Raw genomic sequence first — 115343 nt, 5'->3', positions numbered from 1 at the left:
GCCGCCATGAAGACGCCCGCTGTGCTGCAGACCGTGGAGAAGCTGACGATTCTGAACGAGAACTACGAACCGGAGACGATTGATTACTACGGCTCCAATTACAGCTTCGGCCTGCTCAAGCCGGGCAGCAAAGCCGTATCCCAGACGCTGCAGGTAAAAAATACGTCGGACAAGTCCGTCAAATACCGGGCGGAAGTAATCATGCACGATTCGGTGACAGGCGACCCTTACCGTCCGGGAGATACGCCTGATCCCGACAATCTCAAAGTGAGGCTTAGCGCCAAGACATTGACGGTATGGGGCGGAAAAACCAGAACCTTCAAGCTGACCGTGGAGCCGAAAAAGGATGCGGAGGAAGGCGTGTACGAAGGCGAGGTTGTCCTGCGCAGCACGAATTCCAAATATCCGGATCTCCACCTGCCATTCGTCGTCCATGTGGGAGACGAGCCTGAGGAAACGCACTTCGGCTTTGACAACATGACGCTCTCCAGCACGATCCTCTCTCCGGATGGGGATGGCGAAGACGACACGATCGAGGTAGAAGCGCTGCTGCAAGCGGAGGGCGTCAATGTGATTGAGCTGGAAGCGTGGGATTTGGATGACAAATACATCGGCACACTGGGGGTCCTGTTTAACAACTACCAGCCATTCGCGCCAGGTCCGATCACCTTTTCCAACATCGACGGCACTTATGTCAGCGGCTCTCTCGTACCGAAAAAACTGGAGCCGGGCGTCTACAAACTGCGTCTGGCCGGTCATGTGGTAGACCCCGAACTGCCCTTGGGCGAGCAGCTGATCGAAAGCTATGAGATCTGGAAATCGTTCAAAGTGGAAATGAATGACGAGGCTTACAAGCGGAGCGTGAAAAAACAGGCGAAACAACTCGAGGAGATCGCCGATGACTTCGCCGCCGAAGTGGTCAATACCGAGAAGATCGGCGAGGCCGTGCTGGAACTGCCGCAGGACACAGATGAAGTCTCCTACGCGGTCGCCAAAAGCTCGCACCCCGACCTGATCGGACATGACGGCGTACTGGTTTCCCTCCCGGAAAAGGGCGAAAAAACGGTCACCTTGTGGGTTGCCCTCACGTCCAAGAATAATGAGGATGAATCCAAACAAGTGAAAGTCAAAGTAAAGCTGAAGGCCTCCGAAGCCGAAGTCTGATCAGCCAAAACAAGGGCTGTCCCTGCCAAGCGAAACATTCGCCTGGCGGGACAGCCCTTTTTACGTGCCGCTGATTGCGACAGGTATTCATGCTTTCATGCTGACTATACGCGAAACCGCTCCAGCAATTTTTCCAGTTCCTCCGCCTGCCTGGCGAGAGAAGCTGCCGAAGCATGGACCTCTTCCATCGAGGCCAGCTGTTCTTCCGTGACGGAGGAAGCGTCCATGGTTCTGTCTCCACTTTGGTAGGCCTCCATCGCCTTCTGGCTCTCGGCTCTGTAGGCGAGAAAGCGTTCGTCCATTTTGGCCAGCTCGCTCTGCACATTGGCTGCGATATCTTTGCTTTCTTTTAATTGGGCGAGCAACTGCTCAAGGTTTTTGGCCTTTTCCTCCAAATATGGCATTGTTAATAACCTAATTGTAATCATGCTGTCAATGGGATTGATAACCAAAAACCACAGCCTCCTTCGGCTGTGGTTCTCCCCGCATCTTCTACAGCTTTTCGATCACTTTGTCCACGATCCCGTAGGCCCGCGCTTCCTCCGCGCCCATGAAGAAATCCCGGTCGGAGTCGCGCTCTATCTTCTCCACGGACTGGCCCGTATGTTTCGCCATGATCTCATACAGCTGGCGGCGCTGGCGCAAGATGCGCTCCGCCTGGATTTTGATGTCGCTGGCCTGCCCCTGGCTGCCGCCCCAGGGCTGATGGATCATGATTTCCGCATTGGGCAGTGCATAGCGCTTGCCGGCAGCGCCCGCGATGAGCAGAAAGGCCCCCATCGAAGCGGCCATGCCGATGCAGATGGTAGAGACATCGGGCTTGATGAACTGCATCGTGTCATAGATGGCCATCCCCGCTGTGATGGAGCCGCCCGGCGAATTGATGTAGAGGTGAATATCCTTTTCCGGGTCTTCTGCCGTCAAAAACAGCATCTGGGCGACCACCGCATTGGCCACCTGATCATCGATGGCACTGCCGAGGAAGATGATCCGATCCTTTAACAGCCTGGAATAAATATCGTAGGAGCGCTCTCCATAACTGGTCTGCTCTACGACTACCGGTATCAGATTCATGTGCTTGCCTCCCGTCCTCACTATATGGAATCCCATCCGAATTTTTGCATCCCTTCCGAATTAAGCGGCGTGCTTCACGCCCAGCATGGCCCGAGGTGCCGAAGCGGCCTTTGCCGTTTGCTCTCCCGCATCGAAGCCGGATGATACGATACTGATGACAGCAGGATTCTCCCGGGGCCCGACTGTCCATGTGGTCGCCGTCGCTTCCCGCTGAACGGCCGCATCTGCCTGCTTGCCGGGAAACGGGATGAGATTCCGCTCCCGATCCGCACTGTTCTCCTGCGCGCTTCTCTCCTGCGGTCCGTTCGGCTGTGTGCGATTCTCCCAGATCACGACCGCACGCTTTTGTAAATTCGGCGTCATTCTTCCTCTCCTCCTTGGGCAGGTTTGGGATAAACGGCTAAAACCACTTGATACGGCTCCTCTCCCGCGTCATCGGCCTGATATTTTTCCGCCAGCTGACGAACGAGCTCGACGTACTCCTGGACAAAAGCGCTGCGCTGTTCTCTGCTCCCCAATCGGATTTGGGTGTCCACTGTCGCACTGGGGATTTCCTCCTGCTGATCCGATTTTTCCAGCAGCACCAGCGCGTCCCGCTTGATCCGCTCGGCCGCCGTCACCAAATGGGACAGGGAGCCTTGGTCCTTGATGCGGTCGACCGCCTCCTTGGGCCAGTTGAGCGTCTCCGACAGGATGTACGTCCGTGCGATTGCCTGATACAACACCTCCACCAGATTGCGGACCTGGCGCGTTCCCACGCGGCGAACCAAACCGACCTTTTCCAGCGCCTTCAAATGGTAGTTGACCCGCTGCGGGATGTCGTTGATCGCCCGCGCCAGCTCGGCGGCGGACGCAGGTTCCGTCAATCGGCTGAGAATTTCCGCGCGGAGCGGATTGAGCAGTGCCATCGCCTGCTCGGGCGACTCGACCGTGTATGTTTCCAAGACCTGCTGCTCCACATAGAACACCTCATGAAATTTATTCTTCACGTAAAAACAGTTTATTACGTTACTCTCTCTTTGTCAAATGGTGGAAAGGTCCTTTCTGTAAATTTCGGCCATCAAAAAAGAAAAATCCGCTTCCCTGGCAATATCCGTGGCGGTACTGGCGGCGTAGCCTTTTTGCGAAAAGACCTGCAGAACCGCTGCGATCAGCTACGATTCTTGTAATTTCCAGTCGATAAATCGCGAAAAAGCGTTTACAATTGTGACATTTCTGTTTATAATCAAATCATAACTGCACACGCAAGATTTTAGGAGGAGCCTGTCACCAGTGGCTTTCTTTTGCCTTTTTTCGGTAAAGGAGCCAGCGGTAACAGGCTTTTTCGTTTGTCACTGTTTCCAAAACATATTGAAAAAGGTGGGGATACCGAATGCTAATCTTACAACTAGCCATTATCCTGCTCGCTTCCAAAATCGCCGGCGACATCAGCGCGAGACTGGGGCAGCCCTCCGTCCTCGGCAAACTGCTGGTCGGGATTATCCTGGGACCGTCTGTGCTGGGTGTCGTGACGGATAGTGACATCTTAAAAGAAATCAGCCAAATCGGTGTCATCCTGTTGATGTTCATCGCGGGTCTGGAGACGGATCTCGACGAATTCAAACGATCCGGGAAGGCTTCCTTTAATGTCGGACTCGCCGGGATCGCTGCTCCGCTCGCGCTGGGCTATATCGCCGGTATGGTCATCGGCTTGCCGGCGTTTGAATCTATCTTTTTGGGCCTGCTGCTCTCGGCTACCAGTGTCAGCATCTCTGTCCAGGCACTTAAAGAACTGGGCAAATTGAAGTCCCGCGAAGGCGCGACCATTCTCGGCGCAGCCGTCATCGACGACGTCGTGGTAATCTTGATTCTCGCCTTCGTGATGAGCTTCGCTGGCGGCGATGTCAATTTGGGCATGGTCGTCCTCAAAAAAGTGGTCTTTTTTGCCGTCATCCTGCTGCTCTCCTGGAAGGTCGTTCCTTGGGTCTTGCGGCGATTTGCTCCGCTGCAAGTAACGGAAACGGTTGTGACCGCAGCCTTGATCATCTGTTTCCTGTTCGCCTACCTGGCCGAATACACCGGTGTGGCGGCCATTATCGGCGCCTACATCGCCGGGATTGCCATCAGCCTGACCAAATTCAAGCAAGAAATTACGCATAAAGTCGAAACCCTTAGCTACAGTCTGTTTGTGCCTGTCTTCTTTACATCGATTGGGGTGTCGGCGCAATTCTCCGGCATTTTCGACCACTTCTGGCTGATTATCGGCCTGAGCGTTCTGGCGATTCTGACCAAATTCATCGGGGGCGGTCTCGGCGCCAAAGTCTCCGGTTTTGGCTGGAGAAGCTCCTGGGGGATCGGCTCAGCGATGATTTCCCGCGGCGAGGTAGCCTTGATCATCGCCTCCATTGGACTGGAAGCGAAGCTCCTGGCTCCCGACATGTTCGCCGTGCTGATCGTCGTCGTGCTGGTCACTACGATTGTGACACCGCCGATGATGAAGATCTTCTTCACCGAGAAAAAGGGCGGCGGCGATCAGGTCCCGCTGAGAAAAGAAGCGTAATGAAGAAACACCAAACCTCTCCTCCCGGCAGTACCGGGGGGAGAGGTTTTTGTTTGACAGCCCACCTCTTCGTCCACATCGGAAAACGTACGGGCAATCGGAACGGGCTTGCCAGTCCCGCCAGGATTTGGACGGCAAAAAATAATGCCCCCGGCCGCAAAGCTAACGGGGACACCCCATTTCCTATTTTTCTCTGCTAGTTTTGAGCCGGGATGGCCGCCTGTACCGCGGTTCCCACTCCTTGTGCATCTACGCTGACGCGGTATTGCCCTATATTATTCAGCTCCGCCTGATCGATCAAGGCGACTGGACGATTGTCCTTCCAGCTGATGGCACTGTACACGCGGCCGCTATCGGTCGGAATGGTGACGAGGATGTCTTTTACCCCGTCCTGATTGATATGTCGGATGCTCAGCTTCGGCAAAAAGCCTTCGTCCATCACCCCGACAGGGAAATGAGTCTGCTGCTTCCATTTTCCCTCGCGGACGACGATGCGCAAATTCTCCGCCGGGATGCCCAGTTGCTCCCCGGGCTTGTGCCCGATGAGCAGGATATTATCTTTCACGCCATCCCCCGTCACATCGGCATATTTCGTGTCGAGCACGAAGGATATGTCCTTGTCCATGCTGAAACCTTCGTTGATCCAGACGTCGGGAGAAGGCATGTCGTCAGGATCGCCCTGGGTGACGGCCAAATGCTGGAACTGGGCCTTTTGTTCATTTACCGTCCAAATGCTCGTCGCTTGGGCAATCAGGTCGTCGCCATCGATCCCCCACAGCCTCTGTCTCCCCACGTACCTGATCGATCCGTCGGGTGCTGCATAGGGAATGAGCTCCACCAGTGTCTCCGCATATCCGTTGATCTGCCTCTTCAGCTTCCCCTCTGCATCATAGATTCCCCTGCGCAGGTACTCCTCTTTGTTTGGTTCGAGATGGATCCAGGTTGTCTTTCTGGTCTTGTTGTCCGTCACCTTCGCCCGGAATCCATCCATGAATTGTATGCTGAACAATATCGTCTGCTCCGGCAAAATACGCTCTACGGTAGCCGGCTTTTGCATCGGCTGCTGTGCCGACACGGGGGTGATGCCTGCCCACGTACAGGCCGCCGTAATGACTGCTCCCCAAACTGCTGTCCGCATCGATCGACGCCATGCGTTCATGCACTTCTTCCTCCCTTGTCTCTACGCTTCCAGACTGTGGCTTTCGCTTGCAATCCCCACTCATTTCTCTTTTACATAAACGGTGATTCTCCGCGAATAGTTGCAAGATGCAGCCTGTACACTTTCAGAAATGGGCATTTGTTTTTTACCGGTTTGCAACAACTTCCCCGCACAGACAGGCTACAATAGAGGAGGAAGTTAGGATCCTCTCCCGATTTTGAGCACCAATAGAAAGGAACGAATCGACAGATGAAAAAAATCTGGCTGTCTCTCGCCGGCCTGTCTCTTTTGTGGACCGGCGGGTGCGGTTTAACGGATACGCCCACTGAATTGATGCGCGCTCCTGCAGCCGATGTCAATCAGCAGTCGATCAATCAAGCCGTCATGCAATTTCTCCCTCCCGGTTCACAGCTGACAGTGCCGCTGCAGCCGGAGGAGTCCAGCGCAGTCTCTCTGCATGACTTGACGGGCGACGGCTCCCCTGAGGTGATCGCTTTTTACAAGACGGAAAAAACAGACTACGAGATCGGCGTACTGGTCTTGTCGCAGAACGGAGGCAGCTGGAAAAAAACCGCCTCATTTACCGGCATCGGACGCGAGCTGGACTACGTGCAATATGTGGACATGACGGGAGACGGCATCGCCGAGATGTTGGTCGGCTGGGGCGGAGGAGACGGCCTGAACAAAGAGCTGTCCGTCTATTCGTTTCACGAAAACAACCCGCAGGAATTGCTGAAGCAGTCGTACTCCGTCATGGCTGTCGGCGATCTTGACGGCGATGAGCAGGAGGAGCTGGTACTCATCATCCACGACCACAGCAATTTGACCTCCAAAGCCGAGGTCTACGGGATCACGGAGGGGATGCTTGCCAAGCGGACAGAGATCGCCCTCGAAGGAAATGTAAACGGTTATGAAGCGGCCGTCATCGGCAAAGCCTCCGCCGAGAAAAAAGGGATTTTTATCGAAGCCGGTATGGGAGCCCATTCCGCGATGACAGAGCTGCTCATCTACGAAGACGGGCAGCTGCACCGCCCGCTGGTTGCGGCAGGCAAGGAAATCGATCTGACCTTCAAGCCGTATTCTCTTGGCAGCGAGGACATCAATGATGACGGGATCATCGAGATCGGCATCCACACCCAGCCGCCGGGAACCGATGAGCTGCCCATGGCGGAAGTCCCCTGGATCTCCTCTTATTACCAGTGGAGGGGCGGAACGGAGCTGTCTCACATCGAAGACCACTTCCAGAGCCAAACGCTCGGCTTCAATTTTCGCATTCCGGAAAAATGGAAGGACAAATATACCATCGAGCAAAATCCGGATCCGGGTTCCGCCGTGGTCCATATGATGTACTATGGACAAAACGGGGAAAACAAGGCGACCCTGCTCACCTTTCAAGCGATGCCGCAGGCGGAATGGGCCAAGATCGAAAAGTCTTTCGAAGGAAAACAGACTCCTTATTTGGTGCTGTCGGAACAAAACAAGCAGGTGCTGGTCGCCATCCAGCCGCAGAAGCCCGGTCATTTAGGCGGACAGGCCTTGCGCGAGTACAATGCCATGCTGCTCACCTCAGACGAGATCCGGCACTTGTTCCGCAAGTTAAAAAGGCCGATCTAGCTGCGACTGATCCCGAATAGGTAAGGAGACATACCACAATGAAGGTTCTGTTGTTGGAAGATGAAAAATCGATTCGCGATTTCGTCAGGATCAATCTCAAGCGGCAAGGCTGCGAGGTGGTCGAAGCCTCGACCGGGGAAGAAGCCCTGGAGATCGCAGAAGCGAGAAGCGGCATTGAAATTGCGATTCTGGACGTGATGCTTCCGGGGATCGACGGCTTTCAGGTCTGCCGCGAGCTTCGCAGCAAGTTCCCCCGCATGGGGATTATCATGCTGACGGCCAAAACCCAGGAGGCCGACAAGGTGATGGGCCTGGAATACGGCGCCGATGACTACGTGGTCAAGCCCTTTAGTCCGACTGAGCTGCTGGCCCGCGTAAAAGCCTTGCACCGCAGGCTGACGGCGCTCGACGCGGTCGCGGAGGAGCCGCAGGTCATCGACATTCCGCCGTTCCAACTGCTCCTCGATGAGCGCAAGCTGTTGAAGCAGAAGCAGGAAATCGATTTGACCCCCAAAGAATTTGCCATCCTGAAGCTGCTCGCCGAAAACGCCAACAAGGCGATCAGCCGGGATCATATCTTGACAGAGGTATGGGGCCAGTTTTATGTCGGCGATCTAAAGGTAGTCGACGTCAATATCCGCCGGATCCGTCAAAAAATCGAGGACGATCCGGCACATCCCGCCTACGTGGAAACCGTCTGGGGCTACGGCTACCTCTGGAGAAAGGAAACAGCCGATGAAGGGAATTAGAGCGCGGCTTGTGATCCATTTTGGGCTGATCCTGCTCTTGATCGTCCTGCTCCTGGAGGGGCTGTTTTACTGGGCGGTGCACACCTATTACTTCGGCACGGCCGCGGAAACCCTCGTGACCCGCTCCGTCACATTTACCAATTTCATCAACAAATACACAAGCGGGTACCGTCTCAAGGACAAGGCTCGCTACATTTTGGAGAACATATCCAAAGAGGAAAACGCCAAGATCGAAGTGCTTGATCTGAGCGGAAAAGTCATACTGAACTCATACGGATTTCAGACCGCGGAGGTAATCGACACGCCCGATGTGTCGGAAGCCCTGCAGAGCGGCTCGGGCCTGTATGTGGGCAAGTCTCCGCAGACGAAAGAGCGGGTCATGGCGGTCTCCCACCCTCTGACGTATCTGGGCGATCATGTGGGGGTCCTGCGCTACTCCGTGTCCGCGGAGCCTCTCGATGCGGCGGTTTATCGGATCGCCCTGTACGGAGCCGGAGTCGGAACCGTGGTCGTCGTCTTCGCGTTTTCGCTCAGTCTGATCATCGCCAATCGCATCGTCGGCCCGATTCAGGAATTGACCCGCGCCGCGACACAGATGGCCACGGGCAATTTCTCCGCGCGGGCCCGGAAGCGGTTCGATGATGAGGTCGGCACACTGGCCGAAACCTTTAACTACATGGCGGAAGAGATCAGCAAAAACGAGCAGATGAAAAACGACTTCATCTCCTCCGTTTCCCACGAATTGCGGACTCCGCTTACTTCGATCAAAGGCTGGGGAGAGACGCTGATCTCGGGCGGCCTGGAGGACAAAGAAGAGACGCTGCTGGGTCTGGAGGTCATCTCCAAGGAGACCGACCGGCTGATCGGACTGGTCGAAGAGCTGCTCGATTTCTCCAAGTTTCAGTCCGGCGAGGTAAAGCTGCTTACGGAAAGGCTGGATCTGCGCGATATTCTGGAGGACGTGCGGATTCAGTTTGCTGTGCGATCGCAGGAAAAGAACGTGACGCTGGATGTTCACCTCCCGGGCTCGCCCCTCCCCGTTTCGGTTGATCCCAACCGTATGAAGCAGATTTTTGTCAATTTGCTGGACAATGCCTTTAAATTCACACCCGGCGGCGGTACGATTGAGGTAGCCTTACAGACCGATCAGACGCATGTGCGCGTCTCTGTCCGCGACACCGGAGAGGGCATCTCGCCCGCAGACTTGCCCCATGTGACCGAGAAGTTTTACAAAGGCCAATCCAGACAGCCGGGAAGCGGTCTCGGATTATCCATTTGCAGGGAGCTGGTTCGCCTGCACGGCGGTCAGTTTGAAGTGGCGAGCACACGCGGCGAGGGAACCACGGTCACCGTCGTATTGCCTCTGGCAAAGAGTCTCGGCGGCATATAACGTCACCGGAAAAACGGCCGAAAAACAAGAAAAACGCCCAACCGGCGGGCGTTGGGCGTTCCTTTGACGGCAATTTAGAAGCTGTTTTCAATCACCAGCTCATCCAGACCGAATCGAGACGTCGGATAAGCCGGGACGCTCGCCTTCCCCATCGTGATGATCATCACGGGCAGGTAGCGGCTGGGAATCCGGAAGGCTTCGATCAGGGCCTCCCTGTCAAAGCCTCCCATCGGGCAAGTGTCGTAGCCTTTGGCTTTGGCGGCGAGCATCAGCTGCATCGCGGCCAGCGAAGCATTGCGGATCGCCTCGTCCCGGGCAAGCTGCGGATTGTTCTGGTAGGCCTGCTCGATCTGGGCGACCAGCGTGTCCCGCACTTGCTCGTTGATATAGCCTTTCTCGAGAGAGTCATTGTAGACGCGGAGCGCCGACTTATCCGCCTCCAGATCGCCCAGAATCACAATGGTCGCATAGGCGTCGACGACTTGCTGCTGTCCGTAGGCAATCGGCAGCAAACGCTCCTTTTGGGCGGGATCGGTCACGATGAGAAAGCGCCAGTGCTGCAGGTTCCAAGAGGATGGCGCCGTGGCCGCCAATCGCAGGATCTCATTTAATTTTCCACGAGGAATCTCCTCGCTGGAATCGTATTTGCGGACGCTGTGGCGCGCTTCCATCACTTGTTCCGTGCTCTGTTTGACGTCTGTTTGCAAGATTTCATCCTCCTTACTGTGATCAGAATCAAACATTCTTGCTTTACTATAGGTAAAAACGAGTTTAGCCGTCCAAAAGTTGCTCGATTTTTACGGGAGTCGAAAAAAATCATCGCTTACAGTGTTCGGTAATCAGAGGAATTTCATGCAAGGTCATCTATTCTTTTGGGGAGGTACGATATGCCGTTTTCCGAAAAAGTTGTGGTTGTCACCGGAGCGGGGCAAGGCATAGGATACGCCGTCGCTGCCATGTACGCATCTCGCGGGGCAAGAGTATGCATCGCAGAAAAGAATCCGGAGCTGGGCGAACGCGCTGCCGCCAAGATCACCCGAGCGGGCGGACGGGCGTTTTTTCAGCCAGTGGATGTGAGCATCCCCCAGCAGATTATCAAGCTGATGGAGGAATTAGCCGAGCGCTGGAGCCATCTGGACATTCTGATCAACAATGCGGGGGTCTCCAGGTGGAAATCGCCGTATGAACTCTCTGTCGAGGAGTGGGATGACGTGATGAATACCAATCTCCGCAGCGTCTTCCTCTGCTCCCGGGAAGCGGCTCTCTTGATGCGGCGAACCGGCGGCGGGGCCATCGTGAATCTCTCGTCCACGCGTGCCCACATGTCGGAGCCCCATTCCGAGGCGTATGCTGCGTCCAAGGGCGGCATCCTGGCGCTGACCCACGCCCTGGCCCTCTCCCTCGGCCCCGACCGGATCAGGGTAAATGCCATCTCCCCCGGATGGATCGAGACCGGCGATGAAGAAGCGCTCCGCCCGGAGGATCATGAGCAGCATCCGGCCGGACGCGTGGGCAGACCCGAAGATGTGGCCCGCGCCTGCCTCTTTTTGACCGAAGACGACAACGACTTTCTGACGGGGGCAGAGCTGGTATTGGATGGCGGCATGACGCGAAAAATGATTTATCATTTGTAAGAAAAAAGTATGGGAGCGAAAAAGGGGGAATCGAGATGATCATCGCCCGGTTTTTGTTGGAGCTCATCCGTGTGGTGCTAGTCATGTTTCTCGGTCTGATGATCCTGGGACAGATCGAAAATGTGGTCTACGCGTGGATCGGCGCAGTCCCCAATTGGTGGGCAGCGTTCGTTGCGAATTTCTTGCTGCTGCTGATCCTGTACAGAAACAAGCTGCAATTTTCGGGGTGGTTTCCCAGCAATACGGGGAGACCGCTCTCCAAAACCGCCACCCGTATTTTTCTGTCAACGGCCTTGGCGTTGCTGATATTCCCGCCTATGCTGGCAACTTTTTCACCCTAATGGAGACCGATTGCTTTGCAGAAAAAAGCCGCCCGGATCGCATTCCGAGTGGCTTTTTGTCTAGAGATAATGAGCATTTTCGGTCCGGGCTGCAGCGTGAGGACTTTCCTTACCAGGTCCGGAACGGCGGGGAGCCTGGCGGGTTGTGGGTCAGCTGTTCGGCAATCGGATAGCCGTAAGCCAGCACGATCAACAGAACCAGAACGCCGATCCACACCGGCCAGCGTTCGAGAATCGCAGGCGTATGCTGCTTCGTCTCCGTCTCCGCGATCGGGTATTCGGTGTTGCCTTTCGGAGCGAAGAACGTCAGATAGCCCAGAATCAGGATCAGCAGAATCGCGGCTACGAACAAAAGGCCGCCGCCAAATGCCATCACGCGCTGATAATCCAGCCATTCCACTGCGAGCGGGTGATCCGCATAGGTCGTATAGCTGGTGCGGCGCGGAGAACCTTGCAGGCCCAGGTAGTGCATCGCAAAGGACATCAGGAACATCCCCACCGACCAGAATACCGTCTGCACCATCCCCATCCGGTTGGCAGTGGCGGTCAGTGTACGGCCGGTCAATACCGGGATCAGCCAGAAGCTGACGCCGAAGAACGTCAAGGCTACTGCAGCGCCTACGGTAATGTGGAAATGGCCTGTGACCCAGATCGTATTGTGCACGACCGCATTCATCTGGTTGCTGGCGTTGATAATCCCGCCCGCACCTGCCGGGATAAAGAAGAGCATCCCGACAAACGGAGCGAAAAAGCGAACGTCGGACCACGGCAGCTTTTTGAACCAGCCGAACAGCCCCGTACCGCCTTTTTTCCGACCGGTCGTCTCGAAGGTAGCGAACATCGAGAAAGCGGTCATCAGCGACGGGATGACGACGATCAGCGTCAGGATGACGTGGATCATCTTCCAGCCGGGAGAAATGCCTGGCTCCATCAGCTGGTGGTGGAATCCGACCGGTATCGAGAACAGGAGCAGAGAGATAAAAGCGAGACGAGACAGCGAATCACTGAAGACGTGGCCGCCGATCACGCGCGGCAGGCAGACATACCAGGCGATATAAGCCGGCATCAGCCAGAAGTAGACGAGCGGATGGCCAAAGAACCAAAACAGCGTGCGGCTCAGCATGATGTTGATGCTGGACGTCCAGCCGAGCGACCAGGGAATGAGCTGGAACAGAACTTCGACCGCTACCGGCAGGGTCGCAATCATCCACAAGACAAAGGTGGTGACGGACATGAAGACAAACAGCGGAGACATTTTCCCGCGATTTTCCTGTCTCCACTTGCGGTAGCTGCTGAAGATCGCAAAACCGCCGAACCAGCTGCCCACGACGAGCAAAGCGGCACCGATGTAGAAGAGGGGTGAGGCTTTCAGCGGCGCATAAAAGGTGTACAGAACGGAGGCGTCATTCATCACAATGGTCACGACGGCCATCGCCGTGCCGATCGTCATCAGGACCCAGCCCGTCCAGCCGAAGCCGCGCGCCGCTAAGTGCAAGGAACCTCCCGTGGTTTTGGCGACGCCCGACAAGAGAAAGCCGATGATGAAATAGGTGGTAAAAATAAGTGCCATCAATACGCCGTGCGCGGTCAAAATCTGATAGTAGTTGGTCCAGCTGGGCAATTCAACGATCCCGCCCCGCACCATGCCTTGCAGCATCCCGGCCAGTGCAGCCAGCCCGAATGCGGCGTAGGCCACCCAGATATAGGCCAGACTCAGACGAGCCGTGGAACGGTCCACTTGAACCTGCTCTGTTGCTTTTTGATTGAACATATCGGATCACCTGCCTTTTTCCTTCACGATAATGGTGGTCGCCATGACCTGGTGGCCGGCGCCGCAGTATTCATTGCACAAGATCAGGTACTCGCCCGGCTCTTCAAACGTGTACGAAGCAGAGTTGATATGTCCGGGCATCACCATGAAGTTGACGTTGGTTCCCGGTATTTGAAACCCGTGGACGACATCCGGGCTGGTGACGTGGAAATTGACCGTCGCTCCTGCCGGCACTTCCATTTTGTTGGGTGCAAAACCAAAGGCAAACGCCGTCATGTAGGCATCGTACTCATTGTCACCGATCTTTTTCAGGCCAGGATTGTCAAACGGAGGAGTCGCGGTCACTTTGGTCGGATCGATCATTTCCATATTGCTCGGGGGAGCCATCCCCATCGCGAAGGCATTGACGCAAAGCAGCGCGATAAACAGCGCAAGGCCGCCAGCGCCCAGAATCAGCCAGATTTTTTCGTAACGGTGCAAATGCATCTTTTCCTCAACCTCCCTTTTCTCACCCGACTATGCACGTTCCAGGAATAGTCCAAACACGCCAAACCAGCTCAGGAGTATGACAGCGCCCACCAATAAGACAGCGATAAATGTCCCTTTCAGGTCTTGTGACTGCGGTTGCGGCTGCTTTGCCTCATCGATTTGACGCGTTGCCTCTGTTCTCGTCTCCACGATTCATTCCTCCTTCCCGTACCGTGACGAGCATGGTCCTTTTCACGACTTCATTCTACCTGTTGAAAACAGGCGGTGTAATTCAGGGAAAACCCCTAAAGTCCTCCGGCAATCTCCTGATCTTCGTCATTTTTTGACACATTTCGGACATAACCGCCGGTTCATGCTGGTACAAGGCCAGTATAGGGTCTGCCACCCCGACTCCGATGTGATGGCGATCACACTTCTGCCCGCTGCGCGCATACGTTCACAATTCCTCCCAAATTGCCCAGCGGCCAGAAAAAGGTACAGCCTCCTCATTTCTTTGAGGGACTGTACCTTTTTTGAGTTCAAAGGGACATTATCGTTTTCAGTGGTCTTGACACAGCTCCGTCATGCAAGCCGCCTATTCGAAATCAAGCCACCCTTTTTTGATGGCATACCGAACCAGTTCCGGCCGCGTGCGCAGATGGAGCTTTTCCATGATATGCGCTTTGTGAGACTCGACCGTTTTGACGGAGACGGTCAATTGCTCGGCGATTTCCTTATTGCTGAAGCCCTTTGCGATCAGGATCAGCACTTCCTTTTCCCGGTCGGTCAAAATCTCGTACTTCGCCTGTTCTTCGCCGTTTTTGACCATCTGCAAGAACTCCTCGATCAGCGACTTGGTGGCGGACGGATACAAATACGCCATCCCCTTGTGGACGGTGCGGATCGCCGCGATCAGATCCAGATCGGGTGCGCTCTTCAGGATATAGCCGGCCGCTCCCGCCTGGAGCACGCGAAACAGATACTCCTCGTCGTCGTGCATCGTCAGCACGAGTACCTGTATGTCCGGGGCCGCTTCTTTCAGACGGCCTGTGGCGGACAAACCGTTTTCCCCCGGGGGCATGCTCAGGTCCATCAGTACGACATCCGGCCGGATATCCAGCGCTTTGTCAAAGGCCTCCTTGCCGTCCGCGGCATAACCGACGACTTTCATATCCGGTTGAGCGTCGATCAGCATGCCCAGTCCCGTCCGGACCACAGCGTGATCGTCAGCGATCAAGACGCGTATGTCCATCTTTTGCTTCCTCCTTTGGCCGTGGTATGCGAACGATCACGGTAGTCCCTTCCCCGATTACGGAGCGAATATCGAAACTTCCCCCGAGCAGCTGGGCCCTCTCCTTCATCCCGAACAGCCCCAAGCCGGAGCCATTCCTCTCGGCTTGCTCGACGTCAAAACCAGTGCCATCGTCGACGACGGTCACCACCAATTCCTTTTCCCTTTCTTCAAACACGATGCCCAGCGCGCGGGCCTGTGCGTATTTGGCTGTATTGGTCATCGCCTCCTGGACGATGCGGTAAAGCGCTGTCTCCACCGCAGCCGAATGACGGCTCCATCCCCCGTGCACGTGGAGATCCACTGTCAGGCCAAAGCTTTTTTCCACCCGCTTGATCAGGGAACGCAGCGCAGGCAAAAGCCCCAGATCATCCAGTGCTGAGGGGCGCAGCTCCAATGCCATGCGCTTGGCTTCCTCCATGGCTTTGGCTGTCATCTGCTGGATGTCCGCCACGTGCTGCTTCATCGGTCCGCTCAGCTTGCCATGGCTTAGGACATTCAGACCGACCAGAATGCTGTAGAGGGCCTGCCCGATTCCGTCGTGAAGCTCCCGGGAGATGCGCTTTCGCTCCTCCTCCTGGGCCTGGATCACAAAATGGGTCAGCTTGTGCTGATACCTCTCTTTTTCCATCCGCTGCTGCATGGACATGTCACGGAGAATCATCACCTTTTTTCCGTCAGGCGCGTCCGGCAGGGTGGTCGAACTGGCCGCGACGGGATACTCGCGCCCGTCCTTTGTCTTCAGCCTCATCTCAAACGAGGGCAACTGCGCACGTTTGAAGAAACAGTCCACACACGACTTCTCTTCCTGGCATGTGGCCATGCCCACACAGACTTCACATAAATGCTTATTCCCGACCAACTCGTCTTCAGACCATCCGGACATCCGCTCCATCGCGGCGTTTACGGCCACGATGATGCCATTTCGATCGACGACCATTACGGCATCGCTGATATGGGCAAAAATCGATTGCAGCAGCGTATCGGTTCCTTCCGGCGTACCCTTTTCTTCCATCCAGGTGTTCATGGTGATCCTCCTTGCAGACAAACATCCTATCGTTATTGTAGGGGGTGAGCGGGGGAAAAGGAATCGGGGAATTCCCTTACATCCGGGGGAGGACTTCCCGTCACAGCGGGAATAAGCAGGGAACTGATCGTGTTGATTGCGGCTTTCGCCCTTTTTTTATACGATAAATACCAGGATTTGCATCAGTCCTACAGAACATGAATGATGCTCGCGGCCGTGGACATCGGCGATATCCTGCGGGAACAGGAGGAACGCCCGTGAAAGACCCCCAAAACATGACTATTCGCATCTTGCAGCCAGAGGACGCGGAACAGTACGTCGCTCTGCGGTTGGAAGCCTTGCAGCTGAATCCGGAGGCGTTTTTGACCACCTACGAAGAGATGATGCAGGATCAGAACATGCGGGAGACGTGGAAAGCACGCCTCTCCCCAAGCCCGGATGCCTTTACCATGGGCGCATTCTGGGACGGCTCCTTGGCCGGCGTCTGCACGCTGATCCGGGAGAGCCACCGCAAGCTGCGCCACAAGGCTTCAGTGGTAGCCGTCTATTTTACTCCTGCCCACAGAGGCAAGGGGGGAGCCAAACAACTGCTGTCACGCTTGATCGAGAAAGCCCGGGAGCTGGAGGGGCTGGAGCAGCTCTCGCTGACGGTCGCGAGCAACAATGAACCGGCGCGCCAGCTCTATCTGAGCCTCGGCTTTACTCGGTACGGCACGGAAAAAAATGCGCTGAAACACGAGGGTGTCTATCAGGACGAAGATTACATGGCGATGCGTTTATTTCCGTAGACGAAAAAGCACCCCCTCTCCCGGGAAACGTCTCGCACGCTTTCGCCGGACGTATCCGGTGTCGTCGTCCTCGATGTGGAGCCACCCCTTCACAGGCAGATCGGCTTGGCTGTAAAATCCCACTCAGAAGGCCCCACCGGACTGCAAGCCTGGATACAGGAGGCGCAGCGCTTACTCAGCCAATTTTAACAGCGAAAAGGGACGTCCCTCCTGCAAGGAACGTCCCGATCCATAGTGATTCCCACTCTTATTTGGCGGGTGCATCCTCCGCCAATGTTTCCGCACCTTCCACCACGATTTTTTCCGCGACCCCCTGCGGGACCGCACTGCGGGTCAGTCTGGGGCTGTAGTAGACAAAGACTTTCATCTCCGGCTTCAGTTCAGCCGCAGTGAGCTCCCGGTTTCCCTCGGTGCTGACAATTCTGGTCTTATCGGTCACCAACAGCTGAATCCGTTCAAAGGAATTCTCCGTCAAGCGCTCACCTTGTACCGTGATGCGGACTGCGCCTTCGTCCTCCGGCTCGACCTTCTCCAGATTTCCATACGTGCCCAGCACGTCCGCTGTTTCCAGTTTGCTTTTGATCACGATCTCTCTGGCCGAAGTCTGCGGCGGCTGGCTCAACGCCATGATGCTGTCATGCACCACATCGATGTCCATCCCCAGTTCCAGATCGACTGTGGTCCCCGGCTTGCCGTCGGCCGTCACGATTTTTGTTTCCTCCGTCACATGCAGCAGGATTCCGCGTTGATAACCGTTGAGCAGAATCCTCATTTTGCCGTTGTCTTTCTGTATGCGGGTGATCGACCCCGACTTTTGCACTGTCTCCCGCTCAGCTTCCGCTTGGCTTGCAATCCGGAGCGTATCGCCTGAGATCTGTACCGGTGCCCGCAGAATTTGTTCGACAAAAGCGACCGGCACCCAGGTCCTGTCGTCAAACAGCTGCGGAGCAGCTCCCAGGGATTTGTACATCCGCTGGTAGGGATAGCGGTCTTCTCCCGGCTTGGCGTAGCTCCACAGCGCCCCCTTCTTTACCTCCGCCGCTTTGATTTGGGGGTTCCAGCTCACTTCAAAGCCCAGCGATTCAGCCACCTGGCGAAGCGGCACCAGGTACGTCTGTTGCTGTTGATCGCGAATGGCTGGTTGCTCCAGCTTTTTATCGTTCACCAAAAGAGACAGCTCTCCTGTGGGCTCTGCCGCTGTGAGACTGGCTCCGTTTACGGTGAGGAGGGTTGCTGCCAATATAGTCATGGATACGCTTTTGATCGTTTTCATGCTGTCGTCTCATCCTTTCTTTCCCTGTTTAGGTTGCCCTGGAAAAAGAGACGACAACCGATGCGCAAACGTTTCGCCAAAATGGTAGGCAGCAGATTCTCCTAAGGATTTGCTGGCGGCTCCGGCTGCGGATAAGGGACATCCGGCTTGCCGGCAGGGTTGTCGTAGAGATAGTCCGGCACCTTGCCGACGATAATCGCCTCGGTAATGGGAATCATGGTCGTCACGGTCTTTTGTTCGGTCGCAAAAGGGATGATGATGCGCAGATTCACCTCCACGTAGATATAAACCGTCACCAGCACCATGTTGATGCCAGCCTGCTCCAGCCTTGTCTCCAGACGGGTTTTCACCGAACCGACCGGTACCAGGGAGACGGGAATTTTGGGACCGTAATGCTCCAGGAAGACGCTTTTGGTGGCCAATCCGAGCGGGACGCTGATTTCCACATGGTCTTCCTCAAACTCCTTCATCCGGTTTTGGATCCGGCTCGTGGTCTCCCCTACAATCCGCGAGTACTGCTCGAAATGAAAATTGACCGCCATGATATTCCCCTGATTGTCCTTCTCCATGACGATGATCTCGTGAAAATCCACTCCCTGCTGGGTCAAGCGCTTGGTAACCGCGTCGGTAATCGCCAGCTTCGCCACCTGATCAGCTTTCTGGGCTGCGATCAGCATGAGTGTCGGTTCGATTTGTTTTTCGACGAAAATAAACAGAGCGACAGAGGTGAGCACGATGACAGCCAGCGTCAGCACCAAGCGTCTGACAAGCCGTCGCCAGCCTCCTTTTCGGTAACGCAGCACGATTTCGCTCTCCCCCGTTATTGTGACGTGGACTTCCCTGCGGGTTCAGGAGCGAACCGTACGGGCAGTCGACCTGGCCGCTGCCCCGAAATGGCGTCGGCGCAGCACGCCTCCCATGCCTGCCACAAAGGTAGGAATGCCGGCAGCCACGAGAATCAATGCCCAGTCTCTCATGTACAGATCGGTTGTCTTAAAGATCGGCTGCAGGGCCTCCAGGTAGACGACGCCCAGTACCAGTACGATCGAAGAGATGACCGCCCACACCAGGTACTTGTTTTCAAAGATATTGCGATGAAAGACGCTGTGCTGGCTGCGGCAGTCAAAGACGTGAATCAGCTGCGCCATGACCAAAGTGACAAAGGCCACGGTCTGTGCATGCACCAGATCGGACGGATTCTCCCGCCAGGTCAGCCAGAAGGCCAGCAAGGTCATCGTGCCGATCAAAAACCCACGGCTGATAATCTTCCACCCCAGTCCGCGGGCGAAGATGTTCTCGTTCTTGTCGCGCGGCTTCTGGTACATCGTATCCGCTTCGGGCGGATCGATGCCCAGTGCCATGGCCGGCAGACCGTCTGTCACCAGATTGACCCAGAGAATCTGGATCGGCACGAGCGGCAGAGGCATCCCCAGAATCATCGCAAAGAACATCACCAGGATTTCTCCGACATTGGATGCGAGCAGGTAGCGGATGAACTTGCGGATGTTATCGTAGATGTTGCGCCCTTCCTCGACGGCGGCGACGATCGTGGCGAAATTGTCGTCGCGCAGGACGAGGTCGGCGGCTTCCTTCGTCACATCGGTGCCGGTAATCCCCATGGCAATCCCGATATCGGCTGTCTTGATGGCCGGGGCATCATTGACCCCGTCTCCGGTCATCGCGACGACGTGTCCATTGCTTCTTAAAGCCTTCACGATGCGCAGCTTGTGCTCCGGCGAGACCCGGGCGTAGACGGCGACCCGCTCGGCACGCTCGGCCAGCTCCTCATCGGTGAGGCGGTCCAGCTCCCGCCCCTCCATGATCTCGGCGTACCCGCGCAACAGCCCGATCTGACGGGCGATCGCCTCGGCGGTGATCCGGTGGTCGCCGGTGATCATGACCGTCTTGATTCCCGCCTGATGGCAAAGATTGATCGCCTCCCGCACTTCTTCGCGCGGCGGATCGATCATCCCGGCCAGACCGACGAAAATCAGGTCGCTCTCCTTCAGTTCCGCCGACTGGCCGCTGCGATAGCCTTGCAGCGGCTTATAGGCGAAGCCGAGCACGCGGAGCGCCTGCGACGCCATTTTTTCCGTCTGGTCCAATATCCGGTGACGCATCGTGGCAGACAGCGGCTGCACCTGTCCGTTCCACATGATGTGGCTGCAGCGGGAGAGAAGCGACTCGGCCGCTCCTTTGGTCAGGAGCTGATAGCTGCCGTCCCCCATTTGTTCCACGACGGACATCATCTTGCGCTCGGAATCAAAGGGCAGCTCTTCTACCCGCACGCCCTGCTTGCTGCCTTTTCCGCGTTCGGCCTCAAAACCCAGCCCCTTGGCGGCCAGGACCTTCAAGGCCCCTTCTGTCGGATCGCCAATGACCTGCCATCTTTTCACCGTTTTGCCCATGCCGAGCAAGCGGCGGGCCTTTTCCTCCTCATAGGTCAGTTGGGCGTTATTGCAGCTTTGGGCGATGTGGAGCAGCTTTGCCATCACCTGATCGCGGTCGGGGGCAATTTGCTTGCCCTGCAGGGTAAAGGCGCCAAGCGGCTCATAACCACTGCCCCCTACCTCGTACATGCTGTCCCCATGCCAAATATGCGTCACCGTCATCTTGTTCTGGGTCAGGGTCCCCGTCTTGTCGGAACAAATCACGGACGCGCAGCCCAGCGTTTCCACAGAAGGCAGCTTGCGGACGATGGCATTTCGCTTGATCATCCGCTGTACGCCGAGTGCCAGCGCCACAGTCACGATCGCGGGCAAGCCTTCGGGAATGGCTGCGACAGCCAAGCTGACGCCGGCGAGGAACATGGTAAACAGGTCGTGGCCGTGCCACACCCCGGCACCGATGACCACGGCCGTCAGGAGGACGGCCACCACGACGAGGATTTTGCCCATCTGCTCCAGGCGAATCTGCAGCGGCGTCTGAGCGATTTCCGCCTCATTCATCAGGTGGGCGATCTTGCCGATCTCGGTGGCCATCCCGGTGGAGACGACCAGTCCTTGGCCCGTCCCTCCGGTGACCATCGTCCCCATAAAGGCCAGGTTCTTCTGATCGCCCAGCGGAACGGCGTCCGCAGAGGAAACATCGAGCGGCTTGGCCGTTTTCGCGACAGGCACAGACTCCCCGGTCAAGGCCGACTCCTCAATCTCCAGCCGGTTGGCGGCAAACAGCCGCAGGTCTGCCGGGACGCGATCGCCGGCTTCCAGCACGACCAGGTCCCCCGGCACCAGACGAGAGGCCGGAATCATGAACAGCTGGCCGCCCCGGATCACCCGCGCCATCGGAGATGCCAGATCCTTCAAGGCTTGCAAAGAGCGCTCAGCCCTCGCCTCCTGGATAAAGCCCAGCACGCCGTTAATGAAAATAATGGCAATAATGGTGATGGCATCGAGATACTCACCGAGAAAGTACGAAATCAGGGTAGCGACGAACAGAATCAGGACCATAAAATCTTTGAACTGGTCCAGCAGGACTGCATACAGCGGCTTTCGCTTGCTCGCCGCCAATTGGTTGGCGCCGCTCTTGGACAGCCTGCGCTCAGCCTCATCCTGCGACAATCCTTGGTTCATGTCGCTTTTCAGCGCTCTCGTCACCTCAGATGCCGCAAGCGAATACCATTTTTGACTGGGCCTCGTCTCCATCTGTATCCCTCCATCACGTTCACACTTCATCTCATATCTATGCAGACGAGCCTCAAAATAACCCACCTGTCCCGCCGATGTTAAAAAAGTAGCCGCGGGGAGAAGAAGCATATTTCCCTGCTCTGCTCCGGTCTTCGCCCTGCACGGATGATAGACTGTCCGCTCCGCAGCGGCTGGCGGGGGTGCGCAAAAGCAGTGTCGCTCTGAGGTCATCCCAGAGGTTGCGCCCCTGTTTCCCGCCATCCACTGCTCCGCTGGGCAGGGCTGCGCGAGTCGCGCAGCAGGGAAACACGCTTCTTCTCACCCAAGCCCTGAATCCAACATCCATGAAAAAGGGAAAGCCTTCGGTCTACCCAAAAAACCCGTCCTTCGCATGGAAGGGACGGGCTTCGCAATTCCTCTACGTGATAAATTTCACCAATCCGATACAGATGAGCAATAGCGGCGGAAACCAGGTCACGCGTGACAGCCATTTGTATCTTCCTGCCTGTCGTCCCAGGGAAATGCCCAATAACAGCAGGCCTCCGCTCATCAAAGCGATACAGGCCGCTACCGATAAGGGTGGGTAGCCTAAAAACGTCAAGCTGATCCCGGCGCCAAAGGCATCCAGCGAGAGGGCCAGCCCCAGCATGACCGCTTCCCAGCCCATGATGTGGCCGGATTTGTCTGTATCCGCATGCGAAGGGTCCTTGAGAATCTGAATGATTAGTCCAAATATGCGAAATTGGGAGACAACCGCCGGACCATCCTGATCCGCCGTTTCCGTCTCTTCCCGCTGATTCTCGTCCGACCGGTCGGAGATCAGACGCCACAGCGTAATCAAGCCCATCCCGATCAGCACGGCTGCCCCGATTTGTTTGCCCCACTCCGGCGTCAGCCAATCGACCAACGTCGAACCGGCCCACATGACCCCATATACCACGGCAAAGGAACATCCAGCGACGACAGCGAGAGATGCCAGAGGAATCCGCATGTTCCTGAGACCGTATGTCAATCCGACTGTGACGCTATCCATGCTGATCGCCAGGGACACTAGAAGAAGCGAGAGCCATCCGCTCATCGATGCGATCACCTCTTTTTCCCGTTGCCCTTTAGAATACGCTCCGGGCTTGGCCGTTGTGCCCGTTTGGGAATGGGGCTGCGGTAGATACGGGGACATCGTATCAAGACCGAAGTGCTATGACATGGTCTTCCATTTTTGTTATTCTAGAAAATACCAGCCATCCATCAGGGAATGCAGTAGCGGGGGTACGACACAGGCTGGGGAAAAGGAGGCTGTATGAAACAAATACGGAGAAGTGTTGTTTATATGGCTCTCGTCGCCTCTGCCCTGTTTGTGCATTTCCTGGCACTGGCAGATACCAAGCAAAACGGGGACAAAAACCAGCCTGTTGACTACCGTATCGTGGAGAACGCCCTACAAGGCATGAGCCTGGAGGAAAAAGTCGGGCAGATGATGATGCCTGATTTCCGCAAATGGAAGGACAAAGACGTCACGGAAATGCTGCCGGAGATCGAGCAGTTGGTCAAGCGGCACCACATCGGCGGCGTGATTTTATTCCGTGAAAACACCGTAACGACCGAGCAGACTGTCAAGCTGACCCACGCGTATCAGGATGCTGCTGAAAAATATGGGCTGTTCATCGCCATCGATCAGGAGGGGGGGAGCGTCACCCGCCTGCAGAGCGGTACCGCGATGCCCGGCAATATGGCCCTGGGGGCTGCCCGCTCCGCCGAACTGGCGGAACAGGTGGGCCGGGTGATCGGCAGCGAGCTCGCCGCACTTGGCTTCAATATGAATTTCGCCCCGGTCCTGGATGTGAACAACAACCCGGACAACCCGGTCATCGGGGTGCGTTCCTTCGGCGAAAACCCACAGCTGGTGGCGGACCTGGGTATCGCCTATCTGAACGGATTGCAAAGAAGCAATATCGTTGCCACAGCCAAGCATTTTCCGGGTCACGGCGACACGGACGTCGATTCCCACTTGGGACTGCCGGAGGTAGCGCATGACAAGACCCGCTTGCACCAGGTAGAGCTGCACCCGTTTAAACAAGCGATTAACTCCGGCGTGGATGCCTTGATGACGGCCCACGTCACTTTTCCAGAGGTAGACGACACGAGGGTCATCTCCCGAAAAGACGGCAAACCGATCGCGCTTCCGGCCACACTCTCTCCCAAAGTCATAACCGGGCTCATCCGCGGCGAATTGGGCTTCGAGGGTGTTGTGACCACGGATGCCATGAACATGCTGGCGATTGCGGACCATTTTGGCCCTGTTGACGCCGCTGTTCGGGCGATTCAGGCGGGAGTGGACGTGATCCTGATGCCGATGGATCTGGCGGACGTGACAGACGGCGTGCTGAAAGCGGTCCAGACCGGTCATATCACAGAAGAACGGATCAATCAATCTGTGCGGCGAATCATCGCTCTAAAAGTAAAACGAGGGATTGTGAAAGCAGAAGAGCCGGCAGAGGTACAAACCTTGATCCATCACGCCGGGCAGATTGTAGGCTCCCTAGCTCATCGGCAGGTGGAGGCCAAGGCTGCTGCCCGTTCTGTTACCTTGGTGAAAAACAAGAACGGCATCCTGCCTCTCTCCCTCGCGGATCGGAAAAAGATCATCGTCATCGCCACATCTTACACAGAGGAACTGGCCCAGGCCATTTTAGCCCATCACGCCGATACCGTCACACTGAAGCTGACAGAACCTGGCCTCTCGTCTGAGCAGTGGTCGCAGCTGGACGAAGCCGACATCATCATCATGGGCTCGTATTCGTCCAACAGACAGACCCGTTTATCGACGACCCGGACGATGCGGATGTACAACGAGATCATCCGCAAATACGACAAGCCCGTGATCGCCGTCGCCATCCGCAATCCCTATGACATCATGGGTTATCCGGAGGCGGATGCCTACCTGGCGCAGTACGGCTTCGGGGCGGCCAGCTTTGCGGCGACCGCGGCTATCCTGTTTGGCAAGGCCGCTCCGGTCGGCAAATTGCCAGTGACGATCCCCGCTGAAAAAGGAGGCACCTTGTATCCGTACGGGACGGGGCTTTACTACTCCCCGTGACAGAAAAAGAGCCGCTGTCTGTCAATACAGTGGCTCTTGCTTCCGAAAGGATGATTCGATGCTGTTTTTATCGGTTTTCTCGGAGCCATGTTTATCTTGATGTTTTTATCGACCATCCACACCATCGTCCACAAACCTACCCGCTACCTCCCTCCCACAATTGTCACGGCTTTGCTCGGGGCTTGCTGGGTCTGTTTGATCATCATCGGACTAAAGAATTAAGTAATGAGGTATTGGATATGACAAAGATGCAGAATCATCGAAAAATAGTTGTGATCACGGGAGTGAGCAAAGGGCTGGGACTGCCATGGTCGATGAAGTCGCTAACCTGTCCCAAGCCTGAGCGGGTGTAAACAGCCTCCTTCTGACAGCGATGGTCCGTATGCGGACCCGCCCAGAAGAAGATAACGGATGAAATGAAAAGCCGTGTGCCGGGTGGTTTTTTCCTCACCCGATACACGGCTTTTGTCTTAGTTAGACGCTGTTACACCACGTCATAGCCTTGTTCTTCAATCGCTTCCTTGATCGCGGCTTCCGTCACGCTGCTCTCGTCAAAGGAGACCTCTACCGTTTTTGCCGCCAGATCCACTTTTCCTGCAGCCCCGATCTCTTTCAGGGCTTTCTCGATCGAGTTCACGCAGTGATTGCAAGACATGCCTTCTACTTTCAGTGTTACGTTTTTCATTCTACTCTCTCCTTTTTTCTTCTCATATTTTTTGAGTAAAACGGCTGCTTACAGCTTGACGCGCTGGAGGCGCAAGGCGTTCAGGACTACCGATACAGAGCTGAAGGCCATGGCCGCTCCGGCCAGCCACGGTGCGAGGAAACCAAGCGCCGCAAAGGGGATGCCCAGCGTGTTGTAGGCAAAGGCCCAAAACAGGTTTTGCTTGATGTTGCGGATAGTTTTGTGGCTCATCAGGATGGCATCGGCAACACTGTTCAGATCGCCGCGCATCAGCGTGATGTCAGCCGCTTCCATCGCCACATCTGTCCCGGTGCCGATGGCCATGCCGATATCGGCTGTCGCCAGGGCGGGAGCGTCGTTGATGCCATCGCCCACCATCGCTACCCGGCGGCCTTGCTGCTGCAGTTTTTTCACCTCGTCGGCTTTTCCTTCGGGCAGTACTTCGGCAATCACCTGATCGATTCCCGCCAGGCGGGCAATCGCTTCGGCCGTCTGCCGGTTGTCCCCGGTCATCATGATGACAGTCAGGCCCATCTCCTTCATCCGTTTGACGGCTTCGCGGGAGGTCGGCTTGATCGTGTCAGCCACGGCCACCATCCCTGCCAGACGGCCATCAATTGCAGCCAGCATCGCTGTTTTGCCGTCTTTCTCCAAAGCGGACATGACCTCTTCGGCTTCGGCATACGAGATCTGCTTCTCCGCCAGCAGGCGGCGTGTGCCGACCAGCACCTCTCTGCCTTTCACGACTGCACGGATACCGAATCCGGGGATCGCTTCAAAGGAGTCCGTGGTTCCGGGTGCTACTCCTTTTTCGGCAATGCCTTTGACGATGGCTTGCGCCAGCGGATGCTCCGAATTCTTCTCAGCGGCACCGACCAGCGCCAAGAGTTCGCTCTCTTCCATGCCGTAGCTGAAGACATCGGTCAGCTCAGGCTCCCCTTTGGTCACGGTGCCTGTTTTGTCCAGAACCACGGTGTCCAATCGATGAGCTGTCTCCAGATGCTCTCCGCCTTTAAACAGGATACCCAGCTCAGCCGCTCGGCCAGAGCCCGCCATGATCGAGGTAGGCGTCGCAAGTCCGAGGGCGCACGGGCAGGCGATGACCAGGACGGCGATTGCCTTTTCCAGCGCCGATGCGAAGTCGCCCGGAGATACGAACCAGTACCAGATGACAAAGGTAAGAACCGCGATGCCGACGACAATCGGTACGAATACGCCGGAGATGCTGTCAGCCAGACGCTGAATCGGGGCTTTGGAGCCTTGGGCCTCCTCGACGACGCGGATGATTTGGGCCAGCGCTGTCTCTTTGCCGACCTTCGTCGCTTTGATCTGGAGGAAGCCGTTTTTGTTGAGCGTCGCTCCGATTACGGTATCGCCTGCTGCCTTGTCTACCGGGATGCTTTCCCCTGTCAGCATCGATTCATCGACAGCCGACTGCCCCTCCACCACGATGCCATCGACCGGCACCTTTTCACCCGGCTTGACGTAGACGATATCTCCCAACCGCACCTCTTCCACAGGGATGGTCAGCTCCTGACCGTCCCGCACGACGACAGCTGTCTTGGCCTGCAGGCCCATCAGCTTGCGGATCGCTTCCGAGGAGCGGCCCTTGGCCTTCGCTTCGAACAATTTGCCCAAGAGGATCAAAGTGATCAATACCGCACTGGTCTCGAAGTACAGCTCCACCATATGGGCTTGCGAACCAATGGATTGTATGGAAATGTAGAGACTGTAGAAGTAGGCGGCCGATGTCCCCAGCGCCACCAGCACATCCATATTGGCGCTTCCGTTTCGCAGCGCCTTGTAAGCCCCGACGTAGAACTGCCTGCCGACCACGAATTGGACCGGAGTAGCCAGAGCCAGCTGCACCCACGGATTCATCAGCATATCCGGCAGCCAGATAAACGAGGTAAAGGAGAAGTGGCTGACCATCGCCCAGAGAAGCGGCAGGGACAGAATCAGGGAAAAGAGAAACTTAACCGTCTGCCGTTCAATTTCCTGTGCCCGCCGATCCGCTGTCTCCGACTCGCTGCTCTCATCCTTGCGTGTCGCCTGATACCCCAGCTTTTCCACTTGGCGGATCAGGTCGGCCACACTCGTCTGGCTGGCATCGTATTCGACGGAGGCGGTTTCCAGAGCGAGGTTCACGTGAGCCTGAGATACCCCCTCCACCTTTCGCAGCCCTTTTTCGATCCGGGTCGCACAGGCTGCACAGGTCATCCCGGAGATGTCCAGCTCTACCTTTTCGGTGATGACACCGTAGCCCAGGTTTTCAATTTTCTGATGGATATCCTGCAGAGTGGTTTTCTCCGCGTCGTAGACGATCGTGGATTTCTCCAGCGCCAGATTCACGGTGGCCGACTCTACGCCTTCGAGCTTGTTTAACCCTTTTTCAATCCGCAGGGCACATGCTGCGCAGGTCATTCCGGATATGGCGACTGTGGCTTCTTTTTTGTTGCCGCTCATCTCTAATTCCTCCGAATCGCATACCTATATGGGGTATATTTCTGTGTTAGCTTTCCCTCATATGGATTTTTTACTCTAAGAGGATTATACGATACCCCCATACGGTATTTCAAGCCCCTTTTGCAAAAAAAATTCCCCTTTTTCCTTTTGTCAGGAAGGGGAGAAGGACAAGGCACCTGTCCGCACACGATTGCCCCCGGCTGTTTGACGGCCTCTTTTGCGTCTTTGGCCGCTTCCTGCAAGCAGAAGTCTCCCCTTTGATGCCCGTAGGTGTCGTTGAACGCTTTAAATTCGTCGAGATCAAACATAATCAACGAGATCCTGGCGAATGGTCTCGTCAAAACAGCGTCTGTTGGCTACGCCCGTCAGTCCGTCCATATTGGACAAATCCTGCAGCAGACGATTGGCCGATTTCATTTGTTCCTCCGCTTCTTTGCGCATGGTGATATCGCGGTAGTGGACCAACAGGGCCGTCGTTTCCCGGTAAGTTCAACGAGCAAGCGGTTGGTCCGGCGAATGTACATCATGCCGTAATACGCGAAGAGGCCTCCGATCATCGACACTGTCCATTGGGTGAGATACAGCTTGGGCAGCACGGTTTTATCCGGGATATTTACGTATAGGGAAAGGGTGACGATCAGCATCCCTACTATATGTAACGCAAAAAGCTGCTTTCAGGAACGGAGGGGCAAATACGACAAAAGGCCGCAGCCTACCCCGATGAAAGCTGAGAAGGCTCATTTGATTTGAATAGTCGTTCCGTTTTTTCCGTACAATCCTGCCATACTCCTATCCAGATTAATTTTTCTTTCTTGCAGTACAACATAGAATTCATCCGCCGGTTATGTTATATTTTCAGAAGATTCCAAATTCATTATTGGTTGCGCCACACTTTATCCGACTATCTTGAAAGGGAGGCTTCACACGATGGGTGAAACTTCGAAAACCAGTATTTGGCAGTCCTACCGCTACCCTATTATGCTCTTGATCTGCATCGCACTGGGGGCCATCCTCGGTATGGCGATGGGGAAGGATGCGGCAGCCCTCAAACCTTTTGGAGACATCTTTATCAACATGATGTTCACCATTGTCGTGCCGCTCGTCTTCGTCAACATCAGCAGCGCCGTGGCCAACATCGTCGACCTGAAGCGCTTGGGAAAAATCCTCGGCGTCATGCTCGCCGTCTTCATCGTCACCGGCATCATCTCCGCCAGCCTCATGCTTGCAGCCGTCTCGATCTTCCCACCGGCCGAAGGCATGCAGGTCGAGTTGAAGGCGCCTGAGGAAATCAACCAGCTGAATACAGCCGACCAGTTTGTCCAAGCCTTTACGGTCTCCAATTTCAGCGATTTGCTTTCTCGAAAAAATATGCTGGCTCTAATCGTCTTCTCCATTTTATTCGGCTTATCCGTCAGCTTGGCCGGTGAAAAAGGCAGAAAAGTTGCGGACGGACTTGCCGTCCTGTCCGAAGTGATGATTAAAATGATCAAAATTTTGATGTACTACGCGCCGATCGGGCTGGGCGCTTATTTTGCCAATCTGGTCGGGGTGTTCGGCCCGGATCTGCTGGGCTCCTACGCGAGAGCGATGGCGGTATACTATCCGGTATCCTTTCTCTACTTCTTTATCGCCTTTACGGTCTACGCCTATCTGGCGGCTGGCAGGACGGGGCCGCGCATCTTCTGGAAAAACGCCGTCTCTCCTGCCGTGACCTCGTTTGCCACCGGAAGCAGCGTCGCCACGATCCCGGTAAACCTGGCGGCCACGGAAAAAATCGGCGTGCCGAAGGACATCCGTGAAATTGTGGTGCCGTTTGGTGCGACGGCCCATATGGATGGCTCCTGTTTGAGCGCCATCTTGAAAATCTCCTTTATCTTCGGTCTTTTTAACATGCCGTTTCACGGGCTGGACACGTACCTGACTGCCATTATGATCGCCGTGCTGAGCGGCGTGGTCATGTCTGGCGTTCCCGGCGGCGGCTTTATCGGCGAGATGCTGATCGTCACGATGTACGGCTTCCCGCCCGAGGCCCTGCCGATTATCGCGATGCTGGGCACGCTCGTCGATCCGCCCGCCACCATGGTAAACGCCTCCGGAGACACCGTCGCCAGCATGATGGTCGCGCGGATTGTCGACGGAAAAGAATGGATGAAGAAGAAGATCATGCACAGCCGCGAGGAGGCTGTCTAATCGGGCAGGAGAATCATCATGACGAGAAAGAGGATACCTTTTGCCAAAATGAACGGCTGCGGAAACGACTTCATCGTAGTCGACAACCGCGATCATCTCATGGACGGCTTTGACCTGTCCGCGTTCGTGAAAAACGTATGCGCGCGCGGAACCTCTGTCGGCGCGGATGGATTTATGATGCTGGAGCCTTCCGAGATCGCGGACTTTACGATGAGATATTTCAATGCGGACGGCAGCGAGGGCGAGATGTGCGGGAACGGGGCCAGATGCCTGTCCCGCTTCGCCCACCTGGTCGGGGCGGCCGGGGAGACGATGTCGTTCGAGACCTTGGCGGGGATCTACCATGCCGAGATTCTGAGCGGCTCGCAGACGGTACGGGTAAAATTCCCCGACGTCTCCCTGAGCGAGCTGCAATTCCATCAGCCCTATGCCGCAGATGGCCCGGCGGCGCAGTACCACTACGGCTTCGTCGGGGTCCCGCATACCGTCTGGTTCGTCGACCGCGTCGCCCAGCTGGCCGATGAACAGCTCATTCGGTGGGGAAAACAGATCCGCTACGACAAATCGCTCTTTCCCCAGGGGACCAATGTCAACTTCGTAGAGGTTCTCGATCCACACACGCTGCAAATCCGCACCTATGAGCGCGGAGTAGAGGCGGAGACGTACGCATGCGGCTCGGGATCGACAGCGGCGGCCATCATCGCGGGGATACTGGGAATAGTCGAAGCGTCAGCTCCCGTAACCCTGCTGACACGCCGGGGCACACTGCGCATCTCCTATCAGATCGCAGCGGATGCGGCCCGAGACGTCTATCTGGAAGGAGACGCGAAGCTGGTAGCCAGGGGAGAACTGCTGCCCGATGCTTGGCTGCCAGACCATAACCCACCCGCTCCATAGCTGAGAGCCCCCGCTTGAAAAAAAAGAACACCTCCGCTGCATGGTTGATCGCCATGCAGGGAGGTGTTCTTCGATTTCGTATGGACTAGAGTCAGCGCACGTTACCGCTGTGTGGCTTGGTACGCACGGGCAATCTGGGCCGCGACGGCGGCATTGTGCTTCACCAGGGCGATATTGGTCTGCAGGCTCTTGCCTCCTGTCAGCTGTTTCACTTTGGCGAGCAAAAACGGGGTCACCTGTTTGCCGGTGATGCCATTCTCCTTGGCTTCCTGCAAGGCTTGCAGGATGTAGGACTCGATCTCACGATGCTCCAGGGCGTCCGCCTCCGGCACTGGGTTGGCAATCACCAGACCGCCGTTCAAGCCCAGTTTCCACTTGGTATCCATCACGGCTGCTACTTCTTCGGGAGTGTCCAGTCGGAAATCGACGCCGAAGCCGCTCTCCCGGGCGAAGAAGGACGGAAACTCGCTGGTGCGATAACCGACGACCGGCACGCCTTGGGTCTCCAGGTACTCCAGCGTCCGGCCCAGATCCAGAATCGACTTGGCTCCGGCGCATACGACGGCTACCCCCGTCTGCGCCAGCTCGGTCAAGTCAGCCGAGACGTCCCAGGTAACCTCCCCTTCGCGATGCACGCCGCCGATGCCACCTGTGGCGAAGACGCGGATACCCGCCAGCTGGGCCGCGATCATCGTACCCGCTACGGTGGTCGCCCCGATCTTGCCGCTGGCCAAAATGTAAGGGAAGTCGCGGCGGCTTACTTTTTCGACAGACTGATTGGTGGCGAACTCCTCCAGCTCGCTCTCCGACAAGCCGATCTTGATCTTGCCGCCCATGATGCCGATCGTGGCAGGCACGGCGCCATTGTCGCGAATGATTTGCTCCACTTCTTTGGCCATTTCGATATTTTGCGGATAAGGCATGCCGTGCGAGATGATTGTCGTCTCCAGCGCGACGACGGGAAGGCCATTCTCCAAAGCGTTCCGCACTTCTTCTGTATAGGTCAGGTATTCTTTCATTTATGATCGCTCCTTTTCATATTCGTTTACGGTTTGTTCCAATCGCTCCGGCACCAGATGCGGGGATACCGAGTGCCCCGTGCTCAAGGTTAGCGCGGAGGCGGCCATGCCCAGCCGGCAAGCGCGGGCCAGCGTTTCGCCATTGACCACTCCGTACAAGAGCCCGGAGGCAAAGGCATCTCCGGCGCCTGTCACATCTACGACATCCGTCGGATAAGGGGGGAGGTGCTCCGATTCCTCTTCGCTCTGGTAGTAGATCCCTTCTCCCCCCAGCGTGATGACGACTTGTTTTACGCCTCTCGCGCGGATGCGGCGGCTGGCCTCCCTGCAGTCCTCTACAGACGAGATGGAGAAGCCCGCCAATATTTCCGCTTCCTCGCGGTTGGGGAGAATGGTATCGATCCCGTCCAAACGCTCCGGCAGCTTTTCCGCCTTGGCAGAAGAGACCGGATCGACAAACAGCGGAATGCCCTCCTCCCGGCAGCGCTCGATGACGTACGCGAGACAGTCGGCAGGCAGGTTGGTATCCAGGTAGACGGCCCGGGCGGCGGCAATATGGGACCAGCGCTCAGCCAGCATCTGGGGAGTAAGCGCATCGTAGATGTCCATATGGGCGAGCGAGACGACCATTTCTCCGTCATGATCCAGCAGGGCCGTGTAGGTTCCCGTCCTCTGCGTGGGCAGTCTCCATACCTGACTGATGTCCACCCCGTGCTTTTTGGTTTCCTGCAAGATCCAGTCGCCTTCTTTATCCTCTCCGACGCAGCTGATCAGTGCCACATTGCAGCCCAGTCGGCCCAGATTTTCGGCAATATTCCGGCTCACGCCGCCGCAGGACTCGGAAATGGTGACGGGATTGGACGAATGCAGCCGCACCTCTTGCTTGGCTCGCGCTTTTCGATCCAGATTGGCGCCGCCGATGCAGACGATGCGCTCTTCCTCGCGCAAAATGTATGCCCGGCCTTTGATTTCGCCGCGCTTGGTCAATTGGGCGATATAGCCGGCGACCGCTGACCGGGAGATGCCCATCTTGCCCGCCAGCTCCTGCTGGCTGATAAAGGGGTTTTCCCGGATGTAGCGGAGAATCAGCTTTTCTTTTTCCATCGCTCTCCTCCTCTCGACTGAGGGTTATCTTCACGCTACTTGTTTTCAAACAAAAGTTTATCACACAAACACTTGTTTTGAAAGAGAAAGTTATGGCACTCGGCAGGAAAAATCGGCCACCACTTAGGTATTCCCGGGATCGCCTAAGAAAACCCGGGGCGAATCTTTCGTCCATACTCAGGCGGGAGGACGCAGGAAGAACCGAAATAAAAAAAGCCGCCGAGATCACCTCGACAGCTTCGTATGCCATGATTCTTTTCCTCAGTCTTCCGCCATGCTGAGCGAGACTCCTTTTGGTTTTTCCTGGTGGCGGGAAAGGGCAAAAACGGTGCCGATGATGCACAAGGTCCCGATCCACTCGAAAAGCCCAAAGGGAACATGCAGCCAGACCACCGCTGTGATGACCGCTGCCAGCGGCTCCCCACTGGCCAGCAGACTGGTCTCGGTCGGACGGATGTAGTTCAGACTATCCACGTATAGATAGAAAGGAATCAACGTTCCGAACAGAATGATGAACAGCACAGCCATGACAGAAGTAGGCGACCAATTCATCCCGGTTATCTCCCACGTCTGCGTGGCCAGACCGAGCGCGATCCCTCCGATGAGCATCGCCCAGCCCAATACGACGGTAGAGCCCCATCGCCCCAAAAGCAGCGTCGGGTAGACCGTGTAAAAAGCGAGCGCCAGCGCCGAAGCCAGGCCCCATGCGAGCGCCGAAACGGAGATGGTCAGCTTGCCGGGATTCCCGCCGGTGATGAGAAAATAGGTGCCTCCCAGTGCCAGCACCAAGGCTGTCACCTGCGCGACAGAGGGCATTTTTCGCAGCCTGATAATAAAATAACAGACCAGGAAAACCGGCCCCAGGTACTGAAGCAGTGTGGCCGTCGCTGCATTGCCCGCTTCGATCGCGGCAAAGAAGGTATACTGCACCGCCAGCATGCCCAGGATCGAAAAGAGAAGCAGACGAAGAAAGTCCTCTCCGGAGCGCAAAATCCCCCAAACATTCTGACGCCCTGCCCCCATCAGAGAGAGCAAGAGCAACAAGATGCCGGAGGCGAGCAAACGCACGGCTACCAGCCAGTCCGTCTGAAACTGATGATGCTGCATAAGCGATTGGGCGACAGTGCCCGATACTCCCCACAAAATGGATGCGACGATCACCATGATAAATCCCCGTATCCGTGCCGAAGAAGACATGATTTTTTCCTCTCCACTTCTTTTTACCATGCAATATATCGCATTCTGCAGTAAAAAACAAGGAGCAGATCCCTTCCTGACCCGCAAACGGCCAGCTTTTCCTGTGATTGCTTTGACAAGAACGGGTGTGAGCGCGTATAATTATCTCTAATTTGAGATATATAACAGACATGAGGGATCTTAAGGGGGGCATAGTATGGCAGAACATCAGCAAGAACGGGAAGACACTCTTCAACTGCTGGTCGTGTTGGCCCGGGCGTACAATTGGGTGACGGCCCAGACGAATCGTCACATCCGCAGTCACGGATTGAATCCGACGGAATTTGGCGTGCTGGAGCTGCTCTTTCACAAAGGTCCTCAGCCCCTGCAGCAAATTGGAGAAAAGATCCTGATCTCCAGCGGAAATATTACGTACGTAGTGGACAAACTTGAAAAGAAGCAACTGTTGGTCCGCAAACCCTGCGCCGAAGACCGGCGTGTGATCTACGCGGAGCTGACGGAAAAAGGCGAGCAGTTTCTCGCGGCCATCTTTCCCTCCCACAAAGAGGCGATCGCAAAAGCCGTCAGCGGTTTGAATGCAGAGGAAAGACACCAGGCCATCCAGTTGCTGAAAAAACTAGGCCGCTCCGCGCAGGAAGGGTTTCGGCCATAGACTGCACTTATGGGTGAGCAACCACTTGACAAAAGGGTTCAATCATAATAATCTTTAAATTAAGATTTACAACTTCAATGTTAGTTGCTAACGTTTTGAAAGGGGAAAATCATCAACATGAGCAAAGTACTATTTATCAAAGCCAACAATCGTCCTGTGGAGCAAGCTGTCAGCGTCAAGCTGTACGAGGCTTTCGCCCAAACCTACAAGGAAACACACCCGCAGGATGAAATCGTAGAACTGGACTTGTTCGCAGAGAACCTTCCCTATTACGATTCGGACAAAATCACAGCCATGTTCAAGGCAGGCAAAGGCATGGATTTGACACCAGAGGAGCAGAAAACAGCAGATCAGGTTAACAAATACCTGAATCAGTTTATGGAGGCCGATAAAATCATGATCGCCTTCCCGCTCTGGAACTTCTCGGTGCCGGCTGTGCTCCACACCTATTTTGACTACCTCTGCCAGGCAGGCAAAACATTCCGCTACACGGCAGAAGGTCCTGTCGGTCTCTTGGGTGACAAGAAAGTGGCGCTGTTGAATGCTCGCGGCGGCGTATACTCCGAAGGCCCGGCTGCCTCCGTGGAAATGTCCGTGAAATACGTTCAAACCATCCTGGGCTTCCTCGGCGTAAAAGATATGTCTTCCGTGATCGTCGAAGGCCATAATCAATTCCCGGACAAAGCAGAAGCATTGATCCAGGAAGGCATCGAAAAGGCGGCAAAACTGGCGGAATCCTTCTAAGGGGCCGCCCCCTTTTCTGGCATATATCTCAAATTTAAAATACTTTAATTTAAACAATTTTAGGGAGAGTGAATGTAAAATGGTAGATGCAGGTTTGTTGATTATTCGTTTGGTTGTCGGTCTTCTTTTCGTAGGTCATGGTGCACAGAAGCTGTTTGGCTGGTTTGGCGGGTATGGCCTCAAAGGAACGGGCGGCTGGTTTGAATCCATCGGAATCAAACCGGGCGTGGCTATGGCCCTCGTCGCGGGCTTGAGTGAGCTGGTCGGGGGACTGCTGTTCGCGGTGGGCGTAGGCACCTGGCTTGGAGCTTTGCTGATCATTGTCACCATGCTGGTCGCGATCGTAAAGGTTCACCTGGCCAACGGTCTGTGGGTCACCCAGAACGGCTATGAGTTCAATCTCGTCCTGATTGCTGTTGCATTGGGCGTTGCTTTGATCGGACCAGGGGCTTATACTCTGCTGTAATCGCCCGCATTCGGATCGTTTCCGCACAAGAAGGAGGAACTGCGATGCACATCTCGATCTATCCAAAAGACCAGCAAGGCAAAGGACATTTTGGCAACGGGGAAATCGTGGAAAGCAAACCGATTGCCTTTTCCCATGAAGAGACGGCTGTCAAACGGGTTGGCCCGCTCTTTTACTGGGCCTGGGCCAAGTCGATGACCACCTTCGAAATTCCGCTGCATCCCCACTCCGGTTTTGAAATCGTTTCTTATGTCCTACACGGTACAGTCGGCCATCGCGACACCATGGGGAATTTGCAGCAGGTATCGACAGGCGGAGCCCAAGTGATGCAGACCGGCTCCGGGGTCCAACATGCGGAGGAGCTTTACACGGGTACGGAGATGTTTCAGATCTGGTTCGAGCCGCATCTTTCGCAGGCAGTCAAAAGGCCGCCCATTTACAGCCAGTACGATCACGAGCAGTTCCCGCTGGATGTAGTGGACGGCATACAGGTAAAACGGATCATCGGCACGGATGCACCAATTTCGCTGGTGACCGACTCGGAGATGAAGGATCTGACTATTCCACCCGGAGCTTCCTTTACCTGGAGACTTCCCACCGGATATTCCCTGGCTGTGGTCGCCGTCTCCGGGAAAGGACGAGTGGACGCCCCCTCTGCCGCGAAAAGCGAATCACTGGAAGCCGGCGATTTTGCTGTCATAAGTGCCGAGGAGGACGGCAGCGTGGTTCTGTCAGCCGACCCTGCGGGAGCCGAGGCGCTGCGCGTCGTTGCCATCCAGGTGCCAACTGCGGTAGATTATCCGCTGTACCGCAAATAAGCAGGCTGCCTTCTACATCTCCTCCTACATGAGCCGCAGCCGCAGCAAATAACAAGCAAAGACAATCAGGCCGCTTTCCGGAAACGGGAGGCGGTTTGTTGTTTTTGCTCTGCATACTTCCCTCCCTTTCTAGAGACATTAACAGGGAAAGATTTACACTGGAATTGTGTGGAAGGGGCGTTCGATCGATCTCATGGAGGAACTCGTACTGGCACGGGCCACCTTTGGCACAACCATGGCTTTTCACATCATCTTTGCCACGCTGGGCGTTGGACTTCCCCTGATGATTCTGCTGGCGGAGCTTCTCTTTCAATATACGCGCGACGCGGACTACGCACTTATGGCGAAGCGCTGGACAAAAGGGCAAGCCATCCTGCTGGGGGTCGCCATTCCATCGGGCACGATTGCCAGGGTACAGCTCACCCTTCTATGGCCCGGCTTTATGGAAGTGGTGGGGAAAGTGATTTCCCTGCCGTTTCAGATCGAAATTTTCGCCTTTTTTCTGGAAGCGTTGTTTATGTCCATCTACGTGTATGCCGCCGATCGGCTCACCCCGCGGATGCGGTTATTTGCCGTATTGATGGTGCTTTTGGGAGCGACTGCCTCGGCTGTGCTGATCACCAATGTACACGCTTTCGAAGGGACGCCGGCCGGGTTTCGCATCGAAAACGGAGAGGTGGTCGACGTCGACCCGTGGGCAGCCTTTTTTAATCCCAGCTTCTTCGTCACAGCGGGCCATGTCGTGGTTTCTGCCTATATGACCGGCGCCTTTGCTATCGCCTCGGTCGCCGCTTGGAAAATGAGAAAGACGGAGCCGCGCAGCCGGGAATACAGCTTTCACCAAAAAGCGCTCCTGCTCGGGCTGATTGTCGGCGGCTCCTTTTCGCTTCTGACGGCACTGAACGGCCACCATTCGGCCCAGATGCTGCATCGCTACCAGCCGGAAAAGCTGGCTGCGGCCGAGGGGCTGTTTGAGACTCAGGCCTATGCGCCGCTGGCTGTCGGCGGATTTACCGACCCGGTCACGCAAGAAGTGAAGTACGGCATCGAAATTCCCTGGCTCCTCAGTTTTTTGGCCGGCAACCGTTTTGATGAGGTCGTCGTCGGGCTGAACGAATTCCCCCAGGACGAATGGCCCCCTCTGTACATTCATACTTTGTTTAACGGGATGGTAGGGATCGGCTCTCTGCTCATCGTCGTCGGCCTCTTCGGGTTTGCTTGGAAAAAGCTGCTTCGGCGTAAGCTGTTTCCCCGCTGGGTATTGGGCATCTTCGTCCTGAGCGGTCCACTCGCTCTGCTCGGCATCGAATTCGGGTGGATTTTCGCCTGTACCGGCCGCCAGCCGTGGGTGATCTACCGCGTGATGCGGACGGCGGACTCCGTTACTCAATCGACGGGCATCGGGCCGCTCTTCATTACCTTTCTCGCCGTCTACCTGTTCCTGGGGCTGGTGACGATCCTCGTCTTCCGCAGCTATTTTGACCGGCATCCCCTGGAGCTGGCGCCAGCCGACCGGCCATCAGAAAAACCTTCTCCCTAGAGCAGCCACAAGGAGGCATCTGGCATGACCGATACGATACTGGCAATTACGCTGCTGTGGATTTTTGTCGTGATCTACGCCGTGGCGGCTTCTTTTGACTTTGGAGCAGGCTTCTGGTCGCTGCTCTATCTCAACCGGGAGCAAACCAAGGCGACCAGCATCGCCAACCGCTATCTCTCCCCGTCTTGGGAGGTGGTGAATGTCTTCGTCGTTCTGATCGTGGTCGGACTGGTTACCTTCTTTCCTGGCGCCGTCTCTACGCTCGGGACGGTGCTGCTGATCCCGGGAAGCCTGATTCTGCTTTTGATCCTGATTCGCAGCGCCTTTATGGTCTTTTCCCATCTGGTCCGAAAATACGACAAGACCCTCGCCTTTTTCTCCGGCGTCAGCGGCCTTTTGATACCTGCCCTGCTGATTCTGGTTCTCCCGCTGACGCAGGGGGGATATATCACCCGGATCGACGGCGTCGAGCGGCTGGATTGGGGGACGCTGCTTGCCAGCCCCCATGTGTATGCCTACATCGGGCTGGCGGTCAGCAGCACCCTGTTTCTTTCCTCCCTGCTGCTTGCTGACTATTCCTATGTCGCCCAAGCCCCGCAGGCATTTCGCGTGTACCGGCGGGATGCCCGCCTGCTCGGTCCCATCACGCTGCTCACGGCTGTCCTGACAGTCGTGACCATGCGGGAGGAGGCCGCCTGGCTGCATGAGCGGCTGCTGACTCACACCCCTTGGTTAGTGGCCTCGGCAGCCTGCTTTTTGATCGGATACCTGGCGCTTTTGCTCCCGCAACGGCGCAACTGGCCCATCCACCCCGCCCGTCTCGCGGTGATCGGGGTGATCGTCCAGTATCTGCTGGCCAGTTACGCCTACGGGGCGGCCCACCTGCCTTATATCGTGTATCCCGACATCACTATCGAGTCCAGCTTTACCCACCCGAATACGTTTCGGGCCTTGCTCGTCAGCTACCTGGTCGGCTTCGCCATCCTGATTCCCGGCTTTCTCTTCTTCTGGCGGCTGTTTATGAAAGACGATCTATATGTGCGGCAAAAATAATGGATGTGATAAAAAAGCGCAGCCCCGCCGAGGATTTCTGGGCGTAAGGCTGCGGTTAGCGGCCGCTTAACGGGCAGAAGCCATTTCTCTCGCTCGCATGCTGCCTTCCCGGGCATATTGCGTATGCCAGGAAAACGCTTTTTCCAGTACATGCGGCGTATGGCCGCCGCGCGTGAGGGCTTCTTCGAAATAGGCCAAAAGCTGATCCCGATACAGCGGATGGGCGCATTTTTCGATGATCAGCCGGGCTTTTTCACGCGGAGCCAGTCCCCGCAGATCGGCCAATCCCTGCTCGGTGACGATCACATCGACGTCATGCTCCGTGTGGTCCACGTGAGAGACGAACGGAACGATGCTGGAGATATCGCCGCCTTTGGCAATCGACTTGGTGACGAAGACTGCCAGGCGGGCATTGCGGGCGAAGTCGCCGGAGCCGCCGATGCCGTTCATCATGCGCGTCCCCAGTACATGGGTGGAGTTGACATTCCCATAGATGTCTACCTCCAGAGCGGTATTGATGGAGATCAGCCCGAGGCGGCGGATCAGCTCCGGATGATTCGTGATCTCCTGCGGCCGCAGCACCAGCCTGTCGCGGTATGCCGCCAGATTTTCCATCACATGCTTCATCTTGTCTGCGGTCAGGGTGATGGAGCAGCCCGAGGCAAAGGCGATTTTCCCCGCATCCATCAGATCGAATACGGCGTCTTGCAGAACCTCCGAAAATACCGTGAGATTGGAAAACTCCGATTCCAAAAATCCGTTGAATACCGCATTCGCCACGGTGCCAATACCCGACTGCAGCGGCGCCAGATTCTGCGGCAGCCGCCCTTTCGCTACTTCTTGGCGGAGGAACTCGATCAGGTGACTGGCCATCATCGATGTTTCCTCATCCGGCTCGACAATCGTCGAGGGAGAGTCCGGCTGCTCTGTAATGACGATCCCCTTGACTTTGGCAGGATCGACGAGAATCCCTGCTTGTCCCATTCTTTGCTCGACAGCGGTCAGCGGAATCGGATCGCGTTCCCCTTGTTTTTTCATCGTATAGACATCATGCAGGCCTTGCAGGGCCAGCGGTTGTGCTATGTTCAATTCAATGATGACCTGCTTCGCATGTTCCACAAAGACATCGGAATTGCCCACTGAAGTGGTCGGGATAATCAGCCCGCCTTCCGTCACAGCAACCGCTTCCACGATGGCAAAATCGATCTCTCCCAGGACGCCTTGTCGAACCAGCTCAGCCGTATGCGACAAATGCTGGTCGACGAACAGAATCTCCCCACTGTTGATCTTATTGCGCATCGCGGCATCCGCCTGAAACGGCAGACGCTTGTGAACGATCCCGGCCTCAGCCATGATTGCGTCAATATCGCAGCCGAGCGATGCTCCCGTATATACATTGACCGAAAACGGCTTGCCTTCCTGCTTGGCTCTCTCCGCCAGCGCTGTCGGTACAGCCTTGGCATCTCCCGCTCGGGTAAAGCCGCTCAGACCCAGTGTCATGCCGTCTTCGATCCAACTGGCCGCTTCCTCGGCCCTGACCACTTTATCATGTAGGCGTTTATCACGTAAGCGCTCCCATATCATCTGTGACCCACCTGCCGCTTTCTTTCTTGGTTGTACTCACAGTAACACAGCCCAAACTGAGCGGTCACTCAATTTGAGTCAAAGCAGAATTTTTCAAGATAAAACAGAAAAAAGGATTCCCGTTTACCTTTTGACAAAAAACGTCCACCTATTCGCTCGCACGTCGTCAGCCCCCTTCACCTGCAGCTAACAAAAAAAGACAGGCCCGCCTGTGAGACAGATCACTTTTCGGCAAACAAAAAAACAAGCCGTGATTCCGGCTTGTCCCGAAGCAGAGCGATATGGCTTAAAAGCCCAGTCGTTGGCGAAATGAACTGGCGTAGGATTGGCTAACCGGCACCCGAGTGCGGTTCTTGTCCTTGATTTCGACGAGAAACGTCGAGTGAAAATGCGGGTGGATAAAGCCAATCGCTTCCAAATTGACCATGTAGGATCGATGGCAGCGGATAAAGCTGGCCGGGGATAAAAGCTGCTCCAGCTCTGTCAGCGAATAGCGGTTCACATACGATTCGGTGGCCGTATGCAGCCAGGTCTTGCCTTCGTGGGAACGAATATAGACGATATCAGCCAAGGGAATCGGCATCCAGCCGTTTTCTCCTTTGCCGATCAGCACCTTGGGCTCCGGCATCAAGCCGGGGATCGGCATGATCTGCTTGGCGTAGATGGCGGTAATACAGCCGATCACGTCGCCTTCGCGGACCACCGGCATTGAGACGCCATAATAAGGGACGCCAAACACGTCTCCTTTCACATACTCGGATACTTTTTTCCGCACGGTGAGCGCCCTGTCGGTGGCAGATCCTTCCCTCACCACGTCGCCCGGTTTGATTTTCAGATCGATGCTGGGACTTGGCTGGTAGTAGATATAGCGACGCTCGTAGGAGATCGCGACGGAGACGCCTTCCGGTATGACTTCTCCCACCAGTTGCAATACTTCCGGCATATCTGTTCTTTCCATACTTCATCCCTCTGTTTGATTTCATGGTTTCTTATTTTATTAAACCATATTTCCGCCCGATCCGAGTCAGAAAACTGGGCTTCGCCAATTATTGGCGACCGCTATCCCTGCGGGAAGAAGAAGGAAAAAAACCGGCATTGCCCGAGGCAATACCGGTTAACCAGCGTGACGAAAACGTTTTGGATGGGTTAGGAGGTTTTGCGGGTTGGTTCCGCATCCTCTGGCTTGTATTCCTTCTCCCAGAAGTCGGCATTCTCGATTCCCAGCTTCACTGGATCGAATACCGGGTCTTTTCCGGCTTTTCTCTGCTCTTCGTAGTCTTTGAGCACCTTCAGCGCCGGTTTGGTCAGGAGGATAATGGCGATGATGTTCAGCCAAGCCATGCTGCCTACCCCAATATCGCCGAGCGTCCACGCGAGTCCAGCAGACTTCACGCTGCCGTAGATAACGACGGCCATGATCACGATTTTCAGAGCATGCTCGCTCCAAATTCTTCTCACTTTGCCGTTCAGATAGGTCAGGTTGGTTTCGGCCATATAGTAGTAAGCCATAATCGTCGTAAAGGCAAAGAACAACAGAGCAATCGCCACAAACGGAGCACCGAAGCCAGGCATGACCGCCTCAACCGCTTGCTGTGTATAGCCGGGACCCGGCTCCATGTCGCCCAGATTGTTTACAATCGGAGCTCCATTTTCCGGAGTAACATTGTACATGCCGGTAATCAGGATCATAAATGCTGTGGCGGAACATACGAACAGGGTATCGACATAAACGGAGAAAGCCTGCACAATTCCCTGTTTCGCAGGGTGAGATACTTCAGCGGCGGCAGCAGCGTGCGGCGCAGTACCTTGACCCGCTTCGTTGGAGTAGATGCCGCGCTTAACTCCCCACATGATCGCGGCGCCGAGGATTCCCCCGAATGCTGCTTCCGCGCCGAATGCGCTTTTGAAGATGAGAGCAATCATGCTAGGCAATTGAGAAATATTAAGAAGAACGATAATTAATGCAACCACAATATAACCAAGTGCCATGAAAGGAACGACGACTTGCGCAACATTGGCAATACGCTTAACGCCCCCGAAAATGATCAAGCCGAGAACGGCGGCCAGGAAAATACCGGTAACCATCGGGCTGATGCCGAAAGCATTTTCCATCCCGGATGCAATGCTGTTGGCTTGCACGCCAGGGAGCAGAACCCCTGTCGCAATCACCGTGACAATCGCGAACAGCAAAGCGTACCATTTCATTTTCAAGCCTTTTTCGATGTAGAAAGAAGGACCCCCGCGGAACAGACCTTGGTGCTTGGTCTTATAGACCTGACCAAGCGTCGCCTCCACAAACCCGGAAGACGCTCCCAGGAAAGCCATGACCCACATCCAGAAAACGGCACCCGGTCCACCATAGGCGATCGCTGTGGCGACCCCGGCGATGTTCCCTGTACCCACGCGTCCCGACAATGCCATGGACAGAGCCTGGAAGGAGGATACGCCGGCTTCGGAGCTTTTCCCTTCAAACATCAGCTTGAACATGTCTTTCAGATGGCGAATCTGCATGAAGCGCGTGGCTATGGAATAAAACAACCCTACACCTAAACAGAGATAAATGAGTGCCTGACTCCAGATGATGTCATTTAATCCGTTTACAAATGCCTCCAAAAAATGACCCCCTCTTTATAAAGTACATATAGTCTTGTTTAATTAGGGGCTGCTGAACGGTTTTCAAACTTCAAAAATGTTTCCAAAAGCAGGAATTCTATAGGAAAGAAGACGGTTTAACCAGGAGACAAAAAAATCCCGCAGCCTACGCTCGAGGTTCATCACCAGGAGCTGAAGCGCGATGACGGTTTCACTTGTTTTCGCAAGGCATGCTCGAATACGGCCAAGCCCATACCTGCGCTTGCCCTCACCAAATTTGCCTTCTATGGCGTTGCGTTTTCGTGCATCTTGTCTTGCGACTCGCCGTTGTTCTGTCGCTTCTTCGCCTTGTACGGGACGGCCAAGCGCCGGACCGCTCAAACGAATGCCATGCGCTTTGCAAAATGCCCTGTTTTGCCGGGTGCGATAGATTTGATCGGCAAGTACCGCCTTCGGGTAACAACCAAAGCGTCTCTTGTATGCTTCTACAGATTCGATCAGCGTCACCCCTTCGTTGAAGCTGTCCCATGATAGACGCTCCAGAAAAGCATAACCGTTCACCATGCTGACCGATACTTTGGCGCCAAACTCTACTCGCGCTTTCGCTTTGCCGCGTACGACCGGGCGGACGTGCGGTTGGTGGATGCTCACGATTCGATCTTCGATCTGATGCGTTTTGCGTTCAAACATCATGCGTTGCTGTCGATACAGTTCCTGAATCACAAGCAAGTCGCGATATTGTTTCCGGCTCAAAAGTGTCAGCGGCTGCCGTGAGGCCATGTTGCGGATAATTTGAAGGTTACGTGCTACATACCGGAGTTGCTTGCCGATCGCTCGACGAATCACCTTGCCGTTTGCACGACGCTGTTTGGCCACGGCCAGGTACTCCTTTCGAGCTTTATCCCGATAAGTCCGTGGTTTGCGGGAACGACCAATCTGTGGAGCATGTAACGTATCGATGATCTCCTCCAGTTTCTCACGCGCCTCGTTCAGCAAGTTCAAATCGGTTGGGTACGCCACATCCGCCGGGGCACATGTGGCATCCAGCAACAAGACACCCTGGTTCGGATCTTCCTCGGATGTTGAGTGACGCTTGGTCGTACGTTTACCTTTGGATTTTGTACCTGATTTTGGTTCATCGTCACGGTCGGAATCTGGAATTGATTTAGCGGCCTCAACCGCGATGATCTCGTTGATTTCACGGAGAACCGGTTCGCCTAAACGTTTGCGAAAATGCGTCATGAGCGACGGGTGGAACGGTGGATGATCCTGATAGCCTTCCAGCCCGATGAAGTATTGCAGATACGGGTTTTCGACAATCTGCTGGACCGTTTCCCGGTCCGACAGTTGCAAACGTTCCTGAATGATGAGTGCCCCGAGAGCGACACGGATGGAAACGGCCTTTTGTCCACGAAACGATATGCGGAAGGACTTGGCATACTTTTTCTCTGCATGTGCCCACGGTACCAACCGAGCCAACTTGACCCAGCGATTTTCTTTACTCAACTTGCCGCCAAATGGCAAGAAAAAATCATCAGGGAGAAGCAGTTGATTTTCACGATGAGAGAGAAATTCGTACATTCAGATCCGCTCCATGTGCAAGGAATTTAAAGGGAAATCGTTGATTTCCTTGCACATGATTTCGATGAAAACGAGGCAAAACCCTTGTGGTTACAATATTTTTTATCTGTTCAGCAGCCCCTAATTATAAAATAATGAATATATTCGCACAACAGAAACCGCTTACATTTTGCAAAAAAAATCGAATTTTCAAATACAAGAAATTTAAGTTAAATAATTTTATACTGAGAAATCACAGGCCTTTTTTCCTTATTCATAAACATTATCGGAAGACAGGACCTAGGGAAACTTTACCTTTTGCCGTCCCATTCTTTTGCCCTTCATCTAATTGCGCATCACCCTCGGCATCAAAATGAAATTTTGCTTGCCTGGATCATCCATCCCCGCGCCGAATTCACCTGCCGGGGGAGAGTCGGCCGCTCCGCCGATTGCTTTGCTCCCAAACAACCTCACTCTCCTGCTTCGGTCCGTACGGAGCAGCAGCGTTATCTCGGTTTTTTAAACAAAAAGAGGTGGCATCAAGCCACCCCTACAATATTAAGTGGGAGGGAAGTAGTAGTGAAGTAACAAACGCGACTCAACAGGCGTACCGCTGCTTAATTGCCAGAGCTGGACTTGGAAGCGTCCGTTTGACCAGCATCTGCATCCGTGCCCGTGGAGGAACTGTCAGCTCCCGTCGAGGCATCCGGCGTAGAAGCGTCCGTCGATCCAGAATCCGAAGCTCCCGTCGAAGCGTCCGGTGTCGTGGCATCCGGTGTAGAGGCATCCGAAGAAGCCGGACTCTCCGTAGACGGAGTGGATTCCGTCGGAGACGTCGAACCAGGGACTGCTGCGCCTCCGTCTTGTTCGGTCGCTGGCTCCGGATTGCTGGACGGCGTGGAGCAAGCCACCAGGCTGCCGGACAAGAGCAGTGCTACTGCCGCCAGAGATATCCATTTCTTGTTCATGATTGAACTCCCCTTTCGTTTGCTTCATTTCGTGCCATCTTTCGGCCACGTCTTTATGGTAGCTGGGAAAAGTGATCAATCTGTGTGGAGAGTGGGAAAAAACCATGAACAAGATATGAAAAAAATATGACCTCCCGCCATCAGGAGATCATACGCTGATCATCCAAGACGGGCAATCGGACCACAAAACGGCTGCCCTTGCCCGGTTCGCTTTCTACGGTTACCTCACCATCGTGAAGCTCGACCAGCTCTTTGACGATGGCGAGCCCGAGTCCCGTTCCCTTGTTTTTCTTGGAGCGGCCGCGATCTACTTTGAAAAATCGCTCCCAGACGCGCTCCTGGTCATCCGCCGAGATGCCGATCCCAGTATCGGAGACGGCGATTTCGACCCAGTTTCCATCCGTCTGGGCAGACAGTGCAATGGTGCCTTCATCCGTAAACTTAATCGCATTTTTCACGAGATTCTTCATAATTTGCACGATGCGGTCTTTATCGGCGTAGATTTTAGGCAGGGTGTCAGGCCGCTCGACAGTGATCTCGATCCCCTTCTCTTCCGCTTCCGGACGGAAGGAGAGCGCCACCTTTTCGATCAGACCTCCGACATCGACCGGGAATTTGGCCAAGGTCAGTTCGTTGTTCTCCAGCTTCATCAAATCCATCAGATCGTCCACCAGGCGACTGATGTGCAGCGTCTCCGCATACATGACGGCGTAGTATTTCTGTCTGGCCTCCTCCTCTTCGACGAGGCCGTCCTGCAAGGCTTCCAGAAAGCCCTGCATCGCCGTGAGCGGGGTGCGCAATTCATGGGAAACATTGGCGAGAAAATCGTTCCGCACCTGCTCCAGATGATGTCTCTCCTGTTCGACACGCTCCAGTCTGCCTGCCAGCGTATTGATCGTCTGCGCCAGGTCGCCAATCTCGTCGGCCGTGTCTACCTTCACGCGCTCGGTGTAATTTCCCCGCCCGATCTCTGCCGTCGTCCGCTCAATCGTACGGAGCGGCCTGGAGATCGACCAGGAGACATAGGAGACCATGGCCGTCGACAGCAGCACCCCGAACAGGGTCGCCCAGAGGATCGTCTCCCTCATATGGGCGAAGGTGCGCTCCACTCCCTCGATGGGGGCGTGCAGGATGATTCCCCCGTACACCTTCTCCCCTTTTCCCCAAGGAATCGCCACCGACAGCATCGGGTCTTCCAGGCCTTCGATCTTCAGCTCGGAGACCGCATTTTTTCCTTTCAGGACCGAATCCGCGATGGAGCGGGCCACGGCTAATCCAGTAAAGACCTCATCCTTCATCGAAGTGGCCACAATTTTTCCGTTTCGATCAAACAGCCAGATGCGCATGTCAAAGGACTCGTCCAGCAATACCAGCGTTCCCAGGAGAGGCTGATTGACCTCGCTGTAGTTCTGGATGGCCGCATTCACTTTTTTGGCATGGCGCAGCATCATTTCCTTTTGGGAATTGTAGATATACTCTTTGGCAAAAAAGGAGATGAGGATGCCGGAAAAGCCCAAGCCGATGAGCACGGTCGCCAAAAAGCTGAACAAGAGGCGGCGAAAAATGCTTTTGGACATCCCCATCACGTGTCATCCACTCCGAATTTATAGCCAATTCCCCAGACCGTGTGGATGCACTCGTAGGGCAGCTTTTGCAGCCGCTGCCTGATTTTCTTGATATGCACATCAATCGTGCGCGCATCGCCGAAATAGTCAAAGCCCCATATCTGTTCGAGCAATTGCTCACGGGAAAAGACGCTGCCCGGCGACCGGGCCATGTGGACCAGAAGATCAAATTCTTTGGGGCGAAAATTGACTTTCTCCTCCGCCGCCGTCACTTCCCGCTTGTCGATATCGATCACCAGCTGGTCAAACACAAGCTGGTTGCAGAGTTCCTCCTCCTGTTTCTCCCGCGGCTGCAACCTTCTCATAATGGCCCGGATCCGGGCGACCAGCTCCCGCGGACTGAACGGTTTGGTCACGTAATCATCCGCGCCCAGTTCCAGACCGAGCACGCGGTCAAATTCCTCGTCCTTTGCCGTCAGCATAATAATCGGTATGTCCCACTTTTTGCGAATTTCTCGGCATGCTTCAAAGCCATCCATCTGAGGCATCATGACATCGAGAACGATCAGATCAGGAAGCTCCTTTTCCGTCAGTTCCAAGGCCTGCTTCCCGTCATTTGCCACTACCAGATCCATTTGCTGTTTGGAACAGAACAAACGGATAATTTCACACACATTGGGATCGTCGTCCGCAACAAGGATTTTGGTACTCGTCATGGTAAGCAACCTCCCTTCTGGGGACAGTACCGCTAGCCGAGAGGCAGAAGAAAAGGGAATTTTATTCATGGTAACATAGAAAATGGTGCTTGGGGACCTGCATAAGTCATGCCGCCATAGTATGATATTCCAAGAAAAGAAAAGGATGTACGGCTTGGGCCGTTCATCCTTTTTCTGCATGATTTTTACTCCATGATCGACAGCAGCTTGCATACGCCGTGCTCGGCCTCATCCCGCTGCTTCCCGGAGAGCCGTGTGAGCAGATCCAATGCCGCATACGGCACCTTGAGCGCGTGTGGATCCCGATACGTCTTCTCCCAATACGCCGGGGCGAAGACCGATGCAAACGGCGGCGTCTGCACCCGCTCTGCCCGGAGATGATCCGGCATTTGACGGTTCAGATGCATTTGAATCCGGTGGCAGACCATCCCCGCCTCCACGATGTCGTTGTACCCAAAGCGTTCCAGATCGGTAAGCGCTTGGGCAAAGGTAATGCTGTGCTCAATCTCTCCGGCAAAATGGTACATGACCCCGTCTATCTTGCGCCCTTTGACCACCGTATGCAGCTCGCCGAAGGTGCGCTCCGCCATCTCCCGCGTATCGCGGTAAGGCGGAAGGAATGGGGCCACCTCCGCTTCCGTCACGGAAAAGTAGTCGGGGATGCCAAAGTAGCGGTTTGCTCTGTCCTGGGTGGTCAACTCCAGCACATTCACCAGGCCGTCCACGATCTCGGCAGTGATGAGGGCGGGCTTTTCCCGCAGCGCTTTGAGAGCGAGAACACCCAGCGCCAGTCCGTGCCCGGAGGTTCTCAGCTGCTCCGTGTTGCGCCGGATTCCCTGAATCACACGCTCCAGCAGATGGGGCTCCGGCTGGGATTCGTGCAGCGGCCGATACCACTGTGGATTTTGGCGCAGGAAGCCGTCTCCGATCCGTTCAATCCCCCGCTGCACATGCTCCGGCAAGGCATGCTGCCGGTTCATGAAATACCCGGCCAGCAATGCCGCGCCAAAATGCGCAAAAAACCAGCCTTCTCTGCCGCCACGTGCCATCCCGAGCAGTCCCAGCTCCAGGTAAGAATCCAGACGATTCATAGACATGCAACTCCCTTCTTTTGGTAAATTGATTATATAACATACATAACTGTTTTTAAAGTATAAAAATTCGGAGGTTTCTGTTGTCGCTCCAGTCGAGTTCCCTGTCTGTGGGGCAGTGAAAGGAGCATGTCTCCCCGCGGCGCGACACGGGAGCTGAGCCGAGCAAAAAAGCGATTCACTGTGATCCCTTCGCAAAAAAAACGCCCCGCCTAAAAGGCAGAGCATCCGTTTGCATCTTTTTCCCTACGCCCGCTTCCGGCGCAGCTGATAATACGTCACGGCCAGCGCGAGCGCCAGCACGATTCCTTTTACAATATCATAGGCGTAGTAGGGCAAATTCAGCATCGTCATCCCGTTCAGCAGCACCCCGATCAGGATCGCGCCGACAAAGGTGCCCAGCACATTGGGCTTGCCCACGCCAAAGACGGAAAACCCGACAAACGCGGCCGCCACGGCATCCATCAGCAAAGAACCGCCGCTGCTCACCTGGCCGGTCCCGATCCGGGCCGCGAGCAGCATCCCGCCCAGTCCGGCAAACAAAGCGGACAAGACGTAGGCCCAGGTGCGGTAGCGATTCACGGGAATCCCGGACAGGCGGGCCGCCTCTGCATTCCCCCCGGTCATGTACAGCATACGTCCCTGGCGCGTATAGGTCAGATAGATATGGGTCGCGGCTACCAGCAAAAAGGTCAGCACTACCGGCACGGGAACGGAGAAAATCTCTCCCTGCCCCAGCCAGAGGAACCATTCCTGAAATTTGCCCGGCGCGGTCGTGCCGTCCTGCATCGGCATGTTGGCGTAGATGGAGTAGCCCTTTGAATAGGTCATATGCACGCCGTTTACGATGTAGAGCATGGCCAGAGTGGCCAACAGGTCGGGAATCCGGATTTTGACGACCAGCAATGCGTTGAGCAGCCCCACGACGACCGCCAGCGCAATCGGGATCAGCAGGGTAGCCGCCGGACCTTGCTCGTGCCAGACCATCATCGAGGCGGAGACCACGGTGGTCAGGGAAACGGTCGAACCGACGGACAGGTCAAAGCCCCCGACGATCAGGGAAAAGGTGACGCCGATCGCGACAAACGTCACGATGGAGATCGAACGCAGGATGTCGGTGATGTTTCCATAGGTAAAGAAATAGGGATTGGTCAGACTGAAAAGCAGGATGACAATGGCGATGACGGCCACCGTTCCGTATTTATAAACAATATCAAACAAACTGAACTTTTTCGCTTCCATGCCTACTCACCTCCGCTGGCGTAATACATGATCAATTCCTGGGTCGCCTCTTCCCGGCTCAGTTCACGGACGATCCGGCCTTCGAACATGACGAGGATGCGATCCGCGATTCCCAGCACCTCGGGAAACTCACAGGAAAAATAGAGGATGCCTTTTCCCTCTTGAGCCAGTCTGCCGATCAGCCGGTAAATCTCGCTTTTTGCTCCGATGTCGACCCCCTTGGTCGGCTCGTCGAACAAAAAGAGGCGGGCGTCTGTTTCCAGCCATTTGCCGATTGCTACCTTTTGCTGGTTGCCGCCGCTCAGATGGCCGACAGGCTGGCGGATGTCAGCGGTCTTGACGCCGAGTGTCCGCACGATCTCCGTGGCCTGGATCGACTCCAGTCTCTTTTGGATAAATCCGTTGGGCGCCCACTTGGCCAGGCTCGCTACCGACAGATTGTGCATCACCGATTCCTCGACGAAAATCCCTTCCTTGCGCCTCTCCTCCGGCACGAGCACAATTCCCGCCTCGACGGCGTCTTTTGGCGAGCGCAGGCGCAGCGGACGTCCGCCCATCCGCAGCTCTCCACCCTCCCAAGGATCCGCTCCAAACAACAGACGGGCCAGCTCCGTTTTGCCCGCCCCGACCAGGCCGACTACCCCGACGATCTCCCCTTCGCGCACCTGCAGATCGGCCTCGCGAACCTTGCCCCCTCTGGCCTTATGCACCTCGAGGATGGTCTTGCCGATCGGCACCTTGGCCTTGGGAAACTCCTCGTCAAAAGACTTGCCCAGCATCGAAGAGATGACTTCGTCGATATCGGTGTCGCCCGTCTCTTTGGTCGAGATGTGCTGCCCGTCCCGCATCACCGTGATCCGGTCACAGATTTGAAAGATTTCCACCAATCGGTGGGAGATATAGATGATGCCCATGCCCGCCCGCTTGCACTGCTCGATGATGGCAAATAGCCGTTCCGTCTCCTTGTTGCTGAGCGGCGCCGTCGGTTCGTCAAAAATGATGAATCGGGCCTGCTGAGCAGCGGCACGGGCAATCAGAATCAGCTGTTTTTCCGACAGGGTACAGGCCTCCACCTGTTTTTTCACCGGAATGGAGAAGCCAAATGTCTGGAGGATCTCCTCGGCTTGCTGATAGAGGCGGCTCCAGCGAATCAAGCCTTTTTTCTGTACCTGCTGATCCAGCAGGATGTTTTCGGCTACGCTCAGGTACGGGATCAGGGCCGTATCCACCTCTTGGTAGACGCACTCAATCCCCAGCTGCTTCGCCGCTTGCGGCGACTGGATGGCGCACTCGGCGCCGTCGATCAGAATGCGCCCCGCATCGGCCTGATAGGCACCGGTCAATATCTTCATCAAGGTGCTTTTCCCCGCTCCGTTGGCTCCGAGCAAGGCGTGCACTTCTCCGGCCCTGACTTCGAAGTCGACCGACCGGAGCGCCGGCACGCCGGAAAAGCTTTTGGAGATGCCGTTCATTTGCAAGGTCGTCATTTCTCTCTCCCCCTCCTTTAATAAGGAAGAATCCCGTTGATGAAGGATCAACGGGAATAAGTTGCACCGAATCTACTGGATCACTTGCCCCATTCGCTTACGTACTGCGACAGCTCGCCCATCGTGATTTTTTTATCCGTCGGCAAATCCTCGCGTTTGACCAGCACCGGGTTCAGCTTTACGCTGTCGGGGACCTGCTCGCCCTTGATTTTTTGGAAGACCGTCTGCGCCTGGATGCGTCCGATATTGCCGGGATCCACGGCCGCTGTCGCGACCCAAGACGTAGACGGATCCTGAATGAACTGCAAATCCTCGTCGCTGAGGTCGATGGAGTAGACTTTGATCTCTGTGCGGCCCGCCTGCTGAATCGCGCGAGTCGCGCCTTTGGCGAACTCATCCCAGGAAGCCCACACCGCCGTGATGTCCCCTTTGTTCGGGTACTTCTTGAGGATCGCTTCCATCTGGGATTGCGTGTCCAGCGCCGTATTGTTGGTCGCGCTGCCGAAAGCGGCGATTTCTTTGATGTCCGGATATTTTTTCAGGAACGCTTCATAGGTGATTTGCCGCTTTTCCATCGGGGCAAAGCCGGCCACCCAGATTTTCACGATATTCCCTTTGCCGCCGGTATCCTCGGCCAGCTTCTCCAGGCTCAGCTCGGCCAGCTTCTGGTCATCCTGCTCCACCACCGGTACGCCCGGCAGTTTGATGTCTGTATCGAACAAGACGAGCGGGATGTTTTGTTTGACCGCTTTTTCCGCTCCCTGCTGCAGCGCTTCGGCTGTACCGTGGTCGATCAAAATGCCGTCAAAGCGCTGGTTGACCGCCGCATCCAGATTGGAGGCCATCTTCGCCAGATCCGTATCCGCATTGAAGACGGTCAGCTCTCCGCCGTTTTTCTCCACTTCCGCTTTGACGCCAGCGATGTACTGGGCCGAGAAGGTGCCGACGTTTTGGCGCATGACGAGCGCGATCCGTTTTGGCTTCTCGCCGGAGCTGCCGCCCTCTCCGCCGTTGCCTCCTGCTGTGCTGTTTCCGCCGCCGCAAGCCGTCAGCAAGAGCGAGACAGACAGAATCCATGCGCCAATCACACTAAACCTCTTTTTCATACCGGAAAACCCCCTTTTACTTATGCAACGATGCGTTTCTCCGTCCCGAGCCGGTACAGATGACAACCTTTTTCCCCATCAAAAAAGCCCCTTTCCAAATGAAAGGGGCAGAATATCAAATATCATCCGCGCCTCTCATCTGTCAGGTATTGCTACCTGTAGGAGTTAGCACCTTGGCGCCGAAGAAAGTCATTTCTTCCGTGCTAGGTTGCCGGGCTTCATCGGGCCAGTCCCTCTGCCTTCTCTGGATAAGAGTCTTATTCTTGTATCAATGCTTTTGTATATACAGAATATAAAGGCTATTCTCCCCTCCTGTCAACAAGGATTTTCTTTTTACATTTGCTTGTAGTCTACCTTCGTAACCTTCCAGCCGTAGGGATTGGACGAATCCGGTTCAAACAGGTACTCCACCTGGTAATTCCCGGTCAACGCATTTTGGTAGTTGCCGACGATCCAGATGCGGTTGCTGTGGTTCTCATCTTTTTTGACCGTCAGGCTGCCGGTGTAGTCATGCAGCGGCAGTGGCGCGATCTCCTGCAAATTGCGCTGGGCGCTTCTCGAGAAATACTGCTCGAGCAGCGTCTGGTCCTGCAGCTGATACGCCCGATTCGCCACGGTGAGGTAGAGGTTGGCGATATTCTTCTGACGCAGCTGGCTTTCCTTGAACTGCTTCGGGGCGTCCGCCTGCAAGAAATCATGCAGCCGCTTCAGTACGACGGCAAACTGGGCGCGCGTCATCTGCTGCTTCGGTTCGAACGTCTTGTCAGCCGTAAACAGCTTGAATTCGGCGATGGCCGCCGCGTAAGGAGACGAGGTATCCAGGTATTTGCTCTCCTGCTTCCAGGTGTAGTAGCCATGGAAGTACGGCTCCACCTCACTGGGCTTGAAGTTGATCGGCCGCATCTTGTAAGGGGCCAGGACGTGGAAGAGGATCATGCTCGCTTCCTCTCTGGTCAAAGGCTGCTGCAAATACTGCTCGGACAGCCACCATTCCGGGTTTTTCTTCAGCGGCTGCTTCATGCCGCCGCGGTCCGACAGATGCAGATAGTAGAGCATGCTCTCGCCCGGATCAAATGAATTGACAAAGCCGGTCTGGACATCCAGCATCACGCGCATGTTCGCGAGCAGCGTTTCCGTCTCCTGCTTGTAGGAGAAGCGGTGATCGATGTGAGAATTCGGCTTTCCTGCGGCCACCGGTCCGTACACCGTTTCCAATACCCGGTTCAGGAGCGCCAGGGCTTCTCCCCGCGCCATCGGGCGGTCGGGATGAAAATTGCCGTATTTGAGCCGGTACACCTCTAGTTTGCTTAACGCTTCGATCTCCTTCTGCGCCCAGTGACCCTGGATATCCTCATAGTAAGCGGCTGAGGCGGCCGGAACGAACAGGGATTGTATGCAGAGACCAAGCACCAAAATCCAGAAGAGAGAACGTTTGCCCATATCGGAAAATCTCCTTTCTTTTGTCCAAACAGGTAATGGTTGAACGGTTTGATTGACTGGTCTGTATGTTTGGCAAGCGATTAATTTACCACCGCTCCGGTTTTATCGATGGTGATCAGCTTTCCGTCCTGCTTGACCTTCGCGGTCCCGCCTTGGAAGGGGGCGGCGTACTCGTACTGAAAGCCGATGACCAAAGCCCCCTGCGTGTTGATGTAGCCGAATTTGCCCCCTTTTTTCACCACGGCCAGCCCCTCCGAAAAGGCAGCGGCGTGATCATACTGGTAAGAGATTGCCAGCTCTTTGTCAAACGGGTTGATTTGCTTCACATACCCCCACTTGCCATCTTTTTGGACGGGCTGCAGGATCGGCTCCTGTGCCGCGGCTTTGTTCGGCGGCGGAGCAGGCTGGGCCGGTTTGGGGGGCGGCTGGGGAGCTGCGCTCGCCTGTGCCTTCGGCTGCTCCATCTTGCCGGATGCGGCGTTTTTCTTGGGTGATGCGCTCTTGGGACGTGGGGGCGGCTCCTTTTTCGCTGCGGCAGGTGATGCTGTCTGAGCGGCGACCGGCGGGACGGGCTCGGGTGTCGGCTCCAGAGGGGGGCCCGCCACGAGCGGCGGCTCTACCGGAGAAAGTTCTGCAGGGAGCGCGGCCGGCGGCTCGGCAGGAGGAGCAGGCGGGTGCTCGCCGGGCTCGCCTTTCAGAGCGGATGCGATCTCGACGGCGGCCACCGCCTTCTCCTTGGCGAGTCCAAACAGCGAGGTGCCCTTGCCGCTCGATTCCCCTGCGGACGACGGCCCCTCCGGCGGGGGCGAGGGGACCGAGGCCGCAGGAGCCGGCTGCTCCCTGTCGGCTCCTTTCTCCGCACCTTTCTGCGAGAGCGCGTACCCGTTGATGGTCAAGGTGACGGCCACGAGCGCCGCTCCGATGATCATGCTTTTCCGTGTGCCGCCGCTCCTTTTCTTCTTGGCGGGTCCGGTCGCGACCACATCGATATGCGTTTCGGTACGCTACTCGCCGTACTGGGCGAGGACCGTCATCGTCCCCACGACGGCGACCGTGACCGCTCCGCTCTTGCTGATCGTACCGATCTGCGGCTGCTCGGTACTCCATCGAACGCGTTCGGTAATCTCCTCCTCCCGGCCATCCATCCAGACGAGATAAGCCTTCAGCTGGGCGGTCTGACCGGGATGCATCTCCAAAACAGCCGGTTCGACTTTCATGTAATGCGTGACGGTTCCCGGCTCATGCAGTTGTTCCGACATGCGTACACCCCCCTGAAAGCGCCTTGCGCTTGATAGAAAAATCCAGAATTGTTATGATGTAGGATACAAAAGCCCGAAAGTGGGACGAAATCTCCAGACGAAAGGCATGTTTATGAAAATTTTCAATATAACCAAAAGGCAGTGGATCGCTGAAAACGCGGCGTGCGCGGACACGGCTGTCAAAAGACTGGTCGGCCTGCTCGGAAAGTCCACGCTCTCTCCGGGGGAAGCCTTGGTGATCCGTCCCTGTCAAGCTGTTCATACCTGGTTTATGCGGTTTTCCATCGACTGTCTGTTCGTCGATCAGGAGGGAAAAATCGTCCACCTGATTTGCGACCTGGCACCGTGGAGATTTTCTCCTTTTATCAAAAACGCCGCCTGTGTGATTGAACTGCCTCCGCACACGATTTCAGCCACCGGCACTGAAATAGGCGATCGACTGGAAATGACCAAATCGTGAAAGGAATCAAATCATGATGATTATTCAACCGATCAATATCCACCCTCAGCCCATTTCAGCCCTCCTGGTTCACGCCCTGCAGATCGGAAAACGCATCTGGCTGAGCCAGTTTCCCGTTCTATTTCTGGTCGCGTCCCTTCTGTACTGGTCGCAGCAGGGACTGGCGGATTGGGCGCTTTCGAAGGGATGGCACTCATCCTTTGTCCCTCTGATTACGGCACCGGTAAGTGTCTTCTTCACGAATCTCTACTTGGTGTATGTAGCCATCGTCTTGAAGCGATCCGATTCCGGCATCCACTGGGATCAGCAGCTCCAGGCCGTATCGGCCACGGCGGTCCTGCTGCCCACCGTGATTCTCGCCAGTCTGCTTTCCTTCGCGGCGATCTTTCTGGGAACGATCCTGCTGATTATCCCCGGCTTGCTGCTGCTCCTCTGGTTTACGGTGTTCCCGCAGATTGCCGCATTTGAACGAATCGGAGCGATGGCTTCGCTCAAGCGCAGTCTCTTTTTAGTAAAAGGCTCTTCCCTCCGCGTAGCGGGCCTTTTGCTGGCCTTTATCGCCATACGCCTGGTTCTGCAACTGGTTCCGGAGCTGCTCTTCCCGACAGCAGCAAGCCAGCCGGGTCTGACCTTCTCGCTTTTCATCATCAGCGAAATGCTGATTCTCCCCTTTGAAGGAGCGGCCTACTACCTGCTCTATCTGGAGCTGCGGGCACGCAAAGAGGCTTTCGATTACGAGGTGTACCGGGAAGAAGCCAAGGCCGGGTAGATGCCTCACTCCTCCATGCGGGCCTCCGCCGACGCCGTCAAGGTCTTCTCGGAAATGCCGAATATCTTCATGAAGAAAAAGGGGCAGGTGACTTCTGTTTCCACGACGATTCTGCCTCCGCTGACCTCAACGCTGGTCAGTTCGGCGGCGGGAAAGTTTTTCGCCAGATAACTGGAAGCCAGAGCCCGCGCCTCCGAAGGAATCAGAACGACTTTTGGCCTTGCGGGCGGCGGCGGGTTCCACAGATCGCGATCGTAGGAATCAAGCCCCGCCCAGGCTGCGGCGTCCGTCGCCTCTGCCAGTCTGGCCTGGTGATAGGCCATCACACCGGTGTCGATGACCAGCCCGGCGATGGCAATCAGGACAGGGAGAAAAGCGGCGAACAGCACCAAAGCGCCGCCTTTTTCATCCCGCTTCCACCTTCTCCACATCTGTCTCCATCTCATCCGCTTTTTCCGCATCTCGGGCATTTTCATCGAACCTCATGCTTTCCCTTCTTCTACAAGATCTTGTACACGGCCGTATGCTCCAGTTTGACATTCGGACTGGAAAAAAACGCGCTGATGATCGGGACTTTCACCGGGTAGTCGTACGTCACCGATACATGGACGCTGTCCCCCGACTTCCACACATCGACCGTATGCGATCCCCTCAGCCCGTTCGTCAGGATGCTGAGCGCGGTGTTGCGAGCTTTGAGCCGCGCTTCGCCGCCTCCTTCATCATCCCAGATGGCCCCGGCTACCCTGGCTCCCTGACTGGCAGACAGGACGACCAGCGTTTTGGCGTACAGCATATGTCCGAATACGAGAACACCGGTGATCAGCAGGATCATGACGGGCAGGATGACGGCGAATTCGGTAATGGCTTGCCCGTCTTCTCGTTTTGCCCATCTGGTTACTGCTCTCCCCTTCATCCATCCCGCTCTCATCCTTTCACGCTCCCCTCCCTGCACCGATTTCCTTTTCCGTGATCAACTGAGGATGCGGACAGTATTTGCCTTCACTTAGGCGCTGATCCGGATGGCTGGATTGCTTCCTGCGTCTTCAAGACTAAAGATCTCCTCCTGCATATTCCAAATACATCGTCAGAAGCGTCCCAATGAAGATGGCGATCCCGTAGGGAAATGCGCCTTGGGAGCGATCCTTTAAAGTGCTCATAAATTCTTTCATTTTTCCGGTAAAAAAGTAGATAGAGAGCAGGGAGAAAAGATGGAAAATTCGCCTCCACCCTTTTCTGCGAAGAATGAGTCCCATCGCGATGACGCCGCCTACAGCGATGACGACCAGGCTGTTGGCGACAATAAACGAAAGTCCCATGACAGCCCCGATCGCAGCCATCATTTTGACATCCCCTGCGCCGTATGCGCCCAGCAGATACGGGATGAAGAAGATCCCGAGTCCGGCCAGCATGCCAAGCACGTGCTCGACGAAGCCGGACCAGCCATACTGGATAGCTCCGTTTGCCAGTCCGACCAGTGCGAGCGAGACGGTCAGCTGATTGGGAATCCGGTATTTCCAAACATCGTAGATAAGCGCAATCGTCAGTCCGATGAAGCAGATTCCGTGCGTGTACAGATCGATACTCATGGACGCTCCACCCTGTTATTTTGCCTCCAGCGATTTGGCAATGGTTTCAAATACGGCTTTGATCTTTTCCTTCATGGCCACGAGACCGGCGATCGCCGCGACCGCAATAATTCCCAGGATCAAGCCGTACTCGCTGAGAGCCTGCCCGTCTTCTTCCTTCCAAAAACGCACCAGCGTTTCTTTTGCCTTCATCTCGAATCCCTCCGATATGATTGAATGGTGGTTACAGCCCTTGCAGGCTAAACACATAGCCTTCTTGTTGGAATGGGTAATCGCTGATCCATACGTCTTTCTTGTCTATTACGATGTGAATGGGGCGGGCTTCGCCGGTCTGCAGCTGGCCGACGTCCTCCGGGGCCGGAGCGAACGGCACCTCTACCACTTTCTGCCCGTCGCCCTGCTGGATCGTCAGCTTGACGGAAGCCAGCTCCGCACTCGTCAGCACGGTGTCAGGCTTGCCGTTTCTCAGCATCATCACGGCGAGCAGCGAGCCATCCTCCTGGTAGGCGGCGGTCACGGGGACGACATCCACGGTTCCTTCCGCCAGCGGCAGGTAGATGTCAAGCAGTGTGGCCAGGTAGTTCTTCATCGCTTCCGACTGAAACGCATCCTGATGCTCCAGTACAGTCAACTTCGAATCCAGCCATTTTCCGCCTTGCTTGACGATCTCATCCCGTTTTGCTTTCAACTGCTCTTTGACTGCCTCCAATTGCTTGGTGCGCTCAGCCAACTCATCTTCCTTCAGATCGCCGAGCTGCTCGGCACGATATTGCAGCTTGCGATCAACCACGTGATTTTCCTGGCCCCCTGTGGCGGGGGTACTGCTCTCCCCGCCACAAGCTGCCAGAGAGAGCACCAGGCATAACCCCATCCCTGCGTTGCACATTTTTTTCAGTAGCATGGTTACGTCCTTTCCTGCACGAGGCTGGTCACCCGAATGCCTTGCGCACATTGCCAAAGAATTTGGAGACCGAACTCTTTGCGGCGCGTGCAGCTTTGCGCGTCCCGCTCCACGCCCGGCTGGCTGCTTTTCTTACAGTCGGCACGGGTTTTTGGGTGATTTTTTTCACCGCGGATGCCGCTCGTCTGGCTGCCTTCACCGTCGTCCCGACCACTTTCTTGGCTGTTTTTACTGCACGGACTGCGCGGGTGGTTGTCTTTTTGACAGCGGCCACTGTCCGTTTGGCCGTATTCTTCACGGCGCTGGCGACGCGAGTGGCTGTCTTCTTCGCGGCACTGTACGCGCGCTTCGCGGTCTTCTTGACTGCACTTGCTGCACGGGATGCCGTCTTTTTCACGGCACTAGCGGCACGCTTCGCGGTATTCTTTACGGCAGCCGCTACCCGGCTTGCGGTCTTCTTCGCCGCGCTCACCGCACGCTTCGCGGCGTTCGCTACAGCGCTGGCCACACGGCTCGCGGTCTTCTTCGCAGCACTGGCCAGAGCTTTTGTCCCCTGGGAAATCGCACTGCCCAGATTTTTCGCTGCATTCCAAGCACGGCCCGCCAGTGCTTTCCCCTGATTCCACACCCATTTGGCAGCCGCCGCGATTTCTTTTCGGTACTTGATCCCGACGGATACCAGCGCGGCTCCCAGCGCAATCCCGGCGACAATCGGGGCCGCAGGCGTAGCCAACAGAAACGGCAATGCCGCCCCCGCCAACCCGCCGATGATGTCAGCCGTGCCCTCGGCCACTTTCCAGCCGTCTCCTTTTTTCGCTCCCTGGACGACATCGTAGACGCCAAAGCCGGCCGAAATCGCGGAGAACGGGGCCGCCAGCTTGGCGAGCAATACACTCGTCGGTCCATTGGAGATCGTGGTCCAGCTAAACTCATTTTTCAGCTTCGCCCACCAGCTGAGATTCGCAGCGCCATTTACTGCTCCTGTAAAAGTTTGCTGATATTGGAAGGCTGCGCGAAAATCGATGGCCTTGAGCACAGGGTCCAGCCCTTTTTCCAGTGCCTGCGAACTCCAGTGCTCGGCTCCGGCATCATTGAATACTTTCGCCCCGGAGGACACGACGCTGATGAGGCCGACGACAACATTCCCTCCGCTTGGGTTGCTCGCCACGCCCTCAACAGCCTTGGCCACCTCTACCAGATACGAATACGAACTGTTAAACGTCTTCGCTGCTTTGTATCCAAGCGGGTCTTTGGCTTCCGTCTCGCCAGCCTTCGCACTCCCTTGCGGCAATGCGCCGGGAGCTGCACCATTGGACGACTCAGAGGCAGGCTGGACGTTGTTTTTCTCGTCGGCTTTGATCATGTTGGGGTTGGGCTTTTCGTTTGCCGAGACGACTCCTGCGGGGATGCCAAACCATAGGATGTTGAGCAGCAAGATGAGAACGACAGACACGCCCGCTACGCACTGCTTCCTCCGCCTGTTTCGGAGCATCCAGTACATGATCTACCTTCCTTCCTGCTATGAGACTGGATCAGTCCAGCCGAGCTGAAACTGATGCACATCTGCTCCCCTCTACCACCCCCTTTCGGCCTGCGGACAAGCGCCGCGGTGGGAATCAAGCCAGAATGCTTGCGCCTTCCGCTCCCAGCAGCCATTTTTTCTTGAGCAGTTCATCTGTATGCTTGCCGATAAAGTCCCGCTCTTCGTTTACGATCGTCCAGATCGCCTGCTCCCGCGTCTGCGTTCCCCGTTCATGGATCGAGATCCGCTCCACCCGGAAAGAATCGTCCAGCAGACCGACAACATTGCGGGCCAGCTTTTCTTCGCCGCTGGAAAACCATTCTTTGTCCATCGCTTCCTTCAGCAATCGTCGCGATTCTGTCCGGGCCGTATGAGACTCGAGCAGAACCAGCACTCTTTTGCGAGACTCCTCCATGAATGCGAGCATCCGTCCGTCCAGCACGCCGATCTCCGTCTCCTTCAGCGGCTGTCCGGCCCGGATCGGCTCCAGCCGCTGCATAATCTCTCTCCCCAGGGCATTCATCTGATTCCCCAGCTCCATCGCCGTCTGGAGGTATTCCTGGTAGCCATCCAGGTGGACCTGGGCGGCCTCCCGCTCCTGTTGTCCGAGATGGGCGCACAGGCGCTTCCCGAGCTCCTCCACACAGCGGATCATTGGTGCGAACGCTTGGGGATCACCGGCCAGGTTTTTTTGCAAAAACGCCAGATTGTTGTCCAGGGTCACAATCAACTGGTACATCCGCAGACATCTGCGCGTCAGATCATAGTCAGATACGAGTCTGCCCTCCTGATCGACAATCGCAAACTGTCCGAAATTGGTTTCCATGCGCAGCAGCACGGACATCGGATAGATGCCGACGAGACGGTATGAACTTCCGTCTACGATCATATCTACACTCATGTAGATCTGCTGCAGTCCGCGCTTGAAAGGTGCCAAGGCTGATTTATAGATCCCTGTTGCCGGCGACATGATCCATAGCAGTTTCATTCGTTGCGTCCTCCTCGTATATTCATTGAAGTATGGTCAGTTCAGGACAAACCGGAACAGTTCGATAAAGACCGGCCCGAGAATAAAAATCGTCATGGCCGGAAAAGCAAGCAGCAGCAAGGGGAGAAACAGCTTAAGCGAAGCTTCTGCACCCAGCTTCTGCGCTTTTTTCTTGCGATCCTCCCACACCTCGGAAGCCTGCTGGCGCAGCACCGCGGTGATTCCCCCTGCTCCCCGCTCGATCGTTTGCGACAGGGCGGAGACAAATCGGCTGACCTCCTCCACCTGACAGCGGTCGGCCATTTTCTCCAGCGCCTCGATTTGGCCCACGCCGTAGCTCACGTCACTCGCGACGATCAGCAGTTCTTGGGCGAGCACCCCTTTTTGGCGGGTGGATACCTCGCGCAGCGCGGGAAAGAGATGGAGGCCCGCTTCACACATAATCGCGACCGCATTGAGCAGGTGGGGCAATTCGCGCCGGATGGACTCCTGGCGGCGTTTGATTCTGCTCTTCAGCCATTGCTGCGGCAGCAGGTAGCCGAGAGGCCCCACCGCCAGCGCAAGCAGGTAGTAATCAGGCTGACCGCTGGCCCACCCCAAAAACAGAAAGTAAAGGGCAGCCAGCAAGGCACAGGCCACTTGCACGCTGACGAAATTCTCGACCGTCCAGTTCTCGGACAACCCGGCGTGAATCAATTTGACCTGGATGTCCTTGCGCTGTTTGGGCCGGATGCGAATCCGCAGCGTGGCCAAAAGGCTCATGGCAAACGGTGTGATCAGCTGGACCGGACCGGCTTTTCGCGTAGTGGAGGCGACGTAGGACGACATAAAGACGAAGCCTTTTTTCACTTTTTGCACGTGTATCCACCTGGTGGGCATCAAGACCAGGACCACCAAAACAAAGGAGAGGGAGGCAATCAGCATCGGCATCTGTCTTCACCCCCTATATATTGATCTTTGTGATGGCGCGGCCGAGAAAGTAGTTGGCGATCAGCATGAGGGCGGCCAGAAACATGAGGCTGGAGCCCACCCAGGAGTCGTACATCGGTTCCATGTAGCCCGGATTGAGGACCATGATCACCAAGACGATGCCCAGCGGCATAAAGGTAAGCATTTTGGCCTCCATCCGCTTTTGGGCCGTCGCCACCATAATTTCTTGTTGGACGGTAATTTTATCCGTAATCATCATCGTCGTGTTTTGGATGACTTCCGCCAGATTGCCGCCCCGCGACTTGGTGATCAGGGCTGCATCGACAAACTGCGTGACATCCTCCTGATTGATCGCATCGCGGAATTTTTGCAGCGCCTCCTCCAGCGAGACGCCGAATTGTATGTCCCGGTTGAGCTTTTCCAATTCGTCCAGCATGGGGCGTTCTTTTTTATGGCCAAGCTGCTTCGCCAGGTCCTGCTGGCAGCGCAGCAGCGCCACCTGGAGGGACGCCCCTGCCTTCAATGAACTGGCGATGGACAAAATTGCCTCGCGAAATTGCAAGATCATGATTTGGCGCAGTTTTTCCTGCCGGTTTTTCTTCAGGGTCCGGGGGACGAAAATGCCCATCAACCCTGACAATATGGCAAAGAACTGGTTCTGAAAAAGCAGGAGGCCAAAGAGGTACAAGAGTACGCCCGATACCGTGATCAACAGGTAGTCCAGCGTTTTCGAATCCGATGAGGAGCCGAGCTGCAGCCAGCGGGACAGCACGCCGGACCGCTTCTTCGCCGATGCCTCCACGTGGTTCAAGCGCTCAATCTGGCGAATCAGTCCTTTTTTCTGGGGAAACTCCCCGTAGATGAGCACATAGAGCAGCTCGATAAACGAGCGGAGCAGCACATACAGGGAGAGCATGACGGCGATGTAGGTCATCAGCATGGCTGCTCCCCCGCTTCCCGTGCCCACGCGGCAAACATCTCTTCCGAAAAGCCGTGGGACAGCCATTTTTCCATCTGGAGGACCGCCTCCCCCGTCGGGACCAGGCGGCCCCGCAGACGGCCGTCTTCATCGGTCCCCTCCATCTTCCAGCGGAACAGGTCGATGCATTCGATTTCGCCATCCCGGTAATCGCGGATCTCGCAGATTTGCAGCACTTTGCGGGAACCGTCACGCAATCGGCCGAGGTGAACGATGATTTCCACGGCCGAGGCGATCTGTCTGCGAATCGCGGGGAGCGGCAGCTCCAATCCCGACATCAGGACCATCGTCTCCAGGCGGGAGAGCATGTCGCGCGCCGAGTTGGCGTGTCCGGTCGTCAGCGAGCCGTCGTGACCCGTATTCATCGCTTGCAGCATGTCGACAGCCTCTCCGCCGCGCACCTCCCCGACCACGATCCGGTCCGGGCGCATCCGCAGCGCCGTCCGCACCAGATCGCGAATCGTGATCGCCCCTTTGCCCTCTACGTTTGGCGGCCGCGTCTCCAGTCGAACCAGGTTTTCGATATGAGTCACCTTCAGCTCGGCGGCGTCCTCTACCGTAATCACCCGCTCCGTCTGCGGGATAAACATGCTGAGCGCATTGAGAAACGTGGTTTTCCCCGATCCGGTTCCCCCGGACACGACGATATTGTAGCGGGCCTGAACCAGCTTCTCCAGCCACTCCGCGATTTCCGGCGAGAGCGCGCCCAGCTCCACCAGCTGCTGCATATTGTAAGGATTCTCGGGAAACTTCCGGATCGTGACGATCGGCCCGCCGAGCGAGATGGGCCGGATCACCACGTTTACACGGGAGCCGTCCGCCAGTCTGGCGTCCACAATCGGATCGCTTTCATCCACTTTGCGGTTGATCGGGGCGACGATTTTCTCGATCAGATGGAGCAGCTCCGCCTCCGATTCGAACTGGAGCGGGACCCCTTTCTCCGACAGGGCGAGGCGCATCTTCCCCTTTTCCTCGATAAAAATCCGCTCGATGCCATTGATCATGATCTCTGTAATCTGTTCGTTTTTTACCAGGGGATCGATGATGCCGTAGCCGACGAGCTGCTGAACGATCTCCTCCACCATTCCCCGCTTCTCCTCCAGGGTGAGGATCAGGTGGCCGAAGCGGGAGTCGCCCTCCTCCTCCAGCACCTTCCAGATCACCTGGCGCAATCGCTCCGGTTGACTCAACAAGCGCTGGTCCTTTTTGTTCTGCTCGATGATCCGTTCACGGACGGCGGCTTTCAGCTCAGGCAGGCGATTCTCATCGAGCGAGCGGGCTTCTCCCGCACCCTCTGCCTGCACGCCCGCCTTCTTCTGTCTAATGGCCTCTTCGACTCGCACGCGTGAACACCCCCCGCAAGCTGAAGCCTTTGCCCAGCTCCTTTTTTGTAAAAACCGGACAGATGTAGTTGGCGATTCGCCGGTAGTACCGGTTGATCTTGAGGTGAGGCCGCTCTACCAGGGAGATGCCTCGGTTGGTGAATCCCTGGATTTGCTGGTACATATCCGGGATCGTCTCCGCAATCGGCATGGAGAGGATTTCCTCCAGCTCCGCAGTCGGAAAGCCGATCGAGGAGTGGTACCGGTTCAGCACCAGGTAACGGGATTGCAGCGGCCGATTCAGCTTTTCCACGATGTCAAAGGTGGACAAGAGCGACCAGTTGGCCACGACATCGGTCGTCGTGACGTAAAAGAGGTCCGTCGCCGCACTCAGCAGCGAAATATTTTTGGGCGACAGATCTGTGGAGGTATCCATCACGATCACGTCATAATGAAGGGTCTCCAGTGCCTCCAGGATGCGGTCGGTCATGTCCAGGGTCATGTTGCTCATCTTGTAATGGGACGCTGCGCTCAGCACATGCAGCTTCTTCCCCTCCACCTCCACCTCGTGGATGGACTCTTTGAGCGTCTGCACGAGGTCTTCCTTGTGGCCGATGCCCTGCTCGATCATCCCGATGGCATCCGTCAGCCCCCGCGTCCGCGGCAGGTACAGGTAGGCGGACACCTGGCCAAAGGTAGCGAAGTCGATGAGCAGCACCTTTTTCTCCTTCAGTGCCAGCTGGCAAGCCGTGTTGATGGCCAGGGTCGTTTTCCCTACGCCGCCCTTCGGCGAAAAGAACAGGACCCGCCTCGCTTCCTCATTGCCCAGGATCTCGCTCACGGCCGCCTTGCTCCTCACCGGCTGCGTATGCCCCGGCGTAAAGGAATAGATGCGCGGCGGCAGCAAATCGAAAGGTATGTATTTGTACATGATCTCCACAGAGCCATGGTGGTGGTCCAATTGCAGCTTTCGCAGCTTTTCCATCTGGTCGGTCAGGATCATGATCTTGGCGACCCGACGGTTTTTGATCTGAATGATCTCATCCTGCGGGCTGGGCATCAGCTCCAGATTGATCAGCACCACATCCACGTCATGGGCGCCGCAATAGGCGTACAGCTCCACGAGCGAATGCACCTGGGCGACTACCCGGATAGAGGCGTGCTGCTTCTCAAAATAACGGTGGAGCTCACGCATGTACGCGGGGTCCTGGTCTGCCACGGCCACCCGAATGTACGGGGCTGCACTGGCAGGCGCATAGTCAAAGTCCATTCGATTTCACCTTCTTCGTCCAATCCTTAATTGAGCAGCAACGAATTCGTTACCGGGGTCACACGCTCCCGATCTCCATTCCATGGATTGAGAATCAGGTCGAGGTTCCCTGTGTTTTTTGCGAGCGAGAGTTTGACAGCTTCCTGCGGGGAGACCAGCAGGGTCACATGCTGCAAGGTATTGCCCCGATCGGCGCCTTTGCCGGTGACCGGCTCGATGTCAAACACTTCGATCTGCTGGAGAATCATGTGCGCCACAGTGCCTCCCGCCGCTTCCGATTTCGCAGAATAGATCACATCCACCCAATCTCCCTTTTTCAAGCGGTTGTCTACCACGGAGGCGGGCGGGAGAGCCACGGTAATCAAGCGTTTTTCCTTGGGGATAAAATAGGTGACATCCACGCTGCCGTCTTTTCTCAGATACAGATGCCGCTGCTCCGGAAAAACCAGCACCTGCGGATCCAGCTCGAACGGTTTGCCCGCTTCGATTTTCTGCAGCGTAATTCCGCCCACGACTTCCTCTTTGGACGTAGACGGCTTATGGACGAGGAGACGGGCGGAATCAACTGCTACCTCCACCGGCTTTACCATCTCTTCGGTAATCAGCGTATGCTGCGGGATTTCCTTTGCCGCCACCATCACCACGGTCGTTTGGCGCAAGGAATCCAAATATTCGTACACCGAGTAGGCAATCGCCCCCGCGCTGAGCAAAATAAAGAAGATTCGCCAACCCACTTTCGCAATCATGAAGCTTCCTCCTGCCAAAACATGACAATGATTTCAAGACATTTCCTCTATAGACCGAAAAACCCATGAAATGGTTGCAGGACATAAGAAAAAAACACCAGTTTTTTAGAAAAAGTACCCAGTACCATGTCCTTAGCGTTGTCCCTCCTTTTGCCCATCTCCGTTATAGGTATGCTTTAAGGCATCCTGCTCATGCCGCAGAAGGGAAGGGCAAGTATCGGCCAAAAAAAAACCGAGCGGCTCAGGATCTGAAATCCTGTTTTCCGCTCGGCTCCTGCCTCGCCCGTCGTATCAGCGCCACTGAAACCACCCGCTCGGCTGTACGTTCACATTTACGTTGATTTGCTTGATTTCCAGATACTCCTCATATCCATAGGTGCCCAATTCACGTCCGATCCCGCTTTGCTTGTAGCCTCCCCACGGCGCTTCGTTAAACGCGGGATGATAGGTGTTGATCCAGGTAATCCCTGCCCGCAGCTTGCGGATGACGCGGTGCGCCTTGGCTACATCCGAGGTGAATACGGCGCCGGCCAGGCCGTATCGGGTGCCGTTGGCCAGCTCGATGGCTTCTTCTTCGGTGCGAAAGGTTTGAATAGCCAAGACGGGTCGAACAAGCTCTCTTCCAGGAGCAAGCGGGACCCGGCTGAGCAAACTTCGCCCTGATTGGCGAAGATGGCGAACAGGGCGTAGTCGGTCGCCTACCTCACGGGCAAAGCCCATCTCGTGCGTGACGACGACCATGGTCATCCCTTCCAGCGCCAGGTTTTTCATGACGACCAGCACCTCTCCGACCAGCTCAGGGTCGAGCGCTGAGGTCGGCTCGTCAAACAACAGCAATTTGGGTTTCGCCAGCGCCCTGGCAATCGCCACGCGCTGCTGCTGTCCGCCGGAGAGAGAGTGGGGGTACTGATCCCATTTTTCTGCCAGCCCCACCTTTTGCAGCAGTTGTTTGGCTTCGGCGATCGCCTCTTCCTTTTTCATCCCGCGCACCTGAATCGGTCCCTCGATCAGATTTTCCAGCACGGTCTTGTGGGCAAAGAGGTGAAAGCCTTGAAACACCATGCCGATCTCGGCGCGGAATTTGCTCAGTTCCTTGGAGGAGCGTTCCGCCCTCTTGCCCCCCGCTTCCCGGAACAAGATGGACTTCCCCTCCAGCCGGATGTCTCCGGAGGTGGGGTACTCCAGCACATTCATCATGCGCAGCAGTGTGCTCTTTCCGCTGCCGCTGGGGCCGATGATGACCACGACCTCCCCTTTTCCGATCGAGAGGTCTACGCCTTTGATGACCGGTTTATCTCCAAATGATTTTTTGATCTCAATGAGCTCGAGCATGGTTGCCGCCTCCCCTCTTCTCCAGATAATCGACGAGCAGCGCCAGCGGGTAGTGGAGCAGCCAGTAGATCGCCCCGACGATTGTGAAGATCACGAGGTTTTTGAAGGTGGCGGCGGCCAGCAGATGGCCCTGATGCATCAGCTCCGCCACGGTGATGACCGCCGCGAGCGAAGAGTTTTTGGTCAAAGCGATCGCCGAGTTGCCGATGGCTGGCAGCATGTTCTTCCAGGCCTGCGGCAGAATGATGCGCCGCATCGCCAGCCAGTCGTCCATGCCGATCGCTTTGGCCGCTTCCATCTGTCCTTTGGGAATCGACTGGATGCCCGCCCGGAAAATCTCCGCCATGTAAGCGCTTTCTGAACAGCGCACCTTCGATCCGCTTGTTGTCGACGTCCTTGAGCATATCGCCGAACTGCTTGTATACTTTCATTTCGATGTCGAGCGCCTTCCCTTTTTCCTCCAGCATTGTTTGGTAGGAAGTGCCGACAGCGGAGCGGCATCAGACGAGTAACCAGAAAATTCGGGATAATACGGCCATTCTGCATCATACCCTGATGCGTGATGGCATCGAACAAAAAAAGCGGATGCTCCCCCTACGGGAAACATCCGTTATCGCTCACCTTAAAAAGCAGCCCAGGTAAAATCGATGCTCAGGTACCCGATCGGCTCTTCTTTCCAGGTGAGCGGCTCTTTGGTGGCCAGTTCCGGCTTGCGGAAACAGACGAGGTCTTGATGATAGCCAAAGGCGCGGCACACTTCCGGCCGGAAGGCGTGAATCCCGCAGCGATCCCGGTTGATGTCGTAGAAAATGCAGGTTCCAAATAATCGGGGCTGCGTCTCCAGTTCCGTCCGAACCTTTCGGGGAAACGCCTTGATCTTTTTGTGAATGGTTTTCAATTCTTTCTCTGTTATGGGAACCGGACCGCAGCATAACCCATTACACCCTTGACAAGGTAACGTGTCCATCATTTATACAACCTTTCAGTGCTAACTTCTCAGCTTTTCACTATCTGTTCGGACCTGGTTCCAATCCAAGATTTTCCCTTACATCTCTCAGTGCTAACTTCTCAGCTTTTCACTATCTGTTCGGACTCGCTCGCGTGCGGAGATGCGCGTGTGCTGGACGTGTGCTAACTTCTCAGCTTTTCACTATCTGTTCGGACAAGAAGCGAGGGTCTCGGCGGGTGCGCTCAGTCGGTACGTGCTAACTTCTCAGCTTTTCACTATCTGTTCGGACACACGGGCAGAAGCCGAGGCGATCACAGCTGCCGGTGCTAACTTCTCAGCTTTTCACTATCTGTTCGGACGGAAACTCTGCCCCTTATCTCGTCACGCGCTTGGAAGGTGCTAACTTCTCAGCTTTTCACTATCTGTTCGGACTACCTCCTCAATTGTCATCATCTCTTCAGGGTTAGGTGCTAACTTCTCAGCTTTTCACTATCTGTTCGGACAAAAAGTGACCAAGTATTATAGCTACGGGCATTTATGTGCTAACTTCTCAGCTTTTCACTATCTGTTCGGACGCGTTGAGCTGCTATTCGGAGCAACGAACGCCAGTGGTGCTAACTTCTCAGCTTTTCACTATCTGTTCGGACCCAGCGAAAATTGTATAAAATCAACGATGATTTAATTTGTGCTAACTTCTCAGCTTTTCACTATCTGTTCGGACTTATAGTCATCCTCAAGCCTCTTCATTGGATAAGTATGTGCTAACTTCTCAGCTTTTCACTATCTGTTCGGACCATTCTAGCCAAGGGACTTACGTATTACAAGCGGGGTGCTAACTTCTCAGCTTTTCACTATCTGTTCGGACGATAACCTGCCTACAGGCGCAATTGTGGCAGTCGGGGTGCTAACTTCTCAGCTTTTCACTATCTGTTCGGACGTCTGCACGATGGAATAATGCCTATGGATAATTTGTGCTAACTTCTCAGCTTTTCACTATCTGTTCGGACGAATGATGGCAGTAAAAATGAAATTGATGGTCGGGAACGAGTGCTAACTTCTCAGCTTTTCACTATCTGTTCGGACTACAATGCGCCGTGGTAAACGATCCGCTTGGCTTACCGTGTGCTAACTTCTCAGCTTTTCACTATCTGTTCGGACGTATTAACCGCATCCAAACCAGGTAGTTTCACCATGTGCTAACTTCTCAGCTTTTCACTATCTGTTCGGACGCATCAGCACCGGAGGCTAAGTTGACCGTAAACCTCGTGTGCTAACTTCTCAGCTTTTCACTATCTGTTCGGACGTCTCAGGCCCAGCACCAGCGCAATATCAAACGCCAAGTGCTAACTTCTCAGCTTTTCACTATCTGTTCGGACGGAGTTTGCGGAGTGGGTTCGCGGCAAGCTCGACGGTGCTAACTTCTCAGCTTTTCACTATCTGTTCGGACGAGGGGCAAATCAACTCTTTACTAAATCAACTGATTTGTGCTAACTTCTCAGCTTTTCACTATCTGTTCGGACGATTGTAAATCTTGCTGGAGGGGGCGTTGATTGTGGGGTGCTAACTTCTCAGCTTTTCACTATCTGTTCGGACAAATGAGGGATAAAAAGTACTTTTTGTCCTACTACGGGTGCTAACTTCTCAGCTTTTCACTATCTGTTCGGACTCAACATCCGGGATAACGCGACACGCTACCCCTCTCCCTAGTGCTAACTTCTCAGCTTTTCACTATCTGTTCGGACCAGCTTGGCGATCAGATCACGCAACTCAACGGAGGTGCTAACTTCTCAGCTTTTCACTATCTGTTCGGACGGCATCATCCTGGCGTGGAAATATGGCCGCAAGCTGTTGTGCTAACTTCTCAGCTTTTCACTATCTGTTCGGACCCCACTGAGCCGCCAGATCAATTCCGCCGATCCCCGCGTGCTAACTTCTCAGCTTTTCACTATCTGTTCGGACCATCCAAATGTTTGGAAGATCGGCTCTACCCTGACAGTGCTAACTTCTCAGCTTTTCACTATCTGTTCGGACTATCTAGTTGTGGCTAACTATCATGAGGTACTCAAGTGCTAACTTCTCAGCTTTTCACTATCTGTTCGGACCCCGAAACAGGGGAGGATTCGCCGTGAGCATCTTTTGTGCTAACTTCTCAGCTTTTCACTATCTGTTCGGACATACCTCTGCAGGAGATCATCATCCGATTCCGCGTCGTGCTAACTTCTCAGCTTTTCACTATCTGTTCGGACTGCTGCTCGCACCAACACTACAACCGGAATCTTTTCAGCCCTCTGTTTCGAGCAACCCAAATTTCGTTCATCATGAGGGTATCCTAAACCCACCAACTACCATGAGAAAATCCGCAGGAACCCAGTAGTACCAACGCATTCGAGCAACATCTGATGTTTTTGCCCTGAGCAAGTGCTCGCATGAAAAAAATTGGATTCGACCTAAGCGATGGGTCCGAATCCATCGCTGGTCAAATCCCCGAACAGATAGTGAAAGAAAGAAGTTACCCGTGATCGTACGTTTATCACGTACAGTGCACATGCACGGGATTACCGACATCCTATAGATGCCAGCTTTATTTTATCATAACTTGAAAAATCTAACAACTTATATAGTGATTAATAGATAAGTTTGGTAATATCTCGCGGCAGGTATTCTTTCCCTACTGTGGATATCCTCTTATCTAACTGGTTTTTTGTCACAGGTCCAATCTGGACAAACATCACTTGATCTTGCTTGTGATGGACGATATCTTCCAGCTTTGCTTTGAGTTCGGCCTCTTGTACACCCGTCAGTTGGCAAATGAATACCGAATACTGTACATGGTCACCATATCCCTTCATCAACTTGAAAACCTTCCGCCATCTTTTAGGATCTCCAATATCGTAACTAACCAATACATATTGTCTCATAGCTACCTTGTAATCAATGGACGGTATTCGGGTAGTTCACCATCGAGATACCTGGCTACCATACGTGTCTCAAGCTCCAATGTCCGACGATAACTGATCTTGTACCCAAAGCTTGGGTGAGTAAGCATTTCCTGCATTCTGCGCTCGTATGCGGCGAAGAAGGCTTTTCGTCCATTTTTCTTTAATTGGCAGCTATCCGGTCCCCAATAGAAGTCTTCTCTTTGTACTTCACCTGTATTTAACACACGCAGAACAACGCTGTCTACGATGAGAGGGCGAAAGGGTTCCATAATATCCAGAGCTAAAGAGGGACGACCCGGTTCCATGCTATGATAAAAACCAAAAAGTGGATCGAGGCCGACATTCACACATGTCGCATAAACATCTCTAGCAAGAAGGGTATATCCTAACGACAGTAGGGCGTTCACCGGATCCTTAGGGGGACGGCGATTTCGACCGTTCATAATCAGCTTTTCTTCATATTCCAGTTTTTTTAGCATGGTAGGGAAGGATTGCATGTAAAGTCTGCCAGCACGCCCCTCTATACCTCTCAGGCTATCCAGACTCTCCACGATTTCCGCTTTTTTCTGCAACTCCTTCATTTCATGCAATACTGTTTTTTGTACATTTCCATTTCGTCGTATCAAAGTCCGTTGGTTGGCTATCTTCGCTTGTACAATCCATCTTGCCAATTTTAGTGCTATTTCTGGGTGTTGGAACTTAATAAATTGGTTTTTGCGGACCCCAATATTTTTACTGACAGGGGGAGTAGTTACCGCGACCAATTTTCCGTGACTGCTGAGATAGCTAATACTGACTCCACAGGCCATGAGAAAATGCAGCAATTGAGTAGAACATTGCACGTTTCCCATCAGTGTAACGTGGACTAAATCCTTTATGGGAATATCGTCTACCCGTCCGTCTTTGTATGATATGGTCAAACTCTCTCCCGATTTCCCGAGCCTGGCACCGTGTTCCATCACATACAATACTCCGCCATCTGATCGGTCCGGAACAATTTTCCTGATGTTTGTACTAGTCCCGAGCAAATAGTTTGTTTCATCAGGCAAGCAGACATAATTCATTGAACAGCGAAAGCATTTGTTCGAATCCTGCAACGGTCCAGGGATGCCGGATTTCTCAATTATCTTAGCCCTGTCAATGCAAGCCTGGGTAGCCTTCACGAGTTCTTCGGTAAATTCAATTTTTACTTTTCGTTTGTTTCCCCTGTAGTACAAAAAGCCGTAATCGGAGCGATAGCCATTGGAGCGAAGCAGCATGCCTTGAGCACAAAGTTGAATCTGGTCATTGGGCCATGCGCTTCCCGATAGTTCATACTCCCCAACAAAAAATGACCGGGAAGCGTCCGGCGAAGATGAATGCTTTGCTTCCACCGGAGACCATTGATTGTCTTCAAGGGATACCGTGTCCAATTTACCGACAATCCCTAATTGCTCATCTCCCAGATGTAGACTAAAGGGAGCGTTGCCCCAGAGTTCTTCTGGTGCAATCTCCCCTTTTCTTAGTCTCATTTCAGCCCGTCGGTGTTGAGCGGTTCCTTCTATTGTATCTACGCTGTCCTCAAAAAGTCCTTGCACATGCATGATGTAAAAGAGACGCTCACAATACTGTACCTCATTTAACATCCGAATAGGAATAGTCGACATGACAATAGGGACCTCCTGTGTTTGCCCCCTAACGACCCGTCAATATTTTTTCTCTGAGCAGCTTCTCCAGTCTGGCTTTTACGATACCCCAAAATTCTACCTGTGGTCGCCATGTATCGCTTGGAAAGAATGTTCCACTGGGATCGCGAAACAAGGTTTTATATTCGCCGCGAACCTCTTTTGCTTCTTCCAGACCTTCAAAGGATTCTTCCCCGTCTTCAGATTCGTATGAATCGTCCGGTAAGGCTTTTTTACTTTTAAGTTTGGCTTGCGCGTCCCATTTATATACCTGTTCATCTGCAAATCGCTTGACCAACAAACCTTTACCCAGACGTTTTTCGTATTTTGGAACAAATGCAACGTTACCCTCGTATTCAACAGCCTGGCAAACAATTCGAAATATCTCTTGGTTTCGCGTCCAAAACCTCCTCTGAAGATTTTGAGCCGCATTAATATCCGCATGAATCAAAATGACATCTTGACTATTTGGTCCAGACAATGTGACAAACAGTTCTCCGCCCTGCATCGGAACGATGTCTCCTGGCTGAAGGTACTGAAACTGCTCTTCTTTTAAGAAATTTTTTCGAAGAAGCTGGTCTTTAAACAACGGGTTGTTGATATCTTTTTCCGTGACTACATGGCAACGAATGCCTGGAGCACCGGTTCGTGCATGAAAACGGGATGAAAATTCCGACCTGACATCCCCCACCTGTAACCCAAATGGTTCACCTTGCATCCACGTGTGTCTGGGGATACTGCGATGTGCCCATTTCATCAACAGAGAGTTTTCCATGCGTGAACGATCCTGTTTCATTCGATACCTGCTCAGGTCTTCAAACAAGATGATCTGACAGGCGGGATAGCTGGCTACCCATTTTGCATGTTTGTCCACATACTTGTAGCCAAGTGCTGTCATTACGATTAAATTAGCCATTTGCTTCAAACGGTTATCTTTCACCTCTTGTATGTGAGTCAGTAAACCCTGTGCAAATTGCTCCTTCTCTTGAAGATGATTTTTTTCCTGAGGCCTTCTACTCCGCTTGCTCCAAGAAATTAGCATGCGACGCAGACTTTCCAGTTCCTCTATATTCCACATGGACAAACCTGCTAGGTTTCTCCTGCCGGGACCAAAAGACTTTTTCCACTTGGTTAAAGCAGCACCCACCAATCTTTCCAGTTCCCGATATGTCTTTTCTATTTGCTCGGTCCAAACATCAGGATCTGCCGTCACCCTTTGAAGCAATTCGCGTAACACTGGAATTAGCTGATCTCGCTCAACTTGAGTTACGTTTTCATTCTGCCATAGTGCTTGCTCCAAATCAGTCACGGCTTTCAGGCGTTCCGCTTCTGTTTCCCTGCTATGGAGCCTCTGGATATTGCTCAGCATTCTGATTAACTGTCGTACCCCGTAGCGCTGATTTGTTCTCAGCTCGCGTGCCTCCCGGATACGCTTATCCGGCTTTTCGCCGGGGAGGTTCACCAGTAAACTTCTGCAATGCACTGCATACAGATCGTTATCTGGCAGGCGAAAGCATAATTTGCTGGAATCCGTTGGTCTTTCTGTAGCAATCTCAAAAATAGATACTGCCGCCGAAGAGCGAATGCCCATGTCCACTGTCATGATCCGCATTCCGGCAGAAAGTGATTCTATCCCCTTCTTTTGTTCTGTGGAGAGGATTTGGGCATCCAAGGTCTCTTTCCACCAATTTTCCAGTTCCGACGGCTTGTACTCGATTACTTTTGGCCACTCTTTGGGCAATACCTTTAAAACCTGTCCCAAAGGAGTTTGCAATCTACCATTCTTTAACGGCTGGAACGGTTCAATATCTACCGTGACATTAAGAAAAACAGAGCCAATTTCCCCTAGGGCTACCTTATCCCGATTCTTTTCCAGATGCTTTCTATCAAACTGAATCTTCGCTCCACCCAAATAACCATGAAGTGGTATATTGGCGGGTTTCCCGCTGTGTACACTGTAATCATAAAAAATGATCTCTTGTTTTCCTTTTGTATGGTCCTGAATTCTTACTTGACGATAAAACTGCTTGGACAGAGCGATCTCCACTTCTACGTCAGCTTGCTCTTCCCAGCCTTGATCGGAAGGCATAATCAGACTGCTAAATGTCACGGTTTGACGTGAACGGCTTTTCCTGCTTTCCTGCCACAGATCATAATCATGCAAGTTTCCCCCTCTCGCATCAAACCGAATCCACAGGGGATGATTCACGGGATCTGGAAGTGTAAATGTTGCTTGTTCCTTTACCTGAGCCAAACGCCTCTTCAACTCATTATACGTCTGGAAGAGAAACAATCGGTCCTGGTGATCACGCCAAATCCAGTGATTCTCAGGTCTGGCAAGGAAACGAAAGAGTATCGGGTCTCCAAACTCTTTCGGCATACTGCTCTGTACCTCGGCTATTATCGCTATGAAGTCCTCTTCACTTGCATTTTTATCAAGTTTTCCCCATTTTTCGGAAAGCTGTTTCCAGCCTCTGATCTGTCTTTTGGTGATCATGAAGTCGGTAACGGGCGCTTCTGCTACCTGGGCCAGTTCTTTCGCTCTTGCCAATTCGTATTGTTTTAGCGGTTCCATCCATTCATCCGCATCTATCAGATAATTCTGTTCAAACCGTACTGCTTTTTGCAGCAGTTCATCACGTTCATCTTTCAAACGCAGATTCCAGGACTCCCAAGAGAGGAGACGCTCGATAGCCTGTTGAAACATGTCCCGATCCCACGTTCGTACATACTGGTTTTCTTTTAAAGGGAGCCACTGTATTTCCTTTTGTTCGTTTGTGAATAATGGGAAGAGGGGCTTGAGGCCATACTCTCTCAACTTTTGCATCAATCTTGCAGTCGGATCGGACTCTTTGCGTTTTTTTGCTTTTTCGTAGTCTTGCTCCCACGATGGGTCACCAGCTTCTTGCTTCAACAACCAGCCCGGCTTTCTGCCCGCTTTCGATTCCCCTTCACCTCCCTTGCTTTTTGGATCGACAAGGGGGCTCAGATACTTGCGGCTCAAGACTTGAGCATCACCGCTCTGCCTTACAGATGAAGGGACGATACACTCGTATAATTCACGCAAGACGGTAAAAACCTCTTCAGGGATGTTTGACGAATCTCCCACATAACCATTTTGTTGCTGTTGTCTCTTTAACCTCAAGATCAGTTCCAGGCGTAATTCTTCTTTGGAGCGTAATCCGATGGATTCCTGACGGAGCAAGGTAAGCCATTCCATGTAATAGGCTATCCCGGCATTCATCATCTCATGTGTTTTCCATAGCCCTTTTCTTATGGAAAGTGCGTTTGAACCGGACTTTGTCTTCAGCTTGAGTTTCATGCTTTTTATTGCCATAAGGGACTCCCTGCCTTTCTTAGTTCGTTTATTTTCTAAATAAATTATTTAGCTGTTTCCATTATATCCAATTTTTTCTTTACCCTTAATAGTGTTATTAAGAAGGACCGCTCGGGAAGTGCCTCATAAGTCTGTTTAAGTGGTTAAGCGACTTTGCTATTTTCCTTTCTATCTAGCTCTTTTTTTCTTGGGAACGCCAACCTGCCAGACTCGCATACTCTTACCTTTCAAATAAAAAGAGACCCTTCCCTCCTGGAAAGGCCCCTTCGCGATCCGGTGTCAAACTCCGGTAAACTACCTTCGATGCCGCTTGCTGTTTCCTTCAGTTCGACTTCAAGCTTTTATCTACTCTATTTCAAACTTGCCTCTACTTCCTTCACCATTTCCTCTACGGAGATCAGCCCGCCGCCGGAGAGATACCAGAAGTCCGGATTGAGATACACGATATGTCCATCCTTGTATGCCTTTGTTTTGGAGACGAGCTCGTTTTCCACCACGTTCTTCGCGGAGGATTGTCCGCCGGCCACGACACCGCGGTCCACGACGAACAGGTAATCGGGATCTTTCTCCACGATGTATTCGAAAGAAATGCTTTGTCCATGCGTGGACACTTCGATATTCTTGTCTACCGGCGCAAAGCCAAACACGTCATGGAGGATGCCAAAGCGGGAGTTCGGTCCGTAGGCGCTCACCTTGCCGTCATTGGCCAGGATGATCAGCGCCTGTTTTCCGCTGGCAGAGGCTTTGTCATGCAGCTGCTTGATCTCCTCGTTAATCTTGGCCAAAGCCTGGTCGACTTCGGCTTCCTTGCCAAAAATCTGTCCGATGATTTTTGTATTTTCCGTAAACGAGTCCATGTACCGTGCGGTGTCCACGCCCAAATAAATCGTCGGGGCAATTTTTTGGAACTCTTCGTACATCGCCGATTGGCGGCCGGAAATGATGATCAGATCCGGCTTGATCTCGTTGATTTTTTCAAAGTCGGGCTCTTTCAGGCTGCCCACATTGGCATACTTGTCGTCCTTGAACTTTTCCAGGTACTTCGGAATGCTGGTCTTCGGCAATGCGGCTACTTCCACGCCCAGCTTTTCCAGTGTATCCAGCGTACCAAAGTCAAACACCACGACCTTTTGCGGGTTTTTCTTTACCTTTGTCTCGCCCAGCTCGTGCTTGATCGTCAATTCCTCGGCCGCTGCCGGGGTCTGCGCACCCTGCGGGGCTTCCGCTTGGGGCTGCCCTGCGGAAGCATTGGTTCCCCCGGTCGTGCTGGAACTGGAAGAGCCGCACGCTGCCGCAAAGACAGCCAGGACGGCGATCATGAATAACAAAGCCAACTTCTTCATGGTTTCACCTCATAAGAGAATGTTTTATCTTGCATCGACGGCCGCCCGAAAAGAGATATCTCCCGGTCAACCATCGAATCGATGCCGCTAAGCCAATTCCTTTGCGTCAGGAAAAGTAAATGCAAATCTTGTTGTCATCGATGTGCTGGATCGGGATGTCCATGTCGTAGACCTCTTTCAAGACGGGGGATGTGATAATCTCATCGGTCGTCCCCATTTTGACCACCTTCCCGTCCTTCAGCGCCACGATCACATCGGAATAGCAGGAAGCGAAATTAATGTCGTGGATGACGATCACCACCGTCTTCCCCAGGTCGTCGACCAGCTTGCGCAGGATCTTCATGATCTGCACGGAATGCTTCATGTCCAGATTGTTCAGCGGCTCATCGAGCAGGATGTATTCGGTATCCTGGGCGATGACCATGGCGATGAAAGCGCGCTGCTTTTGTCCGCCGCTGAGCTGGTCCAGATATTTGTCCTGCATGCTTTCCAGTTCCATGTAGTGGATGGCCTTCTGGATATGCTTCTCATCCAGGTCCGTCAGCCTCCCCTGCGAGTAGGGAAAGCGGCCAAAGGAAACCAGCTCGCGCACGGTGAGCCGCAGACTGATGTGGTTGGACTGCTTGAGGATGGAGATCTTCTTGGCCAGGTCCGTGCTTTTGCAGCGGCTGATTTCCACGCCATCGATGTAGATCTCGCCCGCATCCTTGCCGATCAGGCGGCTGATCATCGACAGCAAGGTGCTTTTGCCCGCCCCATTGGGACCGATAAAGGAGGTGATTTTCCCTTTGGGGATGGTCATCGTGACATCCTCCACCACTGTTTTAGGGCCGTAGGCTTTGGACACATGTTTTACCTCTACCATGATTTCCTCTCCTTCAGCAGCAGATAGAGAAAGTAGATGCCGCCGACAAAATTGATGATCACGCTCAGCGTCGTGGAAAAGGTGAACACTCTTTCGACGATCAGTTGTCCTCCGACCAGTGCGATGACGCTGATCAGCACGGAAGCCGGGATCAGGTACGCGTGCCGGTAGGTTTTCATGAACTCGTAGGTGACGTTGACGACGAGCAGGCCGAGGAAGGTAATCGGGCCGACCAGTGCCGTCGCGATGGAGATCAGGATCGCTACCCCGACGAGCAGCTTTTTGACGACATCATCGTAATCAATGCCCAGATTCACCGCCTGCTCCCGCCCCAGCGAGAGGACGTCCAGATACTTGGTAAACCGCCAAACATACGCAAATACCAGCACCAGCAAAATTCCGGCTATGCCGAGCAGCTTGGTATTGATGTTGTTGAAGCTGGCGAACATTTTGTCCTGAACGGCCTGAAATTCATTGGGATCGATCAGCACCTGCCAGAATGTCGCCAGGCTTTGAAACAACGTCCCAAAGATGATGCCGATCAAGAGCAAATAGTAAATATTCTGCTGATCCCGCTTAAACAGAATCTTGTACAGAAGGGCCGAGAAGAGCACCATCAGCGCTACACACAAGAGAAAATTGAGATTGCTGTCGATCATCATGCGGGCATTCGAGCCGAACAGAAAAATCACGAAGGTCTGAATCATCAAGTACAGTGAATCCAATCCCATGATGCTCGGGGTCAGTATGCGGTTATTCGTAATCGTCTGAAACACCAGGGTGGCATACGCGATGGCCCCTCCCGTCAGGATGATGGCCAGCACCTTCTTCCCCCGCAGGAGCAGGATGTAGTCCCAATTGCCGCCCGCTTTGATCGTCATAAAAATTGCCACCAAGATGAGTGCCAAAAGCGCCAGTATGCTTGTTTTTGTCCTATATGCCATATGCCTTTCTCCTCATCAGCAAGTAAGCAAAGATGCCGCTGCCGAGCACTCCAACGGTCAAACTAATGGAGATTTCGTACGGGTAGATGACGATCCGCCCCAATATATCGCAGAACAGGACGAAGACAGCTCCGAGTAGGGCTGTATGCGGCAGGCTGCTTTTCAGGTGGTCGCCCCGGTAGATGCTCACAATGTTCGGGATAATCAGACCGAGAAAAGGAATCATCCCGACGGTCAGCACCACGGAAGAAGTCATCAGCGCCACGAGAATCAGACCGATATGCAGCACCTGTTTGTACGGGAGGCCGAGGTTTTTGGAAAAATCCTCGCCCATGCCGGCGATCGTAAACTTGTTGGCGTACAGGTACGCGATGATCAAGAGCGGGATGCTGATGTACAGAAGCTCGTAGCGGCCTTTCATGATCATGGAGAAATCGCCCTGGAGCCAGGCCGACATATTTTGGATGAGATCGTATTTGTACGCGATAAAGGTAGCCAGCGAGCTGATGATATTGCCAAACATCAAGCCCACCAGCGGAATGAAAATCGTATCCTTGAACTTGATTTTGTCGAGAATCTTCATGAACGCAAACGTCCCCAAAAGGGCAAACGCGAAGGAGACCAGCATTTTGACCAAGGGACTGGCAGTGGTGTACAGCATCAGCGTTACCAGTATGCCCAGCCGGGCAGAATCCAGCGTCCCTGCCGTGGTGGGCGAGACGAATTTGTTGCGGCTCAGCTGCTGCATGATCAGACCGCAGATGCTCATGCTGACCCCCGCGATGATGATGCTGATCAAGCGCGGCAGCCTGCTCACCAGCAAAATCTCCACCTGATCGTCCGTCAGACTCAGCAGATCCAGCGAAAGCCCGCAGGCAAAGGCTGCGGGCTCGATCAAGCAATGTTAGGGCAGTCCGGGAAACCCAAAACCGCACGATTTGTTTACCTATTCACGCATAGGAATACACGATCTCATCGCGATCCTTCCGATAATCCACCGTCATCTCTTTGCCATCCAGATACCAGAGCTCATCTTCCACGATGTAAAAGGTAATGCCCCCCGCTACTGTAGACAGCCCGATGCTGTCCGGCATCTCGCGGGTAAAGCCCATGGAGTAGGAGTCCTGGATCGTGCTGCTGCCGCCGTAACGGGCAAAAAAGCGGACATAGTCCCCGGGTTGGAAGCCGCATTCTTCCTGAAACCAGGCGAGTGCAGCGGGTGTAACTGTCATGTTCATGTGAGAATGCCTCCTTCGGCAAAACCAGCAAGTGAGGGATACAGGAAAAGAGAGGGCTGCTTCTCCGGACAAATGGCACCTGGGAGACAAGTGGACGTACCCAAGGTAAAAGTCGCCATCTGCTGCGGGGAAGCAGCCTGAATCAAAGTATGCTCTACCTGTAGTATAAGGAACTTAACAGACTAATTCAATCATTTAGTTTGCAAATGTGCAGCCGATTCTTTTTCCACGGGGAACCAGCCTTCCACCGTCATCATCCGCTCCCAGAGCGGACCCGGGATCTCCAGCCGCTCTTGGGCGTCCGGTCTCACCGTCGTGGCGATCTCCTGCTCTCTTCCCTCCTGCACTTTTTCCACCCACTCCGGTTCGATGATGATGCCGCGCCCCAGCGCGATCAGGGGGACGCCTGTCTCGATGGCTGCCCGCGCATCATCGGCCGTGTAGATGGAGCCTACCCCCATCAAAGCCGTGCGTCCGGCGAGACGCTCCTGAATCTGCTCGATCCGGGTGCGGTTCGGATCGGCGCCCCGTCTCGGTTTGGACCAGAAATGCTGGAGCGATACATGGAGGTAGTCCAGCTCTTTCTCCGCCAGCGCATCTACCAGGACAAAGGTATCCTCCATCGTAATGCCATCCGGGTAGGGTTCTTCCGGGGAAAAGCGGTACCCGATGAGGAAGGGGCGTTCCGCGTGCTTGGCGACCACCCGTTTTACCTCGTCCACGACGGCCAGCGGAAAGGCGAGACGCTTTTCTCGCGATCCTCCCCAGCGATCCGTGCGGCGGTTGGTATAGGCCGAGTAGAATTGCTGCAGCAGGTAAAAGTTGGCGCCGTGAATCTCCACTCCGTCGAAGCCGGCCTCAATCGCGCGGCGCGTGGTCTCCCCAAATCCGCGGATGATCTCCTCGATCTCTTCTTCTTCCAGAGCGCGCGGCACTACGCCTGTGTCGGGATTGTCCGAGACGGCACTGGCACTGACGACGTCTCCGCCGGGAACCAGTTCGGGCGGGGCCATCCGTCCGGCGTGGAATATTTGCAGCACGGCTTGTGCGCCTTTTTCTTTGATCGTCGATGCGACCCGCCTCATGCTGGGAATCATCTCATCGCTCGTACCGGAAAATTGGCCGGGGAAGCCCTTGCCGTTTTCCGTAACATAGATGCAAGCGGTAATCACCATGCCTACGCCCTTTGCGCGGCGGGCATAATAGCGGATCTCCGCGTCGGACACCGTCCCGTCATCATGGGAAGAATAATTGGTCAACGGCGCCATGACGACGCGGTTTTTCAGCGTGATGCCGCTTCGCAGGGGGTATGGTTCAAATAGCGGTGCATATTTTTCGTTCATAGCAGCTCTCTCCTTGTTTTCTTTACATAGGCTGTCCGGATGGCAGGATCTTTACCCCTGGGCGATTTCGGCGATGATTTCGTATGAGCGCAGGCGGGCCTGATGATCATAGACCGCTCCGTTGATGATCAGCTCGTCAGCCTGCGTCTCGTCCAGAAATGCCTGGAGCTGTTCCTTCACTTGGGCCGGGTCGCCGACGATGGTCGCCTTCAACTGCGCCTCGATGCTGGCCTTCTCATAATCGGCCCACAGATCCTCCATGCTGTCCACGGGCGGCTGCAGCTTCTGCGGCTTGCCTCGGATCAGGCTGAGAAAGCTCTGCTGCTGCGAAGTAGAGAGCCGTCTCGCCTCCGCTTCGTCGTCCGCCGCGATCACGTTGATCCCGACCATTGCATGCGGCTTATCCAGCACCTCGGACGGGCGGAAGACACTGCGGTACAGCCGGAGTGCCGGGAGGATGTGGTCCGGTGAAAACTGACCGGCAAAGGCGAACGGGAGCCCCAGCATCCCCGCCAGCTGTGCGTTAAACAGACTGGAGCCGAGCAGCCAGATCGGAATGTTTAAACCCTCGCCCGGAAAGGCGCGCACGCGCGGCATCTCCGCTCCGTCAGTAGGCGGCTGGAAATAGCGGCGCAGCTCGGCCAAAAGCTCCGGAAAATCCTCCCCGCTGCTCCTGTTTTCACGCCTAAGAGCGCGGGCAGTCGGCTGGTCCGTACCCGGCGCCCGTCCCAGCCCCAGATCGATTCGCCCGGGATACAGGGATTCCAGGGTGCCGAACTGCTCCGCGATTACCAACGGGGAGTGGTTGGGGAGCATGATGCCGCCCGATCCTACCCTGATGCTGGAAGTTCCCGCGGCCACATAGCCGATGACCACGGAGGTAGCCGAACTGGCAATCCCCGGCATATTGTGGTGCTCCGCCAGCCAGTACCGGTGGTATCCCCATTTTTCCGCATGTTGAGCCAGATCCAGCGTATTGCGGAAGGAATCTGCCGGCGTCCCTCCCTCCAATACGGGGACCAGGTCCAGAATGGAAAGCGGAGTTTCGCTCAGTTTTTTCGGCTGTTTTGTCTCCTCGCTGCCTCCGTCGGTTTGATGGTTGCTGCTGCTTTTGTTATCGTTCCAATCCGCCAACACTGTTCATCCTTTCTCGGTAGGAAATGATGGGATCCCCCACCACAAAATATACATATCGGGATATTTAGATTTATAGATATGAAGAAATCGCATATACATGGCTCGGCGGTCTTCCAAACAGGTTTCCGATGCGAAAAACCCCGTCCATGTATATCACTATGCCCTACTTCCGGTGGAGCAATCCTTGTTCCTGCGGCTTGGCCGCCGGCTCTCTACAGCTCCTGGCCGATATAGCGGGACAGTTCTTGCAGCGTTTTTTCATTTCTCTTGTAATAGGTCCATTGCCCGTAGCGGTACACTTCCAGCAAGCCCGCCCGCTGGAGCGTCAACAGGTACTGAGAAACAGTCGATTGCGATAAGCCGGCCTTCTCCTGAATATGGCTTACACACACCCCGATTTTGCGGCAGTCTCCTCCTTCTTGCGGGGGAAAGTGTTTCTCCGGGTCCTTGAGCCAATCGAGAATTTGCAAACGCGTTTCATTGGACAACGCTTTAAAAATCAAGAGGGGATCCATGCGGTTTATTATATCGTGAAATTGCGATATGTCAATGAATCAAGGTTCGCGCACGTCGAGCAGCACTTTCCCGGTGCTCTGCCTGCTCTCCACCCAGTCATGGGCCTTTGCCGCTTCTGCCAGCGGAAAATGCTTGCCGATCTTCATCTTCAGCCGGCCGTCAGCCAGGTATGGCAGGACATGCCTAGCCGTCTCCCGCAACAGATGCGGCCGTTTGCTGCGGGTGGTCCCGAGACTGAATCCGAGAACCGAGCGGCAGCTGGCATGCAGGTCGATCGTCTTGATCTGTCCGATTTGGCCGCCGGCATTGCCAAAGTGGACGAGGCGTCCGTAGGGAGCCAGACATTCTATGCTTTTTTCCGTGACCGTGCCCGCGATCGAGTCCAGAATGACATGGGCTCCTTCTCCGTCTGTCCATTCCTTCACCTTTTCGGCAAAGTCCTCTGTATCTGTCGCAATGACGCAGTCGGCCCCGGCCTCCAGCGCAATCTCCGCCTTGCTGCGGCTGCCTACCGTGCCGATGACCCGTCCAGCGCCGAGCAGCTTGGCCAGTTGGGTCGCTGTGGTCCCGATGCCGCCGGCAGCCGCGTGGATCAAGACGGTCTCTCCCGGCTCCAGCCGGGCTACGTCAGCCAGCAGCCGGTATGACGTAAACGATACGATCGGACAAGCCGCCGCCGTGTCCCAATCGAGCTCATCCGGCAGGGCAAACGTGAGCATTTCATCCGCCACGATGTACTCGGCATAGGAGCCGTTATGCGGAAAGGCCATAACCCGCTGCCCTACCTGGACAGCCTCCACTTCCTCGCCCACGCGCTCGACGATCCCGACTGCATCCAATCCGGGGATAAACGGGAGCTTGCCGCCGCCCTTTTTGCCGTAGCGCGCTTTGATGTCGGCAAAATTGACGCTCGTTTTCACGACCCGAATCAATACCTGTTTGGGACCGCAAGCAGGCATCTCCACATCAGAATAAACCATTCCTTCTGTCCCGCCAAAAGCGGTTACGAGCACTGCCTTCATATCTCTGCCCCCTTTTCTTTTTGCACTCTTTTTCCATCTCCCTTTTCTTTTCCGTAAGCGCCCCCTCTCTTCCTTCCGGGCGAGCACATTGTCTCCTCTTTTTCGGGACCGGTCTGATTCGTGGAAGTGACGGCATTGGTTATACGAAGCGCGAGCGAACCAGAAAAGGAGGATGGATGGATCATGCCGGCGACAGGGTCATCGCACCGCCCCCCTCCAGTCCGATCATCGGAATTCGCACCAATCTCGATGTGGATCATGAGGAGCTGTACGAGAAGATGAACGAGGAGACCGCCAAACGAACCAATCTGCCCACTTGAAAAAGAAAAAGGCTGCCCGCGGTCGTCAGCCCTTTTTTTGTCTTCAGTGCTTCTGATTTTTCGTCTGGTTCCACTGCTTGATCTGTTCGATGATCTCCCGGATTTGCGCCTTGGCTTCCTGATGATCCGGCTCGCTGCTCCAATGCTGGATCAGCGGAGGCATCACTTTGGACATGTGGGCGTACAGGCACCAGACCTTCACCATTTCTACACGCTCGGGGGTAGCCTCCCCCGTCAACAGCTCCGTAAACTTATATACCAATTCCTCCAGCTCTGGAACCAGAGCGTCCTTCTTTGTCTCCATGCAGACAACCTCACTTTCCGGGCCTCTACCTATTGTGACCCGCCAGATGTTCTCTACATGTATTCGTATCTTGGCCCGTTTCTCCTGCTTCGTCTACTTTCCCTGCCTGTCTGCTAGTCTGCGATTCTCCTTGGCCAGCCGGACCGTAAACACCGTGCCTTCCCCCAGCTTGCTTTCGACCTGCAGGCTGCCGCCCGCCACCTGCACAATTTTTTTGGCGATCGACAGGCCCAGGCCGCTGCCCGTGCTGTTCCGGTTGCGGGACTTGTCCCCTTTGTAAAAGCGTTCAAAGATGTGCTTGAGCTCCTCTTCCGAAATGCCCACCCCTGTATCCTTCACCGTCACCACGATGTCTCCGTCATAGCGAATGCCGACAAACAGGGAGCCGCCCGGTTCGGTAAATTTGATGCTGTTGCCAATCAGGTTGATCCATACCTGATTAAGCAGATGTTTATCCGCGTAAATCGTGGTCTCCGGCAGCTCCAGGTCGATTTCCAGGCCTTTTTCCCGCCACGATGGCTCCAGCATCAAAAGCACCTGGCGGATTTGTTCATCCAATCGATACCGGACAGGCTCGTAGAGGCTCGTCTCCTTTTCCAGCGAGGCCAGGGTCAGAAGCTGCTTGCTCAGCGCGGACAGCCGTCTGCTCTCCTGCTCAATGATGGCCAGATAGTTCTCCCGCTGCTTCTCGGACACTTCGCCCGAACGGATCGCCTGGGAAAATCCCTGGATCGACGCGAGCGGCGACTGGATCTCATGAGAGACGTTGGAGACGAATTCCTGCCGCATTTCCTCCAGCTGTTTAAGCGACTGCGCCATCTGTGCAAAGTTGACCGCCAGCACGCCGATCTCATCCTTGCGCGAGATGTCCAGCTCGATGTCATACTGCCCTCCGGCCAGCTCCTTCGTGGCCTTGGTCAAACGTTTAATTGGACGGACCAAATACCGGGTAAAGACGAGGATAAAGAGAATGCTGAGCAGGAAAGTGGCCGCCAGCAGCAGGGAAAACAGAATATGAACCTCTCCGAACTGCTGCTGGATATTGGGACGCACGAACAGGGCGTAGGTTTTCCCCTCCGCCCTCAGCGGCATCCCGATGCTGTTTTTTAGCGTATTTTCAAAAAAACCGGTCACAAACAGGCTGTGCTCTTCCTCCAATATCCCCCGGTAGATATCGCCTTTGAGCACCCTGTCCACGATCTTTTGATCAATCTCCTGCTCCCGAAACGGAGCGCCAAACAGCATGCCCTCCCCGCTGGCATCCATCAAGTAGAGCTGAAAGTTCAGATTGGCAATCCGCTTCAGGTACTCGCGCACATCCATCGATTCGTTCTGTTCATATAGGGAGATGATCTCCTGGCTGATTCGCGCAATTTTTTGCTCGTTATACGCCCGCAGGTTTTTCTGGTAGTAGGCATTGGCCAGCAAAAAGCCCAATGTCCCGCTGACGAACAGAATCGCGATAAAGGTGGCCACCAGCCTCACATAGAGCGATTTCACCGTCAGCGCACCTCCAGCTTATAGCCGAGGCCGCGTATGGTGGTAATCGTAAAGTCATCCGTTTTGCCCACGAATTTTTCACGCAGCCTTTTGATATGGACATCAATGGTGCGGCTATCCCCTTCGAAATCATCTCCCCAGATCAGCTCCAGGAGCTCCGCCCGGGTAAATGTCCGATCCGGAAAGCTGGCAAGCTGGGAGAGAAGCTCGAATTCTTTCAGCGGCAGATGAATCGTTTCCTCCCCCACTTTGACGACGTGGCTGATGCGGTCAATCACAGTCTGATGAAGGATGATGATCTGCTTGCTGACCATTTTATACCGGCGCAGCAAAGCCTTGATCCGGTACAACAGCTCCTGCGGCTCAAACGGCTTGGTCAAATAATCATCAGTGCCGGCCAAAAACCCCTTTTCCTTGTCTCTGACTTCCCCCTTGGCCGTCAGCAGAATAACCGGGATGTCGTAGTTTTCCCGAATCTCCCGGCACAACTCCCAACCGTTTTTCCCCGGCATCATCACATCGACCACAGCCAGATGAATCTGTTCCTGCTCCAGCAGCCTGGACGCCGTCACTCCATCTTGCGCTGCGACGAGCTGATAGCCCTCTTTGGTCAAATAGTAGCGGAGCAGCTCCCGAATATGCGGGTCGTCGTCTGCAACCAGAATGGTCGTCTTCATCCCTATCCCTCCGTCTACGTCAATCTCAGACTGACAATCAGCACGACAGCCGCAATCGCCGCAGCGCTGGTCACGGTAACCGCCGTGAGTCGTTTTATGATCGGGGCAAAGCGTGTTTCATTCTCCTCTTTCAACGCCTTGCGCATACTTCGTGCCAACCATGTTACTAAAATCACAAACAGGAGTGCAACCATGCCGCCCGCTTCCTCCATCAGCTTCAGCCAAAGCGGCTTGCTTTTCCCGATCATGCCGGCCGTGATCATCAGCCCGATCCCGGATGCGAGGACCGCCGCTGCCGCTGCCTGCAAAGTGGGCCACACCTTCCCTTTTGTCAAAACAGCCGCCAGCTTTTGCTGTTCACCCGGCACTCTCGCTCCGCGAAGCAAAAGCATGAGTATCACCAAAGCGCCAAACCAGACGGACAAACCTGCAATATGCGTAAAATAAAGACCTGCGTACATGTGATTATCCCCTCTTCCTTTAAAAATGGTGGACAGACAAGCATGGAGCACCTCGGGCTGCACGGCAACCGAGACGATCACTCCGCAAACAATATAACGAACCACGATGAACAATAGATGAACAAAGCGTGACAAAAAAACTTTTATTGTCACCATGTTTGAAATCCCAAAATGTAAGGAAAGGGAAAGATTAGACAGATAGAGGAGGAATTTGCAGGTGGAACTGCCCGCAGCGAAAAGTCGCGACGAGATCGGGACGCTGGTCAGCGGATTCCACACCTCCTCGGTGCAAGCGGGAGAGGGAAATGAGTCACTGAAGCAGGTCGTCGGACAGATGGAAAAGATCCAGGGAACCGTCGAACATTCTCATCTGATGATCTCCAGGCTGACCGAACGTTCCGAGCAAATCGGCGACATTATCGATGTCATCCAGGGCATCGCCAATCAAACCAATCTGCTGGCGCTCAATGCCGCTATCGAAGCGGCCCGCGCTGGTGAGCAGGGGCGCGGTTTTGCGGTTGTCGCAGGCGAGGTGCAAAAGCTGGCAGAGCAATCCACCCGATCCGCCAAGCAAATCGCCGCTCTGATCATCGAAATTCAGGGAGATACGCAAGGCTCGGTCACCTCCATGAAGCAGGTGCAGGACGAGGTGCGCTTCGGACTGGACATCGTCCACGCCACAGAGGAGAAATTCGCCAACATCCTGCATACCTTGCGGGAGGTTGCCCACCAGGTACGGGATGTTGCCCACCAGGTACAGGATGTTGCACAGACGACGACCGTCCTGTCCGCAAGCAGCCAGGACATTGCTTCATCCGTAGAGGCCATCGATGAGATCGCCAAAACCTCGTCTGCCTACTCGCAGAGCGTCGCTTCGGCCGGCGAGGAACAGCTCGCCTCCATGGAAGAGGTCACCTCGTCCGCCGCTTCGCTTTCCCGGCTTGCCGACGAGATGCAGCAGCTCGTCTCAAAATTTAAGCTATAGGCACTTCATGATGGTCGCTCGAAATTGAAAAAAAGCGGGAGATGTCCTGCCGTTATCCCCGGATCCATTCGCGGTCCGGTTCGGCTGGCATCCCCCGCTTCTGCATCATGTTGGCCGGGCGGACGAATATGAAATGCGACCCGGCTGTATCTGATATCCCCACTATCTAGGCCAAGCCTTGGTTACGACCCGAAGATGCGGCGTTTTCCGTGCAAAGCGCGGAAAGAGTGTCGTCCGGAGATACGAAACGACCCAATAGTCTCCGCCCAAACGACCCGCATTAAAGCCCGCTGCCAGAATGATGCCCCCGAGCAGGATCATCCACGGATTCGAAGATACGGTACCCGCAAACAGGAACATGAAGTTCATCACCAATCCGAAGAACGTGGCGGCCGTCGTCAATATTCCGAGCAGCAGGCCCAGGCCGACCAGGAATTCGCCCCATGGAATCATCAGGTTGATCAGCTCGACATTGGGCAAAGCGAAGCTTTTCAAAAAACCGACGAAATTGGGGTACATCAGGCTCCCCGTCCCGCTCTCCATCACCGGTTTGTTGATGGCATTGGATAAATATTGGGTCGCATCAAAACCGGACGTTACTTTATGCCAACCGGCTGTCAACCATGCCCACCCGAGATACACACGAATCAAGGCTAACGCGCCGCTCGCATAGATATTCGATCGAAGCCAGTCCATCATCGCAATCTACTCCCTCGTTGATCAGTTTTCATGCTTTCATTGTACGAGAGAGCGAGGGTGCAGTAACTCAGGGAGCTCCCTGAATCGTGGAGGAGAAAACCCTGATCATTGCGTAGTGTCGTAACCCGAGGCTCTTAATACACGGTGTACGTTTGCCCGGTTTGACTGCCTTCGACGCTTTTCCGGTAGGCCTGCACGACCCTCCTGGCAGGCACGGGCTCAAAGCCGGGAAAATAGGGACCGTATGTAGATATCGATTCCTCCAGCAGGGTCGGGCTTACATGGTTAATTCTGATCCCGCGAGGCATTTCAATAGCTGCCGATTGGACAAAAGCCCTGACAGCGCCGCCGGCCATAGCCGCTGAAGCCCCCCCTTTGATCGGATCATCCATGACGATCCCGCTCGTCAACGTAAAACTTCCGTGATCGTTGACATGATGCATGCCGAGCAGGACGAGATTAATCTGTCCTTTTAATTTGCTCAAAATCGCAATCTCATTAAGCTCCGGCGTCAGCTCCAAAAGCGAACCGAAGTGTGCATCCCCTGCTGTATTAATTACAGCATCCACCTTACCCGCCCTCTGATACATGGCGGATATGCTTTCAGGGGAGCGAATGTCCACTGTGAGATCTGCTCCGTTTCGCCCCGCAGTGATGATTTCATGCCGAGATGCCAGATCGTTATGTACCGCACTGCCAATCGTACCGAACGCGCCTACGATGAGAATTTTCATTAGTTGCCCTCCCACTCTTGTTCTTCTTCGTAACGATAATACCATACCCCCCTACTGTATACAAGAGAATTTGCCGAATCGCATCTTTTCCCATCGCTGAGGGCAAAAAGCCGGAGGAAAATCAGGGATATCCCCCGCGTTTCCTCCGGCTTGCGATTTACAGCCAAAACTTTGGATAGTGCCTGTCCTTGTCCAGATTGTTCACGATCTAGCTACGCCTTGATAACGGTTACAATTCCGCTGCCTCTGCCTGCGCCATCAACTCCGCCTGCTGCAGCACCAAATCGATCGCCATTTGCTCCAGGTCCGGTGGATAGCCGTACTTTTTCAGCAGCTTCTTCACCGTAACCCTCATTTGCGCACGCACATTTTCTCGCAGCGTCCAGTCGACCTTGATGTTCTTCTTGATTGCCAGGGTCAGCTCATGAGCGATCTGCTTCAACATGATATCGCCCATCAATTCTTTCGCCGATTCATTGGATGACAGTGCGTCATAGAAGGCCAGTTCTTCCTTGATCAAACCGAGATCTTCGCCGCGTTTCATGGCAGCATTCATGTCCTTGGCCATCTGGATAAGTTCTTCGATGATCTGTGTGGTTTCGATTGTACGGTTATTGTATTTGCGGACGGCTTCTTCGAGCATCTCAGAAAACTTCCGGGACTGAACCAGACTTGTCCGCGATACCGCCTTCACTTTGCCCTGTAGCAGCCTCCGCAGCAACTCGACCGCCAGGTTCTTCTGTTTCAAGCCGCGGACATGCTCCAAAAATTCATCCGACAAAATCGCGATGTTCGGTTTTTGCAGACCGACCGCTTCTAGAATATCGACCACTTCATCGGAAACGATAGACTTGGAGATCAGCTGGTTCAACTCGGCATCCAGTTCGTTTGTGGTTTTCTTTTTGTTCTCCGTGGTAATCAGTTTGACAATTCCCGATTTCACCGCTTTGAAAAAACTGATTTCCACATGGACTTGTTCTGCGGAGGCGGTGGTGGCACACAGGGAGTATGCTCTTGCCAGTTCGGTAGTCCAGTTGAGAAAATTCCGTTTTCGCTCATCACCCAGACCCAGAACATAGTCAACAGTCTCGACAATCGCCTTCATCCGTTCGGACGATTTTTCCGAGGCAAACTTGCTGTAGTCATACCCATGCAAGAGTTCGCGTATCAGTTGCAGTCTCTCCATCATGTAGTCAACGGCCTGATCTGTGTCGATGCCCGCCGTTTTGCGGTCGTTTTCGGTATATTGCTGCAGCGCTGATTTCAGCATGTCGGCAATTCCGATATAATCGACGATCAGCCCGCCCGGCTTGTCGCGGAACACCCGATTTACACGAGCAATCGCCTGCATCAGATTGTGCCCCTTCATCGGCTTGTCGATATACATGGTGTTCATGCTCGGCACGTCAAAGCCAGTCAGCCACATATCACGGACGATGACGATCTGCAGAGGGTCGTTCACATCCTTCATCCGTTTCGCCAGATGCTCCCGGCGGCGCTTATTGCCGATGTACGGTTGCCATTCCGCCGGGTCGCTGGAGCTTCCCGTCATGACAATTTTGATTTTTCCCTCGTTATCATCGTCGCTATGCCAGTCCGGCCGCAGTGCCACAATCGCCTTGTACATATCGATCGCGATCCGGCGTGACATGACGACGATCATCGCTTTGCCAAAACCGGCATTCTGCCGCTGTTCAAAATGGTCGACGACATCCCGGGCCACCTTTTTAACCCTTTTTTCCGCACCGGCCAATGCTTCCAGACGGGCCCAACGAGACTTCAACCGCTCCCGCTGCGTATACTCCTGATACTCCGTAATCTCCTCATACTCACTGTCGATGACCGGTTTTTCCGACTCCGCCAGCTCCAGGCGGGCAATTCGGCTTTCGTAGTAGATTTTGACCGTCGTTCCGTCTTCTACCGCACGGGTCATATCGTAGATGTCGATGTAGTCCCCGAAGACGGCAGGCGTATTTTTGTCCGTCAGCTCAACCGGTGTGCCCGTGAACCCGATATAGGACGCATTCGGTAATGCATCCCTCATATATTTGGCATAACCGTATTTGATCGCTGCTTCATCGTCACCGACAGCCATTTCCGCCTGAAAACCGTACTGGCTGCGATGAGCCTCGTCCGCGATCACGATGACGTTGCTGCGTTCCGTCAGTACCGGATACTTGTCTTCATTTTCATCAGGGGTGAACTTGTGTACCGTCGTAAAGATGATTCCGCCCGACTCCACCTTCAGGAGTTCTCGCAAATGACTGCGATTTTCCGCTTGCTGCGGCGTTTGCCGAAGCAGATCCTTCGATTTGCTGAACGTACCAAATAATTGATCATCCAGGTCATTGCGATCCGTCACCACCACGATCGTCGGGTTGTTCAGGGTCAAGACGAGCTTTCCGGCATAGAAGACCATGGACAGGCTTTTCCCCGATCCTTGCGTGTGCCAGATGACGCCGATTTTCCGGTCCCCTTCGTCCATCGTGGCTCGCAGCGTACTCGCAATTGCTTTATTGGTGGCATGGTATTGGTGGTACCCGGCCAGTATTTTGTAGAGTTGTTCCCCGTCGGTCTGAAACAGCACGAAATGCTTGATGATGTCGATCAGGCGGCTTTTTTCAAACATCCCTTTGATCAGCACTTCCAGTTGGGGCAGGGAGGAAGGCGCCACGTCTTCGCCATCGATGGTGCGCCACATCATAAACCGATCCTCGTTTGCCGTGAGCGTGCCGACCCGGGCATTCACGCCGTCGCTGATCACCAGGAAGGAATTATAGGTAAAGAGCGAGGGAATCGCGCTTTTATAGGTCTGTACCTGATTGTACGCTTCACTGATGCCGACTTCTTCGTTTGAAGCACTTTTCAGTTCCAGGACGGCGATCGGAAGACCGTTTACGAAAACAACCACATCCGGCCGCTTTTCTCCCTGATTCTCTATCACCGTAAACTGGTTGACCACGAGAAAGTCATTGTTATCAATACGATCCGGGTCTGTGTCGAACAACCAGACTTTTTCCGTTGGATACTCGCCGTTTGCTGCCTGGTACTGGACGTCGATCCCGTCGGTGATCATCTTTTGAAACGCTTTGTTATTGATCAAAAGGCTCGGGCTTCGCGGCACTTCGATGATGCGGATCGCTTCCTCAATCGCCTCGCGCGGCAAATGCTTATTGATGCGGAGCAGCGCATCCCGAAGGCGGTCTTTCAGGATGACTTCGTGGTAAGACTGCCGCTCGGGATATTCTCCTTCGGGTGAGATTTCAGGGCCGTACGCTTTGTCGTAGTTCAACTCCTCAAACCATTCCAGCGCGGCTTGTTCCAGGTCGCTTTCGGTGTAGGATGTGGTGTAGTAGGCCACGTGTGCACCTCCTTTGGTCAGGTAACGGGTTTGTATTCTGACGTGTTTTCTGCAACCATTGGCAGTTGGGTTTCGTGTGAGTATTCTTGTTCTACCGGTACTCGAATTTCTCCGGACATGAGTTTGGGGAGGAGGGTGTCGCGTAAACCTTGTAGATATTGAATTTCATTAGTTTTTTCAAGAATCAACAAAAAAATATTATTAATAACTTCATCAAATTTTCTTACCAACTGAATATTAGGTACGAGAGTTTTTAAATTTTGAAATGTAGAGACTGTTATTGCATCAAACACCGCACCGTTGGCATTCTTTTGCAAGGCACTTATCATTTGTTTGGTCTGAAGGAAGATGTACTTTTGTGTAAAACCATTCTTTGCTATTAACGCATAGCAAGATTGGTTCATCGCCATATCCCTTCCCGCAATACTGACTTTCCCAACTGTCCCCCTGGCAGTAATGAAAACTGTATCAGTTTTGTATAACTTACTATTGCAATTATTCAAGCCTACCTCTGTTATCGTTTTCTCTGTATTAATTACATAAAACGAGTTTAAACAATCTTTTGGAGTGAAGAACGGTATAACTCCATTCCAATATTCAGGATTACTTGTTTTGGGTGTGCCTCCACTTAGTACATCGAATATATCTGTTGATCTACCAACTTTCCACCCCTTTGGAATCAACCCCAACTCACTTTCTTCAAACTCACCTCCACTGGACTTATACGGTTCTCCATTTTCATTCGGAAACTCAAAGTCCACAAACCAGCGTTTAAAAAGGGTTTGGGCCATTTCTTCGAGGTTTTTGTTGATGGCGTTGTTGAGTTCGATTTTGGCATCCATAGCGGATAATATTCCAGAGATTTCGCGTTGCTCCTCTAGTGGAAACCAATCAATTTCGAAATCGCCGATGATTGAAAGATTCAGGTTTTGTTGCGCCGCACCGTTAGCCAAACTTATAATTTTCTTTCTATTATTTAATAGCGAATAGAACAGAAATTTATAATCTGCTTTTGATTCTTCTACAACCATATTACAGCACGCTTGATTCGTAGCCATTTCAGTTTTCAAAATGCCTAGTTTGCCAACTGTAGCCCCATACATAGCCATGGATACCGTATTTCTAGGTAATAGCTTAGCCGAAGATTCTTTTAAAGCGATTTCTGTAATCTTCTCTTCGGTTTCATTTACATTACAGTCCCTCAATTCCTGCGTTTTAACCCAGTTAATAGTTCCATCTACAAAATACTTTTCTTGCTCCGTCCGGGAAGGGGTTCCGCCACTAGTGATTCTCTTACATAATTCCCTTATCTTATATTTCAAACCCAATCCCCCCAAGCCGCTTCCGAATCTCTTCCTCCAACTCCCGTGACTTGGCAAACTGCTCTGCCAATTCCGCTGTCAGCCTCGCCATCTTGTCCTCAAACGGCTCGCTATCCTCTTCCACATCTTCGATCCCGACATACCGCCCCGGCGTCAAGATGTACTCATGCTCCTGCACCTCCGCCAGCTTCGCCGCTTTGCAAAAACCTTTCACATCCTCATAAGTCCCCGCTTCCGCTTGACCGCGCCAGGCGTGGTACGTATCGGCGATCTTGCGGATATCTTCCGTACTCAGCTCGCGATGCGTCCGGTCTACCATATGCCCCATCTTACGGGCATCGATAAACAGAATTTCCCCGCGGCGATCGCGAAGTCCTTTCGGTGCTTTATTCTTGGCGATAAACCAGAGGCACACCGGAATCTGTGTCGAGTAAAACAACTGCCCCGGCAAGGTGACGATGCAATCGACCAGATCCGCATTGACCAGCTTGGTGCGAATCTCCAACTCCGCTGTCGTGCTGGTCGACATCGATCCGTTCGCCAGTACAAAGCCAGCCACACCGCTCGGCGCCAGCTTGTTCACGATATGCTGAATCCAGGCATAGTTCGCATTTCCGGCGGGCGGAATTCCGTAGGTCCAGCGCGCATCTTCCGTCAGCCGTTCGCCGCCCCAGTCGCTGATGTTAAAGGGCGGATTGGCCAGAATGTAATCGGCCTTCAGATTTTTATGTAAATCGTTGTGAAACGTATCCGCATGATGCGCGCCCAGATTGCCGTCGATACCGCGAATCGCCAGGTTCATTTTGCACAGTTTCCATGTCGTCGGATTGGACTCTTGTCCGTATACCGCAATATCGCCGATCCGCCCCTGATGCTCCTCGACGAACTTTTCGCTTTGCACGAACATGCCGCCAGAACCGCAGCACGGGTCGTACACGCGCCCCTTGAACGGCTGGATCATTTCGACGAGCAACCGGACGACGCTGTTCGGCGTGTAGAACTCGCCTCCGTTTTTCCCTTCCGCACTGGCGAATTTGCTCAGGAAGTACTCGTATACCCGGCCAAGCACATCTTTTGAACGGCTCGCTTCATCCCCGACTTTAAACGAAAACAGGTCGATCACCTCGCCGAGACGGGTTTTGTCCAGTGCCGGGCGGGCGTAATCTTTCGGCAGCACCCCTTTGAGCGAAGGATTCTCTTTTTCGATCGCAATCATGGCGTTGTCGATGATCTGGCCGATTTCCGGTTTCTTGGCATTGTCCTTGATGTAGCTCCAGCGCGCTTCCTTTGGCACCCAGAATATATTTGCCGCCACGTATTCATCCCGGTCTTCCGGATCGGCGTACGGCTCATGTTTCAGTGCTTCGTATTTTTCCTCGAAAGCGTCCGAGACGTATTTCAGAAAGAGCAGCCCGAGCGCCACATGCTTGTATTCCGCCGCATCCATGCTGCCGCGCAGTTTGTCGGCCATGCTCCATAATTTTTCTTCGAATCCGATGTTCGCTGTTGCCATTTTGCACTCGTCCTCTCAGAGATCGTTAGAGAAAGCCTCATGTTCTAATTCAAAAAATAGGAGAAGAAATCACGGGAAACTCGAATCGTATTGTCCCTTCCCTCCAATAGATCTGCTCTTCCTGTACCATAGGCTTTTAATCCGTGGGTTCCTTTTTCATATTTGATGGTGATTCGGTAACTTTCCCGATCGTAATTTACATCCAGGCAGTCTTTTGTTTCATTTAAAGTTAAAATGGCGATTTCACTATCCTGCATCCTTTCTTGTCCACAAATCAAAACAAAGAACAACGTATGATTCGTATCCTCGTGTTTTCGAATGAATTCCACTTCGTCTGGCGAAAAAATGAACTGCCATAGTTGAACATCTGTTCTTTGTCTTTTTATCGGAGTTGAAACATATTTTGCATATATTTGAAAATCACCTTTATTTGTTGCAATCTTGTATATTCTCCGAGAGTCCCCCGGCTCAATAATCGCAGGTGCAAGCCCATTGTTAACAAAGCAAGATAATAAAGAACCATAGTAAAAATCTGCTTTCCGAACTGCTCCCATTGCAATACCCCCTTCTTACGATTAAAACGGCATGTTCAATTACTTGTTATCAAACCATACAATTTGCTGTATATTTCCTCTTTTTCTTGCCTCCATCGACTTGTTGCTGCTTGAATCGATGTAAGGTAGATTTCTTTTTCTTGTTTATATCTTTCTACGATTGATAATTGAATCTCTTCAGTGGTCATAGGTATTTCTATCTCTGCGATATCATTTGGATTAAGATTCATCACTGTCGTTCCACGTTGGTAGCTCTGTAACAGCGCAATCCCAATCGGACTTTCGAGAAATATTTTGGCAAAATAGCTGTTAATCTGCTTCTGAAAACGTATGACGAGAATGTTCGCCGAGGCGATCACGATATGATCTGTTTCCGGAAAAACTGCCAATTTATTAACCGTTCCCCGGCATGTCATCACCAGGTCCCCAGGGAGAATTTCGTATCGTTTCACTTTCCGTTCTTCCTCGTCAATTGTTTCCAACTGATCGAGCATCACTTCTCCGTTTTCTATGTTTGAAATATTTAATACCCTTATATTTCCAGATCTTAAATCCTGCTTCAAAATAGACTTCCCCCGGAAGATGTCCGCTACATCACGTAACTTCACTTTGGGTATGGCGGCTTGTTGAAACGTACGTAATGTATCCTGATCTTCGTCCAGAAGTAAATCAATCCGCCAGTTATCCAGGTTCTGAAACTGATCAGGATGGATGGTTAATTCCCGTTCCGTGACTAGCCTCGATTTCTCCAGTTGCAGTCGCCCAAGTATAACTTGGTCTGGTGCCGCTTTGCCGAACTCCACCTGATACGTCTTGACTGACGTGAATGGACGAAACAATCCGTCCGGGAGCGAATAGATCGATTGCACGGGGGCCGATTCATTGATTAGCTTTCGCCAGTCTCCTATCGCACCGGATTGAAACATCATTCGAGCAGGCAAGGTTACGCTAATTCTGCCACCATTCTGCAAAAGAGGAAGGAGGTGGCCCACCGCAGCACTCTCAGACTCCCGAATCGATAGAACATCATCATTCATTTTCAAGCCAAAATGCGGCATCGAGAGAATCGCTCCATACTTCTCATCCAGAGGGAGCGGCTGATAGATTGACGCTTGGATGACATTGACATTCGTACAGGACGTGAAATAGGTCTTAAACAGCCTGCCGATCATGTAACTTTCCGTAAGCAACGTGATCGAAAAAGGCTGAATGCGGCTTTTCATCTCCACAAACCCTTTTATGTACTTCTCCGCTTCCGCAATCAGAATGGATCGGCATTGCTGGCGGCTGCACATGTCAAAAAACCGCTCGACGATCCCTGGATGGGCGATAATCCCGCCTGTAACCCGGTCCTGCTGCATAGTCTGCAGGGCGTATTCCAATAAGTCCATATCCTTGCCTGCATGATATAGTTTAAAGAATAAATCCCGATCTCCTGGAAAATGTCCAAGCTCTCTTTCTCCGACGCGTTCCTTCATCCATTGAAAAAGCATGTCAGGATCTGTTGATAGCTCGATGTCCGATAGTCCCTGTTGTTCGAATAACTGCTTTGTCCGGATCACACGGATTGCTTCGCGGAGCAACTGATCGCGGGTGGAGATATCATGAAGCAAGCAGATATGCCAGAACGTTTCTATCAATTTATCACCTTCTTTGGTGTCTGTTGTATTCTGTGTTGAATGGTTTACCTTACCTCAGCTAAAACCTCGTCAGGAATTTTGCCTAGAAAATAATTCTCGATATGCTCCCAGAAAGTACGATTGTCTACTTGATTCTTGAAAAGATAGGTCAACATTGCGACAGATGTCTCATGTCTCAAATGAACATTCTCCAGGATATAGTTTTTATATTTATTAGGATCCTGCAAGCTTCGTTCAATCTGTAGCTTTGAGTTAATGCGCATAAATATTTCCGGATTATCTCCCCCATTTACACGATAGATAAGTAACCCCAGAGCCTCAAGTATCCCCAGTAAAATAAACGTTTTTTCTATTTTTTGACGGTTCACCTTAGGTAAAAATATTTTAAAATCATTTTCATTTTCACCTGTGTTATGGGGTTTACTTAACAGGTGCTTCATTTCTACTCGAATCCAATCAACAAATCCCGCATAACCACTATTTTGGATTGTATATAGATCCTTAGCCTCATTATAAGTAATGAAACGATTGTAGAAGTTAGAGTGTTTCCGCATGATCCGATCGTAGTTATCTGCACTGTAGACTAAAATTGATGCTAAATTCTCACAAAAATATTTGTCACCACCCACTACCTTACGTAAATCTTTAGCAACATCGTCAATGGAAAAGTAATTTCGTTTTTTTGCATAAGATCCTAGTATATCTGCAGTCCTTTCAAGTTGTAAATGAAGTTCCGTAAAAAATCGATTCAGATTAAGTGCTTTTAAGGAAATCTCTATTTGTAATACTGGCAGCAAGTATTCAAGGAAATCTAATTTTAAACTTTCATCCTTTGAATGGAACTTGTACTTAAATTGTGGAAAGGAGAGACTATGGTATCGCCCTTCCCACAGTCCCTTCATGTCACATGAATAAATATCCCCAAACGATTCTTTGCCAACCTTAGCAATTTTCCTGAAATAATTACCATATTGTTTTATCAGAGTAGGCTCATATTCTTTTTGAACCATGAAATATTCTCTGGAAAATACACTTCGTGGTCGCGCAATGATCGGGGAGTAACCCATTTTTGCTTTAAAATCCTTTTCAATGATCAATAACGCCGTTTTTAGTTTGTTATCAATATCATCATGTAGATCGGAATTAGAACCTTGCTGAAAGATATAACGAAACTCTTCAGCATTCACTAACAAATGACGAATATTAGTACGATTCTTATCTTTTTCGAGCAGTTGAAGAACCTTATTCATTACTTGGACCAACTGTTGTTTCCGGATAGTCGATATACCATGCAGCCTGTTCACATGTACAAAATCCTTGGGTAAAAAATCAAAATATGCGTAGCCCTGCTCCAAAGCACGAGCTGCCCGGCCAATCTCCTGAACATAGTCACAAACATTTCCCGTTGGAGCAAAGTGGTATACATTTGTAATATCCGGTATATCAATCCCCATACCAAACGCCTTTGTAGCAAGCATAATCAGTGCTTCGTTATTCCGAAAGCGCAAGTAATTTGAATGTTTGCGTTCCTTATCCAAGGGCCCATAATAGGAGGTGAGATGTTTTTGTAAACGCTCGCTCCCGTAGATTTTTGCAAATTCGATGTATTGATTAATTAAACCAACCGTTGGGAAATAAACCAGCGTCTTTTGTTCCTTTGATAAGAACTGCTCGAGCCTGTACGTTAAAATTTTAAACTTTTCCACTAGATATTCGCTGAAGCGTTCCTTCGTTTGTTCTTTTTGTTTAATGCGAACGTCAATATCATCCCTTTTGATATATCCAAAATAACTGATCGGATTAATCAAATTAAGGCTATCCCGAGTTTCCGCATACATATCTTCCATTCCGCCATATATGGCAGTAGCTGTAAATGTTGCAATAGGAAATTGCATTTTCCGTTTGTTTTTTTCTTCTTTGCGTAAACGCTGCAAATAACTGCCCAAGTACCAGTAATCGGACCGAAATGCTTTTCCCCAGGTCGTAACAATATGGGCCTCGTCAATAATAAACAATCCTACGGTACGATCTCCGATTAACTGTGTAATATCAGAACGACTTAATAATGTCTCCGGTGAGATATACAGTATGGATATTTCCCCAGACTTTATCTTCTCCATGATATCTAATTTCTGAACAGGTGTAATTTCGGAATTGATCGTTGCCGAGAAAGCCACATTCCGGTTAACCAACCCTTGGACTTGATCTGTCATAAGACCAATGAGCGGGGAAATGACAATGGTCATTAGTTTATATTTTTCGGCCAAATAAATAGCCGGCACTTGAAACATCACAGATTTTCCTGCGCCCGTTGGAGAAGTAACAAAAATGTCTTTATAGGTTTCTCCTCGGTTTGCCGCCAACGCTTGCTTTACAATATCATCAATGATTTGACTTTGAGGAATCGTAACGGTCTCTTTCTTAAATTCGGGATCATGAATATCTCGGTACATTTTTAATTCTCTAAAACTGTGATAACCCCAATATTTCTTTAAAATATCGAGATATTCAGACTCATTTCGCACTGTATCTGACTTAGTCGTTTTTGTTACCAGAACAAATTCAAAATGACTGCATAAAACTTGTAGGACTAACAAACGTTCATGGTAACGATGGGAAAATGCATGTATGTCCCCGGTAACCGAAATAAGTATGTTCTTGTTTGAAAGATTATTGGATAGAAGACTTTGGGTAAGCATAAGAAACTCGTCCTCATCATCCGATAATTCTATAGCTGCATTATCGCCTTCAGCTAATTTGTTCTCCTTTAAGGAAATTGAAGGAATGGGATAAAAATTTTCTGCCTTTACGTCATCCGCATACACGATATACCATTCCGAATCAATTAATTTCAAATCTCCATAGTATTTTTGAAATACATCGTAGATCGGGTCTTGTTCCGGGTCGTTTCTCTCGACATCTTCTTGAAAGTATGTGTTCAATATCCTTAGATTTTCTGGAATTTTATACAATAGTGGAAAAGTTTTAAAATAAATGTTGTTTACTAAAATTACGATGGTGAAATAAAGGGAGAGAATTTCTTCTCCTAATACAAGATACTCTTCAAATGTACACCAAGTCGCCTGATCTTTAATGGAACCGATCTTTTGAAAAATCTCCGGGAGCAAAGCTGCTTTTGAGTTATCAAGTTCCGTAATATCGATTGATAACGGAAGAGAAAGTAATTTTTCAAGTTTTACTCCTTTAAAAAAGTCATATTGAAAGCCTTTAAATACAAGAAGAACCGGCTTATTGTTGGAATTCTGTATTGATTCCACATGCATATGAATTAATTCATTTTTGTCATATCTCACTCCGCTCAACCTCCAATGATCGTTTGTTGTGGCCACTGAAAATCATCCCGAACTGTCTTTCTTGTCATCCGTGCTCGAAGTTTTCTTATTGCCTTTGCCTCTATCTGCCTTATTCTCTCTCTGGTTACACCAAATCTCCTGCCTAGTTGCTCCAAGGTTTTGGGAATATTATCCACAAACCCAAACCGTTCAAAAATGATCTCTTGCTCCCTCGGTTTTAAATGGTTAGAGATGGTCTGATGTATCCTCGTCCGGACATCGTTTTGCTCAATGATTAATGATGGGTTAAAAAACATTTCATCATAAACGCCGGGATAGCTATGACTTTCAAAACTTATGAAATCACCAAGCGCAGTGTCTTGGTCTTCTTCTGATACATATTGATCAATAGATGTATTCCCTAAAAATCGATGTTCTACTAACTTTGCCTGTTTATAAACACTAGGTGTAATACCAAGTTGCATGCATATCTCGGTTTGGTCAGGTATCTGTCCATGTAGCTGATTTGAATGCTCTGCTCGCTTAATCCTCAATACGGTCTCGAACATGTAAACAGGAATGCGTACAGTCGTCCCTGTGTCTATAATTGCCCTTATTATTTGCTGCCGGATCCACCATACAGCATAAGTTGAAAACTGAACATCTCGATTGATGTCAAATTTCTTAATGGCTTTCATTAGACCGATCGTTCCTTCTGAGACCAAATCTTCAAAACTAAGTTGATGATTCACGACGTATTTCAAATATCTGGATGCTACCTTATGTACCAATTTCATATTTTCAACCACTAGGCGATCGAATGCAGCGGTTTCTTCTTCAACATGGAACTCATTAAGCAAATGGGTATTCTGTGGATGCGAACCGGGATTGTTTCGTAATATTTGAGTATCTTTGTTTGGAAGCCAATCCATATTGAGGATTTCATCAAGATTGAGATCATCAAGGTTATTATCGGATTTGTTAACTTTCTCAATATTGTTATAACCAAGAACTTCGAGGAAAGATTCTACATATCCGTCATCCAACTCTTGCCGAAGAGCTTCACGTAAATAATCCTTGGCATCGTTAAAGTTAATTAAATCCTTATCCCGGAATACTAATTCGAAGTCACGCAACTTTTCATTGATTTGAAAATAAGTCAATAGGATTGACCTCCCTTCTTTGATAAATGCAACTGTTATTTGTTGGGTAAATATTACCACATGCAAATTGAGTATTTCAATACTAAATTGTAGTGGCAATTGTTATAAAGAAATTGAAAAAACGAAAAAGGCAGTTTGACTAACTGCATCTCTAACCAAGGTAAATAGTCTTTCCCGACACCTTGACCTCTACCTTGTTTAATAAATTTCTCTATTTTGGCTCCGGTAATTTGCCGTTTACGCTTGGCCATTTACTCACTCCTAATTCAAATTCAAAATCAAAAGGGGCTACCCAAAGGCAGCCCCAAAATGGAGTCATGATGTGAATCTATGCTGTAGCATCTGTCGACGTAATAGAAGAGCCGTTACTACCATTAAGCTCAGTCTAATACATTATTTTCTTAGTCTACAACATTATTTTTACAGTCTAATACTTTATTTTCTGAGTCTAAAACACTATTTTCAGTGAACAACATTTTGAGGGTTTTACGCTCCCCCCTACTCCACCGTCACACTCTTCGCCAGATTCCGCGGCTTATCAACATCCAGCCCGCGAGCAGCAGAGGTGTAGTAGGAGAGCAATTGCAAGGGAATGACGGTCAAAATCGGCGTCAGCATCGGTGTGGTCGCCGGGATGTGAATCACTTCGTCCACCGATTTGGCCAGCTCCCGGTCGCCTTCGAGGGCGAAGCCGAGCACATGGGCGCCGCGCGCTTTCACTTCGACGATATTGCTGACCATTTTCTCAAAAAGATCGGACTGCGTAGCCAAGGCCACCACCGGAACGTTCTCCTCGATCAGCGCGAGCGTGCCGTGCTTCAGCTCGCCGGCCGCATACGCTTCGGAGTGAATATACGAGATCTCCTTCAGCTTCAGCGAGCCTTCCAGGGAGACGGCGTAGTCCAGTCCGCGCCCGATAAAGAACAGGCTGGTCGCCTCCTGGATCGTGTGGGCGTATTGGCGGATCGGCTCGACGTTTTCCAAAATGGCGCCGATCTTCGCGGGCAGCTCCTGCAGATGATCGACGGTAGCCGCGATCTCGTCCGCCGGCAGCGTTCCTTTGACCTGCGCAAAATACAAAGCAAACAGATACAGCGCGATGACCTGCGACGTATAGGCCTTGGTCGAAGCCACCGCCACTTCCGGTCCGGCCCAGGTAAAGATCACCTCGTCGGCTTCCCGGGCGACCGAGCTGCCGACGACATTCGTGATCGCCAGCACCTTGACGCCGCTCTTTTTGGCTTCGCGCAGCGCCGCCAGCGTGTCGGCTGTCTCACCGGATTGGCTGATGACGATCATCAGGGTCTTGTCGGTGTAGATCGGGTCGCGGTAACGGAATTCCGAGGCTACTGCCACTTCTACCGGGACGCGCGTCCATTTTTCCAGGACGTCCTTGCCGACCAGTCCGGCGTGCATGGAGGTTCCGCAGGCCACGATGTACAAGCGGTCATAAGCGGCCAGCTCGGCATCGCTCATCTTCAGCTCGGGCAGGATGACCCGTTTGTTCTCCTGGTCGATCCGCGCTCCCATCGTGTCGCGCACGGCTTGCGGCTGCTCGTAGATTTCCTTGAGCATAAACGAATCGTAGCCGCCTTTTTCCGCCTGGACCAGATCCCAGTCGACGCGGAAGATCTCCCGCTCGATTTTTTCGCCGGTCTGGGCATCCATCAGCTGTACGCCTTCGCGCGTCAGGACGGCCATCTCCCCTTCGTTGAGGATGTAGACGTCGCGGGTATGCTCCAGAAGCGCAGGGATGTCCGAGCCGATGAAGCTCTCTCCCTCGCCGACGCCGACGATCAGCGGGCTGGCGAGACGCACAGCGACCAGCTTATCCGGCTCGTGCTCGGTCATGATGCCCAGCGCATAGGCTCCGCGCATGCGCTGCACCGCCTTGCGCGCTGTCGAGACGATATCGCCGTCGTAGAGATCAGCCAGGAGGTGGGCAATCACCTCGGTATCGGTCTCCGAGACGAATGTGTATCCTTTGCTGATCAGCTCTTCCTTGATCGGCATGAAGTTCTCGATGATGCCGTTGTGTACGACCGCAAATTTGTGGCTGGCATCGGTATGCGGGTGGGCATTCTCGTCAGACGGCTTGCCGTGGGTCGCCCAACGTGTGTGTCCGATCCCGGCATGGCCCGCCAGCGGTTGGGCAGCCAGCTTGCCTTCCAGCACAGCCAGACGTCCCTGCGCCTTGTCTACCAAAAGCCCCTGCTGCGTCAAAACGGCGATCCCCGCCGAATCGTATCCGCGGTACTCCAGCTTTTGCAGTCCTCCGATGATGATCTCTTGCGCTTGTTTATCGCCAATGTATCCTACAATTCCGCACATGTTTGCAAGTCCCCTTCCCGTAGGCGGGGACACAACCCGGTGTCGATGGTACGGGGGTTGCGCCCCCGCCATTCCGTTGTCTTGTTGTCTATTTGGTAACACGATCTGTTTCACAAAAAAATTGATATCGTGCGCGGGTCTTGTGCAACAAGTTGCCCTGTTGTTTTGCCCCCGCGCTCCGCGGCCGCGATATCCGACCGGGAGGCATCCGCCGAACTCTTCGATAAACCTCCACCTCGTCCACTACACTCCACGTCGGGCAGCTGTAGTGCTGGCGCTTATCCTACCGTTTTTCTCGATTCAGTCGCTGTTTTTCTTTTCCGGACATTCCCCCTTTTTCTTGTCAGCCCAGGCACATTCCACACTTTATCACAACTGGACGGGCTTCACAATCATTCTTTTGTCATAATCGCACTCGCCAGCAAAGCGGGACGGTCAGCACTAAATTGGGAGCCTGTAATACTTGTATGCAAAAGGGAGTGGCATCGTACCACCCCCCCTCGCAAATTAGACGAGTTCCTTTTTCACGACTTCGACGATTTCGTTGACCAGCTCTTCCAGCTGCGCTTCGTCCGGGCCTTCCGCCATGACGCGCACAATCGGCTCCGTACCGGATGGACGGACGAGGACGCGGCCGTTGCCAGCCAGCTTGGCTTCCACTTCCCGGATCGCCTGTTCGATCGCTTCGTTGCCGTTCAGCTTGTTCTTGTCTTCCACGCGGACGTTGACCAACAGCTGCGGGTATTTGACCATAACCTGCTTCAGCTCGGACAGCGGCTTTCCTGATTCCTTGATAATGTTCAAAAGCTGCAGGCCAGTGAGCAGGCCGTCTCCCGTGGTGTTGTAATCGAGGAAGACGATGTGGCCGGATTGCTCGCCGCCGAGGTTGTAGCCCCCGCGCAGCATCTCTTCCACGACGTAGCGGTCCCCTACGGCCGTTTTGGTCGTATTGATCCCGCATTCCTCCATGCCTTTGAAGAAGCCCATGTTGGCCATGACTGTCGTCACGACGGTGTTGTTGTTCAGCTTCCCTTTTGCCTTGAGAGCACGTGCGCAAATCGCCATGATGTAATCCCCATCGACGATTTCGCCATTCTCATCCACGGCGATACAGCGATCCGCATCCCCGTCAAAAGACAGGCCCAGATGCGCCTTGTGCTTCAGGACCTCCTCCTGCAAGCGTTCAGGATGGGTCGATCCGCATTGTTCGTTGATATTGACGCCGTTTGGATTCGCCCCGATGGTGACGACTTCCGCCTCCACGTCGGCGAACAGGCGGGCTGCCAGCGAAGAGACTGCACCGTTGGCACAATCGAGCACGACCTTCATGCCGTCAAAGCGCTCCGAAACAGTACCCTTCAGGTGAGAGAGGTACTTTTGTCCCCCCTCCAAAAAATCCAGCACCGCTCCGATGTTCTCGCCAGTCGGACGCGGCAGCGTATCCTCGGCAGCATCCAGATACTGCTCGATCTCCGCCTCCACCTCATCCGACAGCTTGAAGCCATTGCTTCCGAAAAATTTAATCCCATTATCCGGGAAGGGGTTGTGAGAAGCCGAAATCATGACACCGGCATCCGCTCCCAGAGCCCGCGTGAGATACGCCACTCCAGAAGTAGAGATGACACCCAACCGGACCACTTCCGCTCCAACCGAGAGGAGACCGGACAGCAGCGCGCTCTCCAGCATCTGACCGGAGATCCGCGTATCGCGCCCGATCACTACCTTGGGCTTGCCTTCCTGTCTATGTCTGGTGAGAACATACCCGCCTATGCGGCCGATACGAAACGCCAACTCCGGCGTCAACTGCGCATTGGCGACTCCGCGCACACCATCTGTTCCGAAATACTTCCCCATGTTTGTCCCTCTTTTCTTTCCTTGTACAAAACAGCTTATGCCCAGAACTATCTTTTGGTGATTTCGACTGTGACTTTCGTGATGACGTTCTTGGCCGGCTTCACGTAATCCGGCTGATTGAAAATATAAGTGACAGGAACCTCGTACACCCCAGCCGGCATGTTGCTGACATCCACCAAGACCTGCACATCTTCTGGTCTTAGTGTCTCCAGGATGGACGGTGCGCCAACCGCATCCACGTCCATCGTGGACATTTCCTGTCCATCGGCGGAGAGCACGCGCGCCTGCATATCTTCAGCGAGGCCGCTGATCCGGATGGGCAGCTTCTCCATTCGTTTGGTGGCGGACGGTACGACCTTCAGGGCAATCTTCAGGTAATCCGGCTCCACCTTGACGATGTTCTCCAAGACCGGCATCTTCCGCTCAATCAGACGATCTGAGGTAATGTCACTGAGATCCACTTCCGGACCCGGGTACGTCTCCGGCTTCAGCGCATCGATGACTTCTTTCGGACCGTACACCGTTACCTCATCCACATTCGTTTCCACACTAGCCAAACTATAGCCATCGGGCAATTCATTCGTCAAGTTTAATTTAATGGGCACCTGGACATACGGACTGGTGACGGGCACGCTCACCTCCGCCGTGAGCGGAATCACTTCCGCTCCCTGCAAGGTATTGCCCGACTTGTCCATGACCTTCAGCGGCACCGTGGTTTTGATCGGCGAGGTCGCCCCTTCGAGATCGACCGGAGCTTTGACCGCTGCCACCCGATCAGCCTGGCTCTCCGGCACGCGCACCAGGACCCGGAACGGCTTGACCAAAGGCTCTCCGGCTTTGTACCCAGGCGCCACCTGTCCCAGCAGCTCCACGGTGACCTCCCGCTCGACCGTTTTCTTTTCCTCCAGCGTCACCTCGACGATGTTCGGAATGACACCCACCCTCACATCGTCGGGAAAGCCTTTGTGCTGGACCGGAACGCGGTGCGTCCCCTTCCCTTTGTCCATCAGATCCACGTATACTTCGCGGGAGTCTTGCGGGAGCAGATTATGCTTGTAAAACGGATTGTTTGTCTCCAGTGCGAGCTGCACCGTTCGCGGCATCTTGGCCACATAGAAGCGATCGGTATCGTATTTCACATGCAGTACGACACTGTCTATCAAAAGAGGCGGGGCGGAATCGGTCGAAGTGGCGGATTCCCCCTCCAGGTTGACCACCGTCCACAGCATGACAGCCAACAAAAGAGCAACCACACGCGCAAACCAATGACTGTTTATCCACTTATCCATTGAGTTTTCGCCTCCACTGCCACAGACTGCCAGATTTGCTCTTCAGGGCCGGATGCAGCTTCCCGGTAAGCAGTTCGGCCAACTGCTCCTCGGTCAGATTTCGGTTCATTTGCCCGTTTGCCGTAAAGGAAACCTGTCCCGTCTCCTCCGACACCACGATGGCCATGCCGTCAGAGACCTCGCTTACCCCGATAGCGGCGCGGTGACGGGTGCCTAGCTCTTTGGAGATGGTGCTGTTTTCAGAAAGGGGCAAATAACTCGCTGCTGCCAAAATGACGTCTTTTCTCATGATGACCGCCCCATCGTGCAATGGCGTATTCGGAATAAAAATATTGATTAACAGTTCAGAACTGACTCGGCCGTTTATGGCAATTCCTGTCTCGACGAAGTCATTCAGGCCGGTTTCCCTCTCGATGACGATCAGCGCTCCGATCCGGCGCTTCGCCATATACGTGACGGCCTTGCATACCTCCTGCACCACCCTCGCCACGATTTCTTCATCCTGGATGGCATTCGTTCGCGAAAAAAGCTTTCCTCTCCCGAGCTGTTCCAACGCCCGGCGCAGCTCCGGCTGAAAGATGATGACGATCGCCAGCACCCCGAAGGTAAAGGCTTGCGACATCAGCCAGTGCAGGGTGGTGAGCTGAAAATACTTGCTTGCCAGCCAAGTGATGATAATGACCATGATCCCCTTGAGCAGCTGTACAGCACGCGTCCCGCGGATCAGCATGATCAATTTATAAATCACGTACGTGACCAACAGAATGTCGATCCCATACCGCAATATATCTCCATAGTCCAGTGATATCATAACGAAGCCCCCATGTCTCGCTCCATCTCAATGCAGTCGCTTGAATCCCTGCGGAAAAAGCACGGCTTCTCGCGCCGTGCTGAACATCTTGTACTCTTTATTTTCTCTTATGGGAAGATGGGAAGCAAGTCATTTCCAATATTTTTCACCTCATACCAGATCCAATCGAAGATAGCCTCGATCGATTCGGCGCTGCCGGCGACCTGTGCTGTAGACGCCAGGATCACCTTGCCCTCGATGGCCACGACATTCCCTCTCACTTCTCCCAGCACTTCGACATTCCCATTCCGTACGACCAGATCGCCATCAATCGTCGTACCCGCGGGCACCACCACCACATTGCGCGAACGGTCGATTTTCAGCTTATCCATGCTGGAGGAAGCGATTTGCAGGGTATTGTCCCGTTCGTACCACGAGGCAATCGCGCTGCCCGTCATCAAAAAGAGAAAGACCGCGGCCGCTGTAAGAAATGGATGGTTGCGCAACCAGGCGGAAAACCGCTTTTTCTTGGTCGGCGCAGGCAGCTTCGCCACTACCCGGGATGTAAAATCCGCAGAGACGTGTATATGAGACGCACTTTGTAAAAAGGCGATCGCTTTTTGCAGCTCATGAAGATGTCGACGACAAGAGCCACATGTTTTTAGGTGGGACTGCAGCTGCTGATTGGACAATTCGTCAATGTCTTCATCCAGAAACTCGTGAATGAGGACGATCATTTCTCGGCATTCCATCGTGACTACTCCTTTCTTACATGAATCGCAGCTTGCTGCGCAGTGCTTCCCGTCCTCGATGGATACGGGTTTTTATCGTCGTGACCGGCAGCTTGACGATCTCACTGATCTCCTGCAGCGACAGGTCCTCGATATAACGCAAAATCATAATCGACCGATACTTGGGTGACAGATGTGTCAAAGCCTCCTGCACCGTTTCCTGCAATTCTTGTGTGACCACTTTGTCCGCAGGGTTTTTTTCGTTGGAAGACAGGCGGGAATACCAGTCCATCCCCTGTCCCGGTTCGACTTCTTCATCCAGGGAAAAGTCAGGCCGCTTTTTTCTCCCGCGGTCAATGCACAAATTGGTCGCTATGCGGTAAATCCACGTGGAAAATTTGAAATTCTCGTCGTATGTGTGCAAGTTCGCGTAGACCCGCAAAAAAGTCTCTTGCGCAATATCCTCTGCATCCTGACGGTTGCCCACCATCCGGTATGCGAGCTGAAATATCTTGTCTTTATATATATCGATTAACTCAGCAAACGCTTCGCGGTCTCCGCTCTTGGCACGCTGCGTTAATCGTTTTTCTACAAACTCCATGCGATCCTCCCCGCAATACCGTATTTCTTATATACGATTGATACTGCATATGGTTTCAAATTTAGGTGTGGGTGCACACCGCCATTTTTTCGGGAATAACAGGCATAAAATGGGGGTTGTCTTTCTATAGTAGTGATGGCACCTTTTTGATCCTATCGGTTAAGGAGTGTGAACAAAATGACTCAGGATGATGTTCTTCTCCAGATCGAACAACTGCGCCAACAGCTGAATGAAAAGTATAAAGAACAGGAAACCATCACGACCGACATGATCGAGCTGAGTGTACGCCTTGACCACCTGCTCAACCAACTGCATCTCCATCCTTAGTAATGTACCGCTTTCCCTATCGCATGTAAAGATGTGGAAATGAAAAAGGAGAGGATCCCGCCTCTCCTTTTTTGTTATAAAAGTTTATCTCCAAAGGCGGAGCTCATGAGGGCCACAGCGACACGCGCCGTTGCATTTTCCCTGTCGAGAATCGGGTTCACCTCGACAAATTCCGCAGAACAGAGAACATCCGCCTCGGCCAGCATCTCCAGGGCCAAATGCCCTTCACGGTAGGAGATCCCGCCTATGACCGGAGTGCCTACGCCTGGGGCGTCATGCGGGTCCAGACCATCCAGATCGAGACTGAGGTGTACCCCATCGGTCTGTCTCGATACATGCGCGATTGCCTCTTCCATCACACGGGCCATCCCCAGCTTGTCGATCTCGTGCATCGTAAAGACCTTCAGACCGATTCGCTTGATCAATTCCCTCTCCCCGCGATCCAAATCACGCGCCCCGATAATCACGACATTTTCAGGTTGCAGCTTTGGTGCGAAGCCTCCGATGTTGACCAGCCGCTCATGTCCAAATCCGAGGCTTGCAGCCAGCGGCATGCCGTGGATATTTCCTGACGGAGAGGTTTCGCCTGTATTGAGGTCGCCATGGGCATCGAACCAGATCACGCCGAGGTTTTTCTTATGGCGTGCGACGCCGGCCACGGTGCCGAGGGCGATGCTGTGATCGCCTCCGAGTACGAGCGGAAAGCGCCCTTCTTGCATGATCTCGCTGACCACCTCAGCCAGCTTCGTATTGGCCTCAACCACTTCGTCGAGGTATTTGTGATTCTCTGTTTCCGTAAAACGATGAGGTCGGGTGACGGAAATGTCTCCTCTGTCCTGGATGTTCAGGCCCATTTGTTCCAAGCGGGCGACGACGCCGGCGTACCGAATCGCACTAGGTCCCATATCTACACCGCGACGATCTGCTCCCAGATCAAGCGGCACCCCTACGATACTGATGTTTTTGTTCATGAACCTGACTCCTTTCCTGGGCTGCTTTACTGTTACTTATTGTAGCCTTGAAAGGAGAAATGACTCAACTCGACACAAATCTGCATAAATAGTACGCCTGCTCCCGCATGCAAGCCTTCTGCAAGCATAAAAAAACAGCCCGTCGGCTGCATTTCGGTGTCATCTCTGTTATGGAGCGGGTGATGGGAATCGAACCCACGCGACCAGCTTGGAAGGCTGGAGTTCTACCATTGAACTACACCCGCATGATGGGGATGTCTTAAAAAAAAAAGCAAATCCCAATTTCATTCATGGGATAAAAAAAATGGTCGGGAAGACAGGATTCGAACCTGCGACCCCTTGGTCCCAAGCCAAGTACTCTACCAAGCTGAGCTACTTCCCGACACCTTCATTTTACGTCGTAAAATAAAGTGGCGTGCCCTGAGAGATTCGAACTCCCGACCTTTTGATTCGTAGTCAAACGCTCTATCCAGCTGAGCTAAGGGCACATGTATGTTATTATTCGCAAATCTCAACAGTACAAATCCTTTGGGTAAAAGAACTGGTGAGCCATGAAGGACTCGAACCTTCGACCCTCTGATTAAAAGTCAGATGCTCTACCAACTGAGCTAATGGCTCAAAACAAGTGGCTGGGGTACTAGGATTCGAACCTAGGAATGACGGAGTCAAAGTCCGTTGCCTTACCGCTTGGCTATACCCCAATGATAATGGATAACTGGTGGGGAGAGACGGATTCGAACCGCCGAACCCAGAGGGAGCAGATTTACAGTCTGCCGCGTTTAGCCACTTCGCTATCTCCCCGTTGAAATGAAAAAAACGTGTTCAACGATTCAAGATATGGTGGAGGCTGACGGGATCGCTTCCACTTGCGACACTGCGTCGAATCATCTTCGCAAGCGAGCAAGATCTGAAGTACCCGAGCAATGCTCCTCGTTCTTCATCGAGGGTGAACCGGTACGGGAGATCCCGTTTCCGATCGCCGCGAATAAGAATATGGTGGAGGCTGACGGGATCGAACCGCCGACCCTCTGCTTGTAAGGCAGATGCTCTCCCAGCTGAGCTAAGCCTCCAGATACCCCTCAACAGTTGTTTTGGGGTCCCCGCAAAGTGCTCGGTGTCGCTACAAAGCATTCCCTTCACTTTGCGGGGTAGTATGGTGACCCGTAGGGGATTCGAACCCCTGTATGACAGCGTGAAAGGCTGCTGTGTTAAACCGCTTCACCAACGGGCCATCTTACATGGTGCTCCCGACAGGAATCGAACCTGCGACCTCTTCCTTACCATGGAAACGCTCTACCTACTGAGCTACAGGAGCGAGTGATATGGCTCCTCGGGAGGGACTCGAACCCCCGACCGATCGGTTAACAGCCGATTGCTC

The 115343-nt window shown here is 53.5% G+C and carries 109 protein-coding genes, 10 tRNA genes, 1 pseudogene, 1 CRISPR repeat array and 1 riboswitch (2 of these 122 cut by a window edge); of the genes and pseudogenes, 22 read left to right on the top strand and 98 right to left on the bottom strand.

The features are described from left to right. A protein-coding gene (locus JD108_RS02185; RefSeq protein WP_198828384.1) for a S8 family serine peptidase crosses the window boundary here: on the top strand, nt 1–1164 show its 3' portion. 1986 nt of this gene lie to the left of the window's left edge; only the last 1164 of its 3150 coding nucleotides appear in the window; its start codon lies off the left edge, out of view; the stop codon is at nt 1162–1164. 104 nt (nt 1165–1268) lie between these two features. Here the strand turns inward: JD108_RS02185 and JD108_RS02180 are convergent, their stop codons facing one another. From JD108_RS02180 to JD108_RS22745, 5 genes are all read right to left on the bottom strand, one after another. Next, nucleotides 1269–1568, bottom strand: coding sequence for a hypothetical protein (locus JD108_RS02180; RefSeq protein WP_198828383.1), 300 nt, complete (start codon nt 1566–1568; stop codon nt 1269–1271). 88 nt (nt 1569–1656) lie between these two features. Next, entirely contained in the window at nt 1657–2238 is a 582-nt protein-coding gene (clpP, locus tag JD108_RS02175) for an ATP-dependent Clp endopeptidase proteolytic subunit ClpP (protein ID WP_198828382.1), read from the bottom strand. Nucleotides 2239–2298: 60 nt separating this feature from the next. After that, a complete protein-coding gene (locus JD108_RS02170) occupies nt 2299–2601 on the bottom strand; it encodes a hypothetical protein (RefSeq protein WP_198828381.1) in 303 nt (100 codons plus the stop codon). Beyond that, nucleotides 2598–3146, bottom strand: coding sequence for a helix-turn-helix domain-containing protein (locus JD108_RS02165; RefSeq protein WP_407649416.1), 549 nt, complete (start codon nt 3144–3146; stop codon nt 2598–2600). The genes JD108_RS02170 and JD108_RS02165 overlap by 4 nt, the downstream gene beginning before the upstream one ends. Nucleotides 3147–3260: 114 nt before the next feature. Next, nucleotides 3261–3389 carry a hypothetical protein gene (locus tag JD108_RS22745; RefSeq protein WP_407649415.1) on the bottom strand — a complete coding sequence of 43 codons (129 nt, stop codon included), beginning with the start codon at nt 3387–3389 and terminating at the stop codon, nt 3261–3263. A gap of 221 nt (nt 3390–3610) precedes the next feature. On the opposite strand from JD108_RS22745, the gene JD108_RS02155 reads away from it, so the two are divergent. Further along, nucleotides 3611–4777 (top strand): cation:proton antiporter, encoded by a 1167-nt coding sequence (locus tag JD108_RS02155; RefSeq protein WP_198828379.1) that lies wholly within the window; start codon nt 3611–3613, stop codon nt 4775–4777. 196 nt (nt 4778–4973) lie between these two features. Here the strand turns inward: JD108_RS02155 and JD108_RS02150 are convergent, their stop codons facing one another. Beyond that, on the bottom strand, nt 4974–5936 hold the full coding sequence (locus JD108_RS02150) for a hypothetical protein (RefSeq protein ID WP_198828378.1): 963 nt from the start codon (nt 5934–5936) through the stop codon (nt 4974–4976). Nucleotides 5937–6185: 249 nt separating this feature from the next. Here JD108_RS02150 and JD108_RS02145 point away from each other — a divergent pair, with 249 nt between their 5' ends. The 3 genes from JD108_RS02145 to JD108_RS02135 are packed head-to-tail and all read left to right on the top strand — an operon-like array spanning nt 6186 to nt 9689. Beyond that, nucleotides 6186–7550 carry an FG-GAP repeat domain-containing protein gene (locus JD108_RS02145; RefSeq protein WP_198828377.1) on the top strand — a complete coding sequence of 455 codons (1365 nt, stop codon included), beginning with the start codon at nt 6186–6188 and terminating at the stop codon, nt 7548–7550. 38 nt (nt 7551–7588) lie between these two features. Beyond that, a complete protein-coding gene (locus tag JD108_RS02140) occupies nt 7589–8299 on the top strand; it encodes a response regulator transcription factor (protein ID WP_198828376.1) in 711 nt (236 codons plus the stop codon). After that, nucleotides 8286–9689, top strand: coding sequence for a sensor histidine kinase (locus JD108_RS02135; protein ID WP_198828375.1), 1404 nt, complete (start codon nt 8286–8288; stop codon nt 9687–9689). Before JD108_RS02140 ends, JD108_RS02135 begins: the two co-directional genes overlap by 14 nt. A 74-nt stretch (nt 9690–9763) precedes the next feature. On the opposite strand, the gene JD108_RS02130 is transcribed toward JD108_RS02135, so the two are convergent. Further along, on the bottom strand, nt 9764–10432 hold the full coding sequence (locus JD108_RS02130) for a nitroreductase family protein (RefSeq protein ID WP_407649393.1): 669 nt from the start codon (nt 10430–10432) through the stop codon (nt 9764–9766). Nucleotides 10433–10576: 144 nt separating this feature from the next. Between JD108_RS02130 and JD108_RS02125 the strand changes: the two genes are divergently transcribed. Both JD108_RS02125 and JD108_RS02120 read left to right on the top strand, forming a co-directional pair. Further along, on the top strand, nt 10577–11323 hold the full coding sequence (locus JD108_RS02125; protein ID WP_198828373.1) for an SDR family NAD(P)-dependent oxidoreductase: 747 nt from the start codon (nt 10577–10579) through the stop codon (nt 11321–11323). A gap of 35 nt (nt 11324–11358) precedes the next feature. Continuing rightward, complete coding sequence (locus JD108_RS02120) at nt 11359–11664, top strand: hypothetical protein (RefSeq protein ID WP_198828372.1); 306 nt, start codon at nt 11359–11361, stop codon at nt 11662–11664. Between the two features lie 109 nt (nt 11665–11773). Here JD108_RS02120 and JD108_RS02115 read toward each other — a convergent pair whose 3' ends face one another. The 5 genes from JD108_RS02115 to JD108_RS02095 form a co-directional block, all read right to left on the bottom strand. Continuing rightward, entirely contained in the window at nt 11774–13435 is a 1662-nt protein-coding gene (locus JD108_RS02115) for a b(o/a)3-type cytochrome-c oxidase subunit 1 (RefSeq protein ID WP_198828371.1), read from the bottom strand. Between the two features lie 6 nt (nt 13436–13441). Then, entirely contained in the window at nt 13442–13921 is a 480-nt protein-coding gene (locus JD108_RS02110) for a cytochrome c oxidase subunit II (RefSeq protein ID WP_198828370.1), read from the bottom strand. A 30-nt stretch (nt 13922–13951) separates the two neighbouring features. Next, the gene (locus tag JD108_RS02105; RefSeq protein WP_198828369.1) at nt 13952–14113 is read right to left on the bottom strand and encodes a cytochrome c oxidase subunit 2A; all 162 of its coding nucleotides are present in this window, start codon (nt 14111–14113) and stop codon (nt 13952–13954) included. A 385-nt stretch (nt 14114–14498) separates the two neighbouring features. After that, nucleotides 14499–15155 (bottom strand): response regulator, encoded by a 657-nt coding sequence (locus JD108_RS02100; RefSeq protein ID WP_198828368.1) that lies wholly within the window; start codon nt 15153–15155, stop codon nt 14499–14501. Continuing rightward, complete coding sequence (locus JD108_RS02095) at nt 15130–16221, bottom strand: PAS domain-containing sensor histidine kinase (RefSeq protein ID WP_198828367.1); 1092 nt, start codon at nt 16219–16221, stop codon at nt 15130–15132. Before JD108_RS02095 ends, JD108_RS02100 begins: the two co-directional genes overlap by 26 nt. Before the next feature lie 257 nt (nt 16222–16478). Here JD108_RS02095 and JD108_RS02090 point away from each other — a divergent pair, with 257 nt between their 5' ends. After that, the gene (locus tag JD108_RS02090) at nt 16479–17009 is read left to right on the top strand and encodes a GNAT family N-acetyltransferase (RefSeq protein ID WP_228728265.1); all 531 of its coding nucleotides are present in this window, start codon (nt 16479–16481) and stop codon (nt 17007–17009) included. Nucleotides 17010–17256: 247 nt separating this feature from the next. Here JD108_RS02090 and JD108_RS02085 read toward each other — a convergent pair whose 3' ends face one another. The 5 genes from JD108_RS02085 to ytaF all read right to left on the bottom strand — a co-directional run bounded on the left by JD108_RS02085 (nt 17257) and on the right by ytaF (nt 22986). Continuing rightward, nucleotides 17257–18282, bottom strand: coding sequence for a copper amine oxidase N-terminal domain-containing protein (locus tag JD108_RS02085; RefSeq protein WP_198828366.1), 1026 nt, complete (start codon nt 18280–18282; stop codon nt 17257–17259). Nucleotides 18283–18383: 101 nt separating this feature from the next. Further along, the gene (yunB, locus tag JD108_RS02080) at nt 18384–19082 is read right to left on the bottom strand and encodes a sporulation protein YunB (RefSeq protein WP_198829949.1); all 699 of its coding nucleotides are present in this window, start codon (nt 19080–19082) and stop codon (nt 18384–18386) included. Between the two features lie 48 nt (nt 19083–19130). Continuing rightward, nucleotides 19131–21926 carry a calcium-translocating P-type ATPase, SERCA-type gene (locus tag JD108_RS02075; RefSeq protein WP_198828365.1) on the bottom strand — a complete coding sequence of 932 codons (2796 nt, stop codon included), beginning with the start codon at nt 21924–21926 and terminating at the stop codon, nt 19131–19133. 52 nt (nt 21927–21978) lie between these two features. Then, nucleotides 21979–22218, bottom strand: a complete 240-nt coding sequence (locus tag JD108_RS02070; RefSeq protein ID WP_198828364.1) for a hypothetical protein — start codon at nt 22216–22218, stop codon at nt 21979–21981. A gap of 108 nt (nt 22219–22326) precedes the next feature. Then, on the bottom strand, nt 22327–22986 hold the full coding sequence (gene ytaF / locus JD108_RS02065) for a sporulation membrane protein YtaF (protein ID WP_407649392.1): 660 nt from the start codon (nt 22984–22986) through the stop codon (nt 22327–22329). 219 nt (nt 22987–23205) lie between these two features. On the opposite strand from ytaF, the gene JD108_RS02060 reads away from it, so the two are divergent. Then, nucleotides 23206–25002, top strand: a complete 1797-nt coding sequence (locus tag JD108_RS02060) for a glycoside hydrolase family 3 protein (RefSeq protein WP_198828362.1) — start codon at nt 23206–23208, stop codon at nt 25000–25002. A gap of 484 nt (nt 25003–25486) precedes the next feature. Here the strand turns inward: JD108_RS02060 and JD108_RS02055 are convergent, their stop codons facing one another. From JD108_RS02055 to JD108_RS22210, 4 genes are read right to left on the bottom strand one after another with little or no spacing between them, the layout of a single operon-like run. Next, nucleotides 25487–25687: a copper ion binding protein gene (locus tag JD108_RS02055; RefSeq protein WP_198828361.1), complete on the bottom strand. Its 201-nt coding sequence runs from the start codon at nt 25685–25687 to the stop codon at nt 25487–25489. Nucleotides 25688–25735: 48 nt separating this feature from the next. Continuing rightward, entirely contained in the window at nt 25736–28153 is a 2418-nt protein-coding gene (locus JD108_RS02050; protein WP_198828360.1) for a heavy metal translocating P-type ATPase, read from the bottom strand. Nucleotides 28154–28155: 2 nt separating this feature from the next. Then, nucleotides 28156–28461, bottom strand: coding sequence for a diguanylate cyclase (locus JD108_RS02045; RefSeq protein WP_267459289.1), 306 nt, complete (start codon nt 28459–28461; stop codon nt 28156–28158). Beyond that, a complete protein-coding gene (locus JD108_RS22210; protein ID WP_228728263.1) occupies nt 28454–28618 on the bottom strand; it encodes a hypothetical protein in 165 nt (54 codons plus the stop codon). The genes JD108_RS02045 and JD108_RS22210 overlap by 8 nt, the downstream gene beginning before the upstream one ends. Nucleotides 28619–29080: 462 nt before the next feature. On the opposite strand from JD108_RS22210, the gene JD108_RS02040 reads away from it, so the two are divergent. Together JD108_RS02040 and dapF are read left to right on the top strand one after the other, a co-directional pair. Continuing rightward, complete coding sequence (locus JD108_RS02040) at nt 29081–30343, top strand: dicarboxylate/amino acid:cation symporter (RefSeq protein WP_198828359.1); 1263 nt, start codon at nt 29081–29083, stop codon at nt 30341–30343. An 18-nt stretch (nt 30344–30361) separates the two neighbouring features. Continuing rightward, nucleotides 30362–31240, top strand: coding sequence for a diaminopimelate epimerase (dapF, locus tag JD108_RS02035; RefSeq protein WP_198828358.1), 879 nt, complete (start codon nt 30362–30364; stop codon nt 31238–31240). 101 nt (nt 31241–31341) lie between these two features. Here dapF and JD108_RS02030 read toward each other — a convergent pair whose 3' ends face one another. The 3 genes from JD108_RS02030 to JD108_RS02020 form a co-directional block, all read right to left on the bottom strand. Beyond that, a complete protein-coding gene (locus JD108_RS02030) occupies nt 31342–32259 on the bottom strand; it encodes a pseudouridine-5'-phosphate glycosidase (RefSeq protein WP_198828357.1) in 918 nt (305 codons plus the stop codon). Further along, nucleotides 32260–33363, bottom strand: coding sequence for a carbohydrate kinase (locus JD108_RS02025; RefSeq protein ID WP_198828356.1), 1104 nt, complete (start codon nt 33361–33363; stop codon nt 32260–32262). A 261-nt stretch (nt 33364–33624) separates the two neighbouring features. Continuing rightward, a complete protein-coding gene (locus tag JD108_RS02020; protein ID WP_198828355.1) occupies nt 33625–34560 on the bottom strand; it encodes a DMT family transporter in 936 nt (311 codons plus the stop codon). A 196-nt stretch (nt 34561–34756) separates the two neighbouring features. On the opposite strand from JD108_RS02020, the gene JD108_RS02015 reads away from it, so the two are divergent. The 6 genes from JD108_RS02015 (at nt 34757) to JD108_RS01990 (ending at nt 39833) form a co-directional block, all read left to right on the top strand. After that, nucleotides 34757–35212, top strand: coding sequence for a MarR family winged helix-turn-helix transcriptional regulator (locus JD108_RS02015; RefSeq protein WP_198828354.1), 456 nt, complete (start codon nt 34757–34759; stop codon nt 35210–35212). A 117-nt stretch (nt 35213–35329) separates the two neighbouring features. Then, nucleotides 35330–35956 carry an FMN-dependent NADH-azoreductase gene (locus JD108_RS02010; RefSeq protein ID WP_198828353.1) on the top strand — a complete coding sequence of 209 codons (627 nt, stop codon included), beginning with the start codon at nt 35330–35332 and terminating at the stop codon, nt 35954–35956. Between the two features lie 79 nt (nt 35957–36035). Beyond that, the gene (locus tag JD108_RS02005) at nt 36036–36422 is read left to right on the top strand and encodes a DoxX family protein (RefSeq protein WP_198828352.1); all 387 of its coding nucleotides are present in this window, start codon (nt 36036–36038) and stop codon (nt 36420–36422) included. Between the two features lie 44 nt (nt 36423–36466). Continuing rightward, complete coding sequence (locus JD108_RS02000) at nt 36467–37240, top strand: pirin family protein (protein WP_198828351.1); 774 nt, start codon at nt 36467–36469, stop codon at nt 37238–37240. Nucleotides 37241–37433: 193 nt separating this feature from the next. Next, nucleotides 37434–38780 (top strand): cytochrome ubiquinol oxidase subunit I, encoded by a 1347-nt coding sequence (locus tag JD108_RS01995; protein ID WP_198828350.1) that lies wholly within the window; start codon nt 37434–37436, stop codon nt 38778–38780. A gap of 24 nt (nt 38781–38804) precedes the next feature. Then, nucleotides 38805–39833, top strand: a complete 1029-nt coding sequence (locus tag JD108_RS01990) for a cytochrome d ubiquinol oxidase subunit II (RefSeq protein ID WP_198828349.1) — start codon at nt 38805–38807, stop codon at nt 39831–39833. Between the two features lie 66 nt (nt 39834–39899). On the opposite strand, the gene JD108_RS01985 is transcribed toward JD108_RS01990, so the two are convergent. From JD108_RS01985 to JD108_RS01920, 15 genes are all read right to left on the bottom strand, one after another. Next, on the bottom strand, nt 39900–41417 hold the full coding sequence (locus JD108_RS01985) for a succinyl-CoA:acetate CoA-transferase ScpC (protein WP_198828348.1): 1518 nt from the start codon (nt 41415–41417) through the stop codon (nt 39900–39902). A 286-nt stretch (nt 41418–41703) separates the two neighbouring features. Next, nucleotides 41704–42375: a LytTR family DNA-binding domain-containing protein gene (locus tag JD108_RS01980; RefSeq protein ID WP_198828347.1), complete on the bottom strand. Its 672-nt coding sequence runs from the start codon at nt 42373–42375 to the stop codon at nt 41704–41706. A 188-nt stretch (nt 42376–42563) separates the two neighbouring features. After that, a complete protein-coding gene (locus JD108_RS01975; protein WP_198828346.1) occupies nt 42564–44030 on the bottom strand; it encodes an alanine/glycine:cation symporter family protein in 1467 nt (488 codons plus the stop codon). A 63-nt stretch (nt 44031–44093) separates the two neighbouring features. Further along, nucleotides 44094–45590, bottom strand: a complete 1497-nt coding sequence (locus JD108_RS01970) for an IS5 family transposase (RefSeq protein ID WP_198826818.1) — start codon at nt 45588–45590, stop codon at nt 44094–44096. Nucleotides 45591–45914: 324 nt separating this feature from the next. Beyond that, nucleotides 45915–46037, bottom strand: a complete 123-nt coding sequence (locus tag JD108_RS22525; protein ID WP_267459288.1) for a hypothetical protein — start codon at nt 46035–46037, stop codon at nt 45915–45917. A gap of 149 nt (nt 46038–46186) precedes the next feature. Continuing rightward, entirely contained in the window at nt 46187–46537 is a 351-nt protein-coding gene (locus tag JD108_RS01965; RefSeq protein ID WP_198828345.1) for a hypothetical protein, read from the bottom strand. A gap of 140 nt (nt 46538–46677) precedes the next feature. Then, the gene (locus JD108_RS01960) at nt 46678–48123 is read right to left on the bottom strand and encodes a sensor histidine kinase (protein ID WP_198828344.1); all 1446 of its coding nucleotides are present in this window, start codon (nt 48121–48123) and stop codon (nt 46678–46680) included. Further along, the gene (locus JD108_RS01955) at nt 48120–48818 is read right to left on the bottom strand and encodes a response regulator transcription factor (protein WP_198828343.1); all 699 of its coding nucleotides are present in this window, start codon (nt 48816–48818) and stop codon (nt 48120–48122) included. Before JD108_RS01955 ends, JD108_RS01960 begins: the two co-directional genes overlap by 4 nt. Nucleotides 48819–49003: 185 nt before the next feature. Further along, the gene (locus tag JD108_RS01950; protein WP_228728262.1) at nt 49004–49915 is read right to left on the bottom strand and encodes a hypothetical protein; all 912 of its coding nucleotides are present in this window, start codon (nt 49913–49915) and stop codon (nt 49004–49006) included. Between the two features lie 240 nt (nt 49916–50155). Continuing rightward, nucleotides 50156–51151 carry an ABC transporter permease gene (locus tag JD108_RS01945; RefSeq protein WP_198828342.1) on the bottom strand — a complete coding sequence of 332 codons (996 nt, stop codon included), beginning with the start codon at nt 51149–51151 and terminating at the stop codon, nt 50156–50158. A 2-nt stretch (nt 51152–51153) separates the two neighbouring features. After that, complete coding sequence (locus JD108_RS01940; protein ID WP_198828341.1) at nt 51154–52638, bottom strand: sugar ABC transporter ATP-binding protein; 1485 nt, start codon at nt 52636–52638, stop codon at nt 51154–51156. An 80-nt stretch (nt 52639–52718) separates the two neighbouring features. After that, entirely contained in the window at nt 52719–53744 is a 1026-nt protein-coding gene (locus JD108_RS01935; RefSeq protein ID WP_198828340.1) for a sugar ABC transporter substrate-binding protein, read from the bottom strand. 132 nt (nt 53745–53876) lie between these two features. After that, nucleotides 53877–53999: riboswitch (SAM riboswitch) on the bottom strand. A gap of 78 nt (nt 54000–54077) precedes the next feature. Next, complete coding sequence (locus JD108_RS01930) at nt 54078–55184, bottom strand: S-layer homology domain-containing protein (protein ID WP_198828339.1); 1107 nt, start codon at nt 55182–55184, stop codon at nt 54078–54080. A gap of 80 nt (nt 55185–55264) precedes the next feature. Continuing rightward, nucleotides 55265–56113 (bottom strand): WG repeat-containing protein, encoded by an 849-nt coding sequence (locus JD108_RS01925; RefSeq protein ID WP_198828338.1) that lies wholly within the window; start codon nt 56111–56113, stop codon nt 55265–55267. Between the two features lie 75 nt (nt 56114–56188). Next, nucleotides 56189–56443 (bottom strand): Ig-like domain-containing protein, encoded by a 255-nt coding sequence (locus JD108_RS01920; RefSeq protein ID WP_198828337.1) that lies wholly within the window; start codon nt 56441–56443, stop codon nt 56189–56191. A 112-nt stretch (nt 56444–56555) separates the two neighbouring features. Here JD108_RS01920 and JD108_RS01915 point away from each other — a divergent pair, with 112 nt between their 5' ends. Both JD108_RS01915 and JD108_RS01910 read left to right on the top strand, forming a co-directional pair. Then, nucleotides 56556–56903 (top strand): DUF192 domain-containing protein, encoded by a 348-nt coding sequence (locus tag JD108_RS01915; RefSeq protein WP_198828336.1) that lies wholly within the window; start codon nt 56556–56558, stop codon nt 56901–56903. Between the two features lie 13 nt (nt 56904–56916). Beyond that, nucleotides 56917–57672, top strand: coding sequence for a hypothetical protein (locus tag JD108_RS01910; RefSeq protein ID WP_198828335.1), 756 nt, complete (start codon nt 56917–56919; stop codon nt 57670–57672). 5 nt (nt 57673–57677) lie between these two features. Here the strand turns inward: JD108_RS01910 and JD108_RS01905 are convergent, their stop codons facing one another. The 28 genes and pseudogenes from JD108_RS01905 to JD108_RS01770 all read right to left on the bottom strand — a co-directional run bounded on the left by JD108_RS01905 (nt 57678) and on the right by JD108_RS01770 (nt 86545). Beyond that, the gene (locus tag JD108_RS01905; RefSeq protein ID WP_198828334.1) at nt 57678–58148 is read right to left on the bottom strand and encodes a TadE/TadG family type IV pilus assembly protein; all 471 of its coding nucleotides are present in this window, start codon (nt 58146–58148) and stop codon (nt 57678–57680) included. A 23-nt stretch (nt 58149–58171) separates the two neighbouring features. After that, nucleotides 58172–58600, bottom strand: coding sequence for a TadE/TadG family type IV pilus assembly protein (locus JD108_RS01900; protein WP_198828333.1), 429 nt, complete (start codon nt 58598–58600; stop codon nt 58172–58174). 121 nt (nt 58601–58721) lie between these two features. Next, nucleotides 58722–59258: an A24 family peptidase gene (locus JD108_RS01895; RefSeq protein WP_198828332.1), complete on the bottom strand. Its 537-nt coding sequence runs from the start codon at nt 59256–59258 to the stop codon at nt 58722–58724. Nucleotides 59259–59273: 15 nt separating this feature from the next. Next, entirely contained in the window at nt 59274–59450 is a 177-nt protein-coding gene (locus JD108_RS01890) for a Flp family type IVb pilin (protein WP_198828331.1), read from the bottom strand. A 31-nt stretch (nt 59451–59481) separates the two neighbouring features. After that, entirely contained in the window at nt 59482–60159 is a 678-nt protein-coding gene (locus JD108_RS01885) for an SLAP domain-containing protein (RefSeq protein WP_198828330.1), read from the bottom strand. Between the two features lie 28 nt (nt 60160–60187). Then, nucleotides 60188–61660 (bottom strand): hypothetical protein, encoded by a 1473-nt coding sequence (locus tag JD108_RS01880; RefSeq protein ID WP_198828329.1) that lies wholly within the window; start codon nt 61658–61660, stop codon nt 60188–60190. 115 nt (nt 61661–61775) lie between these two features. Further along, complete coding sequence (locus JD108_RS01875; RefSeq protein ID WP_198828328.1) at nt 61776–62669, bottom strand: hypothetical protein; 894 nt, start codon at nt 62667–62669, stop codon at nt 61776–61778. A gap of 36 nt (nt 62670–62705) precedes the next feature. Continuing rightward, nucleotides 62706–63599, bottom strand: a complete 894-nt coding sequence (locus JD108_RS01870) for a type II secretion system F family protein (RefSeq protein ID WP_198828327.1) — start codon at nt 63597–63599, stop codon at nt 62706–62708. A gap of 13 nt (nt 63600–63612) precedes the next feature. Next, nucleotides 63613–64539, bottom strand: a complete 927-nt coding sequence (locus JD108_RS01865) for a type II secretion system F family protein (protein ID WP_198828326.1) — start codon at nt 64537–64539, stop codon at nt 63613–63615. Continuing rightward, nucleotides 64533–65921: a TadA family conjugal transfer-associated ATPase gene (locus tag JD108_RS01860; RefSeq protein ID WP_198828325.1), complete on the bottom strand. Its 1389-nt coding sequence runs from the start codon at nt 65919–65921 to the stop codon at nt 64533–64535. The genes JD108_RS01865 and JD108_RS01860 overlap by 7 nt, the downstream gene beginning before the upstream one ends. Further along, complete coding sequence (locus tag JD108_RS01855) at nt 65899–67170, bottom strand: CpaE/TadZ family protein (RefSeq protein ID WP_198828324.1); 1272 nt, start codon at nt 67168–67170, stop codon at nt 65899–65901. The genes JD108_RS01860 and JD108_RS01855 overlap by 23 nt, the downstream gene beginning before the upstream one ends. A gap of 26 nt (nt 67171–67196) precedes the next feature. Next, the gene (gene cpaB, locus JD108_RS01850; protein ID WP_198828323.1) at nt 67197–67916 is read right to left on the bottom strand and encodes a Flp pilus assembly protein CpaB; all 720 of its coding nucleotides are present in this window, start codon (nt 67914–67916) and stop codon (nt 67197–67199) included. Between the two features lie 291 nt (nt 67917–68207). Further along, nucleotides 68208–68516 carry an aldehyde dehydrogenase family protein gene (locus tag JD108_RS01845; protein ID WP_456062006.1) on the bottom strand — a complete coding sequence of 103 codons (309 nt, stop codon included), beginning with the start codon at nt 68514–68516 and terminating at the stop codon, nt 68208–68210. Between the two features lie 90 nt (nt 68517–68606). Further along, a pseudogene (locus JD108_RS01840) lies at nt 68607–69248 on the bottom strand (amino acid ABC transporter ATP-binding protein); the annotation flags it as partial. Next, nucleotides 69232–69594: an amino acid ABC transporter permease gene (locus tag JD108_RS01835; RefSeq protein ID WP_198828322.1), complete on the bottom strand. Its 363-nt coding sequence runs from the start codon at nt 69592–69594 to the stop codon at nt 69232–69234. The gene JD108_RS01835 and the pseudogene JD108_RS01840, both read right to left, overlap by 17 nt. Before the next feature lie 276 nt (nt 69595–69870). After that, nucleotides 69871–70215 carry a YkgJ family cysteine cluster protein gene (locus tag JD108_RS01830; RefSeq protein WP_198829947.1) on the bottom strand — a complete coding sequence of 115 codons (345 nt, stop codon included), beginning with the start codon at nt 70213–70215 and terminating at the stop codon, nt 69871–69873. Nucleotides 70216–70233: 18 nt separating this feature from the next. Then, nucleotides 70234–72443: direct repeats of the CRISPR family, unit length 36 nt; unit sequence GTGCTAACTTCTCAGCTTTTCACTATCTGTTCGGAC. A 378-nt stretch (nt 72444–72821) separates the two neighbouring features. After that, complete coding sequence (locus JD108_RS01825; RefSeq protein WP_407649414.1) at nt 72822–73046, bottom strand: CRISPR-associated endonuclease Cas2; 225 nt, start codon at nt 73044–73046, stop codon at nt 72822–72824. A 71-nt stretch (nt 73047–73117) separates the two neighbouring features. After that, nucleotides 73118–74782: a CRISPR-associated endonuclease Cas4g/Cas1g gene (gene cas4g/cas1g / locus JD108_RS01820; RefSeq protein ID WP_198828320.1), complete on the bottom strand. Its 1665-nt coding sequence runs from the start codon at nt 74780–74782 to the stop codon at nt 73118–73120. A gap of 28 nt (nt 74783–74810) precedes the next feature. After that, nucleotides 74811–78137: a type V CRISPR-associated protein Cas12b gene (gene cas12b, locus JD108_RS01815; protein WP_198828319.1), complete on the bottom strand. Its 3327-nt coding sequence runs from the start codon at nt 78135–78137 to the stop codon at nt 74811–74813. Between the two features lie 350 nt (nt 78138–78487). Further along, on the bottom strand, nt 78488–79480 hold the full coding sequence (locus JD108_RS01810; RefSeq protein WP_198828318.1) for a siderophore ABC transporter substrate-binding protein: 993 nt from the start codon (nt 79478–79480) through the stop codon (nt 78488–78490). 106 nt (nt 79481–79586) lie between these two features. Next, the gene (locus JD108_RS01805) at nt 79587–80345 is read right to left on the bottom strand and encodes an iron ABC transporter ATP-binding protein (RefSeq protein WP_198828317.1); all 759 of its coding nucleotides are present in this window, start codon (nt 80343–80345) and stop codon (nt 79587–79589) included. Further along, nucleotides 80339–81289, bottom strand: a complete 951-nt coding sequence (locus JD108_RS01800) for an iron chelate uptake ABC transporter family permease subunit (RefSeq protein WP_198828316.1) — start codon at nt 81287–81289, stop codon at nt 80339–80341. Before JD108_RS01800 ends, JD108_RS01805 begins: the two co-directional genes overlap by 7 nt. Further along, the gene (locus JD108_RS01795) at nt 81279–82187 is read right to left on the bottom strand and encodes an ABC transporter permease (RefSeq protein ID WP_323958396.1); all 909 of its coding nucleotides are present in this window, start codon (nt 82185–82187) and stop codon (nt 81279–81281) included. Before JD108_RS01795 ends, JD108_RS01800 begins: the two co-directional genes overlap by 11 nt. Nucleotides 82188–82239: 52 nt before the next feature. Next, a complete protein-coding gene (locus tag JD108_RS01790; protein ID WP_198828315.1) occupies nt 82240–82527 on the bottom strand; it encodes a HesB/YadR/YfhF family protein in 288 nt (95 codons plus the stop codon). A gap of 191 nt (nt 82528–82718) precedes the next feature. Further along, a complete protein-coding gene (locus tag JD108_RS01785) occupies nt 82719–83870 on the bottom strand; it encodes an NADH-dependent flavin oxidoreductase (RefSeq protein WP_198828314.1) in 1152 nt (383 codons plus the stop codon). A 51-nt stretch (nt 83871–83921) separates the two neighbouring features. Then, the gene (locus tag JD108_RS01780) at nt 83922–84923 is read right to left on the bottom strand and encodes an LLM class flavin-dependent oxidoreductase (protein WP_228728391.1); all 1002 of its coding nucleotides are present in this window, start codon (nt 84921–84923) and stop codon (nt 83922–83924) included. Nucleotides 84924–85219: 296 nt separating this feature from the next. Further along, nucleotides 85220–85522, bottom strand: a complete 303-nt coding sequence (locus JD108_RS01775) for an ArsR/SmtB family transcription factor (RefSeq protein WP_198828312.1) — start codon at nt 85520–85522, stop codon at nt 85220–85222. 39 nt (nt 85523–85561) lie between these two features. Continuing rightward, a complete protein-coding gene (locus tag JD108_RS01770) occupies nt 85562–86545 on the bottom strand; it encodes a quinone oxidoreductase family protein (protein ID WP_198828311.1) in 984 nt (327 codons plus the stop codon). 176 nt (nt 86546–86721) lie between these two features. Between JD108_RS01770 and JD108_RS01765 the strand changes: the two genes are divergently transcribed. Continuing rightward, a complete protein-coding gene (locus JD108_RS01765; RefSeq protein ID WP_198828310.1) occupies nt 86722–86865 on the top strand; it encodes a hypothetical protein in 144 nt (47 codons plus the stop codon). Between the two features lie 43 nt (nt 86866–86908). Here JD108_RS01765 and JD108_RS01760 read toward each other — a convergent pair whose 3' ends face one another. The 4 genes from JD108_RS01760 to JD108_RS01745 form a co-directional block, all read right to left on the bottom strand. Next, nucleotides 86909–87169: a DUF2573 family protein gene (locus JD108_RS01760; RefSeq protein ID WP_198828309.1), complete on the bottom strand. Its 261-nt coding sequence runs from the start codon at nt 87167–87169 to the stop codon at nt 86909–86911. Nucleotides 87170–87262: 93 nt separating this feature from the next. Then, the gene (locus JD108_RS01755; protein ID WP_198828308.1) at nt 87263–88669 is read right to left on the bottom strand and encodes a sensor histidine kinase; all 1407 of its coding nucleotides are present in this window, start codon (nt 88667–88669) and stop codon (nt 87263–87265) included. A 2-nt stretch (nt 88670–88671) separates the two neighbouring features. Beyond that, nucleotides 88672–89346 (bottom strand): response regulator transcription factor, encoded by a 675-nt coding sequence (locus JD108_RS01750; RefSeq protein ID WP_198828307.1) that lies wholly within the window; start codon nt 89344–89346, stop codon nt 88672–88674. Between the two features lie 14 nt (nt 89347–89360). After that, entirely contained in the window at nt 89361–89963 is a 603-nt protein-coding gene (locus tag JD108_RS01745) for an FTR1 family protein (protein ID WP_198828306.1), read from the bottom strand. A 61-nt stretch (nt 89964–90024) separates the two neighbouring features. On the opposite strand from JD108_RS01745, the gene JD108_RS01740 reads away from it, so the two are divergent. Continuing rightward, nucleotides 90025–90792 (top strand): methyl-accepting chemotaxis protein, encoded by a 768-nt coding sequence (locus tag JD108_RS01740; protein ID WP_198828305.1) that lies wholly within the window; start codon nt 90025–90027, stop codon nt 90790–90792. A 162-nt stretch (nt 90793–90954) separates the two neighbouring features. Here the strand turns inward: JD108_RS01740 and JD108_RS01735 are convergent, their stop codons facing one another. From JD108_RS01735 to sigW, 16 genes are all read right to left on the bottom strand, one after another. Next, on the bottom strand, nt 90955–91491 hold the full coding sequence (locus tag JD108_RS01735) for a DoxX family membrane protein (RefSeq protein ID WP_198828304.1): 537 nt from the start codon (nt 91489–91491) through the stop codon (nt 90955–90957). A 134-nt stretch (nt 91492–91625) separates the two neighbouring features. Continuing rightward, nucleotides 91626–92225, bottom strand: coding sequence for a short chain dehydrogenase (locus tag JD108_RS01730; RefSeq protein WP_198828303.1), 600 nt, complete (start codon nt 92223–92225; stop codon nt 91626–91628). Nucleotides 92226–92454: 229 nt separating this feature from the next. Then, a complete protein-coding gene (locus tag JD108_RS01725; protein ID WP_198828302.1) occupies nt 92455–95586 on the bottom strand; it encodes a type I restriction endonuclease subunit R in 3132 nt (1043 codons plus the stop codon). A 17-nt stretch (nt 95587–95603) separates the two neighbouring features. Further along, nucleotides 95604–96908, bottom strand: coding sequence for a restriction endonuclease subunit S (locus JD108_RS01720; protein WP_198828301.1), 1305 nt, complete (start codon nt 96906–96908; stop codon nt 95604–95606). Continuing rightward, complete coding sequence (locus JD108_RS01715; protein ID WP_198828300.1) at nt 96898–98421, bottom strand: class I SAM-dependent DNA methyltransferase; 1524 nt, start codon at nt 98419–98421, stop codon at nt 96898–96900. Before JD108_RS01715 ends, JD108_RS01720 begins: the two co-directional genes overlap by 11 nt. A 44-nt stretch (nt 98422–98465) precedes the next feature. Beyond that, on the bottom strand, nt 98466–98975 hold the full coding sequence (locus tag JD108_RS01710; protein WP_198828299.1) for a hypothetical protein: 510 nt from the start codon (nt 98973–98975) through the stop codon (nt 98466–98468). A 35-nt stretch (nt 98976–99010) separates the two neighbouring features. Beyond that, nucleotides 99011–100615, bottom strand: coding sequence for a restriction endonuclease subunit S (locus JD108_RS01705; RefSeq protein WP_228728261.1), 1605 nt, complete (start codon nt 100613–100615; stop codon nt 99011–99013). Nucleotides 100616–100659: 44 nt separating this feature from the next. After that, nucleotides 100660–103965 carry a DEAD/DEAH box helicase gene (locus JD108_RS01700; RefSeq protein ID WP_198828298.1) on the bottom strand — a complete coding sequence of 1102 codons (3306 nt, stop codon included), beginning with the start codon at nt 103963–103965 and terminating at the stop codon, nt 100660–100662. Then, a complete protein-coding gene (locus tag JD108_RS01695) occupies nt 103935–105071 on the bottom strand; it encodes a sigma-70 family RNA polymerase sigma factor (RefSeq protein WP_198828297.1) in 1137 nt (378 codons plus the stop codon). Before JD108_RS01695 ends, JD108_RS01700 begins: the two co-directional genes overlap by 31 nt. 53 nt (nt 105072–105124) lie before the next feature. Then, entirely contained in the window at nt 105125–105322 is a 198-nt protein-coding gene (locus JD108_RS22740; protein ID WP_228728260.1) for a hypothetical protein, read from the bottom strand. 247 nt (nt 105323–105569) lie between these two features. Continuing rightward, complete coding sequence (gene glmS / locus JD108_RS01685) at nt 105570–107402, bottom strand: glutamine--fructose-6-phosphate transaminase (isomerizing) (RefSeq protein WP_198828296.1); 1833 nt, start codon at nt 107400–107402, stop codon at nt 105570–105572. A gap of 507 nt (nt 107403–107909) precedes the next feature. After that, on the bottom strand, nt 107910–109256 hold the full coding sequence (gene glmM, locus JD108_RS01680; RefSeq protein WP_198828295.1) for a phosphoglucosamine mutase: 1347 nt from the start codon (nt 109254–109256) through the stop codon (nt 107910–107912). A gap of 47 nt (nt 109257–109303) precedes the next feature. Beyond that, on the bottom strand, nt 109304–110545 hold the full coding sequence (locus JD108_RS01675; RefSeq protein WP_198828294.1) for a CdaR family protein: 1242 nt from the start codon (nt 110543–110545) through the stop codon (nt 109304–109306). Then, nucleotides 110538–111356 carry a diadenylate cyclase CdaA gene (gene cdaA, locus JD108_RS01670; RefSeq protein WP_198828293.1) on the bottom strand — a complete coding sequence of 273 codons (819 nt, stop codon included), beginning with the start codon at nt 111354–111356 and terminating at the stop codon, nt 110538–110540. The genes JD108_RS01675 and cdaA overlap by 8 nt, the downstream gene beginning before the upstream one ends. Nucleotides 111357–111463: 107 nt before the next feature. Beyond that, nucleotides 111464–112087 carry a zf-HC2 domain-containing protein gene (locus JD108_RS01665; protein WP_198828292.1) on the bottom strand — a complete coding sequence of 208 codons (624 nt, stop codon included), beginning with the start codon at nt 112085–112087 and terminating at the stop codon, nt 111464–111466. Nucleotides 112088–112103: 16 nt separating this feature from the next. Further along, nucleotides 112104–112667 (bottom strand): RNA polymerase sigma factor SigW, encoded by a 564-nt coding sequence (sigW, locus tag JD108_RS01660; protein ID WP_198828291.1) that lies wholly within the window; start codon nt 112665–112667, stop codon nt 112104–112106. 177 nt (nt 112668–112844) lie between these two features. Between sigW and JD108_RS01655 the strand changes: the two genes are divergently transcribed. After that, nucleotides 112845–112994 (top strand): aspartyl-phosphate phosphatase Spo0E family protein, encoded by a 150-nt coding sequence (locus JD108_RS01655; protein ID WP_198828290.1) that lies wholly within the window; start codon nt 112845–112847, stop codon nt 112992–112994. A 74-nt stretch (nt 112995–113068) separates the two neighbouring features. On the opposite strand, the gene rocF is transcribed toward JD108_RS01655, so the two are convergent. From rocF to JD108_RS01600, 11 genes are all read right to left on the bottom strand, one after another. Beyond that, the gene (gene rocF, locus JD108_RS01650; RefSeq protein WP_198828289.1) at nt 113069–113965 is read right to left on the bottom strand and encodes an arginase; all 897 of its coding nucleotides are present in this window, start codon (nt 113963–113965) and stop codon (nt 113069–113071) included. Between the two features lie 171 nt (nt 113966–114136). Beyond that, nucleotides 114137–114210, bottom strand: a tRNA-Gly gene (locus JD108_RS01645). 60 nt (nt 114211–114270) lie between these two features. Next, nucleotides 114271–114347: transfer RNA gene (locus tag JD108_RS01640), tRNA-Pro, on the bottom strand. 29 nt (nt 114348–114376) lie between these two features. After that, a tRNA-Arg gene (locus JD108_RS01635) sits at nt 114377–114453 on the bottom strand. Between the two features lie 54 nt (nt 114454–114507). Then, a tRNA-Lys gene (locus JD108_RS01630) sits at nt 114508–114583 on the bottom strand. 8 nt (nt 114584–114591) lie between these two features. Then, nucleotides 114592–114666 (bottom strand) — tRNA-Gln (locus JD108_RS01625). 15 nt (nt 114667–114681) lie between these two features. Then, nucleotides 114682–114766: transfer RNA gene (locus JD108_RS01620), tRNA-Tyr, on the bottom strand. A gap of 193 nt (nt 114767–114959) precedes the next feature. Further along, nucleotides 114960–115035 (bottom strand) — tRNA-Val (locus tag JD108_RS01615). Between the two features lie 84 nt (nt 115036–115119). After that, nucleotides 115120–115196, bottom strand: a tRNA-Glu gene (locus tag JD108_RS01610). Between the two features lie 8 nt (nt 115197–115204). After that, nucleotides 115205–115280, bottom strand: a tRNA-Thr gene (locus JD108_RS01605). 8 nt (nt 115281–115288) lie between these two features. Beyond that, a tRNA-Asn gene (locus JD108_RS01600) sits at nt 115289–115343 on the bottom strand (it continues 21 nt past the right edge of the window).

It is taken from the genome of Brevibacillus composti, assembly GCF_016406105.1.
Lineage (GTDB): Bacteria > Bacillota > Bacilli > Brevibacillales > Brevibacillaceae > Brevibacillus > Brevibacillus composti.
The sequence above is the reverse complement of the archived record's forward strand: the minus strand, read 5'-3'. Positions and strand labels throughout refer to the sequence as shown.

Bases quoted from the DNA above. Each gene is read 5' to 3' on its own strand.
- JD108_RS01930 (WP_198828339.1), bottom strand. From the start codon at position 55,184: ATGGGCAAACGTTCTCTCTTCTGGATTTTGGTGCTTGGTCTCTGCATA.
- JD108_RS01800 (WP_198828316.1), bottom strand. From the start codon at position 81,289: ATGGCATATAGGACAAAAACAAGCATACTGGCGCTTTTGGCACTCATC.
- JD108_RS01990 (WP_198828349.1), top strand. From the start codon at position 38,805: ATGACCGATACGATACTGGCAATTACGCTGCTGTGGATTTTTGTCGTG.
- JD108_RS02000 (WP_198828351.1), top strand. From the start codon at position 36,467: ATGCACATCTCGATCTATCCAAAAGACCAGCAAGGCAAAGGACATTTT.
- JD108_RS02015 (WP_198828354.1), top strand. From the start codon at position 34,757: ATGGCAGAACATCAGCAAGAACGGGAAGACACTCTTCAACTGCTGGTC.
- clpP (WP_198828382.1), bottom strand. From the start codon at position 2,238: ATGAATCTGATACCGGTAGTCGTAGAGCAGACCAGTTATGGAGAGCGC.
- JD108_RS01965 (WP_198828345.1), bottom strand. From the start codon at position 46,537: ATGAACAAGAAATGGATATCTCTGGCGGCAGTAGCACTGCTCTTGTCC.
- JD108_RS02045 (WP_267459289.1), bottom strand. From the start codon at position 28,461: ATGTTTGATCTCGACGAATTTAAAGCGTTCAACGACACCTACGGGCAT.
- JD108_RS01835 (WP_198828322.1), bottom strand. From the start codon at position 69,594: ATGGCGGAGATTTTCCGGGCGGGCATCCAGTCGATTCCCAAAGGACAG.
- JD108_RS01970 (WP_198826818.1), bottom strand. From the start codon at position 45,590: ATGTACGAATTTCTCTCTCATCGTGAAAATCAACTGCTTCTCCCTGAT.
- JD108_RS01925 (WP_198828338.1), bottom strand. From the start codon at position 56,113: ATGATCATCGGAGCGGCGCTCGTGGCCGTCACCTTGACCATCAACGGG.
- JD108_RS01765 (WP_198828310.1), top strand. From the start codon at position 86,722: ATGGATCATGCCGGCGACAGGGTCATCGCACCGCCCCCCTCCAGTCCG.
- JD108_RS02010 (WP_198828353.1), top strand. From the start codon at position 35,330: ATGAGCAAAGTACTATTTATCAAAGCCAACAATCGTCCTGTGGAGCAA.
- JD108_RS01885 (WP_198828330.1), bottom strand. From the start codon at position 60,159: ATGCTACTGAAAAAAATGTGCAACGCAGGGATGGGGTTATGCCTGGTG.
- JD108_RS02130 (WP_407649393.1), bottom strand. From the start codon at position 10,432: ATGTTTGATTCTGATCACAGTAAGGAGGATGAAATCTTGCAAACAGAC.
- cas12b (WP_198828319.1), bottom strand. From the start codon at position 78,137: ATGGCAATAAAAAGCATGAAACTCAAGCTGAAGACAAAGTCCGGTTCA.
- JD108_RS01750 (WP_198828307.1), bottom strand. From the start codon at position 89,346: ATGAAGACGACCATTCTGGTTGCAGACGACGACCCGCATATTCGGGAG.
- JD108_RS01870 (WP_198828327.1), bottom strand. From the start codon at position 63,599: ATGCCGATGCTGATTGCCTCCCTCTCCTTTGTTTTGGTGGTCCTGGTC.
- JD108_RS02030 (WP_198828357.1), bottom strand. From the start codon at position 32,259: ATGAAAGAATACCTGACCTATACAGAAGAAGTGCGGAACGCTTTGGAG.
- dapF (WP_198828358.1), top strand. From the start codon at position 30,362: ATGACGAGAAAGAGGATACCTTTTGCCAAAATGAACGGCTGCGGAAAC.
- JD108_RS22740 (WP_228728260.1), bottom strand. From the start codon at position 105,322: ATGGCCAAGCGTAAACGGCAAATTACCGGAGCCAAAATAGAGAAATTT.
- JD108_RS01805 (WP_198828317.1), bottom strand. From the start codon at position 80,345: ATGGTAGAGGTAAAACATGTGTCCAAAGCCTACGGCCCTAAAACAGTG.
- JD108_RS01760 (WP_198828309.1), bottom strand. From the start codon at position 87,169: ATGGAGACAAAGAAGGACGCTCTGGTTCCAGAGCTGGAGGAATTGGTA.
- JD108_RS01910 (WP_198828335.1), top strand. From the start codon at position 56,917: ATGATGATTATTCAACCGATCAATATCCACCCTCAGCCCATTTCAGCC.
- JD108_RS01900 (WP_198828333.1), bottom strand. From the start codon at position 58,600: ATGAGAGCGGGATGGATGAAGGGGAGAGCAGTAACCAGATGGGCAAAA.
- JD108_RS01735 (WP_198828304.1), bottom strand. From the start codon at position 91,491: ATGATGGACTGGCTTCGATCGAATATCTATGCGAGCGGCGCGTTAGCC.
- JD108_RS01855 (WP_198828324.1), bottom strand. From the start codon at position 67,170: ATGGACTTTGACTATGCGCCTGCCAGTGCAGCCCCGTACATTCGGGTG.
- JD108_RS02110 (WP_198828370.1), bottom strand. From the start codon at position 13,921: ATGCATTTGCACCGTTACGAAAAAATCTGGCTGATTCTGGGCGCTGGC.
- JD108_RS02140 (WP_198828376.1), top strand. From the start codon at position 7,589: ATGAAGGTTCTGTTGTTGGAAGATGAAAAATCGATTCGCGATTTCGTC.
- JD108_RS01830 (WP_198829947.1), bottom strand. From the start codon at position 70,215: ATGGACACGTTACCTTGTCAAGGGTGTAATGGGTTATGCTGCGGTCCG.
- JD108_RS02060 (WP_198828362.1), top strand. From the start codon at position 23,206: ATGAAACAAATACGGAGAAGTGTTGTTTATATGGCTCTCGTCGCCTCT.
- JD108_RS01940 (WP_198828341.1), bottom strand. From the start codon at position 52,638: ATGACGACCTTGCAAATGAACGGCATCTCCAAAAGCTTTTCCGGCGTG.
- JD108_RS02115 (WP_198828371.1), bottom strand. From the start codon at position 13,435: ATGTTCAATCAAAAAGCAACAGAGCAGGTTCAAGTGGACCGTTCCACG.
- glmM (WP_198828295.1), bottom strand. From the start codon at position 109,256: ATGGGGAAGTATTTCGGAACAGATGGTGTGCGCGGAGTCGCCAATGCG.
- JD108_RS01865 (WP_198828326.1), bottom strand. From the start codon at position 64,539: ATGCTGATGACCTACATCGCCGTCATGCTCTCCCTGTATGTGCTGCTC.
- cdaA (WP_198828293.1), bottom strand. From the start codon at position 111,356: ATGATATCACTGGACTATGGAGATATATTGCGGTATGGGATCGACATT.
- JD108_RS01810 (WP_198828318.1), bottom strand. From the start codon at position 79,480: ATGAAGAAGTTGGCTTTGTTATTCATGATCGCCGTCCTGGCTGTCTTT.
- JD108_RS01790 (WP_198828315.1), bottom strand. From the start codon at position 82,527: ATGAACATGACAGTTACACCCGCTGCACTCGCCTGGTTTCAGGAAGAA.
- JD108_RS02125 (WP_198828373.1), top strand. From the start codon at position 10,577: ATGCCGTTTTCCGAAAAAGTTGTGGTTGTCACCGGAGCGGGGCAAGGC.
- JD108_RS01935 (WP_198828340.1), bottom strand. From the start codon at position 53,744: ATGAAAAAGAGGTTTAGTGTGATTGGCGCATGGATTCTGTCTGTCTCG.
- JD108_RS01710 (WP_198828299.1), bottom strand. From the start codon at position 98,975: ATGGGAGCAGTTCGGAAAGCAGATTTTTACTATGGTTCTTTATTATCT.
- JD108_RS01950 (WP_228728262.1), bottom strand. From the start codon at position 49,915: ATGTCTATGAATCGTCTGGATTCTTACCTGGAGCTGGGACTGCTCGGG.
- JD108_RS02055 (WP_198828361.1), bottom strand. From the start codon at position 25,687: ATGAAAAACGTAACACTGAAAGTAGAAGGCATGTCTTGCAATCACTGC.
- JD108_RS01920 (WP_198828337.1), bottom strand. From the start codon at position 56,443: ATGTCGGAACAACTGCATGAGCCGGGAACCGTCACGCATTACATGAAA.
- JD108_RS01880 (WP_198828329.1), bottom strand. From the start codon at position 61,660: ATGTACTGGATGCTCCGAAACAGGCGGAGGAAGCAGTGCGTAGCGGGC.
- cpaB (WP_198828323.1), bottom strand. From the start codon at position 67,916: ATGATTGCGAAAGTGGGTTGGCGAATCTTCTTTATTTTGCTCAGCGCG.
- JD108_RS01875 (WP_198828328.1), bottom strand. From the start codon at position 62,669: ATGAAACTGCTATGGATCATGTCGCCGGCAACAGGGATCTATAAATCA.
- JD108_RS02150 (WP_198828378.1), bottom strand. From the start codon at position 5,936: ATGAACGCATGGCGTCGATCGATGCGGACAGCAGTTTGGGGAGCAGTC.
- JD108_RS01905 (WP_198828334.1), bottom strand. From the start codon at position 58,148: ATGAAAATGCCCGAGATGCGGAAAAAGCGGATGAGATGGAGACAGATG.
- JD108_RS01995 (WP_198828350.1), top strand. From the start codon at position 37,434: ATGGAGGAACTCGTACTGGCACGGGCCACCTTTGGCACAACCATGGCT.
- ytaF (WP_407649392.1), bottom strand. From the start codon at position 22,986: ATGAGCGGATGGCTCTCGCTTCTTCTAGTGTCCCTGGCGATCAGCATG.
- JD108_RS01745 (WP_198828306.1), bottom strand. From the start codon at position 89,963: ATGGTGACAATAAAAGTTTTTTTGTCACGCTTTGTTCATCTATTGTTC.
- JD108_RS01945 (WP_198828342.1), bottom strand. From the start codon at position 51,151: ATGGAAGCGAAAAAGTTCAGTTTGTTTGATATTGTTTATAAATACGGA.
- JD108_RS02025 (WP_198828356.1), bottom strand. From the start codon at position 33,363: ATGGAAAAAGAAAAGCTGATTCTCCGCTACATCCGGGAAAACCCCTTT.
- JD108_RS02135 (WP_198828375.1), top strand. From the start codon at position 8,286: ATGAAGGGAATTAGAGCGCGGCTTGTGATCCATTTTGGGCTGATCCTG.
- rocF (WP_198828289.1), bottom strand. From the start codon at position 113,965: ATGAACAAAAACATCAGTATCGTAGGGGTGCCGCTTGATCTGGGAGCA.
- glmS (WP_198828296.1), bottom strand. From the start codon at position 107,402: ATGTGCGGAATTGTAGGATACATTGGCGATAAACAAGCGCAAGAGATC.
- JD108_RS01955 (WP_198828343.1), bottom strand. From the start codon at position 48,818: ATGACGAGTACCAAAATCCTTGTTGCGGACGACGATCCCAATGTGTGT.
- JD108_RS02020 (WP_198828355.1), bottom strand. From the start codon at position 34,560: ATGTCTTCTTCGGCACGGATACGGGGATTTATCATGGTGATCGTCGCA.
- JD108_RS02155 (WP_198828379.1), top strand. From the start codon at position 3,611: ATGCTAATCTTACAACTAGCCATTATCCTGCTCGCTTCCAAAATCGCC.
- JD108_RS01985 (WP_198828348.1), bottom strand. From the start codon at position 41,417: ATGATATGGGAGCGCTTACGTGATAAACGCCTACATGATAAAGTGGTC.
- JD108_RS02040 (WP_198828359.1), top strand. From the start codon at position 29,081: ATGGGTGAAACTTCGAAAACCAGTATTTGGCAGTCCTACCGCTACCCT.
- JD108_RS01675 (WP_198828294.1), bottom strand. From the start codon at position 110,545: ATGGATAAGTGGATAAACAGTCATTGGTTTGCGCGTGTGGTTGCTCTT.
- JD108_RS01715 (WP_198828300.1), bottom strand. From the start codon at position 98,421: ATGGCAACAGCGAACATCGGATTCGAAGAAAAATTATGGAGCATGGCC.
- JD108_RS02085 (WP_198828366.1), bottom strand. From the start codon at position 18,282: ATGAAAACGATCAAAAGCGTATCCATGACTATATTGGCAGCAACCCTC.
- JD108_RS01890 (WP_198828331.1), bottom strand. From the start codon at position 59,450: ATGAAGGCAAAAGAAACGCTGGTGCGTTTTTGGAAGGAAGAAGACGGG.
- JD108_RS01730 (WP_198828303.1), bottom strand. From the start codon at position 92,225: ATGAAAATTCTCATCGTAGGCGCGTTCGGTACGATTGGCAGTGCGGTA.
- JD108_RS01825 (WP_407649414.1), bottom strand. From the start codon at position 73,046: ATGAAGGGATATGGTGACCATGTACAGTATTCGGTATTCATTTGCCAA.
- JD108_RS01655 (WP_198828290.1), top strand. From the start codon at position 112,845: ATGACTCAGGATGATGTTCTTCTCCAGATCGAACAACTGCGCCAACAG.
- JD108_RS01895 (WP_198828332.1), bottom strand. From the start codon at position 59,258: ATGAGTATCGATCTGTACACGCACGGAATCTGCTTCATCGGACTGACG.
- JD108_RS02005 (WP_198828352.1), top strand. From the start codon at position 36,036: ATGGTAGATGCAGGTTTGTTGATTATTCGTTTGGTTGTCGGTCTTCTT.
- JD108_RS02120 (WP_198828372.1), top strand. From the start codon at position 11,359: ATGATCATCGCCCGGTTTTTGTTGGAGCTCATCCGTGTGGTGCTAGTC.
- JD108_RS01775 (WP_198828312.1), bottom strand. From the start codon at position 85,522: ATGGATCCCCTCTTGATTTTTAAAGCGTTGTCCAATGAAACGCGTTTG.
- JD108_RS02165 (WP_407649416.1), bottom strand. From the start codon at position 3,146: ATGGCACTGCTCAATCCGCTCCGCGCGGAAATTCTCAGCCGATTGACG.
- cas4g/cas1g (WP_198828320.1), bottom strand. From the start codon at position 74,782: ATGTCGACTATTCCTATTCGGATGTTAAATGAGGTACAGTATTGTGAG.
- JD108_RS01980 (WP_198828347.1), bottom strand. From the start codon at position 42,375: ATGGAAAGAACAGATATGCCGGAAGTATTGCAACTGGTGGGAGAAGTC.
- JD108_RS02180 (WP_198828383.1), bottom strand. From the start codon at position 1,568: ATGCCATATTTGGAGGAAAAGGCCAAAAACCTTGAGCAGTTGCTCGCC.
- JD108_RS02170 (WP_198828381.1), bottom strand. From the start codon at position 2,601: ATGACGCCGAATTTACAAAAGCGTGCGGTCGTGATCTGGGAGAATCGC.
- JD108_RS02075 (WP_198828365.1), bottom strand. From the start codon at position 21,926: ATGGAGACGAGGCCCAGTCAAAAATGGTATTCGCTTGCGGCATCTGAG.
- sigW (WP_198828291.1), bottom strand. From the start codon at position 112,667: ATGGAGTTTGTAGAAAAACGATTAACGCAGCGTGCCAAGAGCGGAGAC.
- JD108_RS01665 (WP_198828292.1), bottom strand. From the start codon at position 112,087: ATGGAATGCCGAGAAATGATCGTCCTCATTCACGAGTTTCTGGATGAA.
- JD108_RS02145 (WP_198828377.1), top strand. From the start codon at position 6,186: ATGAAAAAAATCTGGCTGTCTCTCGCCGGCCTGTCTCTTTTGTGGACC.
- JD108_RS02100 (WP_198828368.1), bottom strand. From the start codon at position 15,155: ATGGACATACGCGTCTTGATCGCTGACGATCACGCTGTGGTCCGGACG.
- JD108_RS02050 (WP_198828360.1), bottom strand. From the start codon at position 28,153: ATGAGCGGCAACAAAAAAGAAGCCACAGTCGCCATATCCGGAATGACC.
- JD108_RS02095 (WP_198828367.1), bottom strand. From the start codon at position 16,221: ATGAACACCTGGATGGAAGAAAAGGGTACGCCGGAAGGAACCGATACG.
- JD108_RS01915 (WP_198828336.1), top strand. From the start codon at position 56,556: ATGAAAATTTTCAATATAACCAAAAGGCAGTGGATCGCTGAAAACGCG.
- JD108_RS01785 (WP_198828314.1), bottom strand. From the start codon at position 83,870: ATGAACGAAAAATATGCACCGCTATTTGAACCATACCCCCTGCGAAGC.
- JD108_RS01770 (WP_198828311.1), bottom strand. From the start codon at position 86,545: ATGAAGGCAGTGCTCGTAACCGCTTTTGGCGGGACAGAAGGAATGGTT.